Annotated in this window: 93 protein-coding genes (1 of these 93 running past the window's edge); 41 read left to right on the forward strand and 52 right to left on the reverse strand. The window is 33.7% G+C overall.

The window, feature by feature from the left end:
* Positions 1-134: 134 nt before the first annotated feature.
* The 3 genes from E0Y80_RS07985 to E0Y80_RS07995 form a co-directional block, all read right to left on the reverse strand.
* A complete protein-coding gene (locus E0Y80_RS07985) occupies positions 135-590 on the reverse strand; it encodes a hypothetical protein (protein WP_197091515.1) in 456 nt (151 codons plus the stop codon).
* Positions 553-840 (reverse strand): hypothetical protein, encoded by a 288-nt coding sequence (locus E0Y80_RS07990; protein WP_156307146.1) that lies wholly within the window; start codon positions 838-840, stop codon positions 553-555. The genes E0Y80_RS07985 and E0Y80_RS07990 overlap by 38 nt, the downstream gene beginning before the upstream one ends.
* A 101-nt stretch (positions 841-941) precedes the next feature.
* Positions 942-1,247, reverse strand: coding sequence for a hypothetical protein (locus E0Y80_RS07995; protein ID WP_156307147.1), 306 nt, complete (start codon positions 1,245-1,247; stop codon positions 942-944).
* A gap of 138 nt (positions 1,248-1,385) precedes the next feature.
* Here E0Y80_RS07995 and E0Y80_RS08000 point away from each other — a divergent pair, with 138 nt between their 5' ends.
* Together E0Y80_RS08000 and E0Y80_RS08005 are read left to right on the forward strand one after the other, a co-directional pair.
* Positions 1,386-1,628, forward strand: a complete 243-nt coding sequence (locus E0Y80_RS08000) for a helix-turn-helix domain-containing protein (protein WP_156307148.1) — start codon at positions 1,386-1,388, stop codon at positions 1,626-1,628.
* Positions 1,629-1,650: 22 nt separating this feature from the next.
* Positions 1,651-2,580, forward strand: coding sequence for a hypothetical protein (locus tag E0Y80_RS08005; protein WP_156307149.1), 930 nt, complete (start codon positions 1,651-1,653; stop codon positions 2,578-2,580).
* A 9-nt stretch (positions 2,581-2,589) separates the two neighbouring features.
* Here the strand turns inward: E0Y80_RS08005 and E0Y80_RS08010 are convergent, their stop codons facing one another.
* Both E0Y80_RS08010 and E0Y80_RS08015 read right to left on the reverse strand, forming a co-directional pair.
* A complete protein-coding gene (locus tag E0Y80_RS08010) occupies positions 2,590-2,787 on the reverse strand; it encodes a hypothetical protein (RefSeq protein WP_156307150.1) in 198 nt (65 codons plus the stop codon).
* Positions 2,788-3,127: 340 nt separating this feature from the next.
* Positions 3,128-3,496 (reverse strand): DUF2513 domain-containing protein, encoded by a 369-nt coding sequence (locus E0Y80_RS08015; RefSeq protein WP_156307151.1) that lies wholly within the window; start codon positions 3,494-3,496, stop codon positions 3,128-3,130.
* Between the two features lie 133 nt (positions 3,497-3,629).
* Here E0Y80_RS08015 and E0Y80_RS20985 point away from each other — a divergent pair, with 133 nt between their 5' ends.
* On the forward strand, positions 3,630-3,815 hold the full coding sequence (locus E0Y80_RS20985) for an antA/AntB antirepressor family protein (RefSeq protein ID WP_394350230.1): 186 nt from the start codon (positions 3,630-3,632) through the stop codon (positions 3,813-3,815).
* A 213-nt stretch (positions 3,816-4,028) separates the two neighbouring features.
* Here E0Y80_RS20985 and E0Y80_RS20605 read toward each other — a convergent pair whose 3' ends face one another.
* The 3 genes from E0Y80_RS20605 to E0Y80_RS08035 all read right to left on the reverse strand — a co-directional run bounded on the left by E0Y80_RS20605 (position 4,029) and on the right by E0Y80_RS08035 (position 5,522).
* On the reverse strand, positions 4,029-4,214 hold the full coding sequence (locus E0Y80_RS20605) for a Rha family transcriptional regulator (RefSeq protein WP_197091517.1): 186 nt from the start codon (positions 4,212-4,214) through the stop codon (positions 4,029-4,031).
* Positions 4,215-4,428: 214 nt separating this feature from the next.
* A complete protein-coding gene (locus E0Y80_RS08030; protein WP_156307152.1) occupies positions 4,429-5,238 on the reverse strand; it encodes a phospholipase D-like domain-containing protein in 810 nt (269 codons plus the stop codon).
* Positions 5,235-5,522, reverse strand: a complete 288-nt coding sequence (locus tag E0Y80_RS08035; protein WP_156307153.1) for a hypothetical protein — start codon at positions 5,520-5,522, stop codon at positions 5,235-5,237. Before E0Y80_RS08035 ends, E0Y80_RS08030 begins: the two co-directional genes overlap by 4 nt.
* A gap of 82 nt (positions 5,523-5,604) precedes the next feature.
* On the opposite strand from E0Y80_RS08035, the gene E0Y80_RS08040 reads away from it, so the two are divergent.
* Both E0Y80_RS08040 and E0Y80_RS08045 read left to right on the forward strand, forming a co-directional pair.
* Positions 5,605-6,147, forward strand: coding sequence for a hypothetical protein (locus E0Y80_RS08040; RefSeq protein WP_156307154.1), 543 nt, complete (start codon positions 5,605-5,607; stop codon positions 6,145-6,147).
* Positions 6,148-6,200: 53 nt separating this feature from the next.
* A complete protein-coding gene (locus E0Y80_RS08045; protein WP_156307155.1) occupies positions 6,201-6,509 on the forward strand; it encodes a hypothetical protein in 309 nt (102 codons plus the stop codon).
* A gap of 159 nt (positions 6,510-6,668) precedes the next feature.
* Here E0Y80_RS08045 and E0Y80_RS08050 read toward each other — a convergent pair whose 3' ends face one another.
* Both E0Y80_RS08050 and E0Y80_RS20880 read right to left on the reverse strand, forming a co-directional pair.
* Positions 6,669-6,860 (reverse strand): hypothetical protein, encoded by a 192-nt coding sequence (locus E0Y80_RS08050; RefSeq protein ID WP_156307156.1) that lies wholly within the window; start codon positions 6,858-6,860, stop codon positions 6,669-6,671.
* A 267-nt stretch (positions 6,861-7,127) separates the two neighbouring features.
* Positions 7,128-7,259, reverse strand: coding sequence for a hypothetical protein (locus E0Y80_RS20880; RefSeq protein WP_262885850.1), 132 nt, complete (start codon positions 7,257-7,259; stop codon positions 7,128-7,130).
* A gap of 140 nt (positions 7,260-7,399) precedes the next feature.
* Here E0Y80_RS20880 and E0Y80_RS08055 point away from each other — a divergent pair, with 140 nt between their 5' ends.
* The 6 genes from E0Y80_RS08055 to E0Y80_RS08080 all read left to right on the forward strand — a co-directional run bounded on the left by E0Y80_RS08055 (position 7,400) and on the right by E0Y80_RS08080 (position 17,039).
* Positions 7,400-8,611 carry a FecR family protein gene (locus tag E0Y80_RS08055; RefSeq protein WP_156307157.1) on the forward strand — a complete coding sequence of 404 codons (1,212 nt, stop codon included), beginning with the start codon at positions 7,400-7,402 and terminating at the stop codon, positions 8,609-8,611.
* Positions 8,612-8,669: 58 nt separating this feature from the next.
* Positions 8,670-12,134, forward strand: coding sequence for a SusC/RagA family TonB-linked outer membrane protein (locus tag E0Y80_RS08060; RefSeq protein ID WP_231595994.1), 3,465 nt, complete (start codon positions 8,670-8,672; stop codon positions 12,132-12,134).
* A gap of 3 nt (positions 12,135-12,137) precedes the next feature.
* Complete coding sequence (locus E0Y80_RS08065) at positions 12,138-13,805, forward strand: RagB/SusD family nutrient uptake outer membrane protein (RefSeq protein ID WP_156307158.1); 1,668 nt, start codon at positions 12,138-12,140, stop codon at positions 13,803-13,805.
* 2 nt (positions 13,806-13,807) lie between these two features.
* Complete coding sequence (locus tag E0Y80_RS08070; protein WP_156307159.1) at positions 13,808-15,304, forward strand: Gfo/Idh/MocA family protein; 1,497 nt, start codon at positions 13,808-13,810, stop codon at positions 15,302-15,304.
* A gap of 3 nt (positions 15,305-15,307) precedes the next feature.
* Positions 15,308-16,288, forward strand: coding sequence for a Gfo/Idh/MocA family protein (locus E0Y80_RS08075; protein ID WP_156307160.1), 981 nt, complete (start codon positions 15,308-15,310; stop codon positions 16,286-16,288).
* Between the two features lie 142 nt (positions 16,289-16,430).
* Positions 16,431-17,039 carry an RNA polymerase sigma factor gene (locus E0Y80_RS08080; protein WP_156307161.1) on the forward strand — a complete coding sequence of 203 codons (609 nt, stop codon included), beginning with the start codon at positions 16,431-16,433 and terminating at the stop codon, positions 17,037-17,039.
* A gap of 41 nt (positions 17,040-17,080) precedes the next feature.
* On the opposite strand, the gene E0Y80_RS08085 is transcribed toward E0Y80_RS08080, so the two are convergent.
* Entirely contained in the window at positions 17,081-17,497 is a 417-nt protein-coding gene (locus tag E0Y80_RS08085) for a hypothetical protein (RefSeq protein WP_156307162.1), read from the reverse strand.
* Positions 17,498-17,513: 16 nt separating this feature from the next.
* Complete coding sequence (locus E0Y80_RS08090; RefSeq protein WP_156307163.1) at positions 17,514-18,242, reverse strand: hypothetical protein; 729 nt, start codon at positions 18,240-18,242, stop codon at positions 17,514-17,516.
* A 222-nt stretch (positions 18,243-18,464) separates the two neighbouring features.
* On the opposite strand from E0Y80_RS08090, the gene E0Y80_RS08095 reads away from it, so the two are divergent.
* The 3 genes from E0Y80_RS08095 to E0Y80_RS08105 all read left to right on the forward strand — a co-directional run bounded on the left by E0Y80_RS08095 (position 18,465) and on the right by E0Y80_RS08105 (position 23,075).
* Positions 18,465-20,036 carry a hypothetical protein gene (locus tag E0Y80_RS08095; protein ID WP_156307164.1) on the forward strand — a complete coding sequence of 524 codons (1,572 nt, stop codon included), beginning with the start codon at positions 18,465-18,467 and terminating at the stop codon, positions 20,034-20,036.
* A gap of 49 nt (positions 20,037-20,085) precedes the next feature.
* Positions 20,086-22,029: a leucine-rich repeat domain-containing protein gene (locus E0Y80_RS08100; protein WP_197091518.1), complete on the forward strand. Its 1,944-nt coding sequence runs from the start codon at positions 20,086-20,088 to the stop codon at positions 22,027-22,029.
* 245 nt (positions 22,030-22,274) lie between these two features.
* The gene (locus E0Y80_RS08105; protein ID WP_156307166.1) at positions 22,275-23,075 is read left to right on the forward strand and encodes a hypothetical protein; all 801 of its coding nucleotides are present in this window, start codon (positions 22,275-22,277) and stop codon (positions 23,073-23,075) included.
* Positions 23,076-23,091: 16 nt separating this feature from the next.
* Here E0Y80_RS08105 and E0Y80_RS08110 read toward each other — a convergent pair whose 3' ends face one another.
* Both E0Y80_RS08110 and E0Y80_RS08115 read right to left on the reverse strand, forming a co-directional pair.
* Complete coding sequence (locus tag E0Y80_RS08110; RefSeq protein WP_156307167.1) at positions 23,092-23,517, reverse strand: hypothetical protein; 426 nt, start codon at positions 23,515-23,517, stop codon at positions 23,092-23,094.
* Between the two features lie 6 nt (positions 23,518-23,523).
* Complete coding sequence (locus E0Y80_RS08115) at positions 23,524-24,441, reverse strand: hypothetical protein (RefSeq protein WP_156307168.1); 918 nt, start codon at positions 24,439-24,441, stop codon at positions 23,524-23,526.
* 200 nt (positions 24,442-24,641) lie between these two features.
* Here E0Y80_RS08115 and E0Y80_RS08120 point away from each other — a divergent pair, with 200 nt between their 5' ends.
* The 3 genes from E0Y80_RS08120 (at position 24,642) to E0Y80_RS08130 (ending at position 28,508) form a co-directional block, all read left to right on the forward strand.
* Positions 24,642-25,403, forward strand: a complete 762-nt coding sequence (locus E0Y80_RS08120) for a histidine kinase (RefSeq protein ID WP_197091519.1) — start codon at positions 24,642-24,644, stop codon at positions 25,401-25,403.
* Positions 25,369-26,091, forward strand: a complete 723-nt coding sequence (locus tag E0Y80_RS08125; protein WP_156307169.1) for a LytR/AlgR family response regulator transcription factor — start codon at positions 25,369-25,371, stop codon at positions 26,089-26,091. Before E0Y80_RS08120 ends, E0Y80_RS08125 begins: the two co-directional genes overlap by 35 nt.
* A 146-nt stretch (positions 26,092-26,237) precedes the next feature.
* Positions 26,238-28,508 carry a cation:proton antiporter gene (locus E0Y80_RS08130; RefSeq protein WP_156307170.1) on the forward strand — a complete coding sequence of 757 codons (2,271 nt, stop codon included), beginning with the start codon at positions 26,238-26,240 and terminating at the stop codon, positions 28,506-28,508.
* Positions 28,509-28,595: 87 nt separating this feature from the next.
* On the opposite strand, the gene E0Y80_RS08135 is transcribed toward E0Y80_RS08130, so the two are convergent.
* The 3 genes from E0Y80_RS08135 to E0Y80_RS08145 all read right to left on the reverse strand — a co-directional run bounded on the left by E0Y80_RS08135 (position 28,596) and on the right by E0Y80_RS08145 (position 30,443).
* On the reverse strand, positions 28,596-29,069 hold the full coding sequence (locus tag E0Y80_RS08135) for a hypothetical protein (protein WP_156307171.1): 474 nt from the start codon (positions 29,067-29,069) through the stop codon (positions 28,596-28,598).
* A gap of 30 nt (positions 29,070-29,099) precedes the next feature.
* Positions 29,100-29,438: a hypothetical protein gene (locus E0Y80_RS08140; protein WP_156307172.1), complete on the reverse strand. Its 339-nt coding sequence runs from the start codon at positions 29,436-29,438 to the stop codon at positions 29,100-29,102.
* An 81-nt stretch (positions 29,439-29,519) separates the two neighbouring features.
* Complete coding sequence (locus tag E0Y80_RS08145; RefSeq protein ID WP_197091520.1) at positions 29,520-30,443, reverse strand: sensor histidine kinase; 924 nt, start codon at positions 30,441-30,443, stop codon at positions 29,520-29,522.
* A 489-nt stretch (positions 30,444-30,932) separates the two neighbouring features.
* Between E0Y80_RS08145 and E0Y80_RS08150 the strand changes: the two genes are divergently transcribed.
* The 3 genes from E0Y80_RS08150 to E0Y80_RS08160 all read left to right on the forward strand — a co-directional run bounded on the left by E0Y80_RS08150 (position 30,933) and on the right by E0Y80_RS08160 (position 32,928).
* Positions 30,933-31,340 (forward strand): hypothetical protein, encoded by a 408-nt coding sequence (locus E0Y80_RS08150; RefSeq protein WP_156307174.1) that lies wholly within the window; start codon positions 30,933-30,935, stop codon positions 31,338-31,340.
* A gap of 161 nt (positions 31,341-31,501) precedes the next feature.
* Positions 31,502-32,404, forward strand: coding sequence for a hypothetical protein (locus E0Y80_RS08155; RefSeq protein WP_156307175.1), 903 nt, complete (start codon positions 31,502-31,504; stop codon positions 32,402-32,404).
* Positions 32,401-32,928, forward strand: coding sequence for a hypothetical protein (locus E0Y80_RS08160; RefSeq protein WP_156307176.1), 528 nt, complete (start codon positions 32,401-32,403; stop codon positions 32,926-32,928). The genes E0Y80_RS08155 and E0Y80_RS08160 overlap by 4 nt, the downstream gene beginning before the upstream one ends.
* Before the next feature lie 2 nt (positions 32,929-32,930).
* Here E0Y80_RS08160 and E0Y80_RS08165 read toward each other — a convergent pair whose 3' ends face one another.
* Genes E0Y80_RS08165 through E0Y80_RS08180 form a run of 4 tightly spaced genes read right to left on the reverse strand, consistent with a single transcriptional unit; the run spans position 32,931 to position 37,366 of the window.
* The gene (locus E0Y80_RS08165; RefSeq protein ID WP_156307177.1) at positions 32,931-35,642 is read right to left on the reverse strand and encodes a CHAT domain-containing protein; all 2,712 of its coding nucleotides are present in this window, start codon (positions 35,640-35,642) and stop codon (positions 32,931-32,933) included.
* Between the two features lie 4 nt (positions 35,643-35,646).
* The gene (locus E0Y80_RS08170) at positions 35,647-36,018 is read right to left on the reverse strand and encodes a hypothetical protein (RefSeq protein ID WP_156307178.1); all 372 of its coding nucleotides are present in this window, start codon (positions 36,016-36,018) and stop codon (positions 35,647-35,649) included.
* A gap of 34 nt (positions 36,019-36,052) precedes the next feature.
* The gene (locus E0Y80_RS08175) at positions 36,053-36,763 is read right to left on the reverse strand and encodes a hypothetical protein (RefSeq protein ID WP_156307179.1); all 711 of its coding nucleotides are present in this window, start codon (positions 36,761-36,763) and stop codon (positions 36,053-36,055) included.
* Between the two features lie 6 nt (positions 36,764-36,769).
* Positions 36,770-37,366: an RNA polymerase sigma factor gene (locus E0Y80_RS08180; protein WP_156307180.1), complete on the reverse strand. Its 597-nt coding sequence runs from the start codon at positions 37,364-37,366 to the stop codon at positions 36,770-36,772.
* A gap of 232 nt (positions 37,367-37,598) precedes the next feature.
* Here E0Y80_RS08180 and E0Y80_RS08185 point away from each other — a divergent pair, with 232 nt between their 5' ends.
* From E0Y80_RS08185 to E0Y80_RS08205, 5 genes are all read left to right on the forward strand, one after another.
* On the forward strand, positions 37,599-38,858 hold the full coding sequence (locus E0Y80_RS08185; RefSeq protein WP_197091521.1) for a glucuronyl esterase domain-containing protein: 1,260 nt from the start codon (positions 37,599-37,601) through the stop codon (positions 38,856-38,858).
* 159 nt (positions 38,859-39,017) lie between these two features.
* Positions 39,018-40,040, forward strand: a complete 1,023-nt coding sequence (locus E0Y80_RS08190) for a pirin family protein (RefSeq protein WP_156307181.1) — start codon at positions 39,018-39,020, stop codon at positions 40,038-40,040.
* A gap of 220 nt (positions 40,041-40,260) precedes the next feature.
* Positions 40,261-42,792 (forward strand): phosphocholine-specific phospholipase C, encoded by a 2,532-nt coding sequence (locus E0Y80_RS08195; protein ID WP_156307182.1) that lies wholly within the window; start codon positions 40,261-40,263, stop codon positions 42,790-42,792.
* Between the two features lie 135 nt (positions 42,793-42,927).
* Complete coding sequence (locus E0Y80_RS08200) at positions 42,928-43,521, forward strand: hypothetical protein (RefSeq protein WP_156307183.1); 594 nt, start codon at positions 42,928-42,930, stop codon at positions 43,519-43,521.
* A 238-nt stretch (positions 43,522-43,759) separates the two neighbouring features.
* Positions 43,760-45,013, forward strand: a complete 1,254-nt coding sequence (locus E0Y80_RS08205) for a YaiO family outer membrane beta-barrel protein (RefSeq protein ID WP_156307184.1) — start codon at positions 43,760-43,762, stop codon at positions 45,011-45,013.
* Here E0Y80_RS08205 and E0Y80_RS08210 read toward each other — a convergent pair.
* The 8 genes from E0Y80_RS08210 to E0Y80_RS08245 form a co-directional block, all read right to left on the reverse strand.
* A complete protein-coding gene (locus tag E0Y80_RS08210; protein WP_156307185.1) occupies positions 45,010-48,420 on the reverse strand; it encodes a sulfatase-like hydrolase/transferase in 3,411 nt (1,136 codons plus the stop codon). The genes E0Y80_RS08205 and E0Y80_RS08210 overlap by 4 nt on opposite strands.
* Complete coding sequence (locus E0Y80_RS08215) at positions 48,420-49,487, reverse strand: hypothetical protein (protein ID WP_156307186.1); 1,068 nt, start codon at positions 49,485-49,487, stop codon at positions 48,420-48,422. The genes E0Y80_RS08210 and E0Y80_RS08215 overlap by 1 nt, the downstream gene beginning before the upstream one ends.
* Positions 49,488-49,491: 4 nt before the next feature.
* A complete protein-coding gene (locus E0Y80_RS08220; RefSeq protein WP_156307187.1) occupies positions 49,492-49,851 on the reverse strand; it encodes a response regulator transcription factor in 360 nt (119 codons plus the stop codon).
* 2 nt (positions 49,852-49,853) lie between these two features.
* A complete protein-coding gene (locus E0Y80_RS08225) occupies positions 49,854-53,759 on the reverse strand; it encodes a response regulator (protein ID WP_156307188.1) in 3,906 nt (1,301 codons plus the stop codon).
* Between the two features lie 394 nt (positions 53,760-54,153).
* Positions 54,154-56,607: a ThuA domain-containing protein gene (locus E0Y80_RS08230; RefSeq protein WP_156307189.1), complete on the reverse strand. Its 2,454-nt coding sequence runs from the start codon at positions 56,605-56,607 to the stop codon at positions 54,154-54,156.
* Between the two features lie 131 nt (positions 56,608-56,738).
* Entirely contained in the window at positions 56,739-57,872 is a 1,134-nt protein-coding gene (locus E0Y80_RS08235; protein ID WP_156307190.1) for an NAD(P)-binding domain-containing protein, read from the reverse strand.
* A gap of 199 nt (positions 57,873-58,071) precedes the next feature.
* The gene (locus tag E0Y80_RS08240; protein WP_156307191.1) at positions 58,072-59,574 is read right to left on the reverse strand and encodes an acyl-CoA dehydrogenase family protein; all 1,503 of its coding nucleotides are present in this window, start codon (positions 59,572-59,574) and stop codon (positions 58,072-58,074) included.
* Positions 59,575-59,742: 168 nt separating this feature from the next.
* Positions 59,743-60,612 (reverse strand): helix-turn-helix domain-containing protein, encoded by an 870-nt coding sequence (locus tag E0Y80_RS08245; protein ID WP_156307192.1) that lies wholly within the window; start codon positions 60,610-60,612, stop codon positions 59,743-59,745.
* A 139-nt stretch (positions 60,613-60,751) separates the two neighbouring features.
* Here E0Y80_RS08245 and E0Y80_RS08250 point away from each other — a divergent pair, with 139 nt between their 5' ends.
* The 3 genes from E0Y80_RS08250 to E0Y80_RS08260 all read left to right on the forward strand — a co-directional run bounded on the left by E0Y80_RS08250 (position 60,752) and on the right by E0Y80_RS08260 (position 63,903).
* Positions 60,752-62,020, forward strand: a complete 1,269-nt coding sequence (locus E0Y80_RS08250) for a DUF2264 domain-containing protein (protein ID WP_231595995.1) — start codon at positions 60,752-60,754, stop codon at positions 62,018-62,020.
* Positions 62,021-62,045: 25 nt separating this feature from the next.
* Positions 62,046-63,284: a glycoside hydrolase family 88 protein gene (locus tag E0Y80_RS08255; RefSeq protein ID WP_156307193.1), complete on the forward strand. Its 1,239-nt coding sequence runs from the start codon at positions 62,046-62,048 to the stop codon at positions 63,282-63,284.
* Positions 63,285-63,435: 151 nt separating this feature from the next.
* Positions 63,436-63,903: a response regulator gene (locus E0Y80_RS08260; RefSeq protein WP_156307194.1), complete on the forward strand. Its 468-nt coding sequence runs from the start codon at positions 63,436-63,438 to the stop codon at positions 63,901-63,903.
* Positions 63,904-63,920: 17 nt separating this feature from the next.
* Here E0Y80_RS08260 and E0Y80_RS08265 read toward each other — a convergent pair whose 3' ends face one another.
* From E0Y80_RS08265 to E0Y80_RS08280, 4 genes are read right to left on the reverse strand one after another with little or no spacing between them, the layout of a single operon-like run.
* Complete coding sequence (locus E0Y80_RS08265; RefSeq protein WP_156307195.1) at positions 63,921-65,009, reverse strand: hybrid sensor histidine kinase/response regulator; 1,089 nt, start codon at positions 65,007-65,009, stop codon at positions 63,921-63,923.
* 43 nt (positions 65,010-65,052) lie between these two features.
* A complete protein-coding gene (locus tag E0Y80_RS08270; protein WP_156307196.1) occupies positions 65,053-67,218 on the reverse strand; it encodes a sensor histidine kinase in 2,166 nt (721 codons plus the stop codon).
* 8 nt (positions 67,219-67,226) lie between these two features.
* A complete protein-coding gene (locus tag E0Y80_RS08275; protein ID WP_156307197.1) occupies positions 67,227-68,327 on the reverse strand; it encodes a ThiF family adenylyltransferase in 1,101 nt (366 codons plus the stop codon).
* Between the two features lie 6 nt (positions 68,328-68,333).
* Positions 68,334-69,146: a hypothetical protein gene (locus E0Y80_RS08280; RefSeq protein WP_156307198.1), complete on the reverse strand. Its 813-nt coding sequence runs from the start codon at positions 69,144-69,146 to the stop codon at positions 68,334-68,336.
* Positions 69,147-69,895: 749 nt separating this feature from the next.
* Here E0Y80_RS08280 and E0Y80_RS08285 point away from each other — a divergent pair.
* The 3 genes from E0Y80_RS08285 (at position 69,896) to E0Y80_RS08295 (ending at position 73,313) form a co-directional block, all read left to right on the forward strand.
* Positions 69,896-71,398, forward strand: coding sequence for a PAS domain-containing protein (locus E0Y80_RS08285; RefSeq protein ID WP_156307199.1), 1,503 nt, complete (start codon positions 69,896-69,898; stop codon positions 71,396-71,398).
* An 11-nt stretch (positions 71,399-71,409) separates the two neighbouring features.
* Positions 71,410-71,832 carry a response regulator gene (locus E0Y80_RS08290; protein ID WP_156307200.1) on the forward strand — a complete coding sequence of 141 codons (423 nt, stop codon included), beginning with the start codon at positions 71,410-71,412 and terminating at the stop codon, positions 71,830-71,832.
* A 176-nt stretch (positions 71,833-72,008) separates the two neighbouring features.
* On the forward strand, positions 72,009-73,313 hold the full coding sequence (locus tag E0Y80_RS08295) for a glucosidase family protein (protein ID WP_231595996.1): 1,305 nt from the start codon (positions 72,009-72,011) through the stop codon (positions 73,311-73,313).
* 65 nt (positions 73,314-73,378) lie between these two features.
* Here the strand turns inward: E0Y80_RS08295 and E0Y80_RS08300 are convergent, their stop codons facing one another.
* Both E0Y80_RS08300 and E0Y80_RS08305 read right to left on the reverse strand, forming a co-directional pair.
* Complete coding sequence (locus tag E0Y80_RS08300) at positions 73,379-74,884, reverse strand: arylsulfatase (RefSeq protein WP_231595997.1); 1,506 nt, start codon at positions 74,882-74,884, stop codon at positions 73,379-73,381.
* Between the two features lie 28 nt (positions 74,885-74,912).
* Complete coding sequence (locus E0Y80_RS08305; RefSeq protein ID WP_156307201.1) at positions 74,913-77,159, reverse strand: alpha-L-fucosidase; 2,247 nt, start codon at positions 77,157-77,159, stop codon at positions 74,913-74,915.
* A 488-nt stretch (positions 77,160-77,647) separates the two neighbouring features.
* Here E0Y80_RS08305 and E0Y80_RS08310 point away from each other — a divergent pair, with 488 nt between their 5' ends.
* From E0Y80_RS08310 to E0Y80_RS08320, 3 genes are all read left to right on the forward strand, one after another.
* Entirely contained in the window at positions 77,648-80,779 is a 3,132-nt protein-coding gene (locus E0Y80_RS08310; protein WP_156307367.1) for a SusC/RagA family TonB-linked outer membrane protein, read from the forward strand.
* A gap of 11 nt (positions 80,780-80,790) precedes the next feature.
* A complete protein-coding gene (locus tag E0Y80_RS08315; RefSeq protein WP_156307202.1) occupies positions 80,791-82,575 on the forward strand; it encodes a RagB/SusD family nutrient uptake outer membrane protein in 1,785 nt (594 codons plus the stop codon).
* 131 nt (positions 82,576-82,706) lie between these two features.
* Positions 82,707-85,058, forward strand: coding sequence for an outer membrane protein assembly factor BamB family protein (locus tag E0Y80_RS08320; protein WP_156307203.1), 2,352 nt, complete (start codon positions 82,707-82,709; stop codon positions 85,056-85,058).
* Positions 85,059-85,120: 62 nt separating this feature from the next.
* Here the strand turns inward: E0Y80_RS08320 and E0Y80_RS08325 are convergent, their stop codons facing one another.
* From E0Y80_RS08325 to E0Y80_RS08340, 4 genes are read right to left on the reverse strand one after another with little or no spacing between them, the layout of a single operon-like run.
* Positions 85,121-86,125: a metallophosphoesterase family protein gene (locus E0Y80_RS08325; protein ID WP_156307204.1), complete on the reverse strand. Its 1,005-nt coding sequence runs from the start codon at positions 86,123-86,125 to the stop codon at positions 85,121-85,123.
* Complete coding sequence (locus E0Y80_RS08330; RefSeq protein ID WP_156307205.1) at positions 86,118-86,852, reverse strand: HAD hydrolase-like protein; 735 nt, start codon at positions 86,850-86,852, stop codon at positions 86,118-86,120. The genes E0Y80_RS08325 and E0Y80_RS08330 overlap by 8 nt, the downstream gene beginning before the upstream one ends.
* 6 nt (positions 86,853-86,858) lie before the next feature.
* Positions 86,859-88,100, reverse strand: a complete 1,242-nt coding sequence (locus E0Y80_RS08335) for an MFS transporter (RefSeq protein WP_231595998.1) — start codon at positions 88,098-88,100, stop codon at positions 86,859-86,861.
* 4 nt (positions 88,101-88,104) lie between these two features.
* Complete coding sequence (locus tag E0Y80_RS08340; protein WP_156307206.1) at positions 88,105-89,178, reverse strand: zinc-binding dehydrogenase; 1,074 nt, start codon at positions 89,176-89,178, stop codon at positions 88,105-88,107.
* 173 nt (positions 89,179-89,351) lie between these two features.
* On the opposite strand from E0Y80_RS08340, the gene E0Y80_RS08345 reads away from it, so the two are divergent.
* The 3 genes from E0Y80_RS08345 (at position 89,352) to E0Y80_RS08355 (ending at position 92,656) form a co-directional block, all read left to right on the forward strand.
* Complete coding sequence (locus E0Y80_RS08345) at positions 89,352-89,930, forward strand: helix-turn-helix domain-containing protein (protein ID WP_156307207.1); 579 nt, start codon at positions 89,352-89,354, stop codon at positions 89,928-89,930.
* A 219-nt stretch (positions 89,931-90,149) separates the two neighbouring features.
* Complete coding sequence (locus tag E0Y80_RS08350) at positions 90,150-91,499, forward strand: DUF5690 family protein (protein ID WP_156307208.1); 1,350 nt, start codon at positions 90,150-90,152, stop codon at positions 91,497-91,499.
* 2 nt (positions 91,500-91,501) lie between these two features.
* Positions 91,502-92,656, forward strand: coding sequence for a TIGR03364 family FAD-dependent oxidoreductase (locus E0Y80_RS08355; protein ID WP_156307209.1), 1,155 nt, complete (start codon positions 91,502-91,504; stop codon positions 92,654-92,656).
* A 48-nt stretch (positions 92,657-92,704) separates the two neighbouring features.
* Here the strand turns inward: E0Y80_RS08355 and E0Y80_RS08360 are convergent, their stop codons facing one another.
* The 8 genes from E0Y80_RS08360 to E0Y80_RS08395 form a co-directional block, all read right to left on the reverse strand.
* On the reverse strand, positions 92,705-94,126 hold the full coding sequence (locus E0Y80_RS08360; RefSeq protein ID WP_156307210.1) for a DUF2231 domain-containing protein: 1,422 nt from the start codon (positions 94,124-94,126) through the stop codon (positions 92,705-92,707).
* Positions 94,123-94,953, reverse strand: coding sequence for a sugar phosphate isomerase/epimerase family protein (locus E0Y80_RS08365; RefSeq protein ID WP_231595999.1), 831 nt, complete (start codon positions 94,951-94,953; stop codon positions 94,123-94,125). The genes E0Y80_RS08360 and E0Y80_RS08365 overlap by 4 nt, the downstream gene beginning before the upstream one ends.
* Positions 94,954-95,012: 59 nt before the next feature.
* Positions 95,013-96,512, reverse strand: a complete 1,500-nt coding sequence (locus E0Y80_RS08370; RefSeq protein WP_156307212.1) for a DUF1501 domain-containing protein — start codon at positions 96,510-96,512, stop codon at positions 95,013-95,015.
* 4 nt (positions 96,513-96,516) lie between these two features.
* On the reverse strand, positions 96,517-99,273 hold the full coding sequence (locus E0Y80_RS08375; RefSeq protein WP_156307213.1) for a DUF1553 domain-containing protein: 2,757 nt from the start codon (positions 99,271-99,273) through the stop codon (positions 96,517-96,519).
* 305 nt (positions 99,274-99,578) lie between these two features.
* The gene (locus E0Y80_RS08380; protein ID WP_156307214.1) at positions 99,579-100,367 is read right to left on the reverse strand and encodes an SDR family oxidoreductase; all 789 of its coding nucleotides are present in this window, start codon (positions 100,365-100,367) and stop codon (positions 99,579-99,581) included.
* A gap of 9 nt (positions 100,368-100,376) precedes the next feature.
* Positions 100,377-101,543: a mandelate racemase/muconate lactonizing enzyme family protein gene (locus E0Y80_RS08385; protein ID WP_156307215.1), complete on the reverse strand. Its 1,167-nt coding sequence runs from the start codon at positions 101,541-101,543 to the stop codon at positions 100,377-100,379.
* 120 nt (positions 101,544-101,663) lie between these two features.
* A complete protein-coding gene (locus tag E0Y80_RS08390) occupies positions 101,664-102,374 on the reverse strand; it encodes an RraA family protein (protein WP_156307216.1) in 711 nt (236 codons plus the stop codon).
* Positions 102,375-102,384: 10 nt separating this feature from the next.
* Positions 102,385-105,342, reverse strand: coding sequence for a glycoside hydrolase family 2 protein (locus tag E0Y80_RS08395; protein WP_156307217.1), 2,958 nt, complete (start codon positions 105,340-105,342; stop codon positions 102,385-102,387).
* Positions 105,343-105,551: 209 nt separating this feature from the next.
* Between E0Y80_RS08395 and E0Y80_RS08400 the strand changes: the two genes are divergently transcribed.
* On the forward strand, positions 105,552-106,418 hold the full coding sequence (locus E0Y80_RS08400) for an AraC family transcriptional regulator (RefSeq protein WP_156307218.1): 867 nt from the start codon (positions 105,552-105,554) through the stop codon (positions 106,416-106,418).
* On the opposite strand, the gene E0Y80_RS08405 is transcribed toward E0Y80_RS08400, so the two are convergent.
* The 5 genes from E0Y80_RS08405 to E0Y80_RS08425 all read right to left on the reverse strand — a co-directional run bounded on the left by E0Y80_RS08405 (position 106,413) and on the right by E0Y80_RS08425 (position 109,904).
* Positions 106,413-107,201, reverse strand: coding sequence for a methyltransferase domain-containing protein (locus tag E0Y80_RS08405; protein WP_156307219.1), 789 nt, complete (start codon positions 107,199-107,201; stop codon positions 106,413-106,415). The two genes, E0Y80_RS08400 and E0Y80_RS08405, sit on opposite strands and share 6 nt — an antisense overlap.
* Before the next feature lie 45 nt (positions 107,202-107,246).
* Positions 107,247-107,837, reverse strand: coding sequence for a Crp/Fnr family transcriptional regulator (locus tag E0Y80_RS08410; RefSeq protein WP_156307220.1), 591 nt, complete (start codon positions 107,835-107,837; stop codon positions 107,247-107,249).
* 23 nt (positions 107,838-107,860) lie between these two features.
* Positions 107,861-108,346 (reverse strand): hypothetical protein, encoded by a 486-nt coding sequence (locus E0Y80_RS08415; RefSeq protein ID WP_156307221.1) that lies wholly within the window; start codon positions 108,344-108,346, stop codon positions 107,861-107,863.
* A gap of 3 nt (positions 108,347-108,349) precedes the next feature.
* Positions 108,350-108,778, reverse strand: coding sequence for an OsmC family protein (locus E0Y80_RS08420; protein ID WP_156307222.1), 429 nt, complete (start codon positions 108,776-108,778; stop codon positions 108,350-108,352).
* A gap of 100 nt (positions 108,779-108,878) precedes the next feature.
* Positions 108,879-109,904, reverse strand: coding sequence for a glycosyltransferase family protein (locus E0Y80_RS08425; RefSeq protein WP_156307223.1), 1,026 nt, complete (start codon positions 109,902-109,904; stop codon positions 108,879-108,881).
* Between the two features lie 166 nt (positions 109,905-110,070).
* On the opposite strand from E0Y80_RS08425, the gene E0Y80_RS08430 reads away from it, so the two are divergent.
* The 3 genes from E0Y80_RS08430 to E0Y80_RS08440 all read left to right on the forward strand — a co-directional run.
* Positions 110,071-110,406, forward strand: coding sequence for a DUF6660 family protein (locus tag E0Y80_RS08430; protein WP_156307224.1), 336 nt, complete (start codon positions 110,071-110,073; stop codon positions 110,404-110,406).
* A gap of 109 nt (positions 110,407-110,515) precedes the next feature.
* The gene (locus E0Y80_RS08435) at positions 110,516-114,868 is read left to right on the forward strand and encodes a CusA/CzcA family heavy metal efflux RND transporter (protein ID WP_156307225.1); all 4,353 of its coding nucleotides are present in this window, start codon (positions 110,516-110,518) and stop codon (positions 114,866-114,868) included.
* Between the two features lie 4 nt (positions 114,869-114,872).
* A protein-coding gene (locus E0Y80_RS08440) for an efflux RND transporter periplasmic adaptor subunit (RefSeq protein WP_156307226.1) crosses the window boundary here: on the forward strand, positions 114,873-115,343 show its start. Its footprint extends 855 nt past the window's final position; only the first 471 of its 1,326 coding nucleotides appear in the window; its start codon is at positions 114,873-114,875; its stop codon lies beyond the right edge, outside the window.

Raw genomic sequence — 115,343 nt, forward strand, 5'->3', positions numbered from 1 at the left:
CTCCTTCAGGAATGATAAGCGGCATTAAAGCTTTAAATGAATCGTGCATCTCTATATAAGTTCAAAGCACAAATATCTAATTATTTTTTATCCCCTCCACAACTTTTGTACATGATCCGTAATATTTTGTATGATTAATCTACTTTGATAGTCTTTTGAATGTTATCTAAATGATAATAGTACCTACGTCCGACTTTTAAGTAAGGAATTTGATTTGTCTTTCTCATATTCAGCCAAAAATTTGGACTTCCACCAAGATTTTTAATCAATTCTTTAATCATAACAAAATTAGAAAGATCAATATTATCAGTAACCTTAACTGGATTACCACTTTTACTTTTACTTAACCCTCCTAATTTAGTTGTATTATACTGAAGAATCACTCTCTCCTCTTTCTTAAGAGACTTCTTCTTAGAAGATTTTTTCTTGGAAAAGATTTTAATATTATTTTCAATCTTCTTAGGAAATCTTAATTCCATCCATTCCTCAAGTATACCAACTATTGACCATAATGAATCCCTAATGGTGAGTAGTGCAATCAATTTGGGTGTTTCATCCCCTTTTATGAAATTTTTGAACGTATTTGACATATCTTGACGCTTTGAATTCTTTATAATTAAACATATACCTATTTCCAATTCGATAATAACCAACAGCTTTTAATCTAGCCATTCTCCATACCGATTGAGTTGGTAATCCTAATCGTAAACCAATTTCCTTAGCGCCCATCAAGCTACCTTCACTTTTTTCTTCCCATTCGCTCAATAAACTTTCAATTCTCGCAAGAGCAAAACTTATCGATTGCAAAGTTTCGTACTCTCTTTCATTAATACTTGACATAAAAATTCTATTTAAATTAAAAAAATAAAGCCTTTCAATTTTGAAAGGCTAGTGAATTAATTGTTCTCAGAATTTATGTAAGTGTTCTCTTATTTGTTATTTTAATCTAAAAATTCTCTTTGAACCCTTTCGATTGCCCCATAGCTTTCAGATACTAATGTACGATTCTCTCCTAAAACTCTTAATAAGTTGCCGATAAAAAATAATGCTTTCTGATCTTCGTCGCTTATGATATTGCCATTAACTGTTATGTGGTTGTGAAACCATGATTGTAAAGTGCTGGAAATATCCCCTAATTCATTTGACGCTAAATCTGTCAAGTTTTCAAACAAACCTTTTAAATCAATAACTTCGATTTCGTTGTTTCTCAATTCTTCTGCCTGGATTAATGTTATTAAGTTTTTCATGTGTGAAATATTTTAAGTTCCTAAATTGCTATACCAAATAGCAAACTATAATTTAATATATGCAAATAATATTTAAAATTATAATTTTATTTAATCGATTATTTATAAAAAGATAGTTTTATTTAAGATATTTGCTTTATGAAATTAAGAATCAAAGAAGTTGCTAAGGCTAAAGGCGTAGACTTGCAAACATTATCAAAGAAATTAGACATTACATACCAGGCTTTAAATGCTAGGATGATTGGGAATCCATCTATGAAGGTTATTCAACAGATCGCAGATGTTTTGGAAGTAAGTGTATTTGAATTGATAGCTTCAGATGAAAGCACATACCATTCTTATGACGAAAACGGCAATTGGATGGGGATAATTAAAAAATAACTATTATTATAACTTTACTATTTTGAAAACTGTTAAGAAGAACCTATTTAAATTTAATAAGGTTATTGTAATTGAATCACTACCTAATGGAGAACCAAAAACAGGAGAAGATCTTTATAATGATATTATTAAAAGGATGTGCTATAAACATAACCATATAAGCAACGAATTAATCCAAGTAACTTATAAAGAAGAATTTTTTAATGCTCTTGAAAGGGTTTCAAAGGATGTTGAAAATAAATATTCAATTCCCATTTTACACTTTGAAGTTCACGGAAGTGTTAATGGAATTACCCTTAGTTCGGGAGAAATGGTAGAATGGGAAGAAATGAAAAATTATTTGACAAAAATAAATGTCGCAACTGGTAACAATCTTTATATTACTTCGGCGGTTTGTTTTGGAGGATATTTAATATCTATTCTCAATCTAATGGAAAGAAGTCCTTTTTTTGGAATGTTAGGTGCATTCAAAGAAATTTCATATGAAGAGCACTTTGAACCATTCCATCAGTTTTATACAGAATTGCTGAGTTTAGGGGATTTTACTAATGCATTAAAAAATTTTAAAAATGCTATCCCCGAAACTTATGTAAAATATCAAAGTATATTTGCTGACGAGATATTCATTAAATCATATGCAAAGCACGTCTTGGATAATCAAAATAAAATATTTTTGGAAAAGAGGGCAAAGGACGCAATTAAAGATTTTATTAAGGAAAGCCCCATCGTAGGGAATAGAGCTTTTAGAAGGAAAAGAGAAAAAGAGTTGAAAAAAGAATTTTTACATGCTCGTGTCATCAAAAGCCAAGAGTTTTATATTATGAATGTGAATAAATTTTTCATGATTGATCTCTATCCAGAAAACAAGGACAGATTTGAAATACCAAAATCTTACAATGATTTTAAAAACAAAACAACAATGGATACCAAATTAGGACTTAATGAATTATAGTAAAATAGCTTAATACTTTTCGTAAACACCTTTTAAGCTCCCTTGAGAGATACTTAGAACATCGCCGGTAACAATTGCCTTATTCACTTCTGCATTAATGTCTGTATATCCTTTATGAGTAATTTCGATCTGAGTATTGCTAACAACTTTGTAAGAAGAAGTTACTGTGTAATCTTCATTCACAATAGAGTTATTGGATAATCTCAAGCTAAATTCAACTTTGTTGTTTGATTTAAAGTCTAACACTTGATAGACCTGACCAAATGAATCATTAACCCAGGCTTTCGCTCTATATTAAGATCCGGCTAAGTTTGCTGTAAAATCGGCTTGAGGATCTTCATCCTTTGAACATGCAAACAACAATGGAAGGATTAAAGCTATAATTAGTTTTTTCATAGTTACTAAGTTAATATTTCTGATCTATTCAATTTAATTCAAAATGGTTGCCCTATATATTACCACACATGAATATAAAATTATTTAATTAACTGATTTATTGATGTTTACATAATACCTTAATAGAGTAAGACTGATTTGAACCTTGAAATTACCCATTTACATCTATTCCAAGAACGTTTTTTATAGCTGTGGGAATGAATGCTTTTACAATTTCAAAAGTTAATACTCCACCCTTTTTCTTTATTAACTCAGTAGTGGCATTCCAAATATTATCATTAAGCATTTCATTTAAGAATTCATGCCCTTTAAAGCTTATGTCTATTGAAAAACATTCATCCATATGTCCTGTTGGTGCCTCGTAACCAACATACCCGGCTTCGCTCATTTTTTGGATCTGATAAAAAATTTCTTTTTGTGTATATCCAGGAATTTCTATTGCCCCTTCATAATAATCCTCATAATCTGCTTCTTGGATAACTTTAAGTATTTTTCGGCATAACTCTAAATCAAGTTTCATAATAATGGTTTTGGTGAATTATAAATATACTTATTCAAAGATGATCTTAAAGTAAATAAACCTAAAATCCACTCAGAAACTAATTAAAGCCATTACCATTAAGAATGGTATTGCTGAAAATCAATTAGTTATAATCGAACGATTCAATTCATGGATGCCAAGGATGCTAGAATATGGATTTGATGAAGGGGTCGATTATATAGGGTGTAAAGTTTTTAACACCCTAGCTAGGCAAGAGCTAGATGACTTTGCGCTAACACTCGATACGGCAAAAGAAGTATCAATGCTTCATATCAATAGATATTTTAAGCATTGGTGAGACTTTCTCACTATTAATTTTAATTCCAAAGTGATTTTAAACCACTTTGCTCCCCAATACATAAAAGTATGAAGGTGTAGCTATGGGATTTTCCTATAGGTCAGTAAACACAAAAAATGACTTATGACTTTCGGTCTATTTTGAAAAAACTATATCTAAATATGATTTTATAGTTCGATTTCCCCAACAATGCCAATTTGGGCTGAGACTTGATTATTCACTCGCGTTAAATTTAACGCCAGTAACTTTTATCCAAGCTTGCTCCATAGCTCGAATAGCTTTCAATACGTTGTCGTGTGTTTTTCCTGTCAACTCTGCAATTTCTCTGCTAGATATCTTTTTGTTTTCAAAGTTCTGATTGCCTTGACCAGAATCATTTAATTTTACTATATTAATCAACCAAATTAATTGTTATGGATGATTTTAGTATTGTTGATTTAGGATCTATTATCGTTTCTAGTGTTGGAGTAATTAATGATATAATAACAACTAAAATTAAAGCTATAATTACCCTATTTAACACCCAAATTACACGCATAATACATAACACTATGATAATAAGCGTCATAAATATGCTTATAATAGAGTAAGTGGGATTTGAACCTTATTTTCATCATCTATATTCCCTCCACAATTTATTAAATTCCATCGCAAACGCTTCAACATGTTCTTTACTTGTTATTGTTGTAATAACCTCATTATTGAATTTAGCTTTGTTAGTATAATTAAATGATCCATTAATTACTTTTTTCAAATCTATTATACAGAATTTTGCATGCATAATGTTATCATTACTACTTTTAGTTTTACATCTGATGCAATCGGAAATGTTTTCAAATATTATAGGTTTTCTTCCTTTATTATTAATTTCATCATTAAGTACTAAAATTCTAATATTTAACCCCTCTATAAACTTATTATAAATGGCTTCAGCTATGTTTCTATTAGTAAACCATGCAACAGCAATCCAAATGAGTAATTTTGCTGAATTTATTTCATTAATTATTTCGGATTCGATATCTTCAAATGACGGTTTTACAATAACTAGATCAGGCTTAATATAACCATCAATAAAAACTACATCCCCTTTTTCATTCAACTTTATGCAATAGCCATCTTCATTAATAGCAGAATTTAATATTTCCATCCTTTTTATAAAATCAGAATCTGCAACCTCAAGAAAAGGAATATTAAATAGATTAAGAATCAAATCATGTAACTTTTCAGTATCATTTAATTCATTTAATTTTGCTAATGAATAATTGCTTTTACTCAAATTGTAATTAAAACAGTTCTCATAAACGTCCCTAATGCCATATTTATTAAAATATTTAACTAAATCTCTAGCGGATCTATTGACTTGGGCATAATCTCCGGTAATAAACTCATTTAACACATTTATAGAATAATCACTTAATTTCATAATCCAATAATTCTTTTAACAAGAGTTCTTTCCGGGAATTCTGCATTTTTCCATTTGCCATTATCAAACTTATAGCGCTCAAATATTTCTCCAGTATTTCCTTCAATATACATTTCAAATAGCCCTTCTTCATAAGTCCAAAACCCAAATTTTTCAGTACCATTCCAAGACCATTTTAGAGATAAATCTTCATTGATTATATAATTTTCTCTTTCATTTTGATACTCCTGGTCACCATCTACCATTATTTGATATTCTCCAAATTCAAATCCATTTATTTTCATTTTATTATAAAATTTAACATAACAAATTCTGTTACTAAACCGATTCATAATTTATGTATATTGGCTTAATTAACCAAACAATATGTTTTTAGAAAAATTAAAAAATGTACTTTCGTTAAACGGTGTTTCATTAATTATCGGAGTTGGGGGTATATTCACGACAATATTCAGTTACATAGTTACAGATTATAATAGTGTGTTAAATGTTAAATGGTTTTTGTTAGCACTATATATTTTCTTAGTGATACTCATGTTTTCATTCAAATTAACTTATGATATTTATCAAGAATATAAAAACGTTGTAAAAAATCCAGTTGACGAAATTAAAGACCACAGTAAAGGAATAAGTTTTGAAACCAATGAGGAGGTTTTGTTAGTGGAGAATAACCCTATATTAAACCATTCGGCAATGGTAACTATATTTTACCTTAAGGAAGATGTTGAAATTCCTATTGGTTTAGGATATGTCAGCAATATTCAAAGTAAGTTTACACATATTACTATACTTGAATTAGATGTGAAATTTTCTACTAATTATCCAGAAGAACTAAAAAAAATGAGATTTAATGATAATAACACTATAAAAAAAATAATTGTTAAATACTATATAATGCATAATAGATAATGAAAGGATCAAAAGACAAAATATTCAAAGTGGCCCATTTAATTAATTCAGATATGATTGTAATTAATGGAGGTCTCAAAGATGGAATAGAAGAAAATACACGATTATTAGTATATAGCTTGGGTAAGGAAATAGTAGACCCTGATACTGGAGTAAGTTTAGGAGCATTAGAAGTTCCTAAAGGTTATTTTAAGGTTACACACTCTCAAGACAATATGGCTACCTTAGTTGCAGAAATAAAAACTACTAGAACTCATTTTCCTTCTGTATGGACCGAAGCATTATCCAAGTTAGATATCGAAACTACCTTAAAAAACTCGATTGAGCCTGGCGATTTTGTAAAAATTGTTAATAAGCTATAATATTGTTTATTACCACAAATATTACCTTAATTGAATAAAAAAGAACATAAAAAACTGAAATTCAGAACAATAAATTGATTTTAAAAAGAGAATGGTGGATTTGAACCCCAAAAATAGAGACAATATCCACCTTCTCAGTATATAGTGATTAAAGAATTTCTACTTCATTATTATTTTACCTGACTTAGATATTTCCTTTTCTATTAAAGAGTTTTCTTCAGAACTTAAGATATGATCACCTTCTAATTGATATTTAAAAGCAAGATCTAATGATTGAGGCGACATTTCTGAAGTATTTACCCATAAAAGAGTATTTCCCTGAATATCTTCAGCAATAGTGGTAACATCCAATCTCTTACATTCTAAGACCGAATCACGCTATTCATGATCATGATTAAAAAACCATGTCGAAAGAACATTAGCATTCGGTGCGAGCTCTGTTTCTTCAATCAGAACAACCTCTCCTTCTCCCTCCATACCAACCAATTTCCTTTTGTTAATACGCTTTGCTTTAATGCAAATTCCAAATAAAATACAAAGCGTAGAAAGTATTTCACAAATTGGTATTCCAATCCAAAAAAAAATTGGTAGACCAATATCGGCTAAAGAGTTTTTATACTAGCTCAAATCACCTCCCATTTTAATGATACCATGCCTAGCTAAAAATGCAATGGCAATTAGTAGAAACAGCTTGCTTAAATCTTCATTTGCAATTGAAAACTTATCGTATGCTACTATTTTAGTTCCCACTAAAAACTACATTTAATTTCATAAAAAAGAATAAAATAAATAACTAAAAACCAGTTAATTAACTCTAATTAAAATAAACTTTATAGAATAAGCTAAGAAGTTAAAGAGATTTCCGTATCCATTAATAGAAACTTAAATTAATGGAAAACCAATCTGAACATATAGCTAGGCTTATTAAAAAGTTGTCTGATGGTTCTATTTCAAAAAATGAAAGGTTAGAGCTCAATACTTGGATTGAACAAAATCCAAGTAGAAAGAAATTTATTGAACAACTTAATGAACATGATTCGCTTTTTGAAGATGCTTTAGAATGGATAGAATTAGAACAACAAGATAAGGATCCATGGATTGAGAAACTAACCACTTCAACCATTGAAAAAATCCATAAACTAAACGATACAAAACCTAAGAACAGAAATATATTCAATATCAAATGGCTTGCAGCTGCACTAATCTTGTTATTTAGTTTATTTTCTATTTATTATTTCAACTATCAGAAAAACGAACAGAAAATAAATAATAAAATAGCATTAGAAAATGTAAAGCCAGGGAAATATCAAGCGAATTTATTATTACCTAATGGAGAAAATATTGCTTTAAGTGAAGATGAAGATTTATTGGTCATTAGTAACGATCAGACCATAAGTTATGGATCTGGAAAAACTATTTTAGACTTGAAGGAAAAGTTCAAACCTAATGAAAACTTAAGCATAGAAATTCCTAGGGCAGGACATTATAAAGTTCAATTACAAGATGGAAGTAAGATATGGTTGAATTCAGAAAGTAAAATAAATTTTCCCATCAAATTTTCCAATGAAAGATCAGTTTCATTGTCAGGTGAAGCATACTTTCAAGTAAAGAAAACAATAAATAAATCTAAAAATCTTTTAGCCTTCAGAGTACAAACGGAAGGTCAATCAATAGAAGTAACAGGTACAGAATTCAATGTTTATGCTTTCAAAAATGAAAGTATAAAAACAACATTAGTGGAAGGTAAAGTAAATATCCACTCTGCACTTCAAAGTATTTCATTAATTCCAAATGAACAATCGATATTATCAAATGGAGGATTAGAAAAGTCTACAATTGATGTAAGCACAGAGATTTCTTGGAAAAACAACGTATTTCATTTTGATGAGACTTCCTTAAAATCAGCGATGAAGCAATTAAGCCGTTGGTATGATTTGGAAATTATTTACAAAGAAGGAATTCCCGACAGCTATTTCTATGGGCAATTCAGTAGAGATCAGCCTCTTCAAGAAGTATTAAAAATCTTAGAAGAAGCAGATGTAAAGTTTGAATTTGAATTCAAAAACAACAAAAATTATTTAATCGTATTACCACAAACCTAAAACCTTAAAAAACAAAAAATAAAAATAACCTTAATTCTAATTTTCAAAAATCAACATTATGAATTACCTAAATGATGGATTTGGCTTTCTCAAGCCAAACAAAAGAAAGAAAGGAATGATAAAGAAAGGTTGGATTGCCATAGTAATCATGTTTATGTTTACTATTAGATTATTTGCAACCACATACGGACAATCAATTTCAATTCATGTTTCTGATGTGCCTTTAGTGGAGGCTATGAAAACAATTCAGACTCAAACTGGTCACTCCTATTTTTTAAATGGAAAGGACTTAGCTAACCTTAAAGTTAGTGCTGCATTAAATAATGCTGACATTTCTACGACTATGAAAACCTTATTGAAAGATAAACCAGCTACATGGTCTATGAAAGGTACAACAATAGTTATCCGGAAAAACACAACAAAAAATAAGGAAACTGACAATCTATCTTTAAATGAAGTTGGCACAACTAAACAACAAACTATTAATGGTAAAGTCACTAATAGTCAAGGCAATCCACTTATTGGAGTAACAGTAAAAGTTGCCGGATCAAATGTAGCCACTTCTACCAATGAAAATGGTGATTATCAACTAGTTGTTCCAAGTAATTCTGAGGCACTGGTTTTTTCCTTATTAGGGTATCAAGTTTCAGAAATACGCTTAGAAGGACAAACTACAATAAATGTAAGTTTAACTGAAGGCGAAAATGATTTGGAAGAAATTGTTGTTGTTGGATATGGTACCCAGCTAAAAAGAGACTTAACAGGAGCGGTTTCAAAAGTTGATGGCGAAGCATTAAAAAATATGCCTATAAGAAATGCTACAGAAGGCTTACAAGGACAATCTGCAGGAGTTCAGGTTACATCAACTGGAGGAAGCCCAGGCACTCCTCCTTCAGTTAGAATTCGTGGCATTGGAACTGTAAATGACAATAATCCATTATATGTCGTTGATGGATTACCCCAATCCGATATCGGCTGGTTAAACCCAAATGACATCACAAGCATGGAAGTCTTAAAAGACGCTTCTGCTACTGCTATATATGGTTCTAGAGCGGCTAATGGTGTAATTATGGTAACAACTGCTAAAGGAGCTCAAAGAAGTAATGAACTAAACAATTTAATTTCATTTGATAGCTATTTAGGTTTTCAAAGTCCAATAAAAACTTACGACATGATGAATGCGAAGGAATTTATGGAATATAAAAACTTGGCAAATATCAATGCTGGTTTAGACCCATACTTTTCAGATCAAGATAAAGCTGATGTGTTAAGGTTTTTAAAATCTAACACAGGGTCTGAAGAAGGCACAAATTGGTGGAAAGAAATTTACAATAAAGATGCATTAGTTCAAAATTATGACATCGCCATATCTGGAGGAATCAAAGATCTAGCTTACAGATCTAGCTTTAGTTATATGGATCAAGAAGGCATAATAAACGGTTCTGATTATGATAGAATGTCCTGGAGAACAAATTTCAACCACAACCTAAGAGAATGGCTTTCCATATCAGGAAATTTTGGACTTATTAATGAAGGACGAGGCAATGTACTAGAAGGAAGCCCTGGTTTCAACACTGCATTTATAGCTTTTGTTGCGGACCCTATTTCTCAAGTATATAGAAATGATTTAAAAGATATTCCAGCATTTTTAAAAGATGGTTTCTTTTTAGATAAAATAGACCCTAACAATCCCTGGTCATTATATGGTCCAATTTTAATGACCAATAAAGAGAATCCTGTTGCGCAAACTGATATCTATAAAAATAATCGATGGAAAGGAATTGCTATCAAAGCTGGAGGTGCTGTAGATATCAAAATTATGCCTTGGTTAAAATATAGAAGTAGTCTAGGTATTGACTTGGGTCGAGGAGTATCCAATTCATTTGCTCCAAAGTATTACTTAAACGGAAATCAATTTAATAATGATGCTACTGTTGGGGCATACAATTCTTTAACAAATTATTATGTATGGGAGAATACATTAACCTTTGAAAAGGAAATTGAGGATCACAAATTCTCATTAATGGCCGGTACCTCTGCTGAACAATGGAAAGAAGAATCTTCAGGAGCATCAAAACAAGGCCTAGTTTCTAATGATCCAAGCCAATGGATAATAAATGCGGGTTCAGTAAATCCTCAAGCATCAGGTACAAAATGGGAAAATGCATTAAACTCATATTTTGGTAGGGCTTTCTATTCATATAAGAATAGATATATGGTTACTGCCAATTTACGTTATGATGGTTCTTCTAATTTTGGAGACGGCAGAAAATGGGGAACATTCCCCTCTGTTTCGGCGGGTTGGAATTTCTCTGAAGAAGATTTCATGAAAACTGCAACTTGGTTAGATGCTGGTAAATTGAGATTAAGTTGGGGTATGATTGGTAACCAAAATATTGGTAGTGGAGCATATCTAACTACCTATTCCGGAAATATGGGATATTATTTATTTGGTCCTAGAAGCCCTCAATTAATTGGAGGAAGCAACTATATTGGTAACCCATTAATCCAATGGGAACAAACAGAGCAATTAGATATCGGTTTGGAATTAGCTTTTCTAAAAAACAAACTCCATTTCAACTTTGATTATTATAAAAAAACAACGGATGGAATGTTACTTAATGTTCCTCTACCTGCCTACCTAGGCTTTCCAAATAGCCCATGGTCAAATGCTGGAGGAGTACAAAACTCAGGTTTAGAATTTGATTTAACATATAAAGATAAAGTTGGTGAGTTTGGATACAGTATCTCAGCAAATGCATCTACCGTAAAAAACAAAGTTCTAAGTCTAGGAGGAGGTGAACCTATAACTGGCGGTGGATGGATTTCATATTCAACCACATTGACTGAAGAAGGTAAACCAATCGGTTATTATTATGGGCTTAAAACAGATGGTATTTTTCAAAGTCAAGCAGAAGTTGATAATTATTTCCAAGAAGGCGCAAGACCTGGTGATTTAAAATATGTGGATGTAAATCAGGATGGTGTTATCAATAACCTTGATAGAACAGATATTGGCGATCCATTTCCAACTTTAACCTATGGCTTTCGTTTAGGTGCGGATTACAAAGGATTTGATCTTCAAGTTTTAGGACAAGGTACAATGGGAAATGATATTATGAATATTGCTAAAATCGACATGAAATCAGGTGTGGGCTGGTACAATGCTCCAAAAGATTTAATGTCTGAGGCATGGTCAGCAACAAATCCTAGCAATTCACAGTTTAAAATCAGTGCTGCAAATCAAAATAATCTACAGATATCTGATTGGTTAGTTGAAGACGGCTCATACTTAAGAATAAAAAGTATTCAGTTAGGATACACTATTCCTTCTACCCTATTTAGAAATGCGAAAATTGACCGTATAAGACTTTGGGCTGGCGCGTATAACTTATTCACATTTACAAAATATACTGGGTTAGATCCTGAAATAGGAAGTGGATCTCCTTTAAATATGGGGGTTGATCAAGGATATTATCCGGTAGCAAAATCATATATGTTTGGTGTTAATTTAAGCTTTTAAATCATGACTAGAAAAATTATAAAGGCTATGGTTCTGTCGGCACTATTAATACCGATGGGATGTAAGAAAGATTATTTAACAAGAGATCCTTACGGAATTCTTAATCAAAGTGAATATTTTAAAACTGATGGTGCTGGTTTGAAATTATTAACCAGTTGCTATCAGCCTATGAGCGATTCATGGGGATATACCATTAATAAAGTTGCCATTGGTGATGAAGTAGTAGATAATGCTGGTGCTGGTGGATCTGATCCTGGAGACAGACCACAAACCACTGAGGTAGGACGAGGAAGACCTTTAGCTTCCAATGCATTATTGTTTGAAACATGGTCTAATCGCTTTGGAGGGATTGGAAAATGCAACATTGCATTAGATGGATTCGAAAAAGAAGGTGCTAACTTAATTCAAGATGGTAAACCAGTATCTGCTGAAACAGTAAAACGCTACATTGCAGAAGTTAAGTTTCTTAGAGCATGGTATTATTTTGATCTAATTACTGTTTTCAAGGAAGTACCATTAATCATTCAAATTGAAGATCCTTCTTCTCGAAAGGAAAAAGCTTCTTTAGCAGATTTAAAAGCTCAAGTTTATAAAGATCTTGATGAAGCAATTGCAGAAACGAATCTTCCAAGGGGTAATGCCTTCAAAAGTGATGAAGTTGGACGTGTAAGTAAAGATGCTGCTTTAGCCTTAAAAGCTCGTGCTGCATTATTTTTTGCTGGGTTAATAGAACAAAACATATTAACAGGAGATGCTAAAGCGGAATACACGTTGGCTAGAAATGCTGCGGGTGATATTGTTAAAAACTCTGGATTAAGCCTATTAGCAGATTTTCAAGATCTATTTAGAGGAGACTATCAAGTTGGCCCATTTTCAAAGGAAAATATACTTGGAGTGTTGAGAAAATATGATCCTGCATTTGGATTAGGTGGAGATTCATTTGCAATTATGAATGTAGGCCGTAATAATGTTGGTGGCTGGGGCGGTAATACACCAACGAAAGATTTGGCTTCTTCCTATGACCCTGCAGATCCTAGAAAAATGTTCACCATTATTAGTCATAACGATATCTTTAAGACAAGTACTGGTGCTGAGGAGGTTCATAACTACAGAGGATATTTCAATGATTTTGATCTTCAACAAAGTAGAAAAGCATTTGTGCCTCAACAGTATCGCCAAAACAACGATTTAACAAGAAGTAATTGGCAACCCTATTGGATTCGATATTCTGAAGTATTGCTAGTATATGCTGAGTCCATTATTAAATCTGGCGGTACAGCTGCAGAAGCACTACCATATGTAAATGAGGTTCGTAAAAGAGCATTCGTTACTACCTCTAAAGTTGATCAACCAGCAATTTACAGGTTATTTGCAAAAGGATTGAAGCCCATTTCTGAATCAGAATTCAACTCCACCTATGCAGTTAAAACTTCTGACAACGTGCTTAATGAGATCAGGAAGGAAAGAAGGAATGAACTTGCCTTAGAAGGCATCAGACTATCTGATTTGATCCGTACAGGGACTTATGCAAGTACAATGAATGCATTTTATACGAAGTACGGCTTTGCAGATAAAGGTAGGGATGCAAGTGATAAAAGTTGGCCATTTCCAATTCCACAAATAGAGATAGATAGGTCAAATGGTGTATTAGTTCAAAACTCAAACTATTAATCATGGATAGAAGGAATTTTATAAAAAATAGTGCTACTGTTGCTGGTTTTTCAATTGTATCTAGTAACGTATTAGGAAAGACATTAGGCTATGTTGCTCCAAGTGATAAATTAAATATTGCAGGTATTGGTCTTGGCGGTATGGGAAGACGTAATTTATCAAACATGAATACTGAAAATATTGTTGCATTATGTGATGTAGATTGGAAGTATGCTCAAAAGACATTTAACGACTACCCCAAGGCTAAAAAGTTTAAGGATTGGCGAGAAATGTTTGATCAAATGGGCAAATCTATTGATGCAGTAATGGTAGCGACTCCCGATCATAATCATGCCGTTGCTACAGCACATGCGATCACCTTGGGCAAGCATTGTTATACACAAAAACCATTAACACATTCTGTTTATGAGTCCAGGTTGTTAACCAACCTGGCAAAAAAATATAAAGTTGCTACGCAAATGGGAAATCAAGGAAATTCCTTCGATTGGTGTAGACAAATTGCTGAATGGATACAATCAGATGCTATTGGTGAAGTATATGAGGTACATTGTTGGACAGATAGACCTATCTGGCCACAAGGCTTGATGAAACCTAAAGAAGGAATGCCAGTACCAGATACTTTGGATTGGGATCTATTTATTGGTCCTGCGGAAAATAGGCCTTACAATAGTGTATATACGCCTTGGAACTGGCGTGGATGGTGGGATTTTGGAACCGGAGCATTGGGCGATATGGCTTGTCATATTATGGATCCAATATATTGGGCCCTAGATTTAAAATATCCTACAAAAGTAAACGGAAGTTCCACATTAAGTAACTTATATTCCCCGCCACATGCACAGATGGTGCAGTATACTTTCCCAGCTAGAGAGAAAAAAGGAAAGGTAAATATGCCGGAAGTAAAAGTTCATTGGTATGATGGAGGACTCTTGCCTGAAAGACCAACCGAATTAGCTCCAGGCCAAATGATGGGAGATTCTAACGGAGGAATTATTTTTGTCGGCAAAAAGGGAAAAATAATGACAGGATGTTACGGTATGAACCCTACTCTACTTCCGGTTACAGACATGGCGCACTTTAATCAACCAACTCCATGGATTCCAAGAGTACCAGGTGGTAATGGGGATATCTGGAACACGAATGCTCATGAACAAGATTGGATTAGAGCGGCTAAAGAATCACCAAAAAATAGAAAAGAAGCTAGTTCAAATTTCGGATTCTCCGGACCTTTTAATGAAATGGTCGTAATGGGGGTTTTAGCAGTTAGATTACAAGGACTAAATCGAGATTTATTATGGGATGGTGAGAAAATGGAATTCACAAATATCAATGATGCTGATCAATTAAAAATTGTCTCTGTAGATGAATTTAGCGTTATAGATGGTGACCCGCGATTCAATAGACAATTCGTAGAATTAAATGCTAAAGATGCGGCTAAAGAATGGATTAAACATACCTATCATAATGGGTTTAGCCTTCCTGATATGCCAAACTTTTAAGACATGAAAAAAACAAATAGAAGAATATTTATTCAACAATTGGGAATTGTAGGAGCAAGTACAAGTGTTTTTTCATTAAAGCCGACAAGATCTTTGGCAAGCCAAAAGATTAAAAAAATTGGAATTATAGGACTTGACACCTCCCATAGTGAAATGTTTAGCAAGGATATAAATGAAGGGAGTTTAAAAGACAGAGGATACAGGGTGGTTGCAGCTTTTCCTCATGGAAGTAAAGATATTCCTTCAGCCCTTGGTATGAAGCAAGGTATTATAGATGCGGTTAAAAAAATGGGCATTGAAATAGTAGATTCTATAGATAGTTTATTAAAAAAAGTAGACTATGTTTTATTGGAATCTAATGATGGAAGAGTTCATTATGAACAAGCTGAAAAAGTAATTAAGGCTAAAAAACCACTTTTTATAGATAAGCCAATGGCTGAAAACCTTGAAAAGGTCCGGGCAATTTTTGAACTGGCTGCCCAAAATAATGTTCCAATTTTCTCATCATCGTCGCTTCGATATGATGCTTTGGTTCGTGAGGTAAAAGCCGGAAAAATCGGAAAAGTTCTAGGGGCAGATGTTTATACACCCGCAGAAATTGAACCGCACCATATAGACCAGGCTTGGTATATGATTCATGGAATAGAGATGCTTTTTACCGTAATGGGAACAGGATGTAAAGAAGTATTTAGAGCCTTTCATCCCGATTTTGAACAGGTAGTAGGAATTTGGAATGATGGCAGAATAGGTTCTGTTAGAGGAATCAGAAAAGGAGCATCCAACATTGCCGGAATCGCTTTTGGAGAAACAGGTATATCTCAATTAGGTCCATTCGCTGGATATGGTCCTCTGGTTGCAGAAATCTTAAATTTCTTTGATTCAGGAAAACCTCCTGTTCCGGCAGAAGAAACGATTGAAATCTTCAAATTTATGGAAGCAGCACAAAGAATTAAATCATCAAATAAGACGGAGATTTTAATCTAACCTAAACACAATATGGACTAAGAGCTATAAATTGTTTTCCAATTATAGCTCTCCATATTAAATATTAGGTATTCTGCTAATTAAATATTAAATTTATTAGACTTAACACAATTAACACCTAAACGGAAACGTATTAATTATCGTGAATTCGCCTAATCCACATTTATCAGCTTTAATTTGTGGGCAAGAAGATGGTTTGAAGCATTATATGAAGCTTTATGGCACTTCCCTACGCTACTTTGCATACCGCATTGTAAAAGATAAACTTGTGGCTGAAGAAATCGTTTCTGACAGCTTTGTAAAGTTATGGTTGGGCAGAAATAAAATAAAATCAGAATCTAGTATTAAGGCATTCCTTTATATAAGCACCAAAAACTTATGCTTAGATCATGTTAATCTAATCAAAAACAAAGTAATCCATGAAAATGATGAAATTTTAAATGAACTAATAAGTCCAAATGAGGATATGCTTACCAAAATGATTCAAATGGAATTAATCAAACTAATTGTTGAAGAGGTGGATAAGATGCCAAAACAACAGGCAAAAATATTTAAGTTAACCTACTTTGAACAAAAAGAAACTGAGGAAATTATTGATGAATTAGGGGTATCAGCAAGTAGTATTTATTTTGCAAGATCAAAAGCAATAGCCTCTCTAAAAAAAGCATTCGGATTTAAAAGAAACCTAAATATTCAAGAATTAACCTTTGTGATTGGTTTATTTCTAATCTATTTTAACAAAACAAATTAATTATAGTAACAATAATATATAGTCTTGTTATTAAACAAATATTAAAACTTACAACCATTTTTGATTAAATCTTCTCTCCAAATTGGGACCCGAATATCATTTATAAGGATACCTTTACAAGTAAACTCACAGACATATATTCTATTTCCATACTTTGGTTTTACTTTCCGTAATTCTATCTTCAAAGTCCCCTTATCTTTTATCACAGTATCGCCAATTTCCCAAAAACAATATAAATTTCCAAACCATCTGCTTGGTAATCTCTCCAAGGTGTCCTTGCCACTCATTATTGATTTTCCTTTAATTAAATATTGATTATAATCAATATTTGGATTTTTAAAAAGTACAAGATGAGTAGAGAATTCTTTATAAAAATCTTCTGTTTCTTTGCAACCGTAGTCTGAACAAGATTGCAAAAATATTATGATTGAAATAATTAATTTTTTTTTGTTCATCATAATATATGTTTAAGGTTTACCCTTTTTTTTGAGTTCTTCCAATTGACCCACCAATACCTAAACCGATAATGAATTTAATTCCTTTGGGGGGTAAAGAAATCATTGGACATTTATGTAGAGAGAATTTAACGGCTGGTTTTTTTTCAAATTCTATATTTTTTAGTTTACTACAGTAATTTAACTCAACTAATTCAAGAAAATTAAACTTGGAAAATAATAGTTCTTCAACACTGCTTTTTGTTAAAAAAAAATACTGTATGAAAGGGAATTTATAAATTAATTTAGAAATAGCTTTCCTATCATGCCATACAATTAACTTCTTTAAACTAACATTATTATCAGATATCTCTCCATCATAACTTTTTAGATCAGTAAAAGTTATTTCTTCAATACTTTCTAGGTTAATATTGTTAAAATTAATACTAACATTTTCATTAACTACAATATGTTTAGTCTTTAGTTTTATATCATACAAATTCAATTTTGTATGATTAAATGCTATAATGTTTAAATCAAATTTATTCTGAATATATTTTATTAATTTAATGCAATTTTCAGAATGAAAATTTCTAAAACTTAAATTATTAATAGTTCTTTCTTGGATTTCAAGGTCTTTAATATCTGAGATTTTCTCATACCTATCGATGGAAATGAAACTATTTTTACTTTGTTCAATTACTTTATTAAAGTTATTTGTTACCCCTAAAGTATCCCGATCAAATATGTAGTATTCAATATTATCCATATTAATTCTAATAAAATTATTTAGTTTTTATGTTGAATTTAATAATTTTCTTTTGGTTTAATTGGATATAATTTTAAAGATTTTGTTACCCGACAACTAATGTTAATCAAAAGTGTAAAAGAAGAGTTATTTTTCAGGAAAATTAAATAAATCTTTAATTAACCATGTTTTTTTATTTCTGATTTTATCTATATTAGAGAACAATTATTAATCAATTTATTTGTGAAATTTTATCTCCAATTAACTCTAATCATACTGGTTTGTAGTATTAGTGGCTGTAAAAAGGAAAAGTTAATTAGTATCAATCCTTTTGGCTCCATGGGGATGCCAGAGGTGGTTGTAGGCAATCAGACAGCAAAGTTTACGGTTCAATTGGCAGACTATTCGTATGATGAGGTCGGTGTTTCTTATGGACTAAATAAAACTGACTTAGCAATGGGAACCATGAAAAACACCTTATTGCTTCAGAAAAATGGTAAGGAATATTCAGGGCTTTTATCAGCATTTGATGAAACTGAGATTCTTTATTATAGAGTCTATGCTAAATTAAAAGGAGAAACCGTTCTATCCAGCATCTACGAAATAATACCAAGAAAATACTCTTTGATAAGAAAAGATTCAAGCAAATGGGTAATTCCGGATGCTCAAAGTCGCTTTACGGTGATTCTACTTGGGGAAAATATAGATGATGATATTAAGCAGTATACTGTTACAGATGACAACGTCATTAACTTGGCAGTTACTAAAGTTATTAAAAATGAATCTGGAACTTTTGAAATTCATCTGAGTGGTCAGGTATCCCCGATGCGCAATAACCAATTTATCGGATTTACTCTTCATTATAAGAACAAACCAATTTTTACGGATACCCAAATAAAAATTGCTCAACCTAAGGGTTATGGTCATTATACCTTGAAAAGAATAAACGGAAACCCAAATACAGGTAACATTGGATTCCAATATAATAATGAGTTATATACCATTGGCAATGGAATGATCCAAAAATATTATTTTAATAATAACATGTGGTTCAGGGAAAAGGCTATTGACCCTAGATTTGGTTTTTATAATGAAACTGCATTTAATTTGGGGGATACATTCTTCTTCACTGGATCGATCCAAGATGATAGGCTATATATTGATTTCGAAAACAAACAAGTTCGCATAGTTGCATTAGATATTAAAAATTTAAATACAAAAGAAGAATACATCACATTAGATAAAATATTTCCAAGTTATCGTGATCAAGCATTAATCAATTATTATGAATTAGGTGGTAAAATGATTGCAATCCTGACTGTTACTGATTCTGAAACTTATGAAAATCATAAGTATTTGTATTCGATTGATTGGGAATCTCGGCAAGGAAAATTTGTTGGTAAAATTGACAGCAAAATTAAAGGAAAGATATTTGAATATAACGGTAGGGTATATTGGTTTTATCACATTCAAAATGGCGCTGGAGAGTTTTTTTACACATTAAGTGAATTTAATCCTAAAACAGCTGAATTGAAGCCGCTTAAATCATTTCCTGAATTAAAAACATACTTTTTTCACTTCAGTGTGCATAATAATGACTTAATTATGGTAGGCCGCGACCGCGTCATTGCAAGATTAAATCTCAAGGATTTTTCCGTAACCAGTTACGAACAATTTTATAATACTTTTCCTTTCGATGTATTAGACCATGAAGAGTGGACTGGACATGTATATTATGTAAATAATAAATATTATTTCGGGAGGGGCGCTTTTAGTGAAGGACTATTTGAATTTTCATTTGTTGATTATGAATAAGATAAGACCATACATTTTATATTCTATTATTTTAGGATTGATTTTAACAATGAATTCATGCACTAAGGAGGTTTTCGAATTAGCAACTGATCAAAAAATTTTAGAGAACAATCCCGTACCAGGCGATTCAACTGGATATTTTCCTGAAATTGGCAATAATAACGAATACTATGTAGAGTTGAATGGGAAACCCTTACAAATTGGTGATAAAGCTGAATGGAAAGTTAAATCAGGACGTGCTCATTCAGAATATGTCCGTTTTGGAAACAAAAACAATCCGATCACCAAATTTTATGGGATTCCAGGAGAGAAATATGTCCTTGAATGGGTGGTTAATCGTAAGGATAAAGAACTAAAAGAGGAAGTTACTGTTCAAATTAAAGAACCTCCATTTGTAATTGAAAACTTTACACCAAGCACATTCAAGACCAAGATCCACTTGAGAGTTTACCAACATTTGCAAGGAAAATGGACCTTTAACAAAGGTATTGCTTATATCAATCCTCTTGAGCACTCTGGTGGATCGCAGGAATTAGATGGTAGAACTTCAGTTGAAATCCAAGGTTTTGAAAATACAGAATATCATATTAAATGGACCTATACATTATTTGACAAGGAATTTGAGTTGGATACAGTCATTAAAACTGGGCAATATACGCAAGAAGAAGCACTAGCGGATTTAGGCTTTTCTCCTCACAGTAGATATGTAACTTGGAATAATAAAGGAGAGGTCGTAGAAATTAATATGCACAGTAATGGTAGAGCGTTCGTGTTTGATGAATGGAAACGTTATCCAACATTAGTAGCACTGAAGCATCTTCAAAAGTTAAATGTAAGCAGTTCTTCATTAAACGGACTTCCAGAAATTTTCACCCAGCATTATTTAGAATTGGAAGAACTTAACATGGGCAGCACAGGCTACAAAGTTATTATTCCTGAAAGCATCAAGAATTTAAAAAAACTGAAAAAGTTTAGATGGAGTAACCTTTATGGTTCCCATGTTCCTCTTGGACAAATTTATTTTCCGGAAGAGTTTGGTGAATTAGAAAGCTTAGAAGAGCTCCATACCCGTTGGGAAGAGGGAATTGTGTTGCCAAGGTCTTTTTCAAAATTGAAAAACCTAAAGATATTTTCGGGTTTCTACCAAAGTATGCCAAAGGAAATCGGAAATTTAAAGAAATTGACTGATTTAGAAGCAACATTTAGAGACGGAGAGATCGCTCCCTCTATAAGTCAGGCCACTTCATTGAAAAGGATTATGTTACATATCGGTTCTGGAAGCACTAAATCATTACCTCAAGATTTTGGAAATTTAAAAAACTTGAGTTATTTGGGGCTATTAGGATCAGGAAACATTAATAATTTACCTGACTCCTTCTCTGAATTGGAAAAATTAGATAGCATTTGGAGCTTTGGCCCTTCCGTTGGGTATTTGGGTAATAATTTTGGTAACCTTAAGAAAATATCATTCATTCTTATCCATACTTCAGCAGATAAACTACCAGAAAGTTTTGGAAATCTATCCAATTTAAAATTCCTATCTATAACTGGGAAAAATTTAAAATCCGTACCTGAGAGTTTCGGTAAACTTCAGAGCTTAACTTATCTATCCCTTAATTCTGGTCTATATTCTTTACCTAAGTCATTTAGTTCCATGGTAAATTTGAAAGAAATTAATCTAGAACAGAATAATCTATCTTCACTACCTGAAAGCTTTTCAGAATTAAAAGCCCATCAGATTAATTTATCTAAAAACAAGTTTACAGAATTTCCTTTGGCATTAACAAAACTCAAGGAAACTGTTGTACTTATCCTTGATGATAATAATATTAAAATGCTTCCCGATGAGGTTATTAGGTTGAAAGGACTTGTTAGCAAGATAGATTTACACCAGAATTTTCAAATACCAATTGAAAATCTAAAATCCATAGCTAAGCAAATGCCTGGAACCATTATCAGTAGAAATGAATTTAGTTCTTGGCAAATATTTTAGTATGATGATATTAGCTATATATCTTCTTTAATTTCATTTTTATTTCAGTAATTCTTTATAATTCTATTTAAGTCTTACTTCCTTCTCGTTTATTAAAGTGAGGGGGTAATTATTATCTGAAATAATGCACTATAGGTTAGCTATATTCAATTTTTCTATGAGTTTTTTAAAGTGAGAATAAAATCTAATTAAAAAATTTATGGAATAAATGATTGTAATACATCATAAAGTAAATCCATATGATTATGAAATATACAACCATTATTACATTGATTTTCTCCCTTTTCATATGTTTTCAAACTTATGCAACCGAACAAACTCCAGATCGCTTGATTATTAAAGGTGATACAATGGACTTGCATGCTTTACCACTATATGATTTGAAGGATCACAATATTTGGGAAAAACCAATGTTTCCAGATTCTTTAAGTTCTACTTCTACAGGTTGCTGGAGAGGATATATTGCATTTTGGGAGTTGATAAATGACAAATTGTATTTAACTGATATTTACAATGAGGCTTTAACAGCAAAAGCAGATTTGAATACTCTTTTTGAAGGTAAAATTACGAATGGAAAGGTTCATGCCTATTGGTTTTCAGACACAGTAACTGCTTACAAAGGCAAACTCTTATATTATAGACATATGGGATTTTCATCTATTTTTGAACATGAATTTGAGTATGTTTTTGAAAGAGGTTTATTAAAAAATTCATTGTATTTTGACAATACCAAATCTAAAAACACCCCCTTCTTTATGGACCTATCTCCTCTAAGAACGACAATTGACTCACTTATAGATTGGAAATTGCTTCCTACAATTGAAGAACCAGAACGTGTTTATTTACTTGTATCATCAAACGAATTGGGGCAAGTAGATTCTGTAATAGAAATAAATGGGAAGTCCGATATCTATAAACAAGAAGCTTTAAGAGTAGCTCGGTCAATTACACAACTACCAGTTATTTATAAAAGAGGAAAACATCTTAAAGAACAAATGTCATTACAGTTCGTTTTTACTAGAGAAAAACAAAAAAAGTATCAGTGATAATTTAGGCAGTGTTCTATAATTCTTTTCGTATTTCATTTTTAATTTCGTTAATTTTTGATAATTCTGTAGTCAGTCTTTCTTCCAGCTCATTTATTAAGGCGAGTGCCTTATTATTATCTGACATTACGTTGTAATTAAAGTATATAGCTTCTAAATTTAGGTCTAAATTAGATTTATGCTGCTTTAAAAGGATATCAAATATTTTAGCTATATCTGTTAACTCATAAGAATCATATATGGACTCCGTATCCGAAAGCTGTAAGGCAGCTGTCATAATTAAAATTAACCTTATATCGTTTAAATACTTTGGATCAACACTGTTCAAATATTTGAAGAATGAAGTATCATTATTAACTCTATTGCTTAAATCGGTAGAAATCACACTTATGTTTCTTTCAAACTCAGTTAATCTCTCAATAAAGTTGTTTAGCTTATTCATGTTTACCTATTTTTTATAATCCTTACTAAAAACGCTAATCGTAGATTCACCTCCAACATCACTAGGAGCAGCAAAGAGCATCATCTCCCCTTTTGGGGAACTAAAAATTCCTGCCCCAGAGCCAAAGGAGGCATTTCCTGAAGGCTTAAACAACACAGAACTAAGCTTTTTAATTTGGATTGAATTGCTGGACGGTTTTTTAGTGGCATCCAAAGAAGCTTTGGTGATTTTAAATTCGTATAGATCTGTTCCATTGCCATCAAAGCCTACGAGATACAAATTATCTTTGCCTTCAGAAAACAGGTTGATGTTCTGATATCCCCTCCATGTAGGATCGGACCATCCTTCTTTTGATACTTGGGCCATATTGATACTTTGGATAAGCTGAAACCCGTTTTCTCCTTTTTTAAATTTATCCATTGGGCAGACATAAAAATCAAGATCCCGGCTATGCCAGTTTCCGACAACTATTAATATGTTTTTGCCAACCCTAGTCATTCCGACACAGCCTGCCGTAACCCGTTCATATTTGCCATCTCTTTTAATAATGTGCAATGGAGTTTCCCATGGGTTTCCTTCATTTTTCAAATTATAGACTGTTACCCGAGAGGTATTTCTCATATCGTCGTCTTCTATACCCACTGCAAGATAATCTTCGAATATTTGAAATCCTCCAGGGTGTTTATAAGGTGCGAGCATGAGTGTATCGATAGCAACAACAGTTGCCTTTGTGCCTTCAAGTTTCGTCTTTATCATGTAGGATGCTTCTGGACTGCTCCTTGTCATATATAAATAATCGGTACCTGATTCTTTATGCAACTGTATGCCTTGTATGTGGCCATGTTCCTTGTTAAATTTAAAATTAAAAGGATCATCGGTGGTAATGGTTATCTTGTTTTGGAAGTTCTGAGAATTTTTGTGCAAAATTTATGGAACTTGTCGGTTTTTCATGGGCATGCTGCGCTTGCGCAAGTCCCACTATTAGAAAGCTGTAGATTAATAAATGATACTTTTTCATATAGAACTAAAATAGTTATAATCTGTTCAAAACCAGCCTATCTTTTACTGAAAAGCTGGAGAAATATTTTTGGATACCATTCTAAATCCAGTATATTTAAACCCATATGTTACTGGTACAAGTTCAATTTAATACCTATTCAGTTATTATAATGACGGCCCTTTTGCTTGTCATAATTCTGCTTTTGGTCTATTTGTTCAGAAACCAAAAACAGGTCAAATCCCTGACCAATAAGCTCAATAAGATTGAAGGAGAATTACATAGCCATCAATTGAAAGACATTGATTACAAGTTAAATCCTCATCTATTTAAAAATGTATTGAACTCTATTCAGTCACATGCCTATCAGACTTTCCACTCCTTAGATTCTCTTTCTAATGTACTGGATTATATATTGTATGAAAGCAGCAAGAAATTTGTTACGCCACAGCAGGAGATTTCATTTGCAATGAGCTTGATAGAAATCAATAAGATAAAACTCAGTCCATTATTCGATTTAAAAGTCAAACAGAAAATCAGGGAAAATGAACCGCTATTAAATCAAAAATTGATGGTTCCTATGTTAAGTACGGACTTGATCGAAAACGCTTTCAAACATGCTGATATCCAAAGTCCAAATTCTTTTATTTCCGTTACTTTTGAATTTAATGACAATGTATTCTCATTGACAGTAGCTAATAAAATATCAAATAAAGAGCCAATACAGAAAAATAATGACGGCTATGGATCCAAAATGTTGGAGCAAAGATTGAACATTGTCTACAAAGAAAATTACAAACTAGATAAATTCATTGAAGGAGATGTTTATATCGCACATTTAAAAATCAATCTACTTGACTACAAAGCTAAGGTGCTTGCTGCTCGATGATGAGTTGCCAAGCTTACAATATCTGAAATTATTATGTCAGCAGATTCCAGATCTGGAAATCGTTAAATCCTTTATTTCACCGAAAGATTTATTGGCAGAACTTCCTATGTTGGAATATGATTTATTGATCTCCGATATTGAAATGCCGGACTTAAACGGACTTGAATTAGCGGAACAATTAAGAGATAAGCCGATTATCTTTATTACTGCATATGCTGAATATGCAGCAGATGCATTTGACCTACAGGCCGTAGATTATATCCGGAAGCCTCTAAAGATAGATCGCTTAAAACAAGCCATCCAAAAGCTATTAAGTATTCGAGGTAGCAAACCCATTGAGGAGAAAAATTTTGTACAATTAAATACCGATCAAGGTAAGTATCTTCTATACTTTGATCAAATTGCATATATACAGACCTCTTCACTTGATAGCAGAGATAAAATCGTTCGCCTCCTTGATCAGAAGGAAGTAACCTTAAAAAATATTTCCTTTGATAAGTTAATAGAGATTCTTCCAGAAATGCAGTTTTGTAGAATCAATAAAAAAGAAATCATATCCATGAACATCATCAGTTCTTTTTCACATGATGAAATCAAATCAAACTTCAGTTTAGGAACTGATGCTCCTCTTGTCTTTACTTTGAGTGAAATCTATAAAACCACCTTTATTCAAAAGTTGAGTTTATAGTTTCGCTACAAAAAAGCTCCCTTTCGTTACATTTTTTGCCTTTAGAAGCTGTTAAGCAGGTTTTTTAAATTTATTAATTTCTATTTTCATCCCGTCTGACTGCGCAGAAAAGACGCCAAAACTAAAATAGAAAGAGGAATTAGTGTATGAAGAATTTAAAAAGTAGCTTCTTTTATATTGTCATTATTGGAGGATTTTCCTCATTAATTTATTGGATCATCAACCATGGTTCATTTATGGAAGAAGGAAGGCATGTTGAAAATATGGGCTCCAACCTTTCCAATTGGGAAGAGTTTCAGAGTTCCATGTTGCATAACTTACAACATCCCCTTGCTATTTTATTGGTACAGATTATTGTCATTATATTAGTTGCAAGGCTATTTGGTTGGCTTTTCAAAAAAATTGGCCAACCCTCCGTAATTGGTGAAATCATTGCAGGTATAGCCTTAGGTCCATCCTTCTTGGGCATGTATTTTCCAGACTTTTCTGCTGCATTGTTTCCAGAAGCCTCTTTTGGGAACCTTCAGTTTTTGAGCCAGATTGGATTGATCCTGTTTATGTTCGTTATTGGCATGGAGCTGGATTTAAAAGTACTTCAGAAAAAAGCTCATGATGCCGTAGTCATTAGCCATGCAAGCATAATACTTCCGTTCGCATTAGGTGTTGGATTGGCCTATTTTATCTATCAAAGCTTTGCTCCCGAAGGAATTGCTTTCTCTTCATTCGCCTTGTTTATTGGTATTTCCATGAGCATAACAGCCTTTCCAGTATTAGCAAGGATTGTTCAAGAACGTAATATGCAGAAAACCAGGGTTGGAACCATTGCCATCACCTGTGCAGCTGCAGACGACATTACTGCTTGGTGTCTTTTAGCCGCCGTTATTGCTATCGTGAAAGCAGGATCATTTGTTAGCTCACTGTATGTGATTGCATTGGCAATAGCCTATGTATTATTAATGATTAAGGTTGTACGCCCATTTCTTAAAAGGATTGGTGATATTCATTCTACTCGAGAAAACCTTAATAAATCCATTGTTGCGATCTTCTTTTTGACCTTATTGGTATCCTCATATCTTACAGAGGTTATCGGAATACATGCTCTATTTGGAGCATTTATGGCAGGTGCTATTATGCCCGAAAACTCCAGGTTCAGGAATATATTTATCGAAAAGGTAGAAGACGTAGCCTTAGTCCTGCTCTTACCCCTATTCTTTGTATTTACAGGATTAAGGACAGAAATAGGACTGTTAAATGAACCCTACTTATGGAAAGTAACCGGCTGGATTATTTTAGTTGCCGTTGTTGGCAAATTTGTAGGAAGTTCCCTAGCAGCCAAATTTATGGGACAGAACTGGAAAGACAGTTTGACCATTGGTGCATTGATGAATACCCGTGGATTAATGGAACTTATCGTATTAAATATTGGTTTTGATTTAGGAGTTTTAGACGCTGAAATATTTGCCATGATGGTGATAATGGCTCTGGTAACAACTTTTATGACTGGTCCAGCAATCGACTTATTCAATAGAATCTTTAAATCAACTTCTGATGTGATACCAGAGGAAATCAGTCGACAAGGCAAGTATAATATCCTAATATCTTTCGGGAATCCAGAAACAAGTCCTTCACTACTGAAAGTTGCCAGTGGAATGGTAAAGCAATTGGACCAAAGTTCATCCATTACCGCGATGCACCTCACTCCAACAAGTGATTTGACCTATCTAAATTCAGATTTATATGAATTTGACACATTTGAACCGATTTTAAAAGAATCAAGGTTCTTAGAACAAAAGATCAGTACCCTATTTAAAGCATCCAGTAACCTGGAGGCAGATGTTGCAGAAATAGCCAATGATGGAGATTTTGATCTACTTCTGATTGGAATTGGACAATCTATTTATGATGGAACATTTCTAGGTAAAATCCTTGGAGTTACTACCAGAATAATTAATCCAGAAAATTTGATTTATAGGGCAAAGGAAAAGGAAAGTCCTTTTAATAATTCTTCATTTTCTGATAGTACCATACAGATTATGCATAAAACAAAAGTACCTGTAGGGATTTTCATGGACAAGGGATTAAAGAATTTGGATAAAATCTTACTTCCAATTTATGGAAATAAAGATTTGGAATTATTGCCCTATATCCAAAAATTCATCCATAATTCTCAATCTCAGGTAACTATCATTGATTTACATCATATTCTTCAGAATGATAAAAAAGCCGCTGAAATGATTCGAGCCATTGGTTTGCAAGCACCTAATCATATTAGCAAATTTGAAGCGACAGAATTGGATGGCAAATTATTTAAAGAGCATGATTTATTATTGATTAGTGCTGAGAGCTGGCGAGAATTAGTAGAAAACAACAAAATTTGGCAATCTGAAATGACCTCTGTATTGGTTATAAAAAAATAGTAGTGGATAGGAACCATTATTTGCATTAAAATGCTCTATTTTACTGAGGGAAACTTTTCCTATATTATCCCTTATAGATGTATGATTTTAATATTTCATAAAATAATTATACTCTATTTTATGGGGGTCAATTCGATCTTCAATTAATTTAATTAAATCCTTGTTTAAAATTGAGGTAACAATCACTTCTTGATTATTATGGTCTTGAAAAAGAATATAATACATGTTTTTTTCAATCAATAAAGGAAACACTTTACGTTTCAAAGCAACAGAACAATTGACGATTACTTTTGTAGAATTTGTTAAAATAATTTCATTCTTGTTTTTTTGAATCAAAACTATCTCATTTTCCTCATTAATCAATAATGTTTTTCCATCATCTTCATAAATAAACTTCAGAAACAAATAAACAGTAGGAAAAACAATTCCAGTGAAACAAATAATATTAAATAAATCAGGTAAATCAAATAAATAAACAGGTAGCAAACAGATACCAATTCTAATAATAATATAACATAAAAATACTATTACATTCCAATAAGTAAATCGATACCTCTTCATATACAGGAAAAATTGTAAATGAAAAATTCTCTATTCTCTAACAAGGTAATAGCTGCTTGAAAAATCTTGTCCAAACTCTCCATCGGATCTTGAAAATGAAAGAATATTTTCATCCACTTTAAAAATGAATTTATATCGATTCCCATGTTTAAGATATAGATGTGAGCCTGAAATTGAATAGGTCCCCTTACTGGACATTTGATCATTTACCGACCATTCAAAGGTTTTATTCGCTGCAAAGGAAAATTTTGGGTATCCATCACTATTTTCGCTTTTCCATTTTCCAACGAGGCCACTTGACTCCACATCGTCCTTGCTACATGAAATGAGGAAAAGAGTAGTTAAAACAATAAAAATCAGCTTCATCATAATCAATAAAGTTTAATTGGATTGGTATTACATTATTAAGCTTATATATTAAAAATAGTATAAAATATTAAGGATTTCATTTTATATTTTGATTTTGAATTTAGGCAATTGAATATTGAAAACCGTTCCATTCTGTTCGCTGCTTTCAAAATCCATGGTTCCACCCATCCACTCTATGACAGTCTTCACTATCCAGAGGCCCATTCCATGAGATGATTCTCCATGAAGTCCTTCCCTCTTTTGAGGATTGAACTTTTCAAATAAATTGGTTTTCAAATTATCAGGAATTCCTATCCCTGTATCTCTTATTGAAACTTCAACCATTTCATCGAAATTTTTCACTGAGATGGTAATATCACCATCTTCGGGAGTAAATTTTAAAGAGTTGGAAAGTAAATTATTGATTACCTGAATAAATTTATCTTCATCGAGATCCATGGAAATTGATGGAGAATCTGTTATAAAGTGAAACTTCACTCCTAATTCGGGTTCTCTAATCATATACTGTTCAAGAAATCCTTGCAGGCATTTAACAAGATCTGTTTTAACAAAATTCAGCGGAACGCTTAAAGTGGTTAGAAATTCTTTTTTCAAGAAGCTTCTAATTAACGACATATTACTTGAACCAATATCTTTAATACCTTTTAATGCAGACTTAAAAGATTTTTGATCATCCTTTTCGGCTTGTCTTACAGAATAATCAACCAGATTATTAATGGTTGCAAGAGAACCTGCAATATCATGACTTAAAATATTTAAAATCGCATTTTTTTTAGCATTGTGTGTAAGAATATTATGCTGGAACTCGATTTCTTCTGTTATGTCATCTATTAAAGCTATAATCTTTCCATGACCTGATTCTATATAATGGTAAAAGTTTAAACTTAAGAAATAAAGCTTTTCATTTTTTTTTAACTTGATAACCATTTTTTCTATGGATGTTTCCTCTACATTCTTGAGTTCATTTAAGATTAGTTCTTTATCCTTAGTATCAATTTGTTTCAAAAATTCTGAGAAATTGGAGTTGTTACGGTCAAAATCTAAAAATGTGCGGGATGAATTATTCATATACTCCATCCTCCCTGTCAAGGAATCAAATGAAAAAATCATAAAATAAGATTTTTCAGCAAGGATCTGTAGAGGGTTAATTTTCAAAGACATAAAAGTAAGAGGATTTAGTTTTTTTTTAAAAAAGCTCAAAGTTCTTAAACTATATAGGCTTTACCTTAATATTTAAGCACTAACATTAACAACATGATAATCTAAAAAATGTTTCCTAATTAAGATCTGTCCAGAAATCTTAACATCCCATTCTCTTTGGAATTTTAACTCATTTACCATGCATCAGGTTTAAACAAACAAACTTTTAAATTTTTTAAAATTTTTGTTTCCCTCCTTATTACGCTTTTCGACTAAGATTTTGAAACGGTTAAAGTTTTAAGGAGTATCCGAAAATCCTGTAAAGAGTAGGGCGATAAATAATTAATTATAATCATGAAATCAGTTGTTTTATTTTCAGCACTATTGACTGCGCTATCATTTACAGCAAATGCTCAAGTAAAAGTTAAAGATCAACTCAATCAAAACGGGGAGTTTATTAAAGTAAGGGCAATTGCTCCAACATTCAGTAAAACAGAACAAGCCGAGATTAAAAAGATTTTAGGTAAGGATTATATACCTGTATTCAATGAACGAGGTGAATTGTCCATTGCGACAGCAAGGTCAGTAAAACATGTTAGAGCTTTGGGAGGTGGATTCTCCAAAAATCCGGGCAGTGTTGCCAATAATATCCTGATCCATTCAGGATGGGTGTTGGCAACTTCCAAAAATGTCCTAGAAGCTATGAAGTCCAAACTCGGAGCTCAACGTTTCAATCAATTGGAAGCGATTGTATCCAAATAATCAACCTATTCCAAAAGCTAATCAAGCTTCGGAATTACAAATGAGCTACAATATCTTTTTCTACCTATGCTATTGGCAAAAAATTACATTAACATATAAAACATACTAGAAATCAGAACTGTAGCTCATTTTTCTTATTTATATCTATAATTCTCATCATCATGAACTTTCAAATTCCATATCAAGTTAAAGCGAACATTTTTGCATATCCTTCGTATGGATATGCGACATCGCAATTCGAATATTTCCGAATAGGAATAGCCTTATTTTCATTATTCAATTTTCTACTTTTCTTATTGGACTATGATGTGCTATTGGCCTATAATGGGATGATCAATTGGGAAGTTACCAATGCCAATTCATTTTGGTTTGAACCCCATTTACAAAAATTCACCAATTTCATCAGTCCTACCCTATTATTGAATATCCTATCATTTACCTACATTCTTTCTTTAAGTCTTTTAGCAATAGGATACAAAACAGGCATTACCTCGATTATATCTTTTTTATGCTTTCTGTTATTTTCATTTCAGCTATATCCCTATCTATATGGTGTTGATTTATATCAGAGTGTTTTACTTTTCTTCCTATGTATTTTCCCTAGTGGATATTCAAAATCTCTATTTCAGAAAAAGATAAAACCAACTACTAATTCTATCCAACAAATTGCAGTTCGAGCCATTCAGATTTACCTGATGATTACCTATTTTTCGGCAGGTATCGGTAAAGTGCAGATGCCGAGTTGGCTTAATGGCGAATTCTTATTTTTAAGCATATCTGACCCAACTTACCAATTGATTCCTTTTCCGAATTATTTTGCTGCATCCTTCTTTGCCATCTCAGGATGTATAGTGGTTTTTATGGAATTATTTTATCCTTTGTTGATATTCATTCCGATGATCAGAAGCCTTTTGTTGATTGGTATAGTTGGAATGCATGCATTTATCGTTCTATTTATGGGTTTAGTCCCCTTTGGAACCTTATTAATTATCATTAACCTGATAGCTTGGTATCCTTTGTTTAGAAAAGATTTCATAACAATTTTTCAAAATAAGAAATCATGAAAACTATATATTATAAATCATTTGTCTATGTTTTTTTGACTTGTCAATTAATGGTTGTCCTACATACCCTGCCGAGTCAATTTAAGTTCAATTCGTATACAGCTGAAATCCTAACTAGAATTTTATTCAGCATTACGAAAGTTAATCATATGTACAATTTTTTTACTGACCCGTTAAAGACTGGAAAATATAGTTATACTACAAATAATATGATTCTTTTGAAATCGGACCATCAATTAATCCAAGAAAAGGTCCTCACGAGAAATGGATCTATTAAATCAGCTGTTCACAAGTTAAATCAAGCTCGGGTTAGTCATATACAATCATTAGCAACAAGAGATACAGCCTTATATAATGCAGTTATCAGATCCCAAGCCCTATATTTTATTTCTAAGAATAAGGAATTTCCTTTGTTTTCCGTCCAAGTATTAAATCATGATTGTAAGGTACTAAGAATTGGAAATGTATTTTCAAGAGTTGAAAAGGTTGATACCATTTACCATAATTTATTTTCCATTGAATAGGATTAATGGTTAAGTTTTCTTTTTTTGCGTGATCTCAGACCTATATAAGTTCCAATGATGATTAGCAATCCAACTGCGAAAGCGAAGTAAATCCATATTTTGAAATTAGATTCTTCGCTAAGAGGAGCACTATCACCTAATAGGATAATTCCTGCCCAGGCATGCGGTAATTGCTTATTTTGATCTGCATCCTTCATCCACTCTATTTGAGCTTTTTGCAAGGCGATATCTAAAGGAACTTTTGATTTGACAAGTGCAAGGATCATATTTGAAATTGCATAGGCATCTACATCCAAAATATCCCAAAGGGTACTGTAAATACTAGGAACTCCAGTGCCAAAAAAACCTCGGGATAAACTAAAAACACCTTCTCCCTTATAGTCCTTACCAATGCCTGTCCGGCATGCAGAGAGCATCAATAATTGGGTCTGCACCTCCTGTGTTTTGATGTTTTCTAATGATAGGCCTTCATCCGCAAAATAAATTGTAGGCTTTCCAAGTTCTGAATCAGCATATGCATGACTGATTATTTGGACAACTTTAGCCTGTGGCCAATAGATTTCAAAATTGGACAGGTTAGCTTCATTTTCTAGAAAGGTCTTTGAAGAATGGAACAAATTGGCATTATTTTCAATAGCTTGAGCAGAACCATTTAAGCTTATTAAGGATTGATTATAGGGAAAATTAACTGGAGCAATGCCTAAAAACTCGGGTTTCTTTGAACTCTGTTTGCTATTCTGATTGGATTGAGCCAACAGGGCACGTGCTGAGTAGATATAACTAAAAGCATACTTATTCAGCAAATAATCAGGTTTATTATTTGAAGTTGAAAATGCAGCAAAAGGAATGATATTTCCACTTGTGGAAATAATTATTCGAGAAGTTGCTTCTTTTTCAAATGGTTTCCATACTAACTCGTACAAATTATTAGCACAGGATAAAAATTGATTTAAATCTGATTTTGACCAATTTGAATTGGCTAACATAGTTGAAAAATCAAGTTTATTCTTTTGGTAGGAATTGGATGGAATCTTTTTTAATGAAAGCGTTTTTTCATTAATTAATAAAGCGTATAGGTAATTCTTTCCCTCAAAATAACTGTAGATACTCTGTTTGTTTTTAGACAAATATTGTTTCACTTCAGATACTGAAGGAACTTTATTGCCATATTTTAATTCATAATATTGAGGATAATTTTGTTCCAAGTAATTTACATAATCATCAAATTTGGATCTAGCTTGTAAATAATCTGCTAGTTCCTGTTTATTATTTGCATACTGATTTCGAATTACCTCCAATCTCAAGGCAGTCTCTTTATTTGCTACATTTAATGGAAGGCTAAAATTTGCCATATTATGATTGAGCTGATCAACTAAAAGTGCTGAGCGACTCTTTTCCATAAAGAAGAACACCATTTCGGGTTTATTCAGATTGAAACATGTTTCGATAGCTTTTTCATACAGAGAGTTTAATTTTTCCCGCCAAAACAATTTGGAGCCAATATCTTGGTGCTGCCATCGCATTAAATCTACCAAGCTGTCCAGCAAGGTGTAAGTTTCAAGCGATTGTTGCCAGGTATTTCTATTTAGGGAAAGTATTTCCGCTTTTTCAAACAGGGCATTAAAAGCATATTCCTTTTGTGGAAGTTTTCGAAGTTGTTCGGCAGAAGGGTTGTTGTTTTTCGATTGAATGGAAAAATCAATTGGCAATGCTTTTAAGGACTGATCTATATATTTTAAAGCATTTCCATAATCGTGGATTTGTTTAAAGTACAATGATTTATTAGCAAATAAAACCGATTTGATAAAGGGTATTTCTGTCTTTGAAGTTGCCAGTTTTTCATAATATAAGCTTTTCGAATAATCTTGCCTTAAAATGGATAAATATTGTAATGCTACATAATTCATAACGCTATATTCCTGTTCATTACTTTGATGAAAGAATTCATTTGCTTGTAAAAAAGCTTTTTCTGCCTTTTCATATTCTTTGTTATTCGTTTCAACCTTTGCCAAAAGGGTATAGAAAAGACCTTTTTTAAAAGGATCGGCATACAATTCGGAAAAAGACAATAAGGAATCCAATTTGGGTTGAAGGTCAATATGAAGATCTAATGCATGTAGGTTTATACATTGCTCATAAAGATTATTTATGAACTGATTGACATCTTGGTTTTTTTCATCAAGCTGCACACCCAAAGTAGCATATTTTAACCCAAGTTTATAATCCCCAATTTCATAGTAAAGATGAGACAGCTGTTGACAGGCCAAAGAAGGAATTCCCCATTTATTATATTTTTTGACTCCTAGGTCATAGGCTATATGATAGTTGCTTACGGCACTTTCGAACTTGCTGATTTGGCTTTGGTAATAACCCAAGTAAAAATGATATTTAGAGAGATATGGGATTGGATTTTTGGATGGATTATTTTTACTGATTTGAATAGATTCTTTGAGTAATGAAATTGCGGTATCTATTTTATTCGAATCAAATTGAGCCGTAGCATATAAGAAAAGCAAATTGGTATAGGTAGAATCATTAGTTAAATTTTGTTTAATGCATTCATGTTGTAATTTTTTGAATCCATCAACCTGCTGGTCAATAGGAAGCTGTACCAATTCGTAGAATCGGTTCCATACTTTCGATGAAAAAGAAGTCTGTCCTTTACTGGGTATGAAAGAAAGGATAAACAACAAGATCAATAAGAATAATTTCATCAAATCATTTCATGAAGGAAGAAGCTTTGAAAAATGATTCATTTTTCAATCCGGTTTGTTTAATGATTAGTGTGTTAAACATGATGTCCGATGGGTAAATGGGTCTTGGCGGCGGAGGAATTGTTCCACCTTTAACAAATCCACTAGCCACTTCCTCCCCATTTAGCAGATGGGCTCCCTTTGCGGCAACTAAAAAAACATGCTTTTTCTTATCCAATGATTTAATTCCGATGCCATTCTCAATGGCTTTCTTACCTAAAAAATAACCGGCTTGTTGTTTTACTTCCTGAGCAGTTACTGGTTTTGAATATTTAAAGATTATTTGATCTTTAATTATAAATTCACCGTTTTTCCGAATCAACGCATTTTGTGTCATAGCTTTAGTAATTTTGTATTGATTAATTTTTTGGTTATTCTAATAATTTAATAGCTTCTTGTTTACCAGGAAGATTCTCTTTCAGGACAATTTCTAATAATTCTTTACCTTTCAATTCATCATCCTTTTGATTTCTGACTAAATGGGCAAGAGCCATATAATACTTTGCAGGATTATTGATTAATTCATTTTGTTTATCTAATTGTGTAAAAGTATTTATAGCCTCATCATAGGCCTTCAATTGCATCTGGGACAATCCCAATATTTTTAAACCTTCGGCATCATTGGGGTTTTCCTTAAGGATATTCATCGCGATTAAAGAGCTCTCTTCATACTGTTGTTCATTATATAAATGAATAGCTTCTTTTAAATTACTTTTTTCTTCACCTAAATGAACAGGGTAGTTTTTAAGATTGTTACTAACAATGGCATTTGCTTCAGCACTAAGATTCGATTGAAACCAATTAAAATAGAAACCGATGCTAATGATTAATAAAAGGGATGCTGCAATTCCAATCCACTGATTTCTTTTGCTACGATCTTTCTTTTGGGAAAGCATTGTCCACTGTTGATGTTTTTCTTGCAATAAATTATCATGAGCAATAGCTTTTGCAGCTTGTTTAGCTTGAAGGTAGAATGCAACATCTTCCGCAAGCATAGCGTTAGAAAGTAATTCTAATTCAAATTGCTTCCTTTCATCTTCGGACAAGGTTCCATTAAAATAATCTTCAATCTGCTCTTTCATGATTTATCAGTTTCTAATTATATGATAAAGTTTTTTTAGTTTCTCCAAGCATCTAAGTCTAGAGGTTTTAGCAACTGCAGAAGATTGATAGCCTAATTCCTCCGCAATTTCGCTATCCTTATAACCTTCCCCCCATGCCAGTATAATGGTCTTACAACGTTCATCCATAGCTTGGATCTTTGTTTTTAGCAAATCAACTTCATATTTCACACTTAACATTCTTAATATATCTTGCTGTTCATCAGGCAATAATTCTAAATAATCTTCTAACATTTCAGTTTTATTGTGACCACTTTTTTGAGTCTGATTAGCTCTCAAAAGGTCGATACATTTAAATTGAAAAATTTTAAAAATATATGTTTTTAAAGAACTTCGCTGTTGGAATTTATTGGAATCAATTTGATGGATAGTAGCTAATATTGCATCAGAATAAGCCATTGATGCTTCATCTTCATTTAATTTATGCTTATAGATGGCATCTTTAATCATATATCGATAAGCCATATATAATTTATTTTCCCAAATCTGTCGCTGAGGATAGTTTTGTTGAATTCCTTTTATGCAATCCTCATCGAAGTTACTTCTACCTAGAGAAATCCACATTTTAAAAATTTAGGTTATATAAATCTAATAATATTTAATCATAATACATTAATTTAAACTGTTTTGTTTTAGCAAGTTACAACATATAATCTTCTTGTATATTAGTCGAAAAAAGAAAGCTAAATGGAAACAATATTTAGAATTATTTTTTAAAATTTTAAGAATCATATTTCCTTGTTATCCATTTATTTTCCATAAATTAATGAGAAACATCTCAACCTAATCTTGAATTATGAAAATCCTAATAGTGATTCAAACTTTTATTCTCAGCATTTTTATCTTTTCAATGGCTAATGGACAGGTCATTAATTATGATGAATCAAAAGTCCCAGATTATACACTTCCGGAACTGTTAAAATCGAATAGTGGACAACAGATTAGCAATAAAAAACAATGGGAAACGATACGTAGACCGGAAATACTAGATTTATACAGTTCAGAAATGTATGGGAAAACATCGAATGAGCATATACCGGTGACATATGAACTATTGAGTGAAAATAAGGATTTCCTAAATGGTAAAGCCACGATGAGACAGGTTAAAATGTCCTTTTCAAAAAACGGAAAAACATTAAATACCCTCCTATTATTAATCTTACCCAATCATGTAAAGAAGAAAATTCCAGTTATAGTCGGATATAACTTTAAAGGCAACCATAGTACAATTGCGGATTCATCTATTCTTTATAGTGATAATTTCAAACTAGTCCGGAAGCCAAGCCACAACGATTGGATTCGAGGTATTCAGTCAAATCGTTGGGATTATGAACAAATTATTGGTCGAGGATATGGCATAGCAACGATGTGCTATCATGATATGTTTCCAGATGAGGAAGGTTTTAAGAATCAAAGTGCTGCGGCATTATTTTCGGATTATGAAGAAAGACAGAGTCAAGAGGACAATTGGGAGGCGATTGGAGTTTGGGCATGGGGATCCTCGAGAATAGTTGACTATTTAGAGACCATTAAAGAGGTTGATCAGAGTAAAATTGCTTTGTTAGGGCATTCTAGACAGGGGAAAGCGGCTCTATGGGCTGGAGCGCAGGATTTAAGATTCAGTTTGGTAATTTCTAATAATTCAGGAGAAGGTGGAGCTGCATTAGCAAAAAGGAAATTTGGAGAAACGATTGCGGTAGTCAGTAGCATCAAACCATTCTGGTTTGCGAAGTCACTTAATAAATATCACAACAAAGAAGAGGAAATGCCATTTGATCAACATATGTTAATTGCTTTAATTGCACCAAGACCAGTTTATGTTGCCAGTGCAGAGGAAGATCTTTGGGCTGATCCTAAAGGTGAATATCAGTCTGCCTATTTTGCAAGTCCGGTTTACCAACTTTACAGAAAGAAAGGATTAATGAATGAATCTCCTCCAGGTATTCATCAACCTATTTACAATGATATTGGATATCATATACGAGCAGGGATACATGACGTAAATTCATATGATTGGTACTGTTATTTAAATTTTGCTGACAAACACTTCAAATGATAAAACATAATGGATTATTAAAGATTTGAAAAACGGATTGTATCGCAGATCAATCAAGAGTTACCCTCAGGTAACTAGGTTACCAAAGGGTAACTAACTGACAAATAGACCAGTTTGGTGTGCCATTTGTTATCTTATTATAAATTAAATTTAAACATTATGAAAGTTAAAAATATTACAAAAGTAGTTGGTCCAATGCCAATCCGTGATCCATATATTTTGGGAGCTTACCATTACGACCAATATCCAAAAGGAAATGGCCAAATGGGGCCCGACCCTTCTCTACTAAAAGGCAAAAACCTTGGAAATGATTTTGATCGTGAGGCTAAATGGCGTATGTACCATGGGGAAACAATTCCTGGCTTCCCACACCATCCACATCGAGGTTTTGAAATTGTGACTATTGTTGAGGAAGGATTTGCTGACCACTTTGACTCAAAAGGTTCAAAAGGACGTTACGGTAATGGAGATGTTCAATTGATGAGTGCAGGATCAGGTGTTTTACACGGAGAAATGTTTCCGTTATTGGACGATGAAAATGACAACCCATTCCGTTTATTTCAAATTTGGTTAAACCTACCTTCTCAAAGTAAATTCACGGAACCAGATTATAAAATGTTGTGGAATGAAAAGATTCCAAGGGGTCAATTTAAGGATGAAAATGGAGCAAATATCAACCTAAAGGTTATTTTAGGAGAATATTATGGAATAAAAGGACAGGAAGCATTAGAAAATTCTTGGGCAATAGACCCATCGCATCATGTAGGAATTGCTTTGGTTGAATTAGATCCTGGAGCAAAATTTACGCTTAAGCCGGTATCTAAAACCATGAATAGATTTGTATTCTTTTATGATGGTACCTCCACTATTTCAGTAGATAGCCATACAATGCAGGAGCGATTTATTGCTGACCTTTCTGGAGATGAGGAAATCGTTATTACGAATGCTGATCAAAAGGCTAAGATTTTAATATTGGAAGGAGAACCTATCAATGAGCCAGTATTTGCATACGGACCTTTTGTTATGAGTTCCGAGAAAGAGCTTCAAGAAGCCTTTAATGATTATCGTAGGACTCAATTTGGGGGCTGGCCTTGGGGAGATCAAGAAACAGACCTAGTTAATCCTAAAGATTCAGGTAGGTTTGCTAGTTACAATTTTGATAAGGAAATCGATAAACCTTAATCATTAAGGACAGAATAATTCTATACATAAATGAAAAGGACCTAGCGCATTAGGTCCTTTTCATATTTATAGAGTACCTAACTCATTTAGAGCATTATATCGATAATTAGGTAATCAAATAAATCCGTAACAATTATATCTTAACAATAAAATAATATGTTCATTCTGCTTTAAAACTCTTTTTAAAGGTTTAAATTAGTTTTACCTAAACAAATAAACCATGGATAATAGAAGAGAATTCTTGCGGAAAGTCATCATGCTTTCAGGAGCTACAGGGGTGGTCAATGTACTTCCATCCTCGATACAAAGGGCAATGGCAATAGATCCAGAACCTGGAAGCACCTATTTAGATGCAGAGCATATTGTTATTCTAATGCAGGAAAACCGATCATTTGACCATGCATTTGGCACCTTGTCGGGAGTTCGAGGATTCAATGACCCAAGGGCGGTCCTACTTCCGAATAAAATGCCAGTTTGGTTTCAAACAGACCTCAACGGGAAGACTTATGCCCCGTTTCGATTAAATATTAAAGACAGCAAGAGTACTTGGACGGGAGACCTTCCGCATTCACGTGCAAGTCAGGTGGATGCTTATCATTTTGGAAAATACGACAATTGGCTTCCTTCCAAAAGGTCTGGAAATAAGAAATACGCGGAAATGCCTTTAACCTTAGGACATTATTCACGCGAAGATTTATCTTTTAATTATGCAATGGCTGATGCCTTTACGATTTGTGATCAGAACTTTTGTTCAGCTATGACGAGTACCACACCGAATCGTTCATTTTTCTGGACCGGCAAGATCATGAGTGAAGAAGATAATCTGCAAAAGGCAAACATCCGCAATGAAGATTATTCTTATGGAAAACAGAAATGGAAGACATTTCCAGAACTTTTAGAGGACAATGGAATTAGCTGGGGTTTCTATCAAAATGAGCTGAGTTCTGGCGGAGGATTCCAAGGCGAAGAGCGTTCTTGGTTAAGTAATTTTGGATGTAACCTTTTGGAATTCTTTGAGGTTTACCAAGTTAAATTTCGAGATCGGTATATCGAGAGTTTACAAACTCGCATAGAAACATTACCTGGTGAAATCAATAAACTTCAAGAAGAAAGTCCTTCTAGTGAAGATCGTGCAAAAAAAGTTCAGGCAAGTATTAGAGATAAGCAGAAAGCATTGGATGATGCACATGCAGAAATAGCAAAATGGGATAAGGTTAATTTTGAAAAGCTAAGTGCCAAGCAGAAAAGCCTTTACAAACGTGCCTTTATCACAAATGAAGGCGATGTTGATTATCGTACTTTAGATAAACTAACCTATAAAGACAAGGATACCGATCGTGAACTAGCTGTTCCAAAGGGCAATTTATTTTATCAATTTCAAGAGGATGTAAAATCAGGAAAACTTCCAACTGTATCCTGGTTAGCAGGTCCCCAGAATTTTTCGGACCATCCAAGCGCCCCATGGTATGGTGCATGGTATGTTTCGGAGATCTTAGATATACTGACTAAGAATCCAGAAGTCTGGAAGAAAACAATTTTTATTGTTACCTATGATGAGAATGATGGTTATTATGATCATATACCTCCATTCAGCATTCCTGATAATAATAAACCTGAAACAGGAAAAGTATCGAATGGTATTGATACAGAAATAGAAATTGTCCGTCTCGCCAATGAGATTAAACAAGGTGTTCCAGAAAAACAAGCTCGTGAAGGTGCAGTAGGTCTAGGATTTCGTGTTCCAATGATTATAGCATCACCTTGGAGCCGTGGAGGAAAGGTTTGTTCTCAATTATTTGATCATACCTCAACCCTACAGTTTTTGGAAACTTTTGTAAATCAAAAATATAAAAAGAACATTCATTTAAGTAATATCAGTGCCTGGAGAAGAACTATTTGTGGAGATTTGACGTCTGCTTTTTCACCCTTTCAACCAAAAGAAGAACAGATTAAATTTATCGAACGGAATCCTTTTCTCGAAACTATTTATAGTGCAAAGTTCAAGGAAGATCCGGGGAATTTCAAGGAGTTGAGTGAACAGCAAATCTTTGAAGCAAAGAAAACGGGGGATTATTCTAAATTAATGTCGCAGCAAGAAATTGGCAAAAGGGTTTCTACTGCGTTGCCTTATGAATTAAATGTAAGCGGCAATTTGATTAATAAAAGTAAATTTAGACTTTCCATGAAAGCAGGAAATGCAATTTTTGGAAAAAAATCTGCAGGTTCAGCATTTACAGTTTATGCGCCAGAGAACTATAAAGTAAATTCTGAGAATGTGGAAGTCTGTAAGAATTGGTCTTTTGCTGTTAAAGCAGGTGACGAAATTCAATATGAATGGCCGATAGAAGCATTCGATCATGGAAAGTATTTGTTGCATTTATATGGACCAAATGGATTTTACAGGGAGTTTTCAGGTCCAGAAGCAGATCCAAACATTCAAATAAGTTTGCAGGCGTCTGTAAAAAAAGTTACAAAACTACCTACTGGAAACATCGAAGTTAATATTCGAAATTCAGGAAATAAACCTATCAAAATAAAGATTACCGACAAAAGTTATAAAAAAGGAGAACTATTCAACAAAGAAATTCTTGCAAATTCGTCACAAACTATAGTGATTGATTTAGTTAGTAGTTTCGGATGGTATGATTTTAAGGTTAGTAGTGATTCAGATCAAAATTTTTACCAACGATTTGCCGGAAGAATAGAAACAGGAAAAGAAAGTTTTACAGATCCATTAATTAATAGAGATTAAATTTTTAACGGTTAGAAAAAATTTGAACATAAATTAAAAAATGTTTATATTAAGTGTTATGTAGATAATCTTTTCGGACAATATCACATAATAATCACAACACTTACTATTAAATATTCATCTAAAATTTAATTTATGAGAACTAACCCACTAAATGCAATTAACAAAATCTTGGTCATTGCGGTAATGATTTTCGGAATGATCTCTTGCTCCAAGGACAAGGATAATTCCAATCCAGATGTTGAAACCCATGATGAAGTCACCTACAAAGGGACCAGTTATCCAATAAACGCTGGAGGTTATGATGACTTAGGGTATGATGAAGGGTTTAGCAATACCGAATTATATCTTTTTAACATTAAATCGGATAGCGATCCACTGATTCCAGTATATATTTATTTGGATCTATTTTCTCCTGAAAAAGAGTTTAAAGGAGGTACTTTTAAATATGTTAAAGGGGAAGAAAATGTAGAAGGGAAATACTTTTTAAATGATGCTATCTTTATCCGGAATATGAATATTGATACGAATAAAGCTGATGAGGTTGTTGAGATAACAGATGGAACAGTGAAAGTATCAAGGGATGGTGAAAACTTCAAAGTAGAGTTTGATTTAGTTTCAAAAGGGAATGAAGCGATTAAAGGTAGCTACGGAGGTGTATTCAGAAAAGTAAGCGATAATGCCGCTAAGGCAAAAAACAAATTATATAATCAGATAAAAAAGAGATAATTATTGTCTTAAATATTTAAAAAAATTTACCCTATGAAAGTACTCTTTCGAGATCTATCTTTTCATAGGGTATTATTTTGATTTTATTTTTAATGATATCGATAATTGCAGAGAATATTAGACCTTAAACGTATCAATTACAATAGGTAATAAATTAAAATACAGAGAAATTTTTGCTTAAAAAATGTGTATATACGTTTAAACATCTTACCTTTGAAAGCTATCAAAGCAGTCTAATATGAAAATCAAATCGGCATTATTATTTGCATTACTATTATTTTTCAGTTCTAACCAAATGTTTGTTTTCGCACAGAATAGCGAATTAAATTCTGATGAATTATTCCAGCGTGCAAGAACACAAGCATTTGAGCACAAAAACTATCCTGCTGCTGTAGAGCTGTCGACAACTGCATTGATTAAAAGTCCGGATTACACAGATATCAGTATATTTTTAGGGAGACTTTATACATGGATGGATAAGGTTGATTCTGCTAGAATGGTATTTAAATCCTTAGAAGCAAAAAAGGTAAAAGATTCGGATTTTTATTTTGCCTACGGATCATTAGAATATTGGGAAGATAGTTATCCTGAAGCATTAAGGATAGTTGACCAAGGTTTAGCTATCGATGATAAGTCTGTGGATTTATTGATATTAAAAGCTAAAATTCAAGCTTCGACAAAAGAATTTAGCGGTGCTAAAAACACATTAGATGAAGTTTTATCTATTGATCCTCAAAATTCAGATGCGAGAAAATTACAGGTTTCGATAAAAGATCAGGTTGCCATAAATGAGGTTGGAATAAACTATAATTGGATGTACTTTGACAAACAATTTGATGATAATTGGCATATTGTAGGGCTTCAATATAAAAGAGGAACTAGCATTGGTTCTTTTATTTTCAGAACAAATTTTGCAAACAAGTTTGGCAGCAATGGTACACAGTTTGAGTTGGAGGCATACCCTCGCCTATCGAAAATTTTCTATATGTATTTAGGGGCAGGCTATTCAAACAACAATGGTATATTTCCGAAATTTAGATCCGGTGCATCCTTATATGCAAACCTACCGGCTAGTTTTGAGGCTGAAATCGGTTATCGTCAATTAAGGTTCACCGAAAATATTTGGATGTATACAGCTTCTGTCGGCAAATATTATAAAAACTTCTGGTTTAATGCTCGCACCTATTTAACTCCGGGTGATCAAAATATTTCACAGTCCTATGCTGCAACGATAAGATACTACACTAAAGGTTCCGATGACTATTTAGGATTTATTGTCGGATCAGGATTTAGTCCAGAGGAAAACCGTGAAAATCTATGGGATGATGCAACCTACCAACTTAAAACATTTAAAACAGGTTTGGATTATAATTTCTCAGTTAAATCTAAAAATATCTTCTCCATAACTGGAACATATTATAACGTAGAATACAAACCTGAGGTAAGAGATAATCAACTTGATATTAGTATTGGTTATCGAAGAAGATTCTAAGGTTTGTCAGCAAAGTATGACCTATATATTGAATCTGGTAATAATTTTAGATCAGATGCAAATTTTTTGTTCAGTTTCTTAAACGTATTGAAATCTTCAATTGCAGTATTTGAACTTTGGTTATTATTTGATTCATCTTCCTCCAATCTATTGTTAAGGACAAAAGATTTATTTTCATTGATATGGATTTTTCCTTGAACAAAATCAATTAACTGTGATTTACTTTGCATCATTGGAGCGCCCCAAGCATTTTTATCAGCTCCAATATCCAAACCTTTTCCAAGCCAAGTGACTTTTTCAGGAATATTCATATTATAATTTGCTTTATAAAAAGCAAGTATGGTTGGAGCAATGTCAAAATGGCTTACAATATTGTTAAACTTCTGATGCTTTTTTAATAATGGAGAATATATTATTAGAGGAACATGGTATCTGTCGATTTTATTTTGAAGAGGAATTTCAGGCATACTATGATCACCAGTAATAATAAAAATAGTCTCATCAAAATCTTCTCTTTTCTGATATTTTTCGAAGAATTCCCTCAAGGCATCGTCCAAATTCAATACTGAAATAAGTTGTTTCTTATTACTTATAGCAAAATCCTTTTGAGTTTTTGTCATTTTTTGGGTACTCAAATTACTTTCAAACATTTTTGCATATTTAGGTTCATTGTTAATTAAAAATGGATTATGTGTAGACAGTGTCAATGCAATATTAAAGTAAGGATTGGAACCATCCACTGGGTATTTTGCCAGTTGATCAAAAACTGCTTGATCCTCATAGCCCCAACTTTCGCCTGAATTACTGGGTAATTTTTGATAGGTATTAGGGAAATTTGACTGATCCAATATTTCATTTATCTTATTGAATGTCAAATATTTTTTCATAAAATCAAATTCAGCATCTCCACCATAATAAAAGCCGGTTTTAAATGAATTTTTTGCTAGGATATTGATAAGATTAAAATGGTTGGGGTAAACTTTCAATTCTAAAAATCCTGAATTTGCAAAAGGTAGTGAACCTAGAATCGTTGGCAATACAGAAAATGTTCTTCCGGAAGAACTTAGATTATTTTCCCATACCAAAGAACGAGTTTTTAAATTGGATAAAAATGGAGTAAAATCGCCAATGTATCCTGTAGGATTGGAATATGCTGCTCCTAAGCCTTCCACAATTATTAAAACTAGATTTGGTGTTTTTTTACTATAGTTAAAATATGGTCCTAGAAAGTCCTTGGTTTGATCTTCGACTAAAAATGGATATTCGGAAGTAATTTTTGCATAAGCCTGATTGTTTGAATTAATAGATAATTGGTCTTCCCAATTATTTAATACCATTTCAGAATTACTTTTTACAAAGTATCCAATTTTACTCCGTTCTGTGGTTTCTAAAAAATCATTGGCTCCAGCGCTTTTGAATTCCCCAAATAAAGATAATATGGATATGGAGAGGATAGAAAGTATAAGGATAAAGCTTACCAGTTTTATCGAAAAACTTTTCTTCCACCAAAACCACCTGATTAAGAAGTACAAACCAAAGAAAGAGACTAATAGCAAAAATATATTTATTAAACTTAATACACCGCTTGCCTGAAGGATATTCTTAAATTCTTCAAACGAATAAAAGAATAAATCAGGACCTAATAAATTTTTTGATTCAGAAAAATAAAAGGCTAATAACAATTGAGCTAGTAAAACGGTGGCAATAGTTAAGAGAATGAATGACTTCGACAAGGTTCTACTGAAAAGGTTCAATAAGGAGTAAATAATTATGATGATGAAAAGTAGTGAAAAACCGTAAAGCAGGTTATTTGCTAACAATACCAAAAAAGAAACTATATTACTAAACTGTTGGATAGAGTTTGAATAAATTAAATACTCCACAACAGTAAATATCGAAATCAGAAGAATAAATATAAGTGCAATTGAGCTAAGTTCTTTCAATATAAATTTTAGATATCGAAGAGCTTTTTCCTTGAAATTTTCATCAGCTTCTTGGGAAAAACCTTTTCTGGCCATGTCTCCCCAGGCTTTTTTCTTGCCAAAAAAATCCTTTATTCCATTAATTCCTGACCAAGTAACCAATGGATGGAAATAAAATGGCTCCAGGATAGCAGTTACAATTAATTTAGTTAAATCCTTTCGTTTGGAGTAGACTTGGTGGCTTAATAAGTCTACGAAAATGGCATAAATAGAATATAAGACGCTGGAGAAAACGACTAAGGTAAACAGAGATAAAAAGAAGGTCCCGTTTAACAGCCCCATAAAAAGGAATAACCAGAAAATCACATAACCTGAAAACTCTACTAATGGTCCTAGAAACTCAAAAAAGAACCAATATGGTAAACTAATCATTCCTAACTTCCCATATTTGGGGTTAAACATTAATTTACGATGTTTCCATAAAGTTTCCATCGTACCTCTCATCCATCGATTTCTCTGTTTTTTCAGGATTTCTTTATCTTCGGGAACTTCTGTCCAGCAAAGTGGATCCGGAATATTAATGACTTGATGAGGGAGATTATTCTCGATCATATATCTTCGCATTCTGACCACAAGTTCCATATCCTCACCTACTGTTTTATGGTCATAGCCAGCACATGCGAGTACAATTTCTTTATCGAAGGCTCCAAAAGCTCCTGAAATTAAGATCAACCCACTTGCTCTAGACCATGCCATCCTTCCCAAAACAAATGCACGGATATATTCTAATGCCTGACTCCTCCCTATCCAACTTTTAGGCAGGTTAACCTCCAAAACCTTTCCATTTTCAACTACACAATTATTTGCTAAACGAATAGCACCACCACATGCAATCAATCTCTTATCCGTTTGCTCCATGAATGGTTTTGCAAGTTTTAATATGGCATCCTGCTCAATAATACAATCAACATCAATACAAACGATATAATCACTTTTGGAGATATTGATACCTACATTTAATGCATCGGCTTTGCCTCCATTTTTCTTATCAACAACAATTAATTTTTTAAATGCCGGGTTCTTGCTTTTATAAACTTGGATTACCTCTTGAGTAGGTAAGTTTCCGGGTATGATATATGAAACTTTTTCTAACTGGTAAGCTTCAACTAACCTTTCAATTGAATCATCCTTTGACCCATCATTCACAATAATAATCTCCAGCTTATGATAATATAAAGACAGTAAAGACCTAACATTTTCAACTATTGTTTTTCCTTCATTGTAAGCTGGAGCGATCAAGCTGAAACTTGGAGCATTAGGGTTAGAAGCTATTATAGAATAATCAGTAAAAATATTTCCATGTTTATAACGTAAAACGGCACCATAAGAAAATAGAGCAATCCAGGTATATACACTGAAAATACCCATGGAATACAAAAAGAATAACCATAAAATAATATGATAGATGATTTTAGTAGTTTCCATTATATTTTTCTTTGCAAAGCATGGTTTAATACTAACACAGTAGGATCTTGTGGTTGTAAAGTGTCGCTTAAATTGATTAAATAATTTACTTCAACTAGGTTGTACAATGCTTCAGCAGCAAATACTTTTATTTGTTTATTTGGATTATTTAATAACTGGTCCTTTAGAAAATTCAATTGGTCATAAGCACGGTTATGTCCAAATCCCTCAATCACTTCTTGTTGACTTTTCTCAGTTAACTTGGAAAACTCATTAACCAATAAATCGAAAGTCTGGTCAGTTTCGATCACAAATAATGTTTTGATGATCTCTGTTTGAATACGATCCTTATGCAAGGGTAGCATTTTCATTAATTTTGGATGCAATTCAAAGATTTGGAATTTACGGATCATTTTAAGTACGAAAATAATCACTGAAGGATTTGAGGAATCCAGCCATTCACTCAATTTATCCGAGGAATTTTGAGGGTATGATTTGATGGAATTTAAGATTCTCAATTGTTGCCAATCTGACAGCTTTAGTTGGAGTTGATTTAAGAATGCGAGTCCATTAAATCCATCAAACTGAACCATTGCATACTGTACTTCATGAAGAACTAGTTCATTTTTGTATTGTTGAAAATTTAAAATGGTTGGATAAGCACTGTTGACTTTCATGATTGTTAATGCCTGAATCCCACGGGCAATTAGATGTGCTTTTGAACTATTTAGTAAACGAAATGACTCCTCGTCTAAATTATATTGATGGAACACAGCTTGTAGTACATTACTTGCTACACCCGAGAACTTTCGTTCAGAAGATATCAATTGGTTTAGGAAAAATCTCCTAAACCCGGCATATCTAGAAAGTTCCACTAATTCATGCTGTAAAGGAATATTGGTGATATTATTCTCTACTATGGCCTCCATGAGGAAACTATCCAATTTATTTTTCCACTGCTGTCGATTTGCTTCGAGTTTATATTCCCGAAAGGAATAAATCAACAGACCCAAAATAAATATGAATACAAGGATCAGGATGACGAGTATACTTAAGTTTAAATCATGAAGGGTCAATGCCTTTTCCATTGGCTTATTTTATTTTCAACAGACGATTAATCCTGATGATTAATTCATTTGGACTAAAGGGTTTAATCATAAAATCTGAGGCTCCTAAATCAAAAGCTTCCAAAACAATTTCTTCCTGCCCCATGCTGGAAAGCATTAATACTGGTATTTCTTTTTTCAAGGCCTTTAATTCGGCAAGAATCTCAATTCCAGATGCAAATGGCATCATAATGTCACTAATTATTAAATCGAAGTTTTCTTTTTTCAACAATTCAATTGCTTCAAGTCCATTTCGGGTTAAAGTGACTGAGAATCCTTCTTTTTTTAGTTTATGCTCAATAGTTTTGAGGATTAATTCATCGTCTTCGGCTAATAACGCAATCATATCTACTCCTTTATATCAATTAATAGTTTAAGTAAAATTTCAATTTCAGTGAATAATGATGGAATATCATTCCAAACATCGGAATGACCATCAATTTTATTTTCAAAATGAACTATCATCTTATTCAATTCAAGCAATCCAGCAGTACTTGAAGTCCCTTTTATTTTATGTAAAATCCTATTTAAGGAATCTGAATCTCGGTCATTCAAGACCTGATTTAGGTCCACTTCCAATAACTGTAGTTCATTGATTATCAAACCAAGGAATTCTTGTTTAAAAATGGAGTCATTATCAGTAACCTCTTCAATTTTATTAAAATCAATATGCTGAATTTGGGGTTCATCAAATGTTGAATTAAACAGAGAATTTGAAAGGGATTTATGGACAACATTTTTAAACTCTTCCGTTTTAATTGGTTTTGTTAGAAAATCAGAGACTCCTACTTGTAAACATCTTTCCCTTTCTCCCACTACATTACCTGCAGTAATTCCTACTATTGGAATTTGACCATAACCATCAAGTTGCCTTATTTTCTTAGTTGCCTCTAATCCATCCATGACTGGCATTTGGATATCCATAAGGATTAGGTCAAATTGTTTACGTGCGCATTCTTCAAGAGCTTTTAATCCATTTTCCACTGACACTGTACTACAATTAGGTAGAATGCTTTCAATAAGCCTTAAATTTAGCGCCATATTAACGGGATTGTCATCTGCTAGGAGAACCTTAAAATCAACATTGAACAAATTCGTAGGTAAAGTCTTTTCTTCCTGGTCTTTCGCAATATTCTTTGTTATAGGAGTTGCAATTGAATTACTTAAAACACGATATAAATCCTCAGAGATTATTGGTTTGGGAAGGATATATGAATTTGGTTCAATACGAAAGGCTCCAATATGATCTTGATCGTCTGATGAAGTATGAAGTACAAGGATTGGTAATTGTTCTTCATTTTGAGCATAGATGCTTTTAATTTTCTCTATAGTTTCCAAACCATTAAGGATCGGCATTCTATAATCCATTAATATTGCGTCATAACGCTCACCTCTTGCTATCAATTGTAAGGCTTCAAACCCATTAGAAACATTTTTGGTCTGAACGTTTTTATAATTGAGCATATGATCCAAAATCATTCGATTAGATGCATTATCATCTACAATTAATGCTGTTTTAATATTCAACTCCTTTTCTTGCTCCACAGTGGTTTCAAATGGAACAGTTATATCAAATGAGAATTCGGAACCGATTCCTACAGTGCTCTTAAGAACAAGTTCAGACTTCATGTATTTAAGAATATTATTTGAGATGGTCAGTCCAAGTCCAGTACCACCAAATCTTTTACTCACAGAGCTATCTTCCTGCATAAAAGCATCAAAAATTCGCTGCTGTTTTTCTTCAGGAATCCCTATACCTGTATCCCTCACTGTAAATCGAAGACTTACTTCATCATTATTTAAATCGACTTGTTCTACTCTTAATTCGATTTCCCCGGAATCAGTAAATTTAATGGCATTTCCGAGCAGGTTTATCAAGACTTGTTTTATTCTAGATTCATCAATAAAAATATAAGGTGGCAGTCCTTGCTCAATATTTAGAAGAAGTTCAACACCTTTTTTCTGGGCTTGATAAATTATGACATGTATCACTTGGTTGACAAGCTCATAAATATTAAAACGATCAATATAGAACTCTAACTTACCAGATTCAATTTTGGAGAAATCTAGGATATCATTGATGATGGAAAGGAGGTTATTCCCTGATTCATTGACATATTTTAAATATTGTTTTTGAAGTTCATTTAAAGGTGTTTTAAGGAGTAAATCTGAAAAGCCTATCACACCATTTAAAGGAGTACGAATTTCATGACTCATATTCGCTAGAAACTCGGATTTTGCTTTACTCGCGAAATCTGCTAATTTCTTGGCATTTTTAAGTTCTTCATTGATTTTAACCTGATCGGAAATATTTTGGGAGAAAATGATAATTCCTCCAATAGATTGGTCTGAAAATTTCCAAGGGCGAACTTCCCAATTATAATGCTGTTCAAACTCTTGATTACCTGACCTAACTATTTCATTTGCATTTTTATATGATTTTCCTTGTAAGGCTTCTAGATAAATATCCCTTCTATTCTGAGGGACATTCGGAAAAACATCATAGATATTGGTATCATTGGTAATTTCCGTTTCTGGATGAAATTCTTCTCGCCACTGTTCACTAATGGTTATATAGTTTAAATTATTATCAAACATCGCTACACTTGCTGGCACATGCTTAACGAAAGTTTGAAGGATAGCTTCCTTTAATTCAAGGTCTACAAAAATTTCTTTGCTTTGGTCAATGTCCTGAATAATTCCAAAAATACGATTACATTGACCATCAACCACTTCAGGAATTCCTTTAATTCGAACCCAGATTTCTTCAGAATCTGGTCTGCGTAATTTTATTTCAAAATCATAGGATTTGCCTGTTTTTATGGCTTCTAGGAAAGTTTGTTCTATATTACCTTTATCTTCCTCATCATAGAAGGAAAACACATTATTTAAATTTGGTTGAAAATCTAATGGTACACCGTGTATTAACTTTGTTGAGTCTGACCATTTTACCTCATTCTTGACTAAATCAACTTCCCATCCCCCTACTTGCGCAACTAGATTTGTCTGTTCTAAGACCTGTTTTGTATTGAGCAAATCCTTTTCCAGAAGTATACGTTCTGATAAGTTTAAAGCAGTACTTACGACATATTTCTTTCCGTTGACATCTTCTTCGAGAATATTATTATATAACCAATAAATCCACTCTCCATTTTTATGCTTCATAACCATCATCCCACTATCCTCCCCTAGATTGCTAATTCTATTGAGGTAGGGTTCGATTAAACTTTTATTTTCTTCGGGAACTAGATCCAATAAATTCAGATGTGGCACCTCATCTTTATTATATCCAAGGGTTTTTCTTCCTTTATCATTTACTTCAAGGATATTTCCATGAAGGTCATGCATACTCATAAGCCCAATACCATTTTCAAAGAAATTTCTAAATTTCCTTTCAGATATTTCGAGTTTTAATTTTTCTGCATTTTCCTTGGTAATATTTCTCCCGAAAGCAAAGATTTCTTTATTGTCAGAATCTAACTTAAGATGCCAATCAATGGTTACATTGGTTTCACCATCCAATAAAGTTTGAGTTTGTACTTGAATATGTTTTTCTCCATTTTTAATGGATCTAAATTTTGTTTGAATATTTGAGTCATGTACTTGAAGTATATCTAATAAATTCAGTCCAGAAAATTCTTTTACTGGCACTTGCATTAATGCTGCAAAAGCAGGATTTACTTCCTTAATTGTAAAATCATCATTCAATACACAAATCATATTTTGAGTTACTGAAAGTATATCTCTAAAATATGTGGCTTGATTCAATTTCCGTTTTGCAAGCAGAACCGCAACGATGGCTTTTGCCAATTTTTGGAGTTCATCTAACTGTTCTGTATTTAGATTTTTTGGGATATAATCAATAACACACAGTGTACCTAAAGCAATACCACGATCATCTAAGAGAGGAACACCAGCATAAAATCTAATATGACCAGCCTGAACTAAGGGATTAAGGGCAGTTCTTTCATCTTGAAAAGTATCCTCAATCATGAGTGGATTTTCACTTAATAAAGTATATTGGCAAACTGTGTTTTTTCTTTCTACAGTTTCTAATTCAATACCGAAACAACTTTGGATTCTTTGAATATCCTGTTCCATGATTGCAATAATTGAGCTTGGGCAATTACAAATACGACAAGCTATTTCTGCAAACACATCTAATTCAGGCATCTTTCCTAATCCAATTAAGCCAAAGGAATAAAGATTGTCTAGCCTCTCCGACTCATTTTCCGGAACCACAGGGATATTCATAGATAATTTTCTGGTAGATTAATACATTCCGAATATAGGAATATCTAAGCTCATAACATGTTATCACATTAATTAAAACCAAAAATTTACCGTTTAGTTCTAAAATTTTTTTATGATTATAAAAATAATTAACCAAATTAAAAGACAATCAAATAAAATATTTCGTTAAGAGTGAAATATACTCATCAAAAGCATTAAAAATGTTTTTGTAATTCCATATGTAGCTGAGCCTCTACAACTTAATGTCAATGAATATTTAGATAATAAAAAATTATTCTTTTAATAAATTTATCTCCTATTTAAATTGAATAATCAACAAGAATTATTCAGTCGAAAAGGCAAAAAAAAAGCATGGATCGAAATGATCCATGCTTTAAATTTTATATAGTTTATTCTATTTATGCGATAAAATCCATTTTACCATTTCATTTAAATCTTCATCCTTAATATTTGGATGGGCAGCCATAGCTACTTCCCCCCAAACACCACTTCCACCATTTTTGATTTTCTTAACCAAGATGGCTTGAGCATCTTTATTATCCTTGTAGTGTTTCGCAACTTCTACGTAAGAAGGACCAACCGATTTTTTATCTATAGCATGACATGATTTACAATCAGACGCTTCAATTAAGCTTTCACCTTTAGGTTTTGCTGGTCCTTGTTGATGTCCCATAGGTCCTGCAGCTCCATTTTCAGCGGCTATATTTTTATCAGTTTTTGAATTGCTATTTGTAGGAGTAAAATCGATTCTTGAAATGGCTGCATCTGGATTTTGAGTAAACCATCCTGAGCCATACTCCAAAACATAAATCTTACCGTCAGGACCAACCTCCATATCAATAGGGCTATTGAATTTCGTGCCTGCCATAAAAGGCTCCATCTTGTCGAAATCACCATTTGGCAACATCGTTACGGCTTTAATCCAACCACGGATCCAGTCATAGATAATTAATTTACCATCATAATAATCAGGATATCTAGTTTCTTGTGGGAATAGGTCTGAATAATAAATTGGACCCGCCATTGCATTTCTACCACCTGATCCAACTTGAGGAAAATCAGGAGAATCACCATACGGATACCAAATAAAGGCTGGATTAGCTTCTGGTAATTCAGTCAATCCTGTATTATTGCGAGAATCATTAATTGGCTTTTTAGGATCATAAGCATTTCCAGAAACGCCAGTTTCATAATTGTAAGCATTATAAGCATAGTTATTTCCTACAAAATATGGCCAACCAAAAAATCCAGCTTTTCTTGCTTGGTTAACTTCATCATAACCTCTAGGACCTCGCCCAACAGAATCTTTATTGGCATCAGGACCAACTTCACCCCAATATAAAAACCCATTTTTCTTATCGATTGAAATTCTATATGGATTTCTATTTCCCATGACATAAATTTCAGGCTTAGTCTTTTCTTGACCTTTAGCAAATAAGTTTCCTGCAGGAATATCATAAGTACCATCTTCTTTAACAGTGATTCTTAGGATTTTTCCGCGTAAATCATTTGTATTTCCAGAAGCACGTGCTACATCATATTGTTCATGACCTTCTCTAGAGTCACGTGGAGAATATCCATTACTAACATACTTTTGGTTAGGTTCATCAAATGGCGTAGAATTATCACCTGTTGAAATAAATAAGGTCCTATCTTTTCCAAATGCTAATGATCCACCAGTATGACAGCAAATATCACGTTGAGAATAAAATTGTAAAACAACTTTTTCAGAAGCTAAATCAAGTTTATTATCCTTGAATACAAAGCGGGAAAGTCTATTGACAGAGGTATCTTTTGGGCTGTAAAATGCGTAAATAAAATTGTTTTTTGCAAAATCTGGATCGACAGTCAATCCCATAAATCCTTCTTCAGCATTTACATTAGGCACTTCTGTTTTATGATAAACATTCAATAAACCAACCTGCGATACTTTATTGGTTGCCTTATTAAATAGGAGCAATTCACCGCGGCGTTGAGCAACTAAAATATCTAGATTAGGAAGAATTGCCATTTCAGTTGGCTCGAAGAATTCTCCTTCTACCATGGTTACTTTTTTGAATTGATCCGCAGCAGGAACTTGTTTGGTTTTTGCTTTTTTATAATCCAACACATAGTTTTTACCTATTGCATATTCAATACCACCTAATATATGTTTTAAGAAATTAGATTCTGAATACTCAGCATCTTCATTACCTAAGCTTGTATAGAATGATCGACCACCATCAAATTCATGATACCATGCAACTGGTGTTTCTTGAACTTCATTTGGATTATCAAAAACTGCCTTATCTACAGTCATTAAAACTTTTACAGGTTCATATAACTTTTTAAATGTATACCATTCATCTGTAACCTCCCAAGTATCACCGATAGATTTAGTTGCTGGATGATTTTTGTCTGTAATTGTCAGGGTTGCTTTTTTGACAACAGGAGATGATCCAAAATATCCACCAACAAGTCTTCCGTACCAGCCCCAATCGATTTCAGAATCAGCTGCAGAGTGAATTCCCACGAAGCCCCCTCCTGCCTGAATATAACGTTCAAAATCTGCCTCTTGATAATTGTTTAACACATCTCCGGATGTATTTAAAAAGATGACAGCTGAATAGTTTTTCAATGAATCTTCTAGAAAAAGATCGGCATTTGAAGTAGTATCTACATCAAAATTGTTTTCTAGCCCTAATTTTTGGATTGCCTCATTACCTTTAGCAATTGAGGCATGATGAAAGCCTGAAGTTTTGCTGAAAACCAAAACCTTAGGTTTTCCAGAACGTTTTTGTTGACAAGAACTTACAACTGCCATTACTAGAAGCAGGAGAAGAAACTTGGTAAAACATTGTTTAATCATATTTGAGTTTATTAAATTTTTGTGTTTAGGTTTTGCTAATCCGTTTTACCAAATTAGCAAATGTTAGCAAAAAAACAAATATGCAATTATTTATTTCACTGCAAACAACATCACTAAAAATTTTACAACTCTTACTTTAATTTTAATTCAGCAATTAATTCTTTAGCTGCAGCTCTCCCTGCCCGATTTGCACCAATTGTTGAAGAAGAAGGTCCATATCCAGTTAAGTGAATTCTATGATCTTTTTCTACCTGAGTCGCCAATTGCCCTGACATTACTACTCCCCCCAATTCGTTTATGAGATTAAGTGGAGCCAAATGGTCTAAGGAATGTTTAAACCCAGTATTCCAAAAAATTACATCAGCATCGAGCGTAGTTCCATCTTCCCATTTTACACCCTTTTCAGTTATTTCTTGAAACATTGGTTTCCTTTCCAATATTCCATTTTTAAGCATCCCTTCAATAGCAGGAGTTATAGGCAATCCAGTAACAGAGACAACTGATTTAGGCGGCAATCCTTCTCGTACACGATCTTCTACCATTGCAACAGCTTCACGACCTAATTCAGGATTGAATTCGTAATGCCTGAAGTCAGGCGGTTTTCTAGTTACCCAAGTCGTTTCGGTGACTTTTGATATTTCCCCTAAAAGCTGAACAGCTGATATGCCTCCTCCAACAATAATGACATGTTTACCAATAAATTCTTTTGCGTTTTTATATTCTCCTGTGTGTAATTGTCTTCCTTTAAATTTCTCCCAACCTGGGTAATGGGGACAATTTGGTGTTTTCCATGTACCAGTTGCGTTTATTATTCCCCTTGCAGAAAATTGGACTCCATTTGTATGAATCAGGAATCGACCATTGCGTTCTGTTACTTCGACAACTCGAATTGGACGGATAATAGGTAGTTGATTTTCCTTTTCATATTTTTCATAATACTGAGGGATTGCTACATTCGCTTGAATTTCTGGATCATTTTTATTCACTGCCTCTTCAAAACTCATACCCGGCAAATCATTAATACCGTTGACATTACTCAGTGTCAAAGAATCCCAGCGATGCTGCCATGCTCCACCCGAACCAAATTCATCATCTAAAACAACAAATCCTTTTCCCGGCTCTATTCCTTCACGTTTTAAGTGATACGCTGCGGAAAGCCCTGCTTGCCCGGCGCCTATGACAACGATATCTACTTTATAATATACATCAAGGTTTCGTGCTTTCCTCTCAGTCTCATTAATTATAGCGTCCTTTTGTGGTTTCATGAAAATAGCTGAAATAAATATTTTTAATTGATAACCGTATAGCTTTGTGTATGATCAGTTAAAAATAAGATAATAAATTCCAATTTAGGAAATTCGAAATTGTGCCTTTGGTTTTTACACATAAAAATGCCCCAAATAAGTGTCTAACTTTTGGGGCATTTCTCTAAATAAAAATATTTGATTTTTTTTGTACAAACGTTTATGACAAGAATTTCATCCAATCAGAATTATCTTGGTAATCAACTATTGGATTAGCTGTATTTTTACTTGATAATTGTCCTAAGAACATATTCAAATCCATTAACATATGTTGACGTGTTATTTCGACAAGTTCAGAATTAAAGCCATTCATTTTAAGAACAAACTGGAAGCTTAAAACGCGGGCAATCATTCTTCCTATTGTTACTAAATCTCTTTGACTAATATTTGAATCGACATTGAAGTCTAATTGGGATTTAAAATATGAAGCACTCATATTCGAATTGGTATATCCATTTAAGAATTGGTAAAGATTAGATTCTTTGGATTTACGCATCAATTTAAGCACCGCTTCTGCGATTTGTGAATATAACATTTCATTAGAACCTTCAAAAATCTGGAATGGTCTACTATCCACAACGGATCTTCCAGCGATATGATCCAATCGATATCCATTAGCACCTGCTAACTGCAGACTTATCTGGGCAGATTCTTGCATTAAATCAGTTACCAAAGCCTTTAATGTATTTGCCTCGATACTCATTGAAGCGAGGTCATTTTCAATACCACTTGTTTCAACGCTAAATGCACACATTCCAGAACAAATAGTAAATGCAGCTTGAATTCTTGCTAACTGATATTTTACAGCATCAATGTTTAGCAAGGGATTTCCGCCTACAATTCTAGTCTGACAATGCTGCAAAGATTCATCCATTAATCTTTTAATAAAACCAAGTCCCATACCTGGAAACTGCAATCTGCTTCTATGAAGCATGTCCAGCATCAATTTAATACCCGTACTTTCAGGAATTAATTTTTGGTCCTCAGGAACAACTACATCAATCGGATTTACTCCATAAGGAATTGCATATAATCCTAAGTTATTATATCGTTCAACCATCGGAATGTGTTGCTCAGATTTTTTATTTTCTGTTAAGAAAAAATCGATATCTCTGGTCAATTCACCATTTGCTGAATATTTACGAGCAGTTACCAACCAAAAATCAGCAGCACCACTTAATCCTTGCCAATGTTTTTCACCTTTAATTTTATAAGAATCGGCAATTTGTTCATATCCAGTCTTCATGTTTAATGCATCACTTCCATAAGCCTTTTCAGTAATCATTAAGCCACCCATTGCATTGTTTTCGAGGAATTGTTTAAACACTCTCTCCTGTACTGAAAAATTACCATATTTAGCAAGCGGCTCTAAGAATAATGCGATATTAATTCCAAACATTAATGAAAGCGCCAATGATTCGTAGGATGCAGCAGACAAAACCCCCAAACATTCTTTAACTGAAACTCCTCTACCTCCGTGGATTTTAGGAATAGCAACTGCAAGTGGTTTTTTCTTCATTATTTCAGAAAGAAATTCTGCAGGAAAATCCCTTTTTAAGCTAATTGAACTATAATCAAATTCTTCTCTAAAGATGTGATATAAATGTTTTCTAAATGATGAGATATAGCTGTCAAAATCTATGTGCTCTATTACTCCGTTCATATTATTTTTTATTTTTTACAATCAATTTATTGGGCATAAAATCGTATGCCAGCTAAAGATTATTTTCCGAAAATAAACTTCAATTGTAAAATTAGTATGATATGTATAGAAAGGCTATGAGAAATCCGTCAATAAATAGGACAAATCGTGCATTGACGTTAAATTTGGTTAAATTATTCTATTTCTATATTCGGACGGGGATATTCCAACAATTTTTTTGAACAATCTCGTAAAATAAGATGGGTCATCAAATTCTAGTTCATAAGCAATTGAAGCTACACTTTTATTTGTCTCTAGTAACAATAATTGGCTATGAATAATTGCGACTTCTAAAATCAATTGTTTGGATGTTTTTTTAAATACGGAAGACACACAGCGATTCAGGTAATTAACGGAAACCAAAAGTTTATCTGCATAGAAACTAACAGACTTTTCTTTACTATAATGTAAATGAACGAGTTGCTTAAATGAAATTGCTATTTCCTGGCGCCTTGCCAATGATCTGTTTGAGTCTGAAATTTTAATAATTTTAAGCATAACGGTTTTGAATATGCTTTCATAATATTCCTTATAAGGTTTATCAGAATAGATTTCTTTGTAGAGGAGTCCTAATAAGTTATTCAATTCTAAATCATCTTGATCGATAAGATTTATAAGCGGAGAAATTGTAAAAATATTTAATATTTCCTGTTCTCGGAAGAGCGATGTCATTGCCTGTTCCTTGATTAAAACACAAAATCCTTGGGCAGATTTATCTACTGAGTCGATAGCAGAAATATTACCATAGTTAGAAATAAGGATTGCTGGTGCTTGAACCATATAAGAGGTTGATTCTATTTGATGTTTAAAATGTCCTTTATTTATGTAAATAATCAAATTATAACCAAAAAAAATAGGTGGAATTGGTGTCTTTAAATATGGTGCGATATCGTGCAGTGGAAAAATTTTAATTGGGGTTTGTATATATGTTAGATGATTTAAAGAACCATCCATAAACTTCTCTACAAATTCGTCTGCATTGATTTTGTTTTTGTCCATTTTAATATAGATCTATGAAAACAAACTTAACAAATTTGAAGGAAGATGGGCAATATCATAAATATTACAAGATTATTAATTCGAAAAAAAGTATATTGGAATAAGTTTAAAAAACCTATACCCAATAAATTTCCAAAAAATGAAAAGAAGAACCTGGTTACAGCATGCTGGATTATTATTGAGTAGTATGACACTCCCAATAAAAAGTGCTTTGCCCAACCACCATCCCTCAAACCAATCCGATTCCTTGTCAAAAAAAACAAATGACCGTTCTTATTGGGTATCAATATTGAGCACTATGGCGACTCCAATATTGGAGAATTTAAGTAAAGGGACTTTTCAAAAAAACATGCCTATGGTTGTTTCAGAATCTTACGACAGTAGAAATCCTAAAGTAGGGTATCTTGAGGCTTTTGGGAGGCTCCTCGCTGGTATGGGGCCATGGTTAGGCTTAAAAGATGATCAAACAGAGGAGGGAAAGTTAAGGCTGAAATTCAAGGAACAAGCATTACTTGGGATCAAAAATTGTGTCGATCCAAGATCTCCTGATTACTTTGCCTGGAGAGATAATTCAAGTCAAACCTTAGTTGATGCAGCACATTTAGCTTTAGGAATATTAAGGGCACCACATGCATTATGGGAACCATTATCTAATGAAACCAAACAACATTTAATTGAAGAACTAAAGCATATTCGCTGGATTAAACCAGGTCAAAATAATTGGCTTTTGTTTTCAGCAATAACAGAAACCTTTCTGTACAGCGTTGGAGTTGAACCACAACGTGAAAAGATTGATGAAGCCATCAATAAATTCGATCAAGATTGGTATGTTGGAGACGGCTGGTATAGCGACGGAAATCATTTTGCTTTCGATTATTACAATGGCTATATCATACATTGCATGTTAGTTGAGACTTTAAAACATAACCTTAAGGAAGGAAAGTATCAGGAAAAGTACGACCGTGCTTATAAAAGGATGCAAAGATATGCACAACAGCAGGAAAGACTGATCTCTCCAGAAGGTTTCTATCCCATAATTGGAAGAAGTTCCACATATAGAAATGGAGCATTCCAACCACTAGCACAAGTTGCGTTAGACAAAAAAATTCCTGAAGGTATTTCCTACGGTCAAATACGCGCTGGACTTACTGCCATTTTAAAAAACATTTACAAATTTGATCTCTATGATAAACATGGATGGTTGATTTTAGGTTTTACAACTTCTGAACAAGGAAACATAGCCGATACTTATACTAATGCCGGATCTCTTTATGAAGCTTCACTATCCTTTCTACCTTTGGGATTACCTGCAGATGATGAATTCTGGATTTCAGACCCTGAAGATTGGACTTCAAAAAAAGCCTTTTCAGGAAAGAAATTTCCAAAAGATTATCAAGTTAAATACTAAATGAATATTAAATCCGACAAATTTCATGATAAAGAAATACTTATTAACTACCCTTATTCTAGCATTGACTTTGGGAATGACCCCACAAAAAACAGATTTTATTGATGAAACATTTAAAAAAGCTGAAAAGCAATACGAGCTTTTAATAAAGGAATCAAATCAGACTAATAAATTCCCGAGGACGGAAAAAGAAGGTAAACTTATAGTTACAAATGAATGGGACTGGACTGGAGGTTTTTTTCCTGGATCATTATGGTTGATTTATCATCAGACAGGATCTGAAAAAATAAAAAATGATGCTATCAAATGGACAGAAGCTTTGGAAAAAGCAAAAGACCTAGACCAGCATCATGATATTGGCTTTGTCATGTTTTGTTCTTACGGAAATGCAATTAAATACTTAGATAATCCTCAAAAGGTAACAGAATACAGAGACATCATCCTTCATTCCTCCAACACTGCATTAAAAAGATTCGATGAAAAGGTAGGACTCATCAAGTCATGGAATGAAAAGAAGGCTTGGGATAATAAGACAATTTGGAAATACCCAGTTATTATTGACAACATGATGAATTTGGAAATGTTGAGCTATGCCACAAAGGAAACAGGAAATTCAAGATATATAGATGTTGCAAATAGTCATGCTCATAAAACAATGGAAAACCATTTTAGAGAAGATTTCAGCACCTATCATGTCGTTGATTATGATGATAAAGGAAAGGCAATTCATAAACAAACTAATCAAGGTTTCTCAGATCAATCAACTTGGGCAAGAGGACAGGCATGGGCTATTTATGGATTTACAATGATGTATAAGGAAACAAATAATCCAGCCTATTTAAAGACCGCTCAAGAAGCTGCAAAATTTTATATTTATCATCCTAATTTACCAAAAGATAAGATTCCTTATTGGGATTTTAATGCAAATGAAAAAGGATATCAATCAGATGTTGACTTTTCTGCAAGAAAACTTACTTATATTCCTAGGGACGCATCTGCTGCTGCTATCACTGCCTCAGCTTTGATAGATCTTTCGAGTTTCAGCGAAGGAAAGGACAAAAAAATGTTTCTAAATTTTGCAAAAGAAACCTTAAAAACATTGTCTAGCCCGACATATTTTGCCGATCCAGGAACAAATTCAGGATTTTTATTGAAACATAGTGTTGGAAGCTTACCTCATAACTCAGAGGTAGATGGTCCACTAGTATATGCAGATTATTACTTTTTGGAAGGATTAACTCGGTTAAAAGAATTGAAAAAGTAAAAATTGTAATTAAAACTCAAAATATTCATTACTAAATAACAAAATTCATTAATTCGTAAAGATTTAATGAATTTTCTCATTATATTCAAATCAATTATAAGTGACCACAAATATTTACTAATTTTGAAACAGTTTTTCAAGAAAGAAAGTAATGAATACAGAAAATAAAATCAATGTGTTGTATTTGGATGATGAAGAGAACAATTTATTTTCTTTTAAAGCCACTTTTAGGTTTAAATATAATGTTTTTACTGCGCTCACTGGTGCAGAGGCATTAGATATTATTCGTAATAATGATATTCAAGTCATCATAACGGACCAGAGAATGCCTGAAATGACTGGTGTAGAGTTTTTAGAGAAGGTTATAAAAATTAAGCCTGATCCTATGCGAATTCTATTAACCGGTTATACAGATATGGGTGCTGTTGTTGATGCCATTAATAAGGGTAAGATTTTTCATTATTTGAACAAACCTTGGAAAGAAGAAGAATTAAGTCAAACCATTAATCGTGCCTTTGAAATCTTTCAAAACAAAATGAATATCATCGATCAAAAATCGAAATTAGAGATTTCAAACGAACAACTTGAATTTTTACTTCGCCAAAGATTATTATCCTAATTGAAGATTTAATATGACTATTCCTTAGAAGGAATAGTCACTATAAACTTGGACCCTAAATCGGGTGATGATTCTACCCTAATATTTCCTTTTAATTTCTGCACTGCGGTTCTCACATTATATAGACCGAATCCCATTCCAGCCGCCTGATCACTAGCCCTGAAAAATAACTTGAAAATATCATCTTGTAATGCTTGGGGAATCCCTATTCCATTATCAGCAACTGACAATATAGCTTGACCATTTTCAGTCTCAACAGATAGTTTAACCTGCTTTTCTAAACCATCTAATTTTTGATACTTTATGGCATTTGAAACAAGGTTATGAAGTATAAGTTCAAGAATAGATTTATCGTTTATGAATGTTTTATCCTGCGAAACCTCAATAATTATATCTACACCAGAACTTTGAGTATATATTTTATAGAAATCGACAATATCATCAAATATTAAATTGAAATCTATTTTTGACAGATTAAGTTCTCCCCTTCTCAATAAGTAATAATCGCGCAAACTGTTGATATAATCTTCAAGTTTCACAATGGAATTCTTCATGAGGAATAAAATCTCATGAACTTGTTCAACGCTTTTGAAATCCAATGCTATTCTAATTGCTCCAAGTACTCCGGCTAAAGGGTCTCTTAAATCATGACTTACGCTGTAAGCAAATTTATCCAGTTCCTCATATGCCTTTTGCAATTCAGCATTTCTTATATCCAATAAAGAATTCGTTACATAGAATTTGTTTGCTTCTTCTATACATGAAATTATTTCGGCTTCCTCCCAAGGTTTTCTAACAAATCTAAAAATATGACCACGGTTAATGGAATCGATTACGGTATCCATATCTGCATATGCAGTTATCAGAATACGTATTGGTCTTGGAAATTCTTTCTTGATTCTACTAAAGAAGTCAATACCATTTTCACCTGGCATTTTTTGGTCACAGAATATTACCCTTATATTCGGATTTGTCATCAAAATATTTTCTGCATCAGTAGTATTACTTGCAATATGAATATTATATCGAAAACGCAATGCCGCCTTAAACCCAACTAAATTATTGTACTCATCATCAATGTACAAAATCTCATAATTCTTATCCATAATATACCCTTTAATGTGACCTTCTACCCATTAATTCTTTTACTTAAACTTCCTGTCTAATAGGAAGAATAATTGTGAACTCTGTTCCTACACCCAATTCTGAATCTAAAATGATCTTTCCATTATGCCTTTCAATTGTTTTATAGGCAATTGACATCCCTAGGCCGGTTCCCTCACCTACTTCTTTGGTAGTAAAAAATGGTTCAAAGATACGGCTTTTAACCTCATCAGGAATACCCGTACCATTATCTTTTATTTTTATTTCAATTTTCGAATCATCACTATTCATTTTCGTCTCAATCCTTAACACACCCTCAAGATTTTCATGATATTTTTTCTCAATAGCATATATGCCATTTGATAAAATATTCATAAACACCTGATTCAATTTACCTGCATAACATTCTATCATAGGAATGTCTTGATAGACCTTCTCAACTATGATCTTTTCTTTTGTCATCGTGTTCAATATGACTAAAGTAGAATCTAAGCATTCATTCACATCAGCTTTCTTTAAGGTATCTTCATCTATCCTAGAAAATATTCTCAAGCTTTTAACAATTTCAGCCGTTCTTTCAGCTCCCTCTTTTATACCTTTCAATAAAAAGTCAATTTCTGACTTTAAGTAATCCAAATCGTTCAAGCGCTTTATATTCTGAATTTGGATTTGTTTTTCTTCGATACTTAAGTCCTGGTTCAATGCAATTTCCTCAATTTGATTTATGATATCCTGTAAAATCCCCACATCCCTTCTAAGGGGGGAAACATTTGAGGTGACAAAATTGATGGGATTATTAATCTCATGGGCGACTCCTGCAGTTAATTGCCCTAAAGAGGCCATTTTTTCAGATTCCACAAGCTGTGCTTGAGCCTCTTTCAAGTTTGTTAAAGTTAGGCTTAGTGATTTATTTGACTCCTGAAGTTCTTCGGTACGCTCTTTTACCTTTTGCTCTAAGACAATATTTTGTTCTCGAATTAACTTTTCATTTTCTTGAGAGATAGCCAATTCCCGAACCTGAAGCTCTAACATTTCCTTACGATATGTATTTATCTTGTCGGCTAATGCAAAAGAAAGCAATAATGCTTCGATAACGGAGCCAATTTGAACTGATCGGGCTGTAAATAAATTTGTTGGTAAAACACCATAATCTTTTAGAACAAATACCAGCACACTAATTAAGAAAATACACCATGCAAATAGGAAAAATTTGGTCTGTCTAAATTTCCTTCTGGATAGCTCAAATGCGAAAATAAGTACAATTGCAGCTCCCCCTCCAGCTACTATATTTACAATTTTATAAGCAGGTAAAATATATCCAAAAAGTAGTAGTCCAATTGCAAACAAATACCCTAGAAGAAAGATATTCAACAATTTATTGAAGTTTTTAGCTTCAGCTGCAGTATGTAAAAATGACTTCACAAATAAGATCGCTCCGATTCCAGAAAGTGCACCAGAAAAAGTCAATATTCGAGAAGATATCCATGCATTCCTAATTTCAAAAACACGCTCAATCAAACCAAGAACGGCCATTTGAGCAACAAAAACCCAAAAAATATAATTGACATAATTTAGATAATGTTTCTCTCCCGTTGCTAGATATAAAAATGCATTATACAAAACCAAGGATAACATCAAACCAATATAAATTGCAGAAAGAATATCCTCTCTTTGCAAGAATTTAAACAAGCCAGCTTCTGACTGAATCGAAATAGGCAAAATGATTTGAGTCTGATTCTGCAATTGAAAATAACATTCAGCTTTTTCTCCTTTGTTTAGTTTCAATTCAAAAAGGTAAAATTGATGAGGAAATTTTCGATCAGAATAAGCAGATCCAACCTTGTAAATGGTACTGTCAATTTTAGAATTTATAATGCTGTAAAATTTAACAGAATCTAAATTTGGATGCGATAGATCAATTATAATTTTGTTTTCTTCAGAATTATTGACGACTTCAAACTTAACCCAATTAGGATTATTTGCTATCCCAAGGTTTGGCACTTCAGAATTACTCGGGACAAATAGGTTTGGGTTCTTTAAGACATCCTGAATATTCATTTTGCCAGATTCATCTTGGTAAATAGATAAATATTTACCAATATTCATTAAATCATGACCTTCAAAAGAAACAACGGGGTCATTAGCGGCCTCAGTTCGAAGCCCTACTAATATTAAAATTATAGAAAATGAAAAAGCAATTAACCTACTCATCTTAACAACTAATCATTGACATTTATATTCATTATTTTTTCTATATCTACATATACTCTACCCGAATTCAACGGATACCCTAAAAGCAATTTTCTTGATGCCCAAGCTGTGATGCCACCTCCAAGGACGACTTCAGAAGCTAGTTGAGGCCATGATTTTAAAGACTTACCTATTTCTGGTAAAGAATTCTTCATTCGTTCCGAAAGATCTTTGGCATTGACAATTTTCATCAACAATCCCATTCTCGAAATACTATCAAGGGATTTAACATCCTTTATATTTAAATCACCTGCAAGTCCATGAAAAATAGGCATTGTAGGGTTTAGGTCGAATCTTTCAACATCTAGCATTCCTCGATCATTGGTCTCCATAATCACAGGGATATTCAATTCTCGAGCTTTTATACGGCTTTCAACTTTAACCTCAAAGTTATCGCAAACCTCAATCAGCAGATTCAGTTTATGATCTCCTTGAAGGAAGTTATTCATATTATCGTCAGTTATTCCTTCAGGAAATACCTCAACTTCCATATAAGGGTCAATTTCAGCAATTTCACGAGCGGCTAGGATCACTTTAGAAACTCCAATATTAAACACACCTGTACGTAACCGATTTAAATTACTTAAATCTAGGGTATCATAATCAGCAAGCTTCATCCTACCACACCCTCTCTCCAATGCGATTGTCAATGCAACAGACTGCCCTACTGAAAGACCAATTATTCCCAACGTTTTAGATTCCAAGATTTGTTGTTCTTCTTCCGTGATCTTTTGTTTGTTACGATTTGTTCGAACCTCAAGGAAGTCTTGCTTATCTAAAAGATGTACTAAAGAATATTTCCATGGATAAAAAACCCAAACTCCAATTTCATCAAAATGCTTTCCATTAGCGATAGAACCTATAAAATTGGAAAAATGTTCTTCGTTTGCATTAAAATTTGGAAATCGACAAATAAAGAGATCTTTCAATTGCCTTTCGATTTCATCAAACTCGAACAATATGCTTCCATTTTCTTTTAATTCAGATATTTTTAAAATATCATTAGGATTTGATTTATCGAAGAAGATAGGTTGGTAAGATAAGTTTACGGAAGTATTCGTCTTTTTCATTAGGTATTACAAGATTATAACATCATCAGGATTAATATTTTTATTCAAGGTTCTAGGGCCCTTTGCCATATTAATTATGGATTTCAAATCCCAATCCTTTAAATCATTGAGACTAAGGTCATAATGAATTTCAATTTCTTTGGATCTAAGGGTTTCGATTCTGGGACCTACATCTAAATCCCTTAATGCCAAGATTGCATCACGGTCTTCTTCAGAGGCAGTAGGGAGGTTAATAACATCATCCAGAAGCATTGTTGTTGCCAAGAGGTCTAATTTTGGATAATAGAATGTTCCATTATTACCTACGCCTGTTTCCTGCCTATAACCTACAGCTTTTGTGAGGTTGACTGTATATGGGGCACAAAGAGCAAATAAAGTATGTAGACCAATTTTTGGGGCAATTGCTATGGCAGCTCTTGTCAAAAAAATACTACCTATACCATACCCTGCAATTTCTCTAGAATTCCACAAGCCACATCCTTCGCCCGTTCCATTCTGAGCATATGACCATACGAGATCAAATATTTTTTCATCCATCATACCAGTAGCCTCCTCTATCGGTAGAGATTGAGTACCACCAGCTACATGGATTCGAGCACCTCCGTAAACATTTTCACCATCTAAGGATTCTACAATCAAAACAAATGCTGCAGGATTATACATCCATTCATCTTTTGAAGACGTTACTTTTTTAACACCTATAGCAGTCAATACATGCTCGTGTCCTTTAATAAATCGTAAACATGTTTCCGGGTCATCAATCGCTCTAAATGCCCTTAACCTAACTACAGGCCTACCATTTTTAATTATTAATGTCACTTTTCTGTTGGCTAATTTTAATAATAAAATAAAATTTATTTTAAAGCTAAAAATACACAATTAAAACGACTGTGTACTTTAACATTATAGTTAAACACTTCACAAGTAAGTTATTTAAAACCATTTTTGTCCATTGAAAAATTACCTTAATTCTATAGTTAATAATGACCCAATTATAGATTATTGATGGTCCTAGTTTGGTATTTTAACTGAAAATCACTAAAAAACATTACCTAGATTTTTACAGGAATTAGAGATAAGATTTGGATTGAAATCAAGAAGTAAAATTTTTAAGTTAATTTATTTAAACTACCTTTAATTTATTAAATTCTCGAAAAAAATATCCAATTACTTTCTTCTGTTTTTTTAATTCAGAAATTCAGCTTTTCACAATCTACTTACAGGTCTTTCTAATAAAGATTTTGCAGATAAACTTTCAACAAAACATCTAATAAAGAACGAATTACCCATTTTTTAGATTTACTTTATACGTCTTAATAATAGTTGTGCAACATTAAATAATGTACTTAGGTTAACACGAGCAAGTTACAATTTTTTTTAATCTTATTTAATAAAAATTAAAGGATGAAGTATCGATTTTAGGGATTTTTAAAATAATTAGGAATTGAATATTTTCTATATTTAATATTATTATATTTGTTTATTCTCGGTCTATCGGAAGAAAAACAATTATTATTAACTATTAATGTCATCCACTATTAATTAGTTTGGGTTTTAGTTTTAGAACTATGAAAACGCATCAGATGTTTGATGAAATAAATGAACTAAAGGAAAGAATAAAAGACTTTAACTCCTTGGTTTCATCTATAGATGATATTATATTTGAGGTTAGCGACCAAGGTGTTATATTAAATTGCTGGACAGCAAATCCTGAACAATTATTTTACGATAAGAACTTTCTCATCAATAAATCCGTTAAAGAACTTTTTCCTACAGAATTTTCTAATACTATCATGTATATAATAGAAAAATCAATTCGAAAACGGACTGGATATGTACTTAAATACAAATCCCCTTTTGACGAGGATCACGATCACTGGTATAAACTTAAGACCAAAATAATCAGTAATAAATTTGACAGATTAACAGTTGTTATTACCAATATAACAAGGGAGCAAAAATTACTCTCTAAAATTCAGATCAAGGAAGAAAAGTTTAATCGTGCTTTTCAGAATTCATCCATAGGCATGCTATTACTTAGCAAATCTTTAAAAGTTATAGAATATAGCATGGAACTTCAACACATTTTAGGTTATAATGAACCTGAGGAAATGTTGAAAAAGGAGGTTCCAGAATTTATTCTCGAATCACATCATGAAAATGTCCAAGTTGCTTTTGATGAAGTAAAGCATGGTATTCGGGAAAAAGCAATGATCGAAGCGGAATGTTATGCAAGGGGAAATAAAGTAATATGGTGCTTAATAAATATTTCATCTGTTCGAGATAAACATGGTAAGGTCGTCTACTTCCTCTGTCAAATTCAAGACCTTTCCCTTTTCAAAAGCAATGAAACTAAATTGAATCATCAGAATGAACTACTTGAAAAGATCAATTACGAATTAAAAGTAAAAATCAATCAATTAGAAACATTCAATCAAATACTAGCTCATAACTTAAGGACTCCTATTAGTAATATCGAGATGATTATTAATCAACTTGAAATCGAAACAAGTCATGAACAGCAAAAAAATTTGATTGAATTACTCAGAATTAGCAACAAAAAGTTTCTCAATTTATTTGATAACTTGATTGAAACAATTGATGTGCAGAATTCAAATAAAAATCTAAGTCAAACCACCCAAATTGAAGAGGTGTTTAATAAAGTAAAATTATTTTTTACTGAGGAAATTTCTACCAATAAATTGCAAATTATTGAGGATTTTAAAACAAAAGTTATTTCATTTCCTGGGGATTATATTTTTAGTATTTTTAAATATCTAATCAGTTCATCATTAAAAACATATGTTCCAGGAAAGGTTATCGAAATAATTGCAAGTACAAATGAAAACGAAAACGATATCCTTATTTCAATGGAAAATAACTGTAGTTCACAACACTGTTTTGAAATTGCCTCAGAAGTCCTAAATAGCAATGAACCCATGGATGAAAATATCCAGATGGAACTACATATAGCCAAACAACAAATTTATTTTTTTGGGGGCAACATCAAAATATTTCGAATTGCTGATGTTGGAAATAAAATTATTATTTCTTTACCCAAATCCTTTTAAACTAGGATGATATGAATAAATTAAGAATAACCTTAGTTGATGATGACTCTATTTTTTGCTTCTTATTCAAAAAGTTGATTGAACAATACCCAAATTTTTCAATTGACCTAGAAATATTTCCAGACGGTTATAGTGCTGCAGAATCATTACGTAACAATAAAAATATTCCCCAAAATCAACCTCAATTATTATTTATTGATATCAATATGCCTCTTATGAACGGCTGGGAATTACTTGAGACTATCTATAACGAGGAGTTATTAAATAATGAGCAAGTTAAAATGTATATTATTAGTTCTTCCATTAGCAAAGCCGATTTGGATCATAGCAAAATTGGCATTCCACCTATAAGTTACCTCACAAAACCAATAACCTTCGGCACCTTATTTCGAGAGATTGAGGCATATAATTCAAATTTACCCACGTTGAATTAATCAAACCAAAATAACAATAGCAAAGCTGTAAACGAATGTTTACACAAACTTTATTAAAAATCCTCTATTTAAAATCTAATTTTTTCAATAAATCATATTTATATATTTTTAACACGTCAAAAATTGGAATAAAACAAAATTTTATGATTATATTGTATGTATATACAAATCATAAAATGAAAAGAATTTTTATTGGATTTTTAGGAATCACACTATTGTTTCAATCCTGTCAATCAGAGAATGAGAGGGCCAACAAAGCCTTAGCAGAAAAAATATTAAATGACTCCAGCTTAAATCAAGTCGATAGTTTAGCAAGAGCAGTAATTAAAGAGGGTTTTAATGCAGGAAGTGGTTATTCTCAAATTTGGGCAAGGGATTTAAATACTTTTATTGAAACCGCAGTAGATGAGAGAAGCAAAGATGAAGTTAGGGGTGCGGTTTTGATGTTTTTCAAATTGCAGCAAGAAAATGGGGAAATGGTAGATGGATATGTTGTTAAGAAAGATTTTACATGGTTTGATGATACACCATATTATTCGAAAAATGCTCCGGAACATGTAGGATTTAAGAATACTGTTGAAACTGATCAGGAAACCTCTTTAATTCAGCTATTAGGGAAATACATTGAAAAGACAGGCGATACAACAATTCTTTCCGAAAAAATTGGAGGTATTGATGTGATCAGCAGAATTGATTTGATGATTCAATATCTGATGAAGGAAAGGTATAATAAGGAGTATGGCTTATTATGGGGTGCAATGACTGCAGATTGGGGTGATGTACAACCGCATGATGATTTTGGATGTGATTGGAATAACCTTTCCAATGAGGCGATTGATGTTTATGATAATGCAATGTTTGTAATTGCTTTAGATTATCTAATCAAATTTGCAGCAAATAATCCTAAGGCAGAAGAATGGAAAGTGCTAAAAGATCAAATTGCAAAGAATTCAAAAACACATTTATGGGACAAAAAAAATCAAAAATTCATTCCACATATCTATCCTGAAGAATCACCACTTCCAAAAGATTTCGATGAAAATCAAATCCATTATCATGGCGGAACAAGTGTTGCAATAGAAGCAGGCTTTTTAAACAAGGAAGAGATTGCAATTGTTAATAAGAAGATGGTTGAAAATGTAAAAAAATCAGGGATGCCCAGTATAGGGTTAACAATTTATCCAACTTATCCTGAAGGTTTTTTTAAAGGCTGGATGGAAAAGCCTTACCACTACCAAAATGGTGGTGATTGGACATGGTTTGGTGGAAGAATGATTCAACAATTAATCAAAAATGGCTTTATTGAAGAAGCATATGTGGAAGTTCGTCCAATGTTAGACCGTGTGATCAAAAATCAAGGGTTTTATGAATGGTATGGCATGAATGATGTACCGAGTGGTTCCGGAAAATTCAAAGGATCAGCAGGGGTTTTGAGCAAATCTATCCAACTATTCCGCGAATGGGCTAAAGAAAACAAATAAAAAAATCGATAAAAAAAATAAGGCTGACCGACAAATCGGACAGCCTTATTTTTTTATCAACTCCTTTAATTAAAAAGAGGATTGATAAACTCCCATTCTTTTATATGTGAAGGATGATGCTCTTTTATTACAATATCATCAAAGGTTTTTAAAAAATTTAAATTATCCTCTGCAATATCCTTTTCTTCCATTGGATCATTCGCAAGATTGTACAGTTGCCAATCTGTATTATTAGAGCCTTTCTCTTTAACATTTGTTTTTACAGCCTTCCATTTACCCCTTCGAATCGCAATTTGACCGCCCTTTTCTGGATATTCAAAATATAAATACCGTTTATTTAGACTATCTTCTTGCCCAAGCAAAGCTGGCACCATAGATTCTCCATCTGTTTTTATATGATCAATTTTCAGTATATCAGCCAATGTTGCCATTAAGTCATATTGAACTGAAATATGATTAGAAACTTTATTTTTCGGAAATTTATTAGGCCATTTTGCAATAAATGGGACCCTGATTCCACCTTCGTAGACATCCATTTTTAGACCTCTCAAATTTCCAACACTTTTGAAATACTCAGGTTGTACACCACCATTGAATGTTGCTCCATTATCACTTGAAAACATGACAATGGTATTATCCTCTAGACCCAGTTCTTCAAGTTTATTTAGAATAATCCCAACCTGATCATCGAGATAAGTAATCATTGCAGCATAAGTTGACAGTGGGTATTGTGAAGGTACATACCCATTTTGACCAAAATAAGGCTTTTCACCAGGGAATTTACCGATATATTTTTTGATATATGAGTCTGGAGCTTGCAAAGAGACATGCGGAATGGTATAAGGTAAATACAGAAAAAATGGACTATTGCTATTTTCTTTAATAAACTTCAATGCTTTTGAAGTCATTTTTTCAGGAGCATAAACCTTTCCTTTAAATTTTTCAAAGTCCTCATTTTTGAAATTTTCAGGATCTAATTGCTCATGAACAAAGCGATATTCGTTTTCTAAAGTATCCCATCTTCCGTTTTCCCAAAGGTGTGTCGGATAAAAATTATGGGCTTGTTTTTGATCAAGATATCCGTATGCATAATCAAAGCCTTGTTTTTGAGGATCCCCTGTAGTATTGGCCATACCTAACCCCCATTTGCCAACAATCCCAGTTTTATATCCAACTGATTTTAACATTTTGGGAATTGTATAAATTCCTTCTGGAAGTGGCATTTGTCCAGCTTCTTTTTCATCCTGAAACCCTCCTAATTCATAATTACCACGGATATAAGAATTCCCCGAATGCTTCCCCGTCATCAACATTGCACGTGAAGGAGCACAAACTGGAGCTGAACTGTAATGCTGGGTAAAACGAACCCCTTCCTTAGCTAATTTATCCAAATTTGGGGTATGAATTAACTTTTGTCCATAAGAACCTAGTTCAGCATAACCCATATCATCTGCGTAGATATAAATAATATTGGGTTTGTTATTTGATTGATTTTGAGCAAATAAACCCCAATTAACATACAACATGAACAAAATGGAAATCAAAATAGATTTGCAATTATATATATGCATGATTATATTTCCAGTTTAGCTTAATAAATTAGTTGTAGAAGTCTAACTCAGCAATACTAAGTGATTTATCATCTCTTGCTATTTTATCAGCTTCAATTTTAATAAATTTTGTATTCACAGGATTTTTAAACCTGAATGTCCTAGTGCTAGGGTCGTTAATAAGATTTCCAAATTCAAACGAATCAATTAATTTCCAATTGGTACCATCATTACTACTATAAATTTTCCCTAGCTCAAGCATTCCCTTTTCATTTTGGCGTTGTGGTGTATAAGCAAAACTCTTTAAAAGTTCGGATTTTCCTAAATCAATGATTACAAACAGCCCATTATTATTCGATTGGGAATTCCAATAGGTATCCGGATTTTCGTCAAATATTAAATTTGATTCATGCCCTTTAGTTTCAGAGCTCTTTTCAATTATTTTCCAAGTCTTTTTTTCAATTCCAATTTCCTTTGAAACGACTGATCCAATTTGCCCTTCTTTAGAGATAGCAATGGCTTTAATTTGATTACTTTTAGGAATGAATTCTCCTTGGTACAAATTTGAGTTTTTATTTGGGGTAGTTCCATCAGTTGTATAAAATATTTTAAAATCTGCACTCAGATTTTTTAAAATATCTTCACCGTGTGGTTTCCATCCAAATTCATGCTTTTTAGGTTCAATTTTAATTTTCCCATCCACATTACGTAAAATTGCCAATTGCGGAGGAGTATTAGGTGCCAAATAAGCTCCTAAATTACTCAATACAGGAATCGCTCGGCTTTCTAATATTCTCAAACGTAATTTATTTGTTTTGATTTGTGGAAAACGTAATATCCTTTTAAAACCTACATTTGTACTATGGCTGATTTCTTTCCAGTTTCCATCAATCCAAGCATCTAATGCAAGCTTTTCAATTCGTTCACCATTGGTATCGATAGCTTCTTGTATCACAAACCTATTCAAAGTTGTTTCCTTTGATAAAGGAATTTCAATTTGATCCTGATTGGCCTTTAAAACTAATTTTGTTTTTAAATCATTGTCAATTAACGATTTATCAACCTTAGCATTTTTTAATAGATTATTTGAATACGTTGATTTAATTCTTGTACCTACTTCTTTTAAAACATTGACATCTTCAGGAGAGAATTTACCGTCACGATTAGGAGGAATATTCAATAAGAAAATTGAATTTCCACCTACAGATCTTTCATAGATATCAAATACATCATCCGTGCTTCTTACTTTTTGAAAATTATCATCTCGATAAAACCAACCTTCACGGATGGATGTATTAGTTTCGGCAGGCTGATAATGAAGAAATTTAGCTCCCTGAATTGCCTCTCTACTTCCTAAGTCTTCATCAGTTAAATCTTTATGAGTATCTAAAGTATAAGGATCTTGGGCATATGGAATTACATTCCATTCACTTGACCTAGTTCCTCCCGATTCATTCCCGCACCAACGTAAATCTTCCATTCCAAATATGATAGCATCAGGTGCAAGAGTATGAATTAATTCTTTCCAGGCAGTACGATTATATTTTTGCCCACCCTTTGTTTTTGGATGTGCACCATCAAACCAGACCTCATGGATAGGTCCATATTCTGTTAATAGTTCGAATAATTGATTTAGGAAATATTCATTATAATCATCTACATTAAATGTAAAGGTTTTGTTATTACTAAATGGACGACCTTCTACTTTTCTAGGGATGGACCTATCTGAATATTTACTTAAGTTACCATATAAACCATCTGGATTTTCTATTTGGAATAGGTCGGCTGGTGACAAATATATTCCCAATTTAAGTCCAAACTTTTGACAGGATGCAGCCAGATCTTTTAAAACATCTCCTTCCCCATTTCTAAAACCTGTGGACATAACGCCGTGCTTAGTATATCGACTTTGCCACAAAACAAATCCATCATGATGTTTTGCAGTAAAAATAACTTTGGTCATCCCTGCGTCTTTCATGCTTTTGCACCATTGATCTGTATCCAATGTTTTTAGATCAAAAATCGCAGGGTCCTCTTTACCATTTCCCCACTCCATTTTAGTAAATGTATTCGGCCCAACATGTATAAAGGCAATAAATTCATCTTTCAAGGCATCATATTGATTTTTTGTTGGAACCACATGTGCTGCTTTTCTGATTATTTCTTCAGGAGTATCAGATTGATTAATACTATATGTATTTTTTATTGGAAGCGAATTACCTTTTAATAGTTCTTGGCTAATCCCTATGGTTGTTACACAACTTAAGAGCAATAGTAGATTGATTCTTTTGTTCATTTTTTTGTTTTCGGCTATATAAGGTCAAAATATTTTTAAAATTACAGGATCACCTTGGCATAAATTGAACCTATTTTAGCAAAAACTAAAACTCCATTAACTCATTTTTATTGATTTCCAAATATTTTTAAAAAGTCGCTTTCAAATTAGATAAATATTAACAATTTCTTAATTTGAATTTTAAGTTATACTAAACTTTAAATTGTTTTTTTGAATAAAATTTGAAGAAATAATTAGTATATATAAACTTTTTTGAGTTCATTCGTTTTATATAAACCAAAAATGAGCTAACCAAAAAGAATAAACAACCTGCGTATGAATAAAGTCAATTAGAGAAAAAAAAGGAGATGCTGCAACATCCCCTAAAAAAATCGATCAAGCTTTTATTAATTAATTTTTATTGTTCAAATATGAAAAATAATCACCTCGTTTCAAAATTGGGGAAGGTAATCGTCTGTCCAATTTTTCGAGCAACAAATTTTGGTTCAATGCTTTCAATCGCCCTGCTATTGAGCAGCAACGGAGCATTTGCCGAAACCAATCCACATTCCACAAATTATTATTTCCAACAAGAAGAGATCACTGTCCAGGGCTCGGTAACAGCAGATGGGAAACCTTTGGCGGGAGCCTCGGTTACTTTAAAAAGCAGTGCGAATGCAATTACCAAAACGGGATCCGACGGAAAGTTTGAGGTCAGGGTTCCCAAGGACGCAGTCCTCATCGTGAGCTCCATTGGCTATGAAACCCAGGAAGTTCTAGCCAAGGAAAACCTGCACGTTCAGCTTTTTGAAAAGGTTGCCGCGCTGGACGAGATGGTGGTAGTGGGATACGGGACACAGAAGAAGGTCAACCTCACAGGCGCCGTGGACCAGATCACCTCCAAACAACTGGAGAACAGGCCAGTTACAAACCTGGGTTCCGCCCTGCAGGGACTGATCCCCAACCTGAACATAACCAATCCCAGCGGGAATCCATCCCAAGGCGCATCCTTCAATATCCGGGGTACAACCTCCATCAATGGCGGCGGACCACTGATCCTAGTGGACAACGTTCCGTATTCTGAGGACGAGGTCGCAAGGCTGAACCCCAATGACTTTGAATCGGTGACCGTCCTGAAGGACGCCTCATCCGCGGCAATTTACGGAGCAAGGGCGGCCTTTGGAATCGTGCTCATCACAACAAAGAATGCCAAGACCGATAAGGTACAAGTAGATTTTGGCTACAACTCTTCCTATAGGACCGTCGGCAAGATGCCGGAGGTGGTAACCGACCCGCTGACGGTCATGGAATACAAAAGGCAGGCTGCCGCTCCTTTATATGACCTATTTCCCGATGCAGTTCGCGAATATGCACAGCAGATTCAAAACGATCCAAGCCTACCGAGGGTAATCATCGACCCGACCAACAAACTGAACTATATGTACTACGGTTCGACGGACTGGATGGAAGAAGCATATAAAAAGGTTGCTCCGACCAACACATTCAACTTGAACATTGGTAAGCGCTCGGAAAATCTTTCCTACCTGTTTTCCGGAGAATATTACCGTCAGGACGGTATGCTGAAATATGGCGAGGACGTACTCAACAGGTACAATATCCGAGGAAAGGCCGACCTTCAGTTGACCGACTGGCTCTCTTTCGGAACCAATACTCTTTTAACCATGCGTGATTACAATTCGCCGGTTTTTATGGATGGAGATTTCTTCTGGAATGTGAATAGGACAAGTTCACTGGACGTTCCTAAAAATCCGGACGGAAGTTGGACATCGGCAGGTGCTGGATTATTAGGGAGGATGCAGGACGGTGGACGGAAGATCAGTAAGATCAATGAATTCCAGACCTCGTTCTTTGCAAAAGCGTCGATAATAAAGGGGATCTGGGACATTCAGGGAGATGCAACCTTTCGAAGGACCTCTGGTAATACGAGTTCTTACGATGTTCCAATTCCCTACAGGACTGGACCAGAAACAGAGGTCAAGTATGCAGGGTCAACAACCTCCTATGCCTCTAAAGCTAATGACAACAACAGATACGATGTATTCAATATCTTCACGACATTCAAGAAGGTCATTGAAAATCATAGTATAACCGCAGTCCTTGGTTATAATCAGGAATACCGTAAGAACGAATGGACGTCCATGAGCAGGAACAACCTCCTCTCCCCTGACCTTCCAACGTTGGAACTGGCATCAGGCACGATGACAACTAGAAATACGGTTGACGACTGGGCGGTACAGGGACTGTTCTACAGATTGAACTATGCCTTCAACAACAGATACCTGCTGGAATTCAACGGTCGCTACGACGGTTCCTCCAAGTTCCCCGATGGGGACCGTTGGGGATTCTTCCCCTCTGCATCTGCAGGATGGGTCGTTTCTGAAGAGCCATTTTTCAATGCCATAAAACCAACTGTCAACCACCTGAAATTCAGGGCATCCTATGGTAACCTGGGCAACCAGAACGTAGCCAACTATTCCTTTGTACCGACATTGGGCGTAGGAAAGATCGGCTGGGTACTTGGAAGCGAACGACCTTCGGGACTCAACCCTCCGGGCGCAGTTTCATCTTCCTTCACCTGGGAAAAGGTATCGACCGTGAATTTCGGTGTCGACCTGGCACTCCTGGACAACAGGCTGAACCTGACATTCGACAAATATACAAGGACCACGAAGGACATGTTGGTCAAGGGCAGAACACTGCCCGGGGTCTTTGGAACGGGATCGCCTAAAATGAACGCAGGAGACCTGAAGACCGACGGATGGGACATGCGTCTGGGATGGAAGGACCAGTTTGACCTTGGAGGATCTCCATTTTCATACGACATGGCCTTTGTACTTTCAAATTACAAAGCCACCATTACCAGGTATGACAACCCGACCAATTCCCTAGGGGATTATTATGTAGGCCAGAGATTGGGCGAGATCTGGGGATATACCTATGATGGGGTATTTGAGAACCAGGCACAGTTGGACGCCTTGAGTATGGTAGATATTGGTAACTCAAATGTGGGTAACAATTCATATATAGGTGACATCAAATTTTTGGATAAAAATGGAGATGCAAGAATTAATTCAGGAAAGAATACACTCGATGACCATGGAGATATGGACATTATCGGAAATAGTTACACCCAGTTGCCATATAGCTTCGACCTGAACGGTTCGTACAAGGGGTTCTCTTTAAGGGTGTTCCTGCAGGGTGTAGGCAAGAAGGATTGGTACCCAGGAGGTAACCATGTTTATTTCTGGGGTATCTATGCGCAGCCATGGACCAATGTTACAGTACAGAACCTGGACCACTGGTCCCCTGAAAATCCGGGAGGTTACTTCCCTGCAGTTCGTGCATATGCTGCTGAAGTCAGTGGCCGATCTTTGGGTGCAGCCAACGACCATTATCTTCAGGATGCAAGCTACCTTAGGGTGAAGAACCTGACCTTTGGTTATTCCATCCCAAACACTGTGGTCCAAAAAATTGGACTGGGACGTGTCTTTGTCTACTTCAGCGGTGAAAACCTTTTCGAAAAGACAAACCTCAAGGTTAGCCTTGATCCGGAAGGCCTTAATGGACAGATCTATCCCTTTCAACGAACTTATTCATTCGGAATGAATGTTAGCTTTTAATCCAAACTGTCATGAAAATAAAGAACATTTTAATACCTATAACTTCCCTGCTTTTGCTTTCGGCTTGTAATAAGGACTTCTTAGACCGTATGCCGCAAACCAGCGTAACGGAAGAGAACACATTCAAAACCCCATCTGATTTAGAAATCTATACAAACAGTATGTACGGAATGCTGGGGCCAAGTTATTCCGATGGCTTTACTGACAACATTGCCGGATTAAGTGGATCATCTACAACAGATAACATGGTCCGAGGAACATTAAATATCAACAATGCGTCCGGATGGGACAGCTGGGGCAACCTCAGGAGGATCAACTTCATGCTCCAGAATGTCGGCAAGACCCAGGGTGATGCCGCGGCCATCAACCATTTTATCGGAATCGCAAGATTCTACCGCGCCAACTGGTACTACAACATGGTCATCACCTATGGCGATGTCCCATGGTACGGATCGGTGCTAAAGGACAATGACGAGGAACAGATGATGAAGCCTCAGGACCCTAGGACCCTGGTCGTGGACTCGATCATGGCGGACCTGGAATTTGCAGCAGAAAATATCAAACCAGAAGGCACCAATACCCGAATCACAAAGTGGGCTGCCCTGAACCTGCTTTCCAGAATTGCCCTGTACGAAGGTTCCTACAGGAAATACCACACCTACCTGAAACTCGAAGGTACAGCGGACAGGTTCTTTACAAAATCGGCGGAAGCTGCCAAAAAGGTCATCGACGAAGGTGGATTTAGCATCAGCAGTACTGGAAAGCCTGCAGAGGACTACCGCGCTCTATTCGTAAGCACGGACATCTCTGCAAACAAGGAAATCATTTTCTACAAGAAAAACTCCCTTTCAGAGGGCGTGGGAAACAACAGCCATACCGTCTTCGACTATCAGTGGGCACTTAGCCGTGACCTCATGGAAGAATACCTGATGAAGGACGGAAGCAGGTTTACAGACCAGCCGGGATATGCTTCAAAAACAGTTCTGGACATATTCAAAGATAGAGACCCTCGCCTGGCAGAGGTCATTATGCAGCCGGGATTTAAGACCAACCCTGACCTTGACATACCGCATGTCCTTAAGCCGACTTTTGGCGGTTACCTTCAGGTCAAGTTCTATCCAAGGAACCCGAGCCAACGATTAGGTTGGGATCTGAATTATACAGACCTACCGATCATGAGGTATGCAGAGGTGCTGCTAAATTATGCCGAAGCGAAGGCAGAACTCGGAACGATCACCCAGGCGGACCTGGACCTGTCCATCGGAAAAATTAGACAGCGTGTTGGTTTACCTAGCCTACTGCTTAGTGTAGCAAATAGCAATGTTGATAATACATTGGCTGCCAAATATCCAAATGTGAAAAATAATAAAGGTATAACATTAGAGATCAGGAGGGAAAGAAGGGTTGAACTGGCTGCCGAAGGTTTCCGCTTCAATGACCTGAACCGCTGGTCGGTTGGAGAACAGTTTGCAAAGGATCCGGAGGGAATGTACGTGAATGGACTTGGTGCTATTGATGTTACCGGCGATGGACGTGTGGACATTGCGATCCTCAAGAACAAGAACGAGACTGGACCGCTGGCTGGAGTTTCAGAGGAAGACAGGAAGAGACTAGTCATGCACTACCTGGACGACAACGTCATCTATCTTTCGGAAGGGACAAAGGGACACATTAAATTCGTAAGGGACAGGAACCAGCCACGGAAATGGGAAGCGGGTCCAAAATATTACTACCGCCCTATCCCGATCCAGCAGATAGTGTTAAACCCCAACTTAAAACAACCTTTAGGATGGTAAATTTTCAAATCATAATGAATTAATACCAGGTTCCCTGATTGACTTTGCTTAATCAGGGAATTTGTTCATTTTTGTTTATAACGAGCTAAAAATGGAAGATAAAATTTCCAAAAACCAATTCAAATTTTACAATGAAATATTTAATAACCATTGGATTTCTCTTAACTATCGCACAAACATTTGGGCAAGTCAAGGGTAGAATTTATATTGATGAAAATCAAAACAATAAATTCGATAATTCAGAGAAATCAATCGAAAATGCTATTATTTCAGATGGATATCAAGTAATCAGAAGCAACAAGGCAGGTGAATATACATTTTCACCAAATGAAAATGGCCGATTTATTTTCTTGAAAGTTCCATCTGGATTTAAAACTCTAGGAAATCACTACCTAAAAATTGATGAAAAGCAACAAGCCTATGATTTCCCAATAATCGTTGATCCTAAACAAAAACAAGATGTCCTGGATTTTATTCAAATTACAGATACCGAAACAGGATTATATGGGACGTGGATAGATAACATTAAAGACTATTCGAAAAATCAAGAAATACCTTTAATAATGCATACAGGGGATATATGTTATGAAGATGGAATGAAATTTCATGCAAAACATTTAAATTCCGCACTTTTAGGCACGTCTATCAATTATGCAGTTGGAAATCACGATTTAGTTAAGGGAAAATATGGCGAGGAATTATTTGAACAACTTTTCGGTCCTACTTATTACTCTTTTGAAAAAGGTCCAGTTCATTTTGTCGTAACTCCTATGTGGGGAGGTGATTACTCTCCAAGTTATACAAAAGATCAAGTGATTCAATGGTTAAAAAAGGATCTGTCAGAAAAAGATCCTTCAAAAGCGTTGGTAATAATCAATCACGATTTCTCAATTGGGAAAGATTTCATTTTAAAAGGTAAAAATGAAGAAATAGACCTTAAAAAATATAACCTTAAAGCCTGGTTATTCGGTCATTGGCATAATAACTTCAGTTTTATAGAACCGAATAGTAAGGTTCATGTTATTTCAACCAATGCCCCCGATAAAGGAGGAATTGACCATTCTGTCGGCCAATTCTTGCATATTAAAATAAATAAAGAGGGAGTTCAGAATGTAACGCCTATTTACACAAATTTAGATGAATATGTAGAATTATCTGATCCTATTATTAAAGAAAATAATGTTGATTTTAATGTAAACATTTACGACAGTGGCAGAAAAATCAATCAAGTTAATATGTTGGCTTATGATAAGAAAGGTAATCATATAATAACCGGGGCATTTGAGGCCAAAAGTACTTGGACTTGGAGCAAAGAACTCCCTACAAAAGAAGCAAAGAAAATCGAAGAAATACTGATTGAAGTTCTTTTTCAGGATGGTTCTTCAATGATAAAAAAAGAGAAAATCAATTTAACTAATAAATCTAACCTTGAGACTATATGGTCAAGTAATATTTCAGGTGGGATCTGGAAAACTAGTCCTTTAATAAACGATGGACTACTCTATACAGCTTCATTTGATGATACAGGTTTAGGAAGGGCGCAAATCGTAGCATTAGATAGCAAAGATGGATCATTGGTTTGGTCAGCTCCTGTTAAAAATTCAATTAAACAAAAATTATACATACACAATAATTTAATTCTTGCTACGGATGTTGAGGGAACTGTATATGCCTTAGAAAATAAATCTGGAAAAACAGTGTGGACCAAAAACCTAAGGGAATTAAGTTTACCTAATTATGTGACTGGTTCTGTTTTAAAAGACGGAATTTACTATGCGGGTGCTGGCAGTTACCTAACTGCACTTAATGCAGAAACTGGGGAAGTCATCTGGAAAAATAAAGTTGAAAATGGAGGGGAGGCTATGCCTGGTGAAATATTGGTTACGGAAGATCAAGTCATTACAGGATCAAATTGGAATGCATTATTTGTACATAATCGTCAGACGGGAGACCTACTCTGGAAAAAGAACGATGATGGAGTTAGGTTTAGAAGTTCTGGCGCAACGGTAGTAGACAATAAGGTTTATATTACTGGTTTAGATGGTTTGTTTGTCTTGGACAAAAAAGATGGAAAGGTCATAATTCAAAAGAAACACAATTTGGACTTTAAAGTAATGGGGGCACCATTGATTACTTCAGATTCATTTATTACTGGAACTTCATTAAATGGTGTAGCTTCATTTGATAAAAATACATTAATGGAAAAATGGAGGTTTGACACGAGAGATGCTTTGATTTTTACTTCATCCTATTCGAACCCTAATTCTTTAAGACACGTTGGTACTGTTGAAAGTAGAGTTATTCCTATAGGTGAAAATTTAATTTTTGCTGCTTCGGATGGTTATCTATATATCATTGATCATAATGGTAAGCTTATTTCTGAGAAGAAAATTGGCGCACCAATTCTTGCTGATCCCGTTATAGCAAATGGACAAATCTATATAGCAGATTTCGCAGGAAACATTCATTGTATTAAGCTCTAATAAAATTTTAAAAGGGTTGAGATTTAATCACCTCAACCCTTTTAAATTAAATTCATTAATATTTAATATTTCAATTTCCGGGAATCAATCTTAGCAGAAACAGGATAAATATCCTCTAAACCCTCAGGTACAGATTGGTTATCTCCTGCAAATTTACTCTCCTTACCTTTTATCGTAATATTGTTTTTATGATCAATATTAACTAATGCCCAAATTGGTTCTTTATAAACAATTGTATATTTTAAAATAGGATATTGCTTGTAAAATTCTTCGTTAAAGGCAGTGCTGTTATGGTTTTCATTAACCCAATAATAGGATGAGCTATTAATTTGAACATAATGAATTCCATTGATCTCATTATGGTAATTAGAATGATGGTGACCGCTTAAAACCAAAATCACTTTTTTGAAACCTGCTTCTTTGTTGATCTGTTCAAATAAATAACGAACTTTCATACCATTCTCTATTCCATTGTTCGTATTATCAAATGCTTGGTGACAAAATATTATTGTTCTCAATTTTGTTTTCGAAAGATCCTCTTTCAACCAATCTAATTGAACATTTCCTATTTCACGTGGGTATCCTTTAACTTTCGAGTTCTCAATTTTTTCATTACCGTCCAATACCACAAAATGAAATCCATCTTTATCAAAAGAATAATACGGTGAAGGACTATTCCAAAAATTAAGTACCTGATCTTTAGTAAAACCTGAATCTGTATCATGATTTCCTAAAACATGGTATTTATCTCCAGGAAATTGATTCCATATATCCATGAGTTTTTTATTTTGTGGCTTAGGCACGCAAAAATCACCCAATTGAATAATAAAATCAGGTCTTTCGGAAATCATACTTTCAACAAATTTTTGAGCACGATCAGCTCCATCATGCATCAAATCGAAATGCAAATCCGATATTACTCCAAACCTAATCCCTTTGCTTTTATCAAACGAACCAGTATTTGCAGATAATGAATTCGGTAAAAGAAAACTACCTATACCAATTCCAGAAATTTTCAAAAAATCTTTCCTTGAAAAATTTCCTGAATTATTAGGATTATTAGCCATTCAAACTTTTAATTATTTCAATCATTTCAATAGGTTTTGAAATTAACTGATCGAATTTATAGGATTTTAATTCTTCCTCGCTATGTGTTCCATATAGAGAACCCACGGAATACAAGACATTAGCAGCTTCTGCAGATTGTAGATCTGAAGGAGTATCTCCCAAATTAATTACTTGCTTTGGATCCTCAATCAAACACTTTTTCATTGCTAGTTGAATCATATCAGGTGCAGGTCTTCCATCTTCTACATCAGAACTTGAAATAGAACAATTGATGGTATTTTCTCCGTTATTCACCAAACACATATAACCTTTATCTAATTCCTTATCCCAACCTAATTTCGAAAGAATAATATCCGTAACTTTTCTATAAAATCCAGTTGTTAAAGCAATTTTAATCCCCTGTTCTCTGCAATAATTAAAAACTTCAAGTACTCCATCATAAGGTTTTGCACCAACCTTTTCATAATGTGATTCTAAAGTACTAGTAAAATAGTCGTATGACTCTTGAACCTTTTTACTATAATCGGGATGATCCAATCCAATTTCATCTTTCCAAATGGTTTCAAAAACTAATATTTTTGACCAACCCATCATACTATTAATCTTTTCTCTTGATATTTCAAGATTAGTTGCCTTTATAGCATCATAAAAACATTTTTCCACCTCACGCTCATCTTGAACGGTTGTTCCTGCCATATCAAAAATGGCCAGCTTTACTTTACTCATTAGAGATTAAATTTTATTTGTTTTAACTTGTGTGACTAATACTGAACATAAAAGACAGATTACTGAAACCATTAAAAATAAGATTGAACTGTCTTTACTGATATCTAAGACTTTACCAAAAATAGGCTCTCCAATTGCTGCAAAAACATAAGCGAACATATTCATAACGCCCATTCCCGTTCCCACTAACTTATTACCTAATAAATCCGGGCTAAATGTCCAGAAATTCGATTGAACTCCATAGACAAAAAATCCTACTAAAAACATTAATATGGAGACCAAAATAAGATTATGAGTTTCTGTAAAATATATAACAATGGAAATAATACAGCTCAACAACATTCCAACAGCGATGGAATAATTTCTTTTACCTTTAAATACTGAATCTGATAATATCCCAAACATTAATGCCCCAATTGCCATTCCAATTGGTATAAATAGAGATATCCATAAATTACTAGTTGAAGATTTATAGTCTGTTCCAAGAAAATGGATTGGAGCCCAAAAAATCAATCCATATCTAGCCATGCTTTGAAATCCTATAGCACAACAAGCCAACATGAAATTCTTGTTCTTGAATACTTTTAAGTAAGATTCTGACCAATTTAACTTTTTCTGCTTGATTGATTCTTCGTCTTCTAATTGATAACCTTTAAGTTTTGGATGGCTATAGGCGAAAATCATAAAGATTATCAGTGCAAAAAATAAAAAAAGTACAGGATATCTAAAAAGTGATCTCCAGCTTTCTTCTTGATGCACCAATAACATAGCAAGAAAAAATGTTAATACTGAGGAAGATCCTGCAGCCATGGTATAAAATCCGAACGCCTTACCCCTTTCAGATGCTTGCCACCAATTTGATATGATTCTTCCCCCCGCTCCCCAGGCCATAGATTGGAAGTAGCCATTCAATGTCCATAAAATAAGGATAGTCCAATAAGAACTTGAAAAACTAATCGCTATATTACAAAGTACAGATAAAAAACCTCCAGTTAATATCATGAACTTTGGACTAAACCGATCTGCTAGATTACCATTAATAAATTGTCCAATGGCATATCCCAATAACATAGAAAAACTTATCCAACCGATTTGTTCAAAATTTATTCCGAGCTCAGCAGTCATCCCTTTAGTTGCCCATCCAAAATTGTGACGCCCAGTGTAGAAAAATAAGTAACAAAACATAGTAAGAAACAGCATTTTCCATTGCTCTTTCCTAATTATCGGATTTATATTTTCGTTAGTCATTTGGTTAGTCAATCTTGATTCCGGTTCTTACTGGCTTATTTTTTACTGCAAATTCAAATGCCTCCTCTATTTGATCAAAATCAAATTCCTTTTCAATTAAATGGGCAAAAGGGTATTTATTATAGTTTTCTATAATAAAATCAGTAGCTGTATTAAAATCATCGTAATTATAGTTATGCAAACCTTTAATCTGCAATAATTTACGGATAACTTGTTCTGCATCTATTTCAATCGCTCTCTGTTTGAAAACTGCACCTACGAATACAGCAACCCCATTTACACCTAAAATCTGTAAACCTGTTTCCATCGCTTCAGGAGAACCACTCATATCAATAAAACGATCAATTGGTAGGTTTAATAAACTAGAAACTATATTATCCTTCGAATTAAAAGCCAGATCTGCTCCAAATTCCTTAGCCAATTCTAGTCTGGAATAATCAGTATCCGAAACAATAATTTTCTCAGCTCCAAATTCTTTACACATAGCCACAGCTGTTAATCCCAACATGCCCATTCCAGAAATAAAAATTACTTTAGCATTAATGCTTGAACACAATCTTATTGCACCAGCAGAGGTTGCTATAGCACAGTTTATTGTTGCTGCAATAGGTAGCGGTAATTCTTTTGGAAGTATTCTGATACCTGTATCCTTTTTTAATAAGATATGACTTGCCAAACCACCATGGAAATTGTCATCCTCAGTTAGCTGACGATGACCATATTTATATAGCCCGGAATTTTTTTGTGGTGTTTCAGGATTATATCCTTCTGTCTTTGGATTACTTGCAAAAACCGTCCAAGTAATTCTATCATTTATGTGAATAGGGCTTCCTGACAAATCCAGAATTTCATTTTTTTTGTCTAATTCAATGACAGTTCCAACGATCTCATGCCCTAAGATTGTAGGATTTGCCTCCTTCCTTATCCCACAATAGGTATGAAGGTCACTACCGCAAAGACTACAGTAATCTATTTTTACTAATAATTCGAAATCCCCTACCTCAGGTAAGGATCTTTTTTCTTCCGAAAGTGTCCCTTGCTCTGAGTTAAAAACGAAATAACGTCCAATACTTTCCATACGGTTAATGACTAAAGTTATACAATACTAAACAAAGTTTATCTATACTAACTATATTTTATGTTAATTTTTTGTTATTATTTAATTTGCAGGCATAAAATCCACTAAGTACATGTACATTCTAATCTAAGAAAGTTTACCTTTGCTTGGTTTACAAATAATATTTTAATGAGATGCAAGACAATACTATATTTAAAATTAGTAGTAAAATAAAAGAAATCAGAAAGAACAAGAGCATTACCATTCAAGAGCTAGCTGATAAAGCCGGAGTAAGCAAAGGTTTAATTTCCCAAATCGAAAACAATAGAACAGTTCCCTCCCTATTAGTATTAATTAATATTATTAATTCTTTAGAAGTAGATCTTAATGAATTTTTTGAAGATTTTAAAACTAGTCAGGACCAGGGACCAATATTAGTTCTAAAAAAAGAAGATTATATAGCTTTTGAAAAAGAACATGCAATTGGATTTTTTTATAAGAGAATTCTGAGCTCTAATATTGATAATTCAACAATAGATATAGTATTATTAGAACTCGAACCAAATGCTGAACGCCCAATGGTAGAAACTGATGCATTTGAATATAAATATATTATCAGCGGTAAAGTTGATTATCAATTCGAAGACCAAATAGTAACATTAGAACAAGGTGATTCTATTTTCTTTGACGGTAAACTCTCTCATACTCCTAAAAACAAATATAAAGAGCCTTGCATTATGTTAATAGTGTACTTCTTTGATAGAAAAGCATAAACGAAATTTAATTCTCCTTGAAATAGGTCTAATAAAACGAATTGGAAAGTTTTATTAGACCTATTTTTATTATATACCCTTCTAATTTAATCTCCTGCTCAATTAAACTAAAATATATATTAGCTATATTTGTTTACATATACTTAACAAAAGTTTAGTTTTATGGTAATGTTAGAGTTTTACTTTTGGATGTCAAGCTACATCTAAATTTAAACTCATATGAAGAGCATTCAACAATTAAGAGCAACTTTTGAAAAATGTGATGATAGGATTATTACGTTGGTAATTTCTTTAGCAGCCTTTTTATGTTATACGAGTATGTATGCATTTAGAAAGTCTTTCACTGCAGCAAATTTTGACGAGATGGAACTCTTTGGAATTCATTTAAAAGTTCTTTTGGTGATTACTCAAATGCTCGGTTACATGCTAAGCAAGTTTTATGGAATTCGCTTTATTTCTGAAATGAACAATATGAGTAGAGGAAAAGTTCTAATCACATTAATATGCATTTCATGGTTTGGACTATTAGGATTCGCTATAACTCCAAGTCCTTACAATATATTTTTTATGTTAATCAATGGTTTTCCGCTAGGAATGATTTGGGGATTAGTCTTTAGCTACCTTGAGGGTAGGAAAAACACAGAATTAATGGGTGCAACAATGGCCGTTAGTCTTGTATTTGCTTCTGGCCTTGTAAAAACTACAGGCAGATGGTTAATTACTGATTTTGGAATAAACGAATATTGGATGCCCTTTTTAGTAGGATTGATTTTTTTTGTACCATTCATTCTCTGCGTTGCTATACTTGAGATTTCACCGAAAGCGAATAATGAAGACCAAAAACTGCGAAATGAGAGAATCCCAATGACTAAGGATATGCGTAAAAAATTGCTAAGGTCCTTTTTTCCAGGTATAACTTTAACTATAATCATTTACACCTTGCTAACCGTTTTAAGAGATGTTAGAGATAATTTTGAAGTGGAAATTTGGCAAATGTTACATCTTAAAGGTGCAGGGATTTTTGCAAAAGTGGATGGAACAATTACAATAATCATCCTAATCATGATCAGTTTACTTATCTATGTGAAAGACAATACAAAAGCTTTTAAGTTAATCCATTATCAAATTTTGATAGGATTTATAATTATGGGGAGCTCTACCCTTCTCTATACTAATAATACCCTAGATGGATTATCATGGATGATCCTGGTTGGATTAGGATTATATATGGCATATATACCCTATAACGCCATTTTTTTCGAGAGAATGATTGCAACATTTCGGATTAAAGGTAATATTGGTTTTATAATGTATCTCGCTGATTCTATTGGATATCTATTCAGTTTCTTAGTATTGATTAATAAAGAATTAATTCCTTCAGAAGTAAGTTGGGGAGCTTATTTTATTGATCTAGTATTATTTGTGTCTTCAGTTGGTATTTTTTTAGTGATTTTCTCTTTGAGTTACTTTATTAGAAAAGGAAAAAAATCTATCTATCCCAAAAACGATTCAACAAATTTAGATAAACAAAATACGGCTATTACAAATTTAAATTTCATAAATAACTAATAATGGACATAAAAAAAGTGGATTTAATCGTTGTTGGAGGAGGAATTTTAGGAACTTTTCACGCACTCCATGCATTAAAAAAAGGATTAAAGGTTTTACAAATTGAAAAAGACAATTTCCCTGTTGGTTCTACGGTAAGAAATTTTGGACAAGTTGTACCTTCTGGAATGGCCGATAGATGGTTTGATTATGCTGTGAAAGGACTGGAAATTTATCAAGAAATTCAATCTAAAACTGATATTGGAATAAGAAATAATGGATCAATCTACATAGCATCTGATAATGATGAGGTCCAGATCATTCATGAATTAAGTCAACATTATCAAACAAAAGCCTATGACCATGAAATATGGACCAAAGAAATGGTCTTAAAAAAATATCCAGATTTAAGATCCGATTATATCAAAGAAGCCATTGTTTTTAAACAAGAACTTAGCGCAGAACCGGAATTCATGGTTCGAAAAATCCATGAGTATTTAGCAAATCAATATCCGAATTTTAGTCTATTATATGATACAGCCATTATTGGATGCGAAGAAATTGGAGATCAGGTCATTCTACACTCTTCCAGAAATGAAAAATTTATGGCCGATCAAGTCATAATTTGCAATGGTTATGAGTTTAAAATTTTATTTAAGGAATTGTTTGATGATAGCGGTTTACAAATCAGTAAGCTTCAAATGATGAAAACCAAACCGCTGCAAAACATTAAACTGCCAGGAAACATCTTAACCGGTCTCACCATTAGAAGGTACGAGAGTTTCGAAGAATATTGCCCTTCCTTTCATACAATTCAACTTCCAGAACGTTATCAAGAACTGAAAGCTAATGGCATCCATATTCTATTCAAACAAGGAATAGATGGAAGTATAATTGTTGGTGATTCACACGAATATTCAAAAGGAAATCAGATTGATGAATTAGGTTTCTCAATCAATTCCCATATAAATCGCTTAATGATTGATGAAGCAAACAGGATTTTACCATTGTCTGAAGATTTAATCTCATCAAGTTGGGCAGGATTCTATTCTCAACATAAAAATCAAATTCTAGAAATTGATGTTACCGATAGAATTCATATTCGAACAGGAATTGGAGGGAAAGGTATGACAGCTAGTGCGGGTTATGCATTAGAAAGCATCAATAAAATTATCTAAACAAAAAGAGCCTTCAAGTAATTTGAAGGCTCTTTTTGTTTAGATGAATTAATATTTTACAGTATCGCTTTCCAAAAATGGCAACATATAATTACCGGTATCAATCTTGGAATTTGATTTTTGTGAATCAAACTTACCACCTGTTTGAAATGCATAAATATGTTGTAATGATTTAATACCTTCCAAATGGCTTAGTCCAGATTCTGTAATTTTTGTCCCTACGAGGTTCACATAATTTAATTGCTTTGCAACACCTAAACTTTCAAGTCCTTTATCGGTAATTTGAGAATATTCCAAATGCAAGCGTATTAGATTTGGCAATGAAGCTATCTTGACCAAGCTATTATCAGTAATATTTGTATGGCCTAACTTTAATTGAACAATATTATCCTTAATTTCCATTAATTCATCAATGTCCTTATCGCTAAGTTCCGGATAATTGATAGCATTGATTACGACATAATTATTATTATCAGAAATCGGCATAATTTTAATTCCCTTTGCTTGCCAAGCATTAATCTTATTTTCTGGTAATGACGGGGCTTCAGGGAGATTTGCATATAGCATTTCTACATCACCCTCATCTTCAGCACTTTCTAATTTTTTAAGTATCCCAGCAATTTCCTCAGTTTGGCTGATCTCTTTCACCTTTTTTTCGAAATCAAGACCTGAATCGATCCACCAAGCAATCAGCTTAATCTGATTTTCAGTAATTGGCGTCCTTCCTTTCGGCGGCATCCGATCTTCATGACCTTCGGGTAAAATTAATCTTGCATATAATTCACTCTTTTCTTTACTTCCTTTACTTAACAATGAACCCGAATCTCCGCCCTTCAATAAACTTTCTTGAGAATGTAAAGCAAAGCCACCTTCCTTTTTCTTTTCACCATGGCAGCTTTGACAGCGTGCTTTTAATATTGGATGAATGACTTCTTGATAAACCTGTGCTTCTTGGACATTTTCCAGAACGGCGATTTCTTCTTCCTCTGCTTTTATGCCTAAGACAGCTTTGATATTTGTTGGCACAGCATCTTTAATATACCCCTTCCCGTGTGTTAAAGTCCCACCATAATGACCAGTAAATCCAATTAATAATACAATGACCAATAACAATACAAACTTTTGTGATCGAATTTTATTAAATCTGGTTGATTTGCCATCCGTTTTGTATAACCAATAAGTAAACAAACTAAATACTGCAACTGCAATTCCCAACCATTGGTGGAAATCTAAAACATCAGTTTCATAGCCCCCATTTCTAGAAAGAAGGTAACCCGTTATTCCAGCAAATACAGCAGCAATGGAACCAAGCAATAATGAAAAACGAATGGCTTGATTATAATTCGCATTCTTATTTAATTTCTCACCTAAAGCCATCATAAATGCTAGTACCAACATTCCAATAGGCAAATGGACTAAGATTGGATGAAACCTTCCAATAAATGAACCTAACTCTTCTAAAAAAATCATAATGATTTATATCTATTCTTCAGGAGGTCCAACATATATTTATTAATTGTCCATTGGTCGGCTACAGGCTGTTGAGTAAATGGAAGCGTCGGTAAATATCCTGACGGACCAAACTCCATGCACATCGTTAATTGAGTTTTACCTTGCTTTTTATGATTTTCAACTACTTGGTCCCACCATGCTAAATGCTGATCTAATGTTGATTTCCATTCTGGAGCTGAAGGATCGTTTACCTGGGGAGCTTGAGGTTGGCCAACACGTGTATGTATATGACCTGTCCGAGACAATGCTAAATTAACGCTTTCCTTTTGGTCTGCTAATAGTGATTCATGAACAGCACACCAATGTGAAATATCCAATGCAAGGCTCAATTCAGGTATTTTTTCTAAAAAATCCTTGGTAATGTGGGCAGCAAAACTAAACCTCCCACGATGGGTTTCATGATAGATAGGAATACCAGAACTCTTACTTTTCTCAGAAGCTATTAAAATCAACTTTTTGTTCTGATCAAAACTATAATACTCTTTTCCTGTATGACAATTAATATAATCGGGCTTAACTTTAATTGCTTCATCAAGATTATTACTGAAGCTATTAAAGTATGAACCAAAATCCTGACCACCACCGCCCGAAAGCAGCCCTAATGCAAGATTATATTTTTTTAATGCGGCCAACATTTCCTCTCGAGCTTCTCCTCCCGGCAACCAAGTCTCAACACCATCATAACCAGCTTCTTTAACTCTGAAACAAAAGGTATCCCAGCTATCAGTCATGCCCCAATTTGTACAATAATATTTAATTTTTAAATCTCCTTTTGATTGTGCCATTGATATATTAATCTGGCAAATCAAAAACAATAACAAACTATAAACTAATTTCATTTTGGTTAGATAATATCTTTAATAACTATTCCCTCCACATCTGTTAATCGGAATGGACGACCTTGGAATTCGTAGGTGAATTTTTCATGATCGAAACCCAATAAATGAAGCATGGTTGCATGAACATCATGAACAGAAGAACGACCGCTTACACCTGTAAAACCTATTTCATCCGTTTCACCATAACTGATTCCATTTCGGATTCCTCCACCTGCCATCCAAATCGTATACGCATCTGTATGGTGATCACGACCTAAAAATGGCATATCATTGTTGTCGCGATTTTCTTGCATCGGCGTTCTTCCAAATTCACCACCCCATACGACAAGCGTCTCATCCAATAAACCTCTTTGCTTAAGATCCATTATTAATGCCGTCATAGGTCGATCTATTTCCCGACATTTATTTCTAAATCCCAAATCAATAGAATCTGATGGATTCGTGCCATGGCTATCCCAACCCCAATCAAACAATTGAACATATCTCACTCCTTTCTCAACTAATTTCCGTGCTAATAAACAGTTATTTGCAAACGATTCCTTTCCTGGTTCTGTACCATATAACTCATGTATATATTCTGGCTCGTTGTTGATATCCATTACTTCGGGAACAGCTACCTGCATTTTATATGCCATTTCATACTGTGCAATTCTTGATAATGTTTCAGGATCTTTGAATGTTTCAAATTCTTCCTTATTCACCGTGTTTATTGCATCAATAGCGTTACGTTTTAAGTCACGATCCATCCCTTCTGGATCTGCGATATAAAGAACCGGATCCCCTTTTGAGCGGCATTGCACACCTTGATACACAGAAGGTAAGAAACCACTGCCCCAAACACTTTTTCCTGCATCCGGCGTTTTCCCCCCAGATGTCAATACAACAAAGCCTGGAAGATTGCTATTCTCAGAGCCAAGCCCATAGGTAACCCATGATCCAATACTCGGACGTCCTAGTCTAGCACTTCCTGTTTGCATAAAAAGCTGCGCAGGACCATGATTAAATTGATCCGTATGAACCGCTTTTAAAAAGCTTACCTCATCCACAACTTTAGTAAAATGAGGAAGATGATCAGAAACCCATGCACCACTTTGACCATATTGATTGAAAGTTGCCTGAGGACCTAACATTTTAGGAACTCCACGAATAAATGCAAAGGTCTTTCCTGCCAATAATGATTCTGGACATGGTTGATTGTGTAGTTTATGTAAAGCCGGTTTATAATCAAACAGTTCCAACTGCGACGGTGCTCCTGCCATATGCAAGTATATCACGTTTTTAGCCTTACCAGCAAAATGAGGACTTCTTGGCGCTAATGGATTCAGTGAATTCAAATCAACACCCTCACCATTCGCTGAAGAACTCGGCCCAATACAATTTGCCATCATACTACCTAGTGCAATACTCCCTATTCCTGCAACACATTTCTTTAAAAAATGCCTCCGAGTTTCTGCTTGTAATTGGGTTTGGTAAGCTTCTTTAACTAACTTATCTAAGTCTTTCATCACCTTATGATTTGGTTAAAAATTCATCTAAATTTAATAATGCATTTGCAACTAAAGTGTAGGCTGCATCCGTCAATAGTTCTTTGTGATTCGATGCTTTATGGTCTTTACCCATAAATTTTTCTACCTCACCTGGTCTCTTTTCAAAATTTTCATAAGCCTGTGCGTATAATTTTTCCAACGCAACTAATTTGTCTTCGCTGGCACTTTTAAACATCGTCCTTTGATAACCCGCAGCGATACTATTCTTCAAATCTCCCTTACCCTCTTTCTTCATAATTGCAGCCAAATTTTTTGCAGCTTCAATATAAACCGGATCATTCAACGTGGTTAATGCTTGTAATGGTGTATTTGTTCGAATCCGATCCACTAAACAAACCTCTCTACTAGAAGCGTCAAAAGAAATAAAGGATGGATAAGGACTGGTTCTCTTCAGAAAGGTATAAATTCCTCTTCTAAATTGATCTTCGCCTTCACTCTTTTTCCAAGATTCACCACTATAAACGGTCATCCAAACACCATCTGGTTGCATAGGCATCACACTCGGTCCGAACATTTTAGAACTTAACAGTCCACTTACGGTTAATGCTTGATCCCTGATTTGCTCAGCTGATAATCTAAATCTAGGCCCTCTAGCATAATAATAATTCTCTGGGTCTTTCTTCGCATCCTTCGAATTCAAAGACGAACCTTGTTTATATGTTGATGATAATACTAAATCGCGAATCAAAGATTTCATGCTCCAATTCTTTTCATGCATTAAATCCAAGGCTAGATAATCCAATAGTTCCCGATGAATCGGTGGATTACTTTGAGTTCCCATATCTCCCAATGGTTCAACCAATCCTCTTCCAAAAATTTGAGCCCAAACCCTATTCACAAGCGTTCTAGCAGTTAATGGATTGTCTTTACTAACCAACCACTGCGCAAATCCTAGTCTGTTATTAGGCGCATCTTTTGGAAATGGATTTAAGGATGCTGGAACTGTAGGTTCAACGACATCGCCTAAGGCCAATCGATTTCCTCGCTCGAATACTTGAGTTTTTCTTTTCATTTCAACAGGGTTCTCAATCATGATAGGAACTGAAGCTGGATTTGTATTAACAAGTTGTAATATGCTTTTTTGAATATGTTCAGAGTTTGGAACATTATTTCCTGGAAATGGCTCTCTAAATGCTAACCACTCCACCATACAAACTGGTTGGTCCTTGCCTAAGTTTGGATTCTTAAATACTAAAAATAAATCGTGTCGACCTTGAACATCTGCAATCGGTGCTTGAATAACTTGTTTACCTTGTGTATTCGCCAAATCAATATTTGCAATTATTTCGCCTCCAATTTTATCCTTATGTATTTCTAATTTACCTCCTGTATTGCCCGTCCAATAATTTAAATAAATCAGTTTTTTACCATCTAATTGAATATCTCTCAATCTAGCATGACCACCATTCCTTACCCCTAACCATTTGGTATCATATAATGCAGCATTCTCTAATTGGTCAGAGTAATGTGCATGTATTTTGGGTTCTAAACTTTTTAAAAACAGGTCCGTTGATTTCAATAATTTTTCATTCCCATAACTGCTAAGCCAAGTTTTAATACTATCAACTTGCAGTTGTTCATGAGCATTATAAAATCTTAATCTAGGATGATCTCCCTCTGTGTCTTCATCCCTAGTATTATTGAAAAATGCAACTGATTTATAGTATTCCTCAAATTTAAATGGATCATAAGTGTGACTATGGCATTGCACACATTCAAAAGTTGTGCTTAACCAAACTTGATAAGTAGTATTGACACGATCCAAAACTGCTGCTACCCTAAATTCCTCACTGTCTGTTCCTCCCTCATCATTATTCATCGTATTACGATGAAATGCAGTGGCAATTAATTGATCTTTTGTCGGATCTGGCAAAAGATCTCCAGCCAATTGCTCAATCGTAAATTGATCATATGGCATGTCTTTATTAAAAGCTTTAATCACCCAATCCCTATACTCCCAAATCTGTCTTGAAACATCTTTTTCATATCCTTTGGTATCCGCATATCTTGCCATATCAAGCCACCAGGAAGCCCACTTTTCGCCAAACTTTGGAGAACTCAATAAACTATCTACCCGAATCTCATAAGCATCATCCCTACTATCCTCTTTAAAAGACAAAACTTCTTCTAAACTTGGTGGAACTCCAGTCAAATCCAAATAGGCCCTTCTTAATAGAGTCTCTTTATCTGCTTCTTCCGAAAAGGACAAACCCTTTTCATCGAACTTATCTTTAATAAAATAGTCAATGTTATTGCTGATTCCACTTGGATTGAAACCAAATAAAGATGCAAATGAAAATGATTTTGGAACTTCTACCTCCTCAGGTAGACGATATGCCCAGTGTTCTCCCCATTTAGCACCTTGATTAACCCATTTCCTCAAAATCTCAATTTCTTTGTCATCCAATTTTGGTGCATTATAGGGCATTCTCAATTCAGGATCCTCTTCCGTTAACCGTTGGATAAATGGACTGTGATCCGCATCCCCAGGCTTAATAGGAACTTCCCCTGACTCAGCTTTTGCAAAGGCTTCCTCTTCAAACAATAAACTGAATCCACCATTCTTCTTAACTCCTCCATGACAGGTAATGCAATGTTTATTCAGAATGGGCTTTACATCATTACTAAAGTCTACTTCTTCACTCTCATGAAAAGTAAGAAAACCGACAGCCACAATAACCGCAGCAACAGCAGAAAAAACTAATAATTTTCTTTTCATTTCAGGCTTATATTACTATTCTATTATTAGGTTCATTTTAAAGATAAGTATAATATGTCTATACATACTTATCATTTGTAAAGTTAGTTTACAAATGTTAAAACAACTAAAACTCAATTGCCAATTAATAACACTATTTTAACTATGAAAACTAAAATTTTTCGTAAATTCTTATCAATCTAGGTTAATTTAGTACTGATCTTAAATAAATAACTCCAAAATCGATTATTTATCAATTCTGATTTATTAATTAATTTTATCAATCTATTGACTTGATTTGTAACTATTTAGTTCGGTTTTATAATTTAATCTTGCATCAATGCACTTCTTCCCCCATCAACAAGATATGTGGTTCCCGAGGCAAAACCCGCATATTCGCTTGACAAAAACACACACCATGCTCCAATTTCCTCAATTGTCCCAATTCTTTGTACCAAATGAAGATTTATGGTTTCAGCCTTTGCTGCAATTGGATCTTCAAAAGAGTCAAACCATGATTGGTTTCCTTCAGTTTCTATAAATCCTGGTGCAATTCCCAAAACCCTTATTTTTGGAGCCCATTCAATAGCGATCGATTGTATTATGGACAACATCGCAGCTTTCGACACATTATAGGGAAAACAACCTTTAAGAGTTGAATAAGCATGATTAGACGCCATCATTAAAACAACAGGAGATGGAGATTCTTGTAACAGTGGCTTGATTAATTTGGCGAGTTGCCAATGTGATTCTAAATTCAAGTTAAAGTTAAAATCCCAATCTGATTCGCTGCATTCATCCACACCTTTAAAGACATTTTTCCCCGCATTTGAAATAAAAACGTCGATTTTTTTATATTTTAATGCTAGTAACATATAGAAATCATGCCTTTTAGAATTATCGGTAACATCAAACTCAAAATAGCTATATTTAGCATTTAAACTTTCCATCTCAACAATAAATTCTTTCACCAATACATCCTCTACATTTCTCTCAGAACAGACAATAATTTCTGCTCCTGCTTCTACAAACCTTCGACTTATTCCCAACCCTATACCAGAAATACCACCCGTAATAAAAACAACTTTTCCTTGAAAATCTATTGTTAACGCCATAACATAAAATTATATATAAAATCCGGGCTTTGATTCTAATATACCAGGATGTCTTTCCATTTCTTCTTCTAAAAGATCTACCCCTAAACCCGGTCTATCACTTAAAACCAAATGCCCATTTTTAATCATATCGCCTATTGGATAATCTATAACTGTATCTCTCCAAGGAACATCGTTAAACATAAACTCCTGCCTAAAGAAATTTGGAACACATGCACAAACATGGGCACTTGCTAATGTTGACAATGGCCCATTGGGATTATGCGGCGCCAATAGTACATTATATGTTTCCATCATTGTTGCCATTCTTTTCATTTCCGATGGTCCTCCACAACGTGTAATATCAGGCATCATAACATCGCATATATTCTTTTCGAGAACTGGTCGAATTCCATGTCGCGTATAATGTCGTTCCCCAACACATATTGAAACATTGGAAGGAATTCGATCCCGCATTGCCCTCAAATTATCAGCATTCTCCGGACCTGCTGGTTCCTCATACCAGGTAATCCCTAATTCTGAAAGTCGTTCAGCCATAATAACTGCAACACGATTATTCAACATAGCATGAGTCTCAATCATGATATCAAAATCCTCCCCAACTGCTTCACGAACAGCTTTACTAACCTCAAAAGCTAAATCCTGCTGTCTAGGACTTAAAGCCAAATTAGAAGACAAATCTTCACCGTAGAGATAGTTTGTATGAGCAAATGGATCAAATTTCAGCCCCGTAAATCCAGCTTCCTTAACCTTATATGCCTGTTTAGCATAGTCTTCAGCATTGTGCCCACCACCTGTAAACCAATAATTGGCATATAATAATATCTCTTTTCGAAATGCTCCTCCTAATAAATCGTAACATGGAACTCCTAAAACTTTTCCTTTTAGATCTAATAATGCCATATCAATTCCTGATATAGCACACATACTCGCACCATAAGGTCCAACCCAGTTTAGATCTCTATATAGTTTGGTCCATATAAAATCCGTTCGCATTGGATCTAGACCAAGGATTCGCTGACCCACATGTTTTGCAGCCTCATAAACAATTGGACTCCCAGGCCAATTTGTCGCTTCTCCAACGCCTGTGAGCCCAGTATCTGTATATATTTTTATCAAAGTCCAATTATATTTGACCCCTTCTACCAACCAAACTTTTACGTCTATTATTTTCATTGATTTAATTTTCTACTTGAATATTAAAATTACTTCCCATATTTTTTGAGTCAATTGGATAGTCTACCTAACACAATTATATAAAATTGATATGAAAAATATTTTTTTTAAACATTCACTTTATAATATTCCAAATTCAGAAAACGCCTCCTGAGCACTCATGCCCTGCAACACTTTATTTAGTACAACTTTTTCACTCCTGGATTTCTCAAGTGCTCTGGAAAAAACTTCAACTACATGTTCTTTTGGAACAATACAAACACCATCAATATCACCCAAGATAATATCACCATCATTAATCATCACATTACCGAATTGAATAGGCACTCGCCAATCAATTACTTTGCCTCGTGGTGCCTGATCCTGCGCATAACATCCCATCGAAAAACATGGAAATCCCAAATTTAAGATACCATTTGTGTCCCGAGAATAACCGTTTACAACTGCTCCTTGCGCACCTAGCACTTTAGCTCGAGCACTCATAATTTCTCCCCATAATGCAAAATCTGGACTTGCTCCACTGCATATATAGACTTCCCCCTCCTTTAAATCATCCAATGCCTCTAACATCAGTCCAAATGGTTTCTGCAATACTGGATTTTTGGAAACTTGCTCCCCAACTGATTTTACGTCTGCTTCCAAGACTGTCATCGCCCTACCTACAATAATCATATGATCATGTAGAGGTCTAATATTTGCCGGTAAGAATTGATTTAATAATCCCATCATATCCATAATATCCCCAACTACAGCAGTATACAATTCAGATTTTATGAGAGAAAACAATTCTTGGTCATTTGACCATTCAACTTCATAGGTATTATTAATCATGATATTTTTATTAAAATCTTAAAATAATTTCTCCACGACATGGGTTTGCCTCTAACATTTTGCAGTAATTGCCCCAGGCAATTTCAGGATAGTCCCACTTATTATTGCTGAATAAAACAAGTTGCTCATTTTCAAGCCGATCCAGTCTGCATGCTACATCTCCTGAGTTGGATATCACAGACATTAATCTATTGTTTCCTTCATACAAACTGTAGAAATAGATATTTTCCTTCATCCCTTTTGATTCTTGAGTTAATGGATTTTTACTACCTGCACCTTTATCGGACCAGTAATAATAGTTGTGGGTATCTTTATTCCAGGTATTTTTCGGTTGTAATCCATATTCAACTTGATTTGGGTTGTAAAATGCAACATCTCCCTCATTCCCCGCAAATTCATCATCTGGATAATAATTCCAAAGTCCGTTTCTAGACCATTTTAAACGATCAATATGGTCTGATAAATAGTACTTTAATCCCATTTCCCTTAAATATCCATTCGGCTCCCCTTCAGATTTGTAACTAGTCTTAATTTCACCATTTGGATAAATCGCAATTTCAAAAGCAACTTTTAATTCCTTGTAATTCCCTTCGATATTAACTTTTACAATCTTATTTTCAATTTTGACATCTAATTTTGTTTTCTTCCAATCAGCATCCCTTACTTTATAATTATCCGCAATCTTGCGAACTTCTGCCCCAGAAAGATGATTTAAATTAATGTCAAGATTTAAAAATGGACCTTTGCTAATAAATTGCTTACCATTAATTTTTGCATTCTCAATTAACCCGCTTTTTTTTGAAACAGGAATTATAAGACCATTTCCCTTAATCATAATAAACTCTTCTGTTTCTTCTAATTCAAATTGCTGATTAATTGTAGTTAATGGAAATTCGATCGGCTTAGATCCAAAATAATACTTGTAAGTATCAATTTCTAAACCATTCTTATCGACAAAACTTAATAACAAAGGCTCTCCATTTTTCCATTCTTCTGCAGGTATGACAATTTCACCTTTGGAATGTGGTTTTAAACTTGTCAATTCTATTGCTTTCTCTTGACCCAAATAGTTATACTTTAGAATAATCTCATTCAGATTTGTATGGTCAAATCTATTATAGATTGGAAGAATCAAATCTTCAGTTTTTTTAAATTCTTTTATTGAATTTCCTTCTATCAAAACTCTGATCGGAGAATGAGCCTTTTTTGTCGACCAAAATTCAGGTTTCTTCCTTCGCCAAACATCGACAATCCCCCATTCTCCATACCCTACAGCAGAACCCTGAAAATCAACAGGTTTTGCAGTCTTTGAAAACTCCTTCCAGTATGGACTCCCTTTTTTTAACTCTTTAGGAATATAAAAAACCTCATCTACATAACCCCAGATCGCACCCCCTAATCCGCCCTGTGTTGGAAATAATCCTCCCCACATCATGTCCATTGATAATCCCCAAAACTCCCTAATATTGGGATCATTTCTTAAAGTTTGGTAAGTATAACAGGCTGGATGTGCCCACTCATCAAATAGTGCTGGTATCCCATGCCCTTGAAAATTCTTTGTACTCATTCCAAATTGAGAAATATTACCATAGACATCTTGGTAATGCATACTCAGAATCTCATAAATTTTATCTCCTTCCTTTTGACTACCTGGATAGCTCCAAATAATTGGTCTAGATGTATCTTTTGATTTTACAAAGTCAAAACTTTCCTGAAAATTTCTCCCATAAATCGATTCATTTCCAATTGACCAAATAATTACCGATGGATGAGATTTAAAAGTATTGACCATTTCCCTACATTGGCTAATATATTGATCTCTAAAGGATGAATCATTCTGAGAGGCTCCAGGGGCATAATTCTTTTGTCGATATGTGTCAACAAAACATACCGCTGTCTCAACCTCAACATAAATTCCTTGTTCATTACAATATTCAACAAACCGCTCTGTAGGTGGGTAATGCGATGTTCGAACAAAATTAATATGAGATTCCTTAAAAAGCTCAACATCTAATTTATCATATTCTGCAGTTGACACCCTACCTAATTTAGGATGAATATCATGTCGATTCGCTCCTCTCAATTTTATTGGGCTGCCATTCACCAAGAACTGATCTTTCACAATCTTTACCTCTCTAAATCCTACCTGTTTTATAAAAGAATAGACTAATTTGTCCCTTCTTTTAACCTCAACTAATAATTTATAAAGATTCGGATGCTCAGCGTCCCATTTTTTTGGATTCTTTACTGATAAGGAATTTAAATTTACACCGCTTTTTAGGTTAAATTTGTTGTTTTCAAGTGAAATTTTATCTCCTTGTGGATCGATTAAAGAATATTCAACAATTGATTTATCTGTAGTTTCTTGGAAAAATGAAATATCAATTTGTCCATTCACATAATTATCGTCTAGATCAATTTCATAATTAAAATCGGTTAATGAGATTTTAGGAGTAGCAAATAAGGTCACATCTCGTAAAATCCCCCCTATTGGATGATGAGCATAGCCAGATGCATATGAAATATCATTCAAACGATCGGTTACTTTTAATTCAATTAAATTTTCTTTACCAACTTGAACATAATCAGCTATATCTGTCTCCCATCTTGTAAAACCACCATTATGTTTTCTAATAAACTGGCCATTTATCGTTAATTCAGCCTCAGAATAAACCCCATCAAACCTTAAAATAATTCGCTGCCCTTTAAAAGATTCTGGCACGAGAAAACTCTTTTTATACTCATAAGCTTTATCATGCTCTATGCCATATCCCTGCATTACTAATTCTCCAGGAACTATAACATCTTCCCAATTTGAATTTTCATCAAATTGAAACTGCCAAATACCATTTAAAGAAATAATTGGATTATCTACCTTATCATACTTTAATGGTAATTGATAAGATATTTCCTGAGCACTAATTTTTAATTGTAAAATGAATAAGAAAAGTAACAATAATTCCTTCATGGCCTTTTTAATGGTTATAAATTTTTAAAAAAATTACAATTTCAATTGAACAAAATTACCGTCATATTTTCCATGATACTAAAACTCTCTACACAAATTTTAAAACTATATATACCCAATATTTAATTAATTAATATAACTTATGGTATTATAGTTGAATTTCAGCATATTAATGCTTTATTTGTGTTTAGTATCAATATACTTTGAATATGAAAGCTCAATTTATAGAATTATCTCCTCCAACTGAGAAGACAATTCACATTAAACAAGTTAACCAGGAATTTTTAAGTAATCCTTTACATTTTCATGAATTGTGTGAATTGGTGTTAGTCCAAGAAAGTTTTGGGAGAAGAATTGTTGGAAACCACGTAGATAGCTTTTCCTCTGGTGACTTGGTATTGATGGGACCAAACATTCCTCATATCTGGAGAAATGATGAAATTTTTCTTGAACCGGAGAGTAAGCTTAGAGCAAAAGCAATTGTTATTTATTTCCCTTCTGATTTTTTAATTAGGTTAACAGATGAACAAAAAACGATTCAAGCAATGCAGAATTTTATTAACAAAGCAAAACAAGGAATTAGGTTTTATGGAGAAACTAAAGATAAAGCCAGAAAAATGATTGAAGATTTACCTGAAAAATTAAGTATTTCTAGAATAACTGGCTTTTTAAATCTTATTGAATTATTACATGACAGTAAGGAATATGAAACTTTAGCAACGGATGCTTACAAAGCTCATTTCGGCCAACAGGAGACAAATAGAATAAACCAAATTTATGTTTACGTCATGTCGAATTTCAAAGAAAATGTATCCTTAAATGAAGCAGCGGAAATATTAAACATGACACCAAATGCTTTTTGTAGATTCTTTAAAAGACATACCCAAAAATCATTTTCAAGATTTGTCAATGAGATGAGAATAGGACATGCATGTAAATTATTATTGGATAAAACATACAGTATATCGGAAATTTGCTACTTGAGTGGATATCAAAATTTAACAAATTTCAATAAATTTTTTAAATCAATTATGAATAAAAGTCCACGAGAATATCGAAAAGATTTACACCTATAAACTTAGTCCCCTAACCTCTTTTAAAACCATTTCCATAGATAAAGCTTCTTCATCGATCCAGTTTTGATAATCATGGATAGCTGTTTGTCTTAAGTCTTCAGACACATAACCTTCCTCAACTAACTGTTTAGAGCTCGCAACCTTTAACCAGATTTTTAATTTATCAACAAACAAGGGATGATTATTAGGGTAATATTCATTGGCTTCATAAATTTCAATATTTTGAAAACCTGTTTCTCGAAATAAGTCAGGCAAATCATCAGCCATCCTGTTATTCATTCCCGAATCTCTTCGCCATGTTAACCAAGATTGATAAAATCTTTGCATGCTATCAGGAACCTTTGGATGCCAAGCAATATCTTCATGTATATAATCCAATACTGACAATATACCATTCGTTTTTAAAAGGCTTTTCATCTTAACAATAGCCTCCTTTTGGTTTGTCAACCATTGCAATGTCCTTGCTGATACAATTAAATCAAACTTTTCGTTCGGAGAGAAATCCATTAAATCTATATGTATTAATTCAAGATTTTCAATATCGGAATTCATTTGATTTCCTGAATTAATAAATTCTAATGTGTGATCAATTCCTACAACCTTGCCGGTTGGACCAACAAGCTCAGCAATACCCTTTGTGATCGCTCCTGTTCCACAACCTACATCCAATACGATCATACCCGGCTTAATTAAGGGAACAACCGTCTTGTAATCATGCTGCAATGTCCTGGCATCAAATATCTTATCTGCAGATTGTTTGGTCCTATCTACATATTTTTGCATAATAGAGTTCTTTTAGGTTGAAAAATAAACCTAAAATACATCATTTTATTTAGATAGCAACCTCTTTCTGATTCGACTTAGAGATTGATTTTTTATTCCTAGAAATGAAGCAATGTGATATGCATTTATTCTTTGTAAAATATTTGGGTGCTCTGCTATTAAATTCAAATAGCGTTCTTCATGACTTAAAAAAAGAAGCTCTTCAGTTCTAACTTGAGAATTATTGAAAAAATGTTCCGCCAACATACGACCAAACCTCTCCCAATTTTTATGAGATTCATATAAGTTTTGTAATTTCTCATAACTGATATAAATAATCTCCGAATCTTCAAGAGCTTCTATAAAGTATCTGCATGGATGCTGAAAAACGAAACTTCGAAATGAAACAACAAACTGATCTTCAGAAAAGAAAAAAATATTCTTCTCTTCACCAGAATCATCATCATAATAGTAAATCCTAAAAATACCTTTGACAATTATTCCTAAATCTTTACAAACAATATTCTGCTGATTGAAATAATCATTTTTCTTAATTATCTTTTTATTCCAAAATGGAAGACTCATCGAAATATCCTCATCCGATAAATCACCTATTCCATTCAGAATTTTCTTAAGGTATTCTAGTTTTTCTGTCATTAAATATTCCGTATATCTTAAAGTTAAGAAATTCGATTATGTTTTCTTTGTTTTATGAATTGATAGATGGAACCAACAATAAATAACAATAAAATTATCCCTAAAGTCTTTACCACCAATGGATCACTAACATCCTTAGCCAAAGGATTTCCTACTGGAATTCTAGTCAAAGTTTCATTTGTCGTAGGAATCATAGACAAGAAAAAGCTTAAGCTCAAGAAAAAATTTTCAAAATACTTACCATTAGGCTTTTTAACCTTCTTATTAATGATGAGTGCAACTATGATTAAAATTAAAATAACAATTGAAATCCCATGGCCTGGGTTGAAACCTCCATGTTTACTGATACCCAATGCCGTAACACTGGTAATCAAAGTACCATAAAAGTAAATTCTCCCACTCAGCTTATCCAAATGAATCTTACCGAATTTTACAAAGGAAAACAAACCCGCAAATATTGAAAGAATACCGATTAGAGTATGAAATACTCCTAAGCCTGTAAGTCCCATCGCTTATCCTTCCTTATATTCAACCGAAAGAGTTATATCTAATCCTGTTAGAGCTTTTGAAATCAAACAATTTTCTTTAGCTCCTCTTGCAATCTCTTCAAATTCCTTTGAAGAAAGACCCGCAATAGTATCTGCAGTAAGATTTAACTCAACCATTTCGATTTTACCCTTCTCCATGTCAAAATATACATTGGCAGTCGTATTCAAATTGCCTGGCTCATATCCCAATTGGGTCAATGCCAAGGACATTGCCATTGTAAAACATCCAGCATGTGCTGCTCCTAATAATTCCTCTGGATTTGTTCCAATCCCATCTGCAAATCTTGTGTTAAATGAATATTGGGTAGAATTTAAAACCCCGCTCTGAGTGCTGATCTTTCCTGATCCTGATTTGATGTTGCCATTCCAAATGGCATTTGCTGTTCTTTTCATGATTTTTCCTTTATTGTTTGAAACAAAAATCAGCCAAATTCGAACAGCATTTTTTCACTTAAGTGAATTTTTAAAATTATTTTTTGAACTCAGGTGAATGCTAATATGAAGGTTTATTGAAATATGGTATTCCTGTTAACTCATATAGGGGTTTATATAACATAACTCTTTTAATTAGTTTCCCGTGATCCTTGTATCGAAGTAACTTTTTAAGTTTATTCCCAATGGTAAAATTCTTGGTCATAGAAAGGAGTTCAACTGCCATTTTATTAGAATTTAAATTATCAACAGCAATATCCCGTAATTCTTTGCCATGATCAGCATTGTATTTGCCAAATTCCCTTATCAAATCCTTTTCTGTATATTTTCGGTTTAAATACCTCCCGGAACAATTATTTCTAATATACTTCCAAAAATTCTTGGGTTGAAGATATCCATCTGCTTTATTTCCATTATATCCTCTATTGTCATAGATTAAACAGGGTCTCCCACAAGCCATGGCATCATATATAGACCTTCCAACTCCAACTACAATGTCTGATTTATTAATATGTTCTTCGATATCCAAAGTAGGATTTACAAGTTTGTTATACGACCTAAATTCCCATCCTTTATGGTTACAGATTTTCTTTAATATCTCATTTGCCCTTTCACTTTGACACAAGGATAATACACTTTCTATCTGATTTTTAGGATCAGATAAAGAAATTTTTTGTTGAACATCAACCCCATTTAAGATAACCGAATTTGGATACCCCAGTTTTGTGAGATGATTTGATACTTCTTCCGAAATTCCAATATGATAATCTGCTAATGGAGATGGTTGTTCCAAATCTGGAATTATTCCATGACAAACTTGAATTATTTTTCCCTTATTATATAATTCGAAAACTGAAGTCCTATGATTCGCAATTATTAAATCATACTTTTCATTAGACATAAATGGAATTTGTAATTCAGACTCAATTTTATCGGATACTAATCCCCTGTTAAATGCAAAATATTCTAATTGTAACCCTTCAATTTGCTTCAGTGCTTTTAATAAATCGTAGGTATATGCCTCGGAACCTCCTATTTGATCTAAATGATTTGTAGCTACTAATATTTTACTAGGATTTTTTACCATGAATAAAATATGTTGATTGGTATTTAACTCGAAAAGTAGATATTAAAAAAACGATGCCAATTAGGATTTGATACATTAACATTGCAACTTTTTTGTTACAACCATTTTGTCCTTTCATGATTTTAAGCATAAAATGCATTAATAGAAAATCCTTATATTTGTTGTAATGCGATTCATTTCTATTATATTAATGATGTACGTCATGGTATTAACTTTAATACCTTGCAGTGATCATTTATTTGAATCCTCTAACACACAACATCATCACAATCATTCTGAAAACCAAAAAGATCATCAGCATGAAAATCATGACTGTGGAAAGGATACCTGTACTCCTTTTTGTACTTGTTCATGCTGCGGAATCGCATTAAGCGCAGCCGATTTTCATATATTCAAACTTGAAAAACCTTTTGAATCCTTTACTTACCAGGATTTAACTCATAAACCTTATCCATTAATTAGCATCTTCCAAGAAAACATCTGGCAACCGCCTAGAGTTTAAAATTCAATTATTTAAATATTCTGAGCGAATTAGTTTAGAATAAAATTCTGATTTATGAAATTTTCAAAATTTCATATCCTAATTAAATGTTGAATTTAATCTACATCATGTGCTAGATCATATTATAAAATTTAGTATCAAGAACAAGATCATTATTGGAATAATGACATTAGTTCTTATTATATGGGGAGTTTGGTCAGCTACTAAACTTCCAATTGATGCTGTCCCTGATATCACGAATAATCAGGTACAGATCTTTACTACCACCCCTACTCTAGCTGGACAAGAGGTAGAACGTTTGGTTACATTCCCTATTGAACAAAGCCTCGCAAATATTCCTGACATTGAAGAAATCAGATCTATTTCTAGGTTTGGCCTTTCTGTTATTACGGTTGTATTTAAAGAGGAAGTCGATATTTATTTTGCTAGGCAACTTATCAATGAAAAATTAGGGGATGTATCGGAAAATATTCCCAAAGGTATTGGTACACCAGAAATGGCGCCTGTAAGTACAGGTCTAGGAGAAGTCTATCAGTATATTATACACCCAAAAAAGGGTAGCGAAAAGAAATACTCCTCAATGGATTTGCGGGAAATGCAAGATTGGATTGTAGCCCGGCAACTTTATGGTACTCCAGGTGTCGCTGAGGTGAATAGTTTTGGTGGTGAACTAAAACAGTACGAAGTGGCTGTTCATCCTGATCAACTTCGGGCAATGGGTGTGAGCATCCCAGAAATATTTACCGCATTAGAACAAAACAACCAAAATACCGGTGGTGCTTATATCGATAAAAAACCTAATGCCTATTTTATCCGAGGAATAGGATTAGTAACTTCCCTAGAGGATGTTGGAAATATTCCTGTTAAAACTGATGGAATTGTCCCAATATTTATCAAAGATGTGGCAGATGTACGTTTGGGTAGTGCCGTTCGATATGGGGCTTTGACTTATAACGGTGAAGTCGATGCTGTTGGTGGCGTTGTCATGATGCTGAAAGGAGAAAACAGTAATGATGTGGTTAACCGCATCAAAGAAAAATTGCCAACCATTCAAAAATCTCTTCCTAATGATGTTTTAATTGAACCTTATCTCGATCGGACTGATCTCATTGATCGTGCAATCAGCACCGTTCAAAAAAATCTTATCGAAGGTGCGTTAATAGTAATTTTTGTCCTGGTTCTTTTCCTAGGAAACTTAAGAGCTGGTTTAATTGTTGCTTCTGCAATCCCATTATCTCTTCTTTTTGCTTTAGGGATGATGAATGTCTTTGGTGTAAGTGCTAATCTGATGAGTTTGGGGGCAATTGATTTTGGATTGATAGTCGATGGTGCCGTTATTGTCGTTGAAGCAACTTTACATCATCTTGGCCTTAGAAAATCCACCCACAAATTAAGTCAATTGGAAATGGATCAAGAAGTTTTTGATTCTGCATCCAAAATTAGGACCCAAGCTGCCTTTGGGGAAATTATTATTCTAATCGTCTATATCCCCATTTTAACACTCGTCGGAGTGGAAGGTAAAATGTTTACTCCTATGGCAAAAACGGTAGGATTTGCAATTTTTGGCGCACTAATCCTTTCCCTGACTTATATCCCTATGATGTGTGCGCTTTTCTTACCTAGAAAAGGGCATGAAAAGAAAACTTTCAGTGACAAATTTATAGATAAATTACACGATATATATGCGCCCCTGCTAGATAAGGCAATTCAAATAAAATACATTATTGTATCCATTGCACTTGCAATTTTCTTATTTAGTTTGTTCCTCTTCAATAGAATGGGTGGAGAATTTATCCCTCAGCTCCAAGAAGGTGATTATGCTTTCCATTGTATTTTACCTCCAGGAACTTCCTTAAGCCAAAGCATCGAAACTTCCATGCAAGCTTCCAGAATAATTAAAGAATTTGAAGAAGTCAAAATGGTGGTAGGAAAAACTGGTTCAGCAGAAGTGCCAACAGACCCTATGCCACCTGAAGCAACGGATATGATGGTAATTTTAAAACCTCAAGAAGAATGGACCTCTGGTAGGTCTTATGAAGAATTGGGAGATGCTATTATGCAAAAGCTCCAAGTTATCCCTGGAGTTTTCTTTGAAAAAAACCAACCGATTCAAATGCGTTTTAACGAATTAATGACTGGGATTCGTCAAGATGTTGCAGTGAAAATTTTTGGTGAAAATTTGGATAGCTTAATGAATTATGCAAATAAAGTAAATGCTATCATACAATCTGTTCAAGGCGCTACCACCCCTCAGGTTGAACAAGTTACTGGTTTGCCCCAAATCAATATTCAATACGACCGTGTAAAAATGGCAAATTATGGCCTAACCATTCAGGATGTAAATGATATGGTTAGTACTGCTTTTGCAGGAAAAAGCACTGGATTGGTGTATGAAAATGAACGCCGATTTGATCTTGTGGTAAGACTGCATGATGAACACAGAAATAACATTGATGATGTAAGTGAATTACTAATCCCAACCAAAAATCATCAGATGATTCCATTGTCTCAAGTAGCTAAAATCGATTTCAGTATCGGTCCTGCTCAAATAAGTCGCGAAGAAGGAAAACGAAGAATAGTAATTGGATTTAATGTTTCTGGAAGAGATGTGCAATCTGTCGTCGAAGAAATTCAAGAAAAACTTAGTAATCAAGTAAAATTACCATCTGGTTATTATTTTACTTATGGAGGGCAATTTGAAAATCTACAAATGGCAAGCGCAAGACTAATGATTGCTGTGCCAATTTCTTTATTCCTTATATTTTTATTGCTCTACTTTACATTTCATTCATTTAAACAGGCTTTGTTAATTTTTACCGCAATACCTATGAGTGCAATTGGTGGTGTATTCGCTCTATTAATTCGGGATATGCCTTTCAGTATTAGTGCTGGCGTAGGTTTTATCGCTTTATTTGGTGTAGCAGTATTGAATGGTATTGTCCTCATCGGAAAATTCAATCAACTTGAAAAAGAAGGAATAACTGACATAATTAAAAGAGTAAAAGAAGGGACTGAAGTAAGATTAAGACCAGTATTGATGACTGCTACGGTAGCATCTTTAGGATTTCTTCCCATGGCAATCAGTACAAGTGCTGGTGCTGAAGTTCAAAAGCCTTTAGCAACTGTAGTTATTGGCGGTTTGGTCACTGCAACGATATTAACCTTATTTGTACTTCCTCTCCTATATATCATTTTCAATTCTAAAATTAATCTTAAAGGAAGAACAATGAAAACAATAGTTTCCATAATGGCTTTCATAACCTTAGGTTGTTTAACTGCTAATGCTCAACAAAAAATAAATATTGATCAAGCTATTCAATTTACCTTGGAAAATAATAAAGGAATTCAATCTAATGACCTTCAAATAAAAGCATCAGAAAGCCTATTAAAAACCACATCAGAACTCCCCAAGACTGATCTGAATTTCCAATACGGCCAAAATGACGGTTTCGAAAAAAATGACGCCATTTCAATTGCTCAAACTATTCCCTTTCCAACTTTATTTAATTCTAAACGAGAATTAATACGTGAACAAATCAAGGATAAAACACTTTTAAAAGAATTGAATATCAATCAATTAAAAACACAGGTAAGGACGTACTTCTTTCAAATTGCATATTTAGAAAATAATGAAAAAGAACTGCAATCATTAGATAGTATATACGTTGATTTTATTCGTATAGCTGAAGTCAGATTCAATGCCGGTGATACAAAAAAAGTAGATATTAATACTGCTCAGGCCAAAAGAGGCGAAATAAACTTACTCCTGAAACAGAATAATATGATGATAAGAAATGCATATAACAGTTTAAAGAACCTTATGCAATACAAGGAGGATTTTTTCATTGATTCTCCTGATGAATTTGTCCCACTGAAAATCTCAGAATTAATCAATACTTCAAAAATTGAAGATCACCCTCAGATTCTTGCGCTTTATCAACAAGCCAAAATAGCTGAAGCCAATAAAAAGGTTGAAAAAGCAAATGGATTGCCCGATTTTAAAATAGGATATACAAACACATCCTTAATAGGGATGCACCAACGAAACGGTATAGAGCAATATTACGACCGAGGTCAGAGATTTCATTCTTTCGACATAGGTATAGCTATCCCATTAACATACGGTACTACAAAAGCTAAAATCAGATCGTTAGATTATGAAAAACAAGCAGCAGAAAAGTCTGCTGAATGGCAAAAACAAAAAATGCTTATTGATTATCAAAATTTAATGAACCAATATGAACAAAACTTAAATCAGTACAGCTATTTCAAAGAAAATGCACTACCGAATGCAAATGAAATAATAAACGCTGCAAAACTAGGATATTCTGCAGGAGATATCTCTTATGTTGAATATCTTTTTGCCCTTCAAACAACTACGGATATATACCTCAATTATTTACGAAGTATTCAAAGCATAAACGAAACCGTAATTTCAATTTATTCAATAGCCAATCAATAAAAATATGAGAACTCAATATATTATCAAATTAATGTTCATAAGCATGGCTATTGCCTTATCCTTGAACGCATGCAAATCAGATAATAAGCAAGCTTCAGAAACCTCTGAACATTCAGCAGAATCTGAACATGAACATGAACATACTGATTCTGAAAAATCAACAATTGCATCTTTAACCGAAGATCAAATTAAAGAAGTTGGAATCCAATTTGGAAAGATTGAACAAAAAAATCTAACCGCCCAAATTACTGCTAATGGCGTCTTAAATGTTCCAAATAACAATCGTTCAAATGTAACTCCATTGTATGGTGGGGTTATTCAAAACCTTTTAGTACAATTAGGTGATCATGTTCGTAAAGGCCAAACAATTGCAACCATCATAAATCCTCAATTCATCCAAATACAAGAAGATTACTTAAATGCTAGTAATGAAATTATTGCTGCAGAACAAGAATTACAACGACAACAAGAATTG

It is taken from the genome of Sphingobacterium endophyticum, from assembly GCF_009733535.1.
Taxonomy (GTDB): domain Bacteria; phylum Bacteroidota; class Bacteroidia; order Sphingobacteriales; family Sphingobacteriaceae; genus Sphingobacterium; species Sphingobacterium endophyticum.

Excerpts from the sequence above, each read along its gene's own strand:
- E0Y80_RS08295 (WP_231595996.1), top strand. The coding sequence starts at position 72,009 with ATGAAAAGAATTTTTATTGGATTTTTAGGAATCACACTATTGTTTCAA.
- E0Y80_RS08085 (WP_156307162.1), bottom strand. The coding sequence starts at position 17,497 with ATGATGAACAAAAAAAAATTAATTATTTCAATCATAATATTTTTGCAA.
- E0Y80_RS08380 (WP_156307214.1), bottom strand. The coding sequence starts at position 100,367 with ATGGCGTTAACAATAGATTTTCAAGGAAAAGTTGTTTTTATTACGGGT.
- E0Y80_RS08030 (WP_156307152.1), bottom strand. The coding sequence starts at position 5,238 with ATGAAATTAAGTGATTATTCTATAAATGTGTTAAATGAGTTTATTACC.
- E0Y80_RS08340 (WP_156307206.1), bottom strand. The coding sequence starts at position 89,178 with ATGGAAAGTATTGGACGTTATTTCGTTTTTAACTCAGAGCAAGGGACA.
- E0Y80_RS08060 (WP_231595994.1), top strand. The coding sequence starts at position 8,670 with ATGAATTACCTAAATGATGGATTTGGCTTTCTCAAGCCAAACAAAAGA.
- E0Y80_RS08425 (WP_156307223.1), bottom strand. The coding sequence starts at position 109,904 with ATGGTAAAAAATCCTAGTAAAATATTAGTAGCTACAAATCATTTAGAT.
- E0Y80_RS08035 (WP_156307153.1), bottom strand. The coding sequence starts at position 5,522 with ATGAAAATAAATGGATTTGAATTTGGAGAATATCAAATAATGGTAGAT.
- E0Y80_RS08240 (WP_156307191.1), bottom strand. The coding sequence starts at position 59,574 with ATGAACGGAGTAATAGAGCACATAGATTTTGACAGCTATATCTCATCA.
- E0Y80_RS07995 (WP_156307147.1), bottom strand. The coding sequence starts at position 1,247 with ATGAAAAACTTAATAACATTAATCCAGGCAGAAGAATTGAGAAACAAC.
- E0Y80_RS08230 (WP_156307189.1), bottom strand. The coding sequence starts at position 56,607 with ATGATTAAACAATGTTTTACCAAGTTTCTTCTCCTGCTTCTAGTAATG.
- E0Y80_RS08195 (WP_156307182.1), top strand. The coding sequence starts at position 40,261 with ATGGATAATAGAAGAGAATTCTTGCGGAAAGTCATCATGCTTTCAGGA.
- E0Y80_RS08305 (WP_156307201.1), bottom strand. The coding sequence starts at position 77,159 with ATGAACAAAAGAATCAATCTACTATTGCTCTTAAGTTGTGTAACAACC.
- E0Y80_RS08000 (WP_156307148.1), top strand. The coding sequence starts at position 1,386 with ATGAAATTAAGAATCAAAGAAGTTGCTAAGGCTAAAGGCGTAGACTTG.
- E0Y80_RS08365 (WP_231595999.1), bottom strand. The coding sequence starts at position 94,953 with ATGGCACAATCAAAAGGAGATTTAAAAATTAAATATTATTGTACAAAT.
- E0Y80_RS08285 (WP_156307199.1), top strand. The coding sequence starts at position 69,896 with ATGAAAACGCATCAGATGTTTGATGAAATAAATGAACTAAAGGAAAGA.
- E0Y80_RS08210 (WP_156307185.1), bottom strand. The coding sequence starts at position 48,420 with ATGGAAACTACTAAAATCATCTATCATATTATTTTATGGTTATTCTTT.
- E0Y80_RS08370 (WP_156307212.1), bottom strand. The coding sequence starts at position 96,512 with ATGAAAGACTTAGATAAGTTAGTTAAAGAAGCTTACCAAACCCAATTA.
- E0Y80_RS08335 (WP_231595998.1), bottom strand. The coding sequence starts at position 88,100 with ATGACTAACGAAAATATAAATCCGATAATTAGGAAAGAGCAATGGAAA.
- E0Y80_RS08160 (WP_156307176.1), top strand. The coding sequence starts at position 32,401 with ATGAAAACTATATATTATAAATCATTTGTCTATGTTTTTTTGACTTGT.
- E0Y80_RS08310 (WP_156307367.1), top strand. The coding sequence starts at position 77,648 with ATGCTTTCAATCGCCCTGCTATTGAGCAGCAACGGAGCATTTGCCGAA.
- E0Y80_RS08140 (WP_156307172.1), bottom strand. The coding sequence starts at position 29,438 with ATGATGAAGCTGATTTTTATTGTTTTAACTACTCTTTTCCTCATTTCA.
- E0Y80_RS08225 (WP_156307188.1), bottom strand. The coding sequence starts at position 53,759 with ATGAATATCCCTGTGGTTCCGGAAAATGAGTCGGAGAGGCTAGACAAT.
- E0Y80_RS08190 (WP_156307181.1), top strand. The coding sequence starts at position 39,018 with ATGAAAGTTAAAAATATTACAAAAGTAGTTGGTCCAATGCCAATCCGT.
- E0Y80_RS08070 (WP_156307159.1), top strand. The coding sequence starts at position 13,808 with ATGGATAGAAGGAATTTTATAAAAAATAGTGCTACTGTTGCTGGTTTT.
- E0Y80_RS08350 (WP_156307208.1), top strand. The coding sequence starts at position 90,150 with ATGAAGAGCATTCAACAATTAAGAGCAACTTTTGAAAAATGTGATGAT.
- E0Y80_RS08255 (WP_156307193.1), top strand. The coding sequence starts at position 62,046 with ATGATAAAGAAATACTTATTAACTACCCTTATTCTAGCATTGACTTTG.
- E0Y80_RS08290 (WP_156307200.1), top strand. The coding sequence starts at position 71,410 with ATGAATAAATTAAGAATAACCTTAGTTGATGATGACTCTATTTTTTGC.
- E0Y80_RS08385 (WP_156307215.1), bottom strand. The coding sequence starts at position 101,543 with ATGAAAATAATAGACGTAAAAGTTTGGTTGGTAGAAGGGGTCAAATAT.
- E0Y80_RS08185 (WP_197091521.1), top strand. The coding sequence starts at position 37,599 with ATGAAAATCCTAATAGTGATTCAAACTTTTATTCTCAGCATTTTTATC.
- E0Y80_RS08045 (WP_156307155.1), top strand. The coding sequence starts at position 6,201 with ATGATTGTAATTAATGGAGGTCTCAAAGATGGAATAGAAGAAAATACA.
- E0Y80_RS08420 (WP_156307222.1), bottom strand. The coding sequence starts at position 108,778 with ATGAAAAGAACAGCAAATGCCATTTGGAATGGCAACATCAAATCAGGA.
- E0Y80_RS08170 (WP_156307178.1), bottom strand. The coding sequence starts at position 36,018 with ATGACACAAAATGCGTTGATTCGGAAAAACGGTGAATTTATAATTAAA.
- E0Y80_RS08075 (WP_156307160.1), top strand. The coding sequence starts at position 15,308 with ATGAAAAAAACAAATAGAAGAATATTTATTCAACAATTGGGAATTGTA.
- E0Y80_RS08220 (WP_156307187.1), bottom strand. The coding sequence starts at position 49,851 with ATGATTGCGTTATTAGCCGAAGACGATGAATTAATCCTCAAAACTATT.
- E0Y80_RS08245 (WP_156307192.1), bottom strand. The coding sequence starts at position 60,612 with ATGGACAAAAACAAAATCAATGCAGACGAATTTGTAGAGAAGTTTATG.
- E0Y80_RS08395 (WP_156307217.1), bottom strand. The coding sequence starts at position 105,342 with ATGAAGGAATTATTGTTACTTTTCTTATTCATTTTACAATTAAAAATT.
- E0Y80_RS08325 (WP_156307204.1), bottom strand. The coding sequence starts at position 86,125 with ATGGCTAATAATCCTAATAATTCAGGAAATTTTTCAAGGAAAGATTTT.
- E0Y80_RS08265 (WP_156307195.1), bottom strand. The coding sequence starts at position 65,009 with ATGGATAAGAATTATGAGATTTTGTACATTGATGATGAGTACAATAAT.
- E0Y80_RS08130 (WP_156307170.1), top strand. The coding sequence starts at position 26,238 with ATGAAGAATTTAAAAAGTAGCTTCTTTTATATTGTCATTATTGGAGGA.
- E0Y80_RS08375 (WP_156307213.1), bottom strand. The coding sequence starts at position 99,273 with ATGAAAAGAAAATTATTAGTTTTTTCTGCTGTTGCTGCGGTTATTGTG.
- E0Y80_RS08300 (WP_231595997.1), bottom strand. The coding sequence starts at position 74,884 with ATGCATATATATAATTGCAAATCTATTTTGATTTCCATTTTGTTCATG.
- E0Y80_RS08275 (WP_156307197.1), bottom strand. The coding sequence starts at position 68,327 with ATGAAAAAGACGAATACTTCCGTAAACTTATCTTACCAACCTATCTTC.
- E0Y80_RS08100 (WP_197091518.1), top strand. The coding sequence starts at position 20,086 with ATGAATTCATGCACTAAGGAGGTTTTCGAATTAGCAACTGATCAAAAA.
- E0Y80_RS08270 (WP_156307196.1), bottom strand. The coding sequence starts at position 67,218 with ATGAGTAGGTTAATTGCTTTTTCATTTTCTATAATTTTAATATTAGTA.
- E0Y80_RS08235 (WP_156307190.1), bottom strand. The coding sequence starts at position 57,872 with ATGAAACCACAAAAGGACGCTATAATTAATGAGACTGAGAGGAAAGCA.
- E0Y80_RS08330 (WP_156307205.1), bottom strand. The coding sequence starts at position 86,852 with ATGAGTAAAGTAAAGCTGGCCATTTTTGATATGGCAGGAACAACCGTT.
- E0Y80_RS08200 (WP_156307183.1), top strand. The coding sequence starts at position 42,928 with ATGAGAACTAACCCACTAAATGCAATTAACAAAATCTTGGTCATTGCG.
- E0Y80_RS08360 (WP_156307210.1), bottom strand. The coding sequence starts at position 94,126 with ATGATTTTTTTAGAAGAGTTAGGTTCATTTATTGGAAGGTTTCATCCA.
- E0Y80_RS08135 (WP_156307171.1), bottom strand. The coding sequence starts at position 29,069 with ATGAAGAGGTATCGATTTACTTATTGGAATGTAATAGTATTTTTATGT.
- E0Y80_RS08055 (WP_156307157.1), top strand. The coding sequence starts at position 7,400 with ATGGAAAACCAATCTGAACATATAGCTAGGCTTATTAAAAAGTTGTCT.
- E0Y80_RS08345 (WP_156307207.1), top strand. The coding sequence starts at position 89,352 with ATGCAAGACAATACTATATTTAAAATTAGTAGTAAAATAAAAGAAATC.
- E0Y80_RS08400 (WP_156307218.1), top strand. The coding sequence starts at position 105,552 with ATGAAAGCTCAATTTATAGAATTATCTCCTCCAACTGAGAAGACAATT.
- E0Y80_RS08065 (WP_156307158.1), top strand. The coding sequence starts at position 12,138 with ATGACTAGAAAAATTATAAAGGCTATGGTTCTGTCGGCACTATTAATA.
- E0Y80_RS08120 (WP_197091519.1), top strand. The coding sequence starts at position 24,642 with ATGTTACTGGTACAAGTTCAATTTAATACCTATTCAGTTATTATAATG.
- E0Y80_RS08430 (WP_156307224.1), top strand. The coding sequence starts at position 110,071 with ATGCGATTCATTTCTATTATATTAATGATGTACGTCATGGTATTAACT.
- E0Y80_RS08175 (WP_156307179.1), bottom strand. The coding sequence starts at position 36,763 with ATGAAAGAGCAGATTGAAGATTATTTTAATGGAACCTTGTCCGAAGAT.
- E0Y80_RS08155 (WP_156307175.1), top strand. The coding sequence starts at position 31,502 with ATGAACTTTCAAATTCCATATCAAGTTAAAGCGAACATTTTTGCATAT.
- E0Y80_RS08250 (WP_231595995.1), top strand. The coding sequence starts at position 60,752 with ATGAAAAGAAGAACCTGGTTACAGCATGCTGGATTATTATTGAGTAGT.
- E0Y80_RS08205 (WP_156307184.1), top strand. The coding sequence starts at position 43,760 with ATGAAAATCAAATCGGCATTATTATTTGCATTACTATTATTTTTCAGT.
- E0Y80_RS08090 (WP_156307163.1), bottom strand. The coding sequence starts at position 18,242 with ATGGATAATATTGAATACTACATATTTGATCGGGATACTTTAGGGGTA.
- E0Y80_RS08410 (WP_156307220.1), bottom strand. The coding sequence starts at position 107,837 with ATGACAGAAAAACTAGAATACCTTAAGAAAATTCTGAATGGAATAGGT.
- E0Y80_RS08150 (WP_156307174.1), top strand. The coding sequence starts at position 30,933 with ATGAAATCAGTTGTTTTATTTTCAGCACTATTGACTGCGCTATCATTT.
- E0Y80_RS08390 (WP_156307216.1), bottom strand. The coding sequence starts at position 102,374 with ATGATTAATAATACCTATGAAGTTGAATGGTCAAATGACCAAGAATTG.
- E0Y80_RS08315 (WP_156307202.1), top strand. The coding sequence starts at position 80,791 with ATGAAAATAAAGAACATTTTAATACCTATAACTTCCCTGCTTTTGCTT.
- E0Y80_RS08260 (WP_156307194.1), top strand. The coding sequence starts at position 63,436 with ATGAATACAGAAAATAAAATCAATGTGTTGTATTTGGATGATGAAGAG.
- E0Y80_RS08405 (WP_156307219.1), bottom strand. The coding sequence starts at position 107,201 with ATGCAAAAATATGTAGATAGGACCAAACAATCTGCAGATAAGATATTT.
- E0Y80_RS08110 (WP_156307167.1), bottom strand. The coding sequence starts at position 23,517 with ATGAATAAGCTAAACAACTTTATTGAGAGATTAACTGAGTTTGAAAGA.
- E0Y80_RS07990 (WP_156307146.1), bottom strand. The coding sequence starts at position 840 with ATGTCAAGTATTAATGAAAGAGAGTACGAAACTTTGCAATCGATAAGT.
- E0Y80_RS08320 (WP_156307203.1), top strand. The coding sequence starts at position 82,707 with ATGAAATATTTAATAACCATTGGATTTCTCTTAACTATCGCACAAACA.
- E0Y80_RS07985 (WP_197091515.1), bottom strand. The coding sequence starts at position 590 with ATGTCAAATACGTTCAAAAATTTCATAAAAGGGGATGAAACACCCAAA.
- E0Y80_RS08105 (WP_156307166.1), top strand. The coding sequence starts at position 22,275 with ATGAAATATACAACCATTATTACATTGATTTTCTCCCTTTTCATATGT.
- E0Y80_RS08180 (WP_156307180.1), bottom strand. The coding sequence starts at position 37,366 with ATGTGGATTTCTCTAGGTAGAAGTAACTTCGATGAGGATTGCATAAAA.
- E0Y80_RS08040 (WP_156307154.1), top strand. The coding sequence starts at position 5,605 with ATGTTTTTAGAAAAATTAAAAAATGTACTTTCGTTAAACGGTGTTTCA.
- E0Y80_RS08415 (WP_156307221.1), bottom strand. The coding sequence starts at position 108,346 with ATGGGACTTACAGGCTTAGGAGTATTTCATACTCTAATCGGTATTCTT.
- E0Y80_RS08165 (WP_156307177.1), bottom strand. The coding sequence starts at position 35,642 with ATGAAATTATTCTTATTGATCTTGTTGTTTATCCTTTCTTTCATACCC.
- E0Y80_RS08355 (WP_156307209.1), top strand. The coding sequence starts at position 91,502 with ATGGACATAAAAAAAGTGGATTTAATCGTTGTTGGAGGAGGAATTTTA.
- E0Y80_RS08015 (WP_156307151.1), bottom strand. The coding sequence starts at position 3,496 with ATGAAACTTGATTTAGAGTTATGCCGAAAAATACTTAAAGTTATCCAA.
- E0Y80_RS08215 (WP_156307186.1), bottom strand. The coding sequence starts at position 49,487 with ATGGAAAAGGCATTGACCCTTCATGATTTAAACTTAAGTATACTCGTC.